The organism is Epilithonimonas pallida (assembly GCF_900182975.1).
GTDB classification, from domain to species: domain Bacteria; phylum Bacteroidota; class Bacteroidia; order Flavobacteriales; family Weeksellaceae; genus Epilithonimonas; species Epilithonimonas pallida.
This window is the reverse complement of the sequence record NZ_FXUO01000001.1, coordinates 576,714-692,056: the sequence shown is the minus strand read 5'-3', so window position 1 is coordinate 692,056 and position 115,343 is coordinate 576,714. Positions and strand designations below refer to the sequence as shown.

Sequence of the window (115,343 nt, the reverse complement as noted above, 5' to 3'; positions counted from 1 at the left end):
GAAGCAGAAAGCGAAGTCAAAAAAGCCAAAGATGCACTGCGCCGTTCCAACGATGTCAGTACGGTTTATAATGTGAAAAAAGGGAATATTTACAGTGTAATTTCACCAATTAACGGTTACATCGTTCACAAAGATATCAACAAGGATATGGAACTTAGAAGTGACCGTAGCGAAAATATTTTTGATGTCGCCAATACCAAAAATGTCTGGGCTATAATGAACGTCAATGAGGCTGATATCGATAAAATCAACCTCGGGATGAAAGCCCAGGTTTCCACATTATCTTATCCTGATAAGGTATTTTATGGACAGATCGATAAAATTTTCAAAATCATAGATCCGGATACTAATGCGATGCAGGCTAGAGTAGTACTGGACAATTCGCAAGGATTGTTGATTCCGGACAGCAAGGCGACCATTCGGGTTTCATCTGCGGAAAATACAACGGCACTCGCCATTCCTTCCAAAGCTGTGATTTTTGACGACAACAGGTATTTCGTGGTAGTATACAGATCACCAACCGACATCAAGGTCAAGGAAATAAAAATCCTGAAGCAGAACTCAGAAACTACCTACGTTTCCCAAGGTGTTGCTGAGGGCGACAGCATCGTTACTAATAATCAACTATTGATTTACCGTTCTTTGAACAACTAAATTTTGGGCGTGTCCCTTTGTCCCGACTATGTCGGACAAGCGGGTCGGTCTACGCACAGTCGCTTTTTTGTTTTGTCATCCCGAAGTTCTCGAAGGATATTTTTACAGAAAAAACAAAAAGAGCTCCGACAATGTGCTCCGCCCTCACGCATTTGCAATTCATTGTTTTAAGTCTTCGCTAAGTGAAATGGCTTTGCGGACTTGAAAAGCATTCAGCTTGTCAAAAAATCTTTGCGGACTTTGCGTTAAAACTAATTGCAATTTCAATCATAAAATAAAAAGTATGAACAAATTCATCAAAAATATCATAGCATTCTCACTCAAGAACAAAGCTTTCACATTCATTTGGGTGGCGATTTTGGCGGTCTCGGGATTCATCAGTTTCAAAAATATGCCGATTGAAGCATTTCCCGATGTTACCAATACCCAAATCGTCATCATCACCCAATGGAACGGTCGAAGTGCAGAGGAAGTAGAACGTTTCGTTACCACACCAATAGAGTTGGCAATGAGTCCGGTTCAGAAAAAGACCAGCGTCCGAAGTACCACAATGTTTGGACTTTCCATTGTCAAAATTTTATTCGAGGACGGTGTGGACGACATCTTTGCCCGGAATATGGTCAACAACCAGTTGCGAACGGTAAGTTTGCCTGAAGGCATCGACCCCGAAGTTCAGCCACCTTACGGACCAACCGGAGAAATTTTTCGTTATACGCTGGAAAGTAAAGACCGGGATTCCAGAGATTTATTGACCTTGCAGACTTGGGTAGTCGATAGAGCGCTACGAAGTGTTCCCGGCGTTGCAGATATCAATGTTTTTGGGGGTCAGGATAAAGTATTTGAGCTGAGCATCGACCCAAGGAAATTAGATAAATACAATCTGACACCTTCGGAAGTCTTGGAAGCTGTCTCCAATAGCAACCTGAATGTCGGTGGCGATGTTATCGAGAAAAGTGGACAAGCCTATGTAGTTCGTGGAATTGGCTTAGTAAAATCGATTTCGGATATAGAAAATATTACCGTTCACAGCGATGGCGGGAATCCGATTTTGGTTAAGAATGTAGCCGATGTTCACGAAGGTTCTTTACCAAGAGTTGGTCAGGCATCATTGGATAATGAAAAAGATACGGTTGAAGGAATCGTTGTAATGCGAAAAGGCGAAAATGCGCAGGAAGTTCTGCTTGCGGTAAAAGCCAAAATAGATGAGCTGAACAACAAGATTCTTCCAAAAGATGTGAAGATGAAAACCTTCTATGACCGCCAAAATCTGATGGATTTCACCACCAAAACGGTAATGCACAACCTTTTGGAAGGAATTATTCTCGTAACGGTTATCGTCCTGATTTTTATGGCAGACTGGCGAACTACCTTGATTGTTTCCATCATCATTCCATTATCGCTGTTATTTGCATTTTTCTGTCTCCGAATGGCGGGAATGAGCGCTAACTTATTGTCACTAGGAGCGGTTGACTTCGGGATAATCATAGACGGCGCCGTCGTAATGGTGGAAGGATTATTTGTAATGCTCGACCACAAAGCCCACAAATATGGAATGGAGCGCTTCAACAAAATGGCGAAAGCAGGTTGGATAAAACAAACCGGAACAGGACTCGGAAAAGCGATTTTCTTCTCAAAATTAATTATCATTACCTCATTATTACCGATATTTTCTTTCCAAAAAGTAGAAGGTAAAATGTTTTCGCCATTGGCATTCACATTGGGGTTTGCATTGTTGGGTGCATTGATTTTTACACTGACTTTGGTTCCGGTAATGTCTCATTTGTTATTAAAGAAAAATGTAAGAGAAAAGAACAATCCATTCGTTAATTTTTGGGACAGAAGTGTAATGAAAGGTTTCAAATTCACTTTTAAAAATAAAAAAATAAGCCTTCTGGTTTCCACAGTTATTTTAGCGATTACTTTGTTCTCAGCCAAATTCCTCGGAACCGAATTTTTACCTCAGTTGAATGAAGGTTCACTTTGGATTACTGCAGAAATGCCTATGAGTTCATCACTCAAAGAGTCTTTGAAAACAGCTGACGTCCTCAAAAAAGATATCATGAGCTTCTCAGAAGTGACAGGCGTACTGGCGCAGACGGGTAGAAGTAATGACGGAACCGACCCGAATGGTTTTGGATTCGTGCAGTTTGCGGTAAGTCTGAAACCAAGAGAAGAATGGAAACGAAAAATCACTTATGATGAACTGGTGGAAGAGATTGATAAAAAGCTGAAGAATTATCAGGGAATTACATTCAATTATTCCCAACCGATTTCAGACAACGTTGCGGAAGCTGTTGCAGGTTTCAAAGCAGAAAACGGAATCAAAATCTATGGTGATAACCTTCATACATTAGACAGGTTGGCGGAAGAAGTTCTGGCTTCTATCAAAGATGTGGATGGCGTGAAAGAACCAGGAATCATCAAAAACATTGGTCAACCCGAAATTAGTGTAGTGCTGGACCGAAACAAAATGGCAGCTTATGGCGTTTTACCAGCGGATGCCCAAGCCGTTCTGGAAATGGCGTTCGGTGGGAAAACAGCGTCTGAAATGTTTGATGGCGAAAGAAAGTTTCCGATAAGATTGCGTTATGCCGAAGATTACAGAAAAAATGAAGAAGACATCGCCTCTCTGATGGTTCCGACGCAGGATGGCGCCAAGATTCCACTCAAGGAAATCAGTACCATCGAAAAAGAAAACGGAGCGGCTTTCATTTACAGAGACGATATCAAACGTTATATCGGGGTTAAATTCTCGATTCGTGACCGGGATTTGGGAGGAACTATTGCAGATGCTCAGAAGAGAGTGGCTAGAATCAAATTGCCGGACGGTTACTCGATTGGGTGGACAGGACAATTTGAAAATCAGCAGCGTGCGACGAAGCGATTGGCCCAGGTAGTTCCCATCAGTATTCTCGGGATCTTTTTCCTGTTGTTCATTCTCTTTGGTAATATGAAAGATTCGCTTCTTGTAATGGCTAATGTTCCTTTTGCGTTGATTGGAGCTATCATCGCGTTGCATCTCACGCACATGAATTTCGGTATCTCTGCCGGAGTCGGGATGATTGCCCTGATTGGGATTTGTATCCAGAATGGCGTGATTCTGATTTCGGAGTTTCATCAGAATGTGAAGAACGGCTTGTCCTTAGATTCATCCATAATGGAAGGTGTGAAAGTAAGAACCAGACCGGTTGTAATGACTGCTTTGATGGCATCGATTGGTTTGCTTCCTGCCGCATTATCTACAGGAATCGGGTCGGAATCTCAGAAACCTTTGGCGATAGTGATCATTGGCGGATTGATTACCGCAACTGTTTTGACGCTTTTGATTTTCCCTATTATCTTCTGGATTTTCAACCGACGTAAAAATGAAGTGATAGATTAAGAGTTAAAAATCTCAATATTAATTTGAGTTATAGTTGTTACATTTTTCTCTTTTTTATTTGCGTTCCTCAAGGATTCTTCCTGAGGAACGTTTTTGTTTACTTTGATTAAATCTCAAAAACGTCTATATGTTTTACTAAAAACATCAAGACCTTTTCACTAAAACATCAAGACCTTTTTATGAAAACATCAAGTTGTTTTTAATGCTTTTTTTAATGCCCTATTCATCGGACTTTGCGAAGGGCATTTTTGAGCTTTAAGATAGCTTTGATTTTGTACTAAACTTCATTCAAAATTCTCAATTTCTAATCGGCAAAGAGCACCCCGAGCTGAGTGGAAATCCTTTTTTGTTGATGTCCAAGCTTTCTGCAAAAAAGATTGGGAGCGGAAGGCGGATAAGGTTCCCAAAATATTTAACTTTGGATAAAAATTAAACGATGCGGAATTTTACTTTTATGCTGATGCTTATCGTAAGCGTTAATGGATTTTCACAGAAATTCACGAAAGAAGAAAAAGCCTTTATTTTGACTGGTAATGCAAAAACCGCTTTGCCAATATATCAGACCAATAATGAACAGCAGCATAAGGTTTTGCTGGCTCAATCACAAGAGATTTCGCCGAAAGATAAAACGCTACCGATTCTTGTGGAACGTATGAGACTGGCTTTGGCAGCGACCGAAGGCGGTGTTGGCATTGCTGCGCCACAGGTTGGCATCAATAGAAGAGTAATACTGGTTCAGCGCTTTGATAAGACGGATTATCCGGTGGAATATTTCATCAATCCGAAAATAGTCTGGCGTTCTGAGCTTCTGAACAAAGGGCCGGAAGGGGACCTTTCTATTGACCAATTCAGAGAGCCTTTTTACAGAAGCTACAGTATCCGTTTGGAGTATTATGACCTGGACAATAAGAAGCACGACGAGATGGTAGAAGGCTTCACTGCCGTGATTTTCCAGCACGAGATAGATCATCTTTCCGGGATTTTGATTTCTGATAAATTCAGGAATGAAAAAGGATTGCAATACAAAGAGGTGAAAGTTTACCAGAAACCGAAAAATTAGGTCTGGTTTTTGAATAGAAAAATACCAATCAATAAAACCTTAAAACTATGAATTTTATTATCCGTTTGCTGATTACTGCGATTTCAGCATTTTTGCTAAGCAAAATCCTTACAGGTGTACATTTTGACACCTTTGGTTCTACTATTATTTTCGCTATTGTTTTGGGAATCCTGAATGTATTCGTCAAACCGATTTTATCGATTCTGTCATTGCCTATTACGATTATAACATTAGGGTTGTTTTCCTTTGTTATCAATGCATTGATGATACTTTTAACCGATTATTTTATGGATAGTATGCAGGTGGATGGTTTCCTTTGGGCGCTACTCTTCAGTATTCTGCTGTCATTGGTAACTTCAGCTTTCTCAACAATTTTCGAAAGCAACGATTAAAATAAAAAAAGAGTTTCAGGTTTTGAAACTCTTTTTTGTTGGTTTTTTATCTCTCGCAGATTTAACTAATTAAGCAGATGATAGAATTTGCTCAAATAGTCAGATCTGTGATAATTTTTTATGTGTATCTTTAATATTACAAAACAGTTTTTAAAATATTCCTTCGGACACGAGACAAAGTTTCTCTGGAAAGTCCCAGATAAGAAGCCACCATATGCAAAGGAACTCTATTGAAAATATCAGGATATGTATTGATAAAGTCCAGGTATTTTTCTTCCGGACTGCTGCTGATATTCATCAAAAGCCGTTTATGGATTTCCATTGATTTTCTTGTCAGGATGTTCTCTACAAAAATATTAAGTTCAGGAATTTGTTCTCTTAGTTCCGCAAAATCTTCCAGACTGAAAGCGAAGATTTCCGAAGCTTCCATTGCTTCAATCGTCAGTTTTGAAGGCGAATTGTTATAAAAGCTTTCCGGGTCTGTCGTCCAGGACATTTCGTTCACGAACTGGAGAATATGTTCATTGCCATCTTCGGAGACAGAATAATTACGCAAAAGCCCTTTGGCAACAAAGATTTTCAGATTACAGACTTCGCCTTGTTTGCACACAGTTTCTTTACGCTGGAGCTTTATCAATTGACTTTTATATAAGATGAAATTGAACTTTTCTTCTGTGAAATCGGAAAGAACTCTCTGAAAGTAATTTTTAAGAATCTCTTACATTTTCTAAACTGAAATTATATTTAAAATTAATTCTTTTTATTGGATTAATATAAAAATTGTGTCAAATGACCTCGTTTTTGAGATGCTTTCACAACTAAATTTGTATTAGAAATTTTAACAAAAACAAAATTTAAAAATATGAAAGTATTTGTAACAGGAGCTTCCGGATTTGTAGGCTCAGAAGTTGTAAAAGAATTATTAGTAAATGGCCATCAGGTAGTTGGATTGGCGCGTTCGGAAGAATCTGTAAAATCTATCAAAGAAGCAGGAGCAGAAGTTTTAATGGGAGATTTAGATAATCTTGATATTCTGCAGAAAGGTGCAAGAGAGGCGGATGGCGTTATTCATACAGCTTTTATCCACGATTTTTCTGATTACCAGACTAATGCGCTCAAAGACCAGAAAGCCATTGAAGCAATGGGCGAAGTATTGAAAGGAACCGATAAATCCATTGTGGTGACAGGTGGAACTTTAGGACTTCCACTTATCGACGGGAAAATCACAGAGGACAGTAAGGCACCGGCAGAATCAATCAGATTCTCTGAAAAAGCTTTTGTTAATTTATCAGAATCAGGTGTTAAAGCATCTATTGTGCGTCTTTCTCCCAGCGTTTATGGTAATTCTAAGCTTGGGTTTAAAGGTGGTTTTGGATTAATGCTTGCTGAATTGGCAAAGGCTAAAGGATCAGCAGCTTATATTGGTGAGGGCAATAATGTCTGGCCAGCGGTTCATCGTGCAGATGCTGCAAAATTATTTCGTTTGGCACTTGAAAAAGGAGAAACTGGAGCGAGATATAATGCCGTTAGTAATGATGAACCATTATCAATGAAAGAATTTGCAGAACTGATAGGTGAAAAACTAAATATTCCTGTAAAATCTTTGTCTATAGAAGAAGCACCGGAATATTTTACCTGGATGACGTACTTTGTGCAGGAAAATTGTCCGGCAACAAATTTACAGACTCGGGAAAAATTAGGATGGAATCCTTCTGAAAAAAGTTTTGTTGAAGAACTGAATCAATATTTCTTCTAAAAATAAAAAGCAGTCTTATTTCTTAGTAAGACTGCTTTTTTATTAATTCTTTACACTTTGGATAAAGCTTTCTGCTTTAGATTCCCAATCTTGATTTTCCAATAGAATTTTCACAAAAGCTGTTCCGATAATTCCGCCTTGTGCTTTTTCTGTTACATTCTCAAAATCAGATTTATTTTTGATTCCAAAACCGATGAAAACTGGATTGGTCAAGTTTAATGAAGCCAGTCTGTCAAGGTAATTTTCGTTCTTGAGAACAGCATTGTCGTTTCCGGTTGTCGATGAGCTGGAAACAGCATATAGGAATCCGGAACTCAAAGAATCCAGATATTTGATGCGTTTTTCCGAAGTTTCGGGCGTTACCAGGAAAGTGAAATTCAAATTGTGTTTTTTGAGGATTTTGCCATATTTATTTTCAAATTCAATGGGTGGCAAATCCGGGATGATTAATCCTGAAACACCAACTTCTGCACATTTCTGACAAAAGTTGTCAAACCCAAACTGAAGAACCGGATTAAGATAACCCATTAATATCTTTGAAATCGTCACAGATTCTTTAATTTCTGCCAGTTGTTCGAATAGTTTTTTGATAGACATTCCGTTTTTCAAAGCCAGAGAATGCGCCTCCTGAATCACAGGTCCATCCGCAACAGGATCAGAATAAGGAATCCCGATTTCCATCATATCTGCTCCCGATTTCTGAATCAGTTTAGCGATTTTTCCGGTGTCTTCCAACTTTGGAACGCCTGCTGTAAAGTATATGTTTAGTTTTTTCATTTTGATTAATGTATTAAAGTATTCACGTAAAATGTATTAACGATTGAGACTCATAAATACATTAATACGTTTTACATTTTACAGATTTAAAGATGTTTCAAATACGTTTCCATATCCTTATCGCCACGCCCACTCAAACAAATCACGACCACATCTTCTTTTTCAAATTTCTTTTTGTCCAAAACAGCCAAAGCGTGCGCACTCTCCAAAGCGGGAATAATACCTTCGATTTTTGTCAGTTCAAAAGCAGATTTCAAAGCTTCATCATCATTAATGCTGAAAAATTCTGCTCTTTTTTGATTAAAAAGGTTAGCGTGCATCGGCCCAATTCCCGGATAATCCAAACCTGCAGAAATCGAGTGTGGTTCAATAACCTGTCCGTCCTCAGTCTGCATCACAAGGCTTTGACTTCCGTGCAAAATTCCTAATGTTCCAAGAAAAGTAGTCGCAGCTGATTTCCCTGAATCAACGCCTAAACCACCAGCTTCCGCTGCAATGATTTTCACATTTTCCTCGTTCACGAAATGATAGAAAGTTCCTGCTGCATTACTCCCGCCTCCAACGCAGGCAATCACATAATCCGGATTTTCTCTACCGATTTTTTCATTCAGTTGCTCTTTGATTTCTTTTGAAATGATACTTTGAAATCTCGCTACCAAATCAGGAAACGGATGTGGTCCAACCACACTTCCAATAATATAATGTGTAGTGGAAGGATTATTAATCCAATCTCTCAAAGCTTCATTTACGGCATCTTTCAAGGTTTTGGAACCAGATGTTGCAGGGACTACAGTTGCGCCAAGCATTTTCATTCGGGCAACGTTCGGTGCTTGTCTTTGGATATCGACTTCGCCCATATAAACAATACATTCCAAACCGAGTAAAGCACAAGCTGTAGCGGTTGCAACACCGTGTTGTCCGGCTCCGGTTTCTGCGATAATCCTGTGTTTTCCTAATTTTTTAGCGAGTAAAGCTTGCCCCAACGCGTTGTTGATTTTGTGCGCTCCTGTGTGATTCAGATCTTCTCTTTTTAGATAGATTTGAGTCTGGTGTTTTTCGCTCAGATTTTTTGCGAAATAGAGTGGAGTAGCGCGGCCAACATAGTTCTTCAGCAAATCCTGAAATTCATCTTGGAACTCTTCCAATTCGATGATTTGGATATATTTTTCCTGTAATTCGGCAACGTTTGGGTAAAGCATTTCGGGGATGAAAGCTCCGCCGAAATCGCCGTAGTAACCGTTTTTATCTGGGTTTTGAAAGTTCATTTATTTTTAAATTTTCTAAGTCGTTATACTAAAATTGCTTTATTCTGTTCATTCAGACTTTGCAATATATTGATGTTCTCTTCGGAAGTATTGATGATTAAAATATCATCGTCATCGGAATCTATCCATTTATTATTATCAAATTCTGTTATGAAAATTCCCTTTCCATAAAGGATTTGGATGTCATTCCTTTCATAAATTGGTCTTAATTCCAATTTACAAAATCCTATGGTATCAATTTCTCTCTCTTTTAAATTGGTCACCATTTTATTAAGCAAAAAACTGCCGTATCCTTTTGTTTTTTCTACAGAAACCAATCCGACAAGTTCAGCAAAACTGTGTAAATTCTCTTGTATTTCTAGTTTAAAATCAAAATTGATTCTTGCCAGCGAAACAATTCTGTCATCTTTTTTTAAAAAATGAAATTCAGAATTTTCAAATTTCATTTTGAAACTCGAAGAATCTAAATCAAGCCAATCTTCTATTTCCCAGGATTTTAAAATTAGCTCGATGTCGTTATTTGATAAGTCTTTTGAGCATTTAATAGAATATTGCATTTCTCAATTTATTTTGTTGTTATCTCTGGTTGATGCTTCACTTCAAAGTTCAAAGAATTGGCAATGAAACAATATTCATTCGCCTTCTGATGAAGTTCAACCGCTTTTTCAACCATTTCTTTTTCAGCAACAACAATCCTTGGTTTCAAAATAATTTCACTGAATTTTCCACTTCCGTTTTCATTTTCCATCATTGTTCCTTCTGCAAAATCTTCATATTCCAAAACCAGAATTTTGTTCACAGAACAAAGATGAAGATACCATAAGAGATGACACGAAGAAACCGAAGCTAACAGCAAATCTTCAGGATTATGAAGTTCTGGATTTCCTAAAAATGTTGGGTCAGATGAGCCTAAAATGTCAGCTTTTCCATCGACAGAAATTGTATAATTCCTTTGATAAGAACGATAGTTTTTCGTGGATTCGCCGGTGTTTCCTGTCCAGACGATTTTGTTTTTATATTGATGATGCTTCATTTTTCTATTAATGATATAAATTCTTTTACTTTTTCTAAATCTTTATTTCCAGCTTCGATTTCAAATTTTGAATTGATATCGAGAGCAATTGGTTGATGGTTGATAGTTGTCAGTTGATTGAAGTTTTCTAATGAGATTCCGCCACTTAAAAAATAAGGAATTGGAATTTCGATATCATTTAAAACATTCCAATCAAAAGCGTTTCCTGTTCCACCAAATGCCTTAGAATCTGTGTCAAACAGAAGATAATTGATTGTTGTCGGTTGTTGATTGATGGTTTTTTGTAATTCATCAGAAGTTTGATTTCCAATTCTGATAACTTTTATAATTTTAATTTCTCTGTTTAATCTTTGTCTTAATTCTGAAATGAAATCTTCCGTTTCATCGCCGTGAAGCTGGATGAAATTCAGTTTTGCTTTTCCTGAAATTTCAACGATTTTTTCTAAATCTTCATTGACGAAAACGCCAACCTTTCCTGGATGATTGGTTTCTGAGATTTGCTCCAAACTTAAATGATTCAAAACATATCTTGGCGATTTTTCATAAAAAATAAATCCCAAAAAGTCAATTTTCAAATCCACTAATTCTTGAATCTGATTGAGTTTTGTTAATCCACAGACTTTTATTGTTGGTTTAATCATAATATCAATTTCCAAGTTGTCATTCTGAGGAACGAGGAATCTCAGAGATTGGCTTCGCCTAACCACTTCGTTAGGTTTCTTCACTTCGTTTCTCTGCGTTCAGAATGACACAGTTGTTATTTTAAATTATTACATTAGAAACAAATTCTTCGAATTTCTCTCCCGGATTTTTATTCTTCATAAAATACTCGCCCATCAAAAACCCGTCGAAACCTTTTTCTTTAAGGAATCTGAAATCTTCTTCGTTGTAAATTCCGCTTTCTGCGACTGACAAAATATCGTTTGGAAGCTTATTTTTCAAATCTACGGAATGTTGCAAATCGACTTTGAAATCTTTCAAATTTCTGTTATTGATGCCAACGAAATCAACATTTTTGTTGATATGTTTTAGTTCTTCTTCGGAATGGATTTCCAACAAAACTTCGAGATTTAAAGAATGCGCCAATTCTGTAAATTCGGAAACCTGAGTTGGCGAAAGACAAGCTGCAATCAACAAAATAATGTCGGCTCCAATTGATTTTGCTTCGTAAAACTGATATTCATCAATCATAAAATCTTTCCTTAGAATCGGAATATTGATTTGATTTCGCACACTCAAAATATCGTCAAAATTTCCTCCAAAAAAATCTTTGTCCGTCAAAATAGAAATTGCACTTGCTCCGAATTTTTCATATTTTGAAACAACTTCCAAAGGTGAAACTTTATCATTGATTATACCTTTGCTTGGCGATTGTCTTTTGAATTCCGAGATGATTCCGGATTTTGTTTTGATGGTTTCTTTTAACGAAAAAGTTGGCTTTCCAAAAAATTCCGAATCTTTCAGCTGTTCAACGCCGATTTTGGATTTTGCTTCTGCAACTTCCTGTTTTTTTCGTTCGATGATTTTATCTAGGATGCTCATATTTATTTTTTAACCACAAAAGTCACAAAAGATTTTCCTTTTTTAGAAAATTCAAAAGTTTAAAAAGTTTATTTAAGTTTTGTTCACTTTTGAATTCTTATTTTCAATCGCTTCTTTTGTGGCTTTTGTGGTTTTTCTAATTTTATTTAATAATACTTTTCAAACTTTGTAACGCTTTTCCGCTTTCCAAACTATCTTTTGCTAATGCCAGACAATCATCATAGTTACCATATTTTCCTGTGTTTTGCAGAGCTATTGAAGCATTGGCAAGAACAACCGAGTTTTGTTCTTCGGTTCCATTTCCTTCGAGAATTTGGAGGAAAATTTGGGAAGCTTCTTCTTTTGTATTACCTCCGAAAATACTTTCTGGAGCGATATTTTTGAATTTCAAATCTTCAGCAGAATAGATTTTTTCTCCGTTTTTGTTGAATATTTTTGTATCGCCAGTTAAAGAAATTTCGTCATAGCCATCCAAAGCGTGAACGAGCATAAACTCGCTCTTTTGTTTTTGTAAAACGTATTGATAAACTCTAGCAATTTCGAGATTTGCCACGCCAATCATGGTGAAATACGGACGAACAGGATTAACTAAAGGCCCGAGCAAATTAAAAAAAGTTTTCAACCCGAGTTGTTTCCTAAGCGGTGCAACTGACTTCAAAGCGGGATGAAACAGCGGTGCGTGCAGAAAACAGATGTTTCCTTTTTCCAAATCGGCTTTCAGATCTTCGGAATTGTCCTTGAATTTGTAACCTAATTCTTCCAAAACATTAGACGAGCCGGAAATAGAAGATGCACCGTAATTACCTTGTTTAGCCACTTTTTGTCCTGTCCCTGCAACAATAAAACTCGCTAAAGTCGAAATATTGAAGGTGTTTTTTCCGTCTCCACCGGTTCCAACGATGTCAACCAAGTCTTTGGTTCCCAAATCGACAGGTTTTGCCAATTGCAACAACGCTTCACGAAAACCTTCGAGTTCTTCCAAAGTAATCGTTCGCATCAGAAAAACGGTGATGAACGAAATGACTTCGCTTTCGTTAAATTTATTTTGTGAAATTTCAATCAAAATAGCTTTAGCTTCGGCTTTCGTCAAAGTCTGGTGATTAAAAAGATATTGTAGGATTTGTTTCATTTGTGTTTAATTATTGAGAAAGTTTTCTAAAATCTGTTTTCCATCTGGTGTCAGAATGCTTTCTGGGTGGTATTGTACAGCGTGAACATCGTAAGTTTTATGTTTCAGGCTCATAATCATTCCGTTTTTGTCGATGCTTGTGATTTCTAATTCTTCGGGGAAATCATCAGGATTTACAGCCCAGGAATGGTAACGCCCAATCTCCAAAGTTTTAGGTAAATTATTGAAAATATGATGTTCACTGGTTTGAGTGGCTTCGGTTGCAACACCGTGATAGATTTCTGAAAGATTAATCAAACTTCCTCCAAAAGCTTCGGCAATCGCTTGCTGACCAAGACAGACCCCGAAAATCGATTTTGTCCGCGCATATTTTTTAATCACTTCTAACAGTATTCCAGCTTCTTCTGGAATTCCTGGACCGGGCGAAAGAATAATTTTGTCGTATTTTTCAATTTCTTTCAACTGAATTTGGTCATTTCTGTAAACATCTACTTTTTCGTCAACAATCTGTTCGATGATCTGAACCAAATTATATGTGAAACTGTCGTAATTATCGAAGACTAAAATTTTCATAATTTCTCTGCTTTTAAAATGGCTTTTTTCAAAGCGCCTAATTTGTTATTGACCTCCTGAAGTTCGCTTTCTGCAACTGATTTTGCTGTAATTCCAGCGCCAGCTTGGTAAAACAATGTGTTGTTTTTACTCAGGAAAGTTCGAATCATAATCGCCTGATTACAACTGCCGTCGAAGCCGACAAAGCCGATACAACCTGCATAATAACTCCTGGAAGTTTTCTCGTGTTCGTCGATTAACTGCATCGCACGGTATTTTGGAGCGCCACTCAAAGTGCCTTGTGGAAATGTGGTGGCAATCATTTCGTACGGATTCTGGTCTTCTTTAACATCGGTTACAACTTCGGAAACCATATGAATTACGTGAGAGAAAAAATGAATTTCCTTAAGTTTGGAAACCGTTGTATTTTTTCCGTGAATACTCAAATCGTTTCTTGCCAAATCTACCAACATTGTGTGTTCCGCATTTTCTTTTGCGTCTTTTTTTAGTTCTTCTGCAGATTCCAAATCTCTTTCGATGTTTCCGGTTCGTTTGAAAGTGCCTGCAATTGGATGAATTATAGCTTTTCTATTTTTGATAATCAACTGACTTTCCGGACTAGAGCCCATTAATTTATAATCGCCATAATCGAAGAAAAATAAATAAGGAGACGGATTGATATTTCGCAAAGCACGATAAACATTGAACTCATCGCCTTGAAATTTCTGCTCAAATCTTCTGCTTAAAACTAACTGAAAAACATCACCACGGAAACAATGTTTTTTGGCAAATTCAACTGATTCCAAAAATTCTTCATCTTTCAAATTCGAAGTTTCTTCTGAAGTAATTTCGAAAGGGAAGACTGGTGCGTTTTTTTGATTGATGATGTTTTCCAATGTTGAAAGTTCTGATTTCAATCCATTGATTTTATTTTCAATCAGGAACATTTCGTCATTATGATGATTGATTGCAATCACATATTGATAAAGTCGATAACGCATCAAAGGGATTTTATTTTCCTCCGATTGTTCCTTGAACTTGATATTCTCAAAAAACGGAATCGCATCATAACTTGTATATCCGAAAAATCCCTGTGCTTGTTTTCCAATCTCGTGATTTGGTTTTTCACATTGGAAACAGTTGGAAAATTCCTGCATCAAGTCAGACAATTTTTCATTTTTCAGATTGATTTTTGTAGGATTTTCCAGAGGAAATTTCAATTCAGCTTCGTTATAATTTCTGATTTCAATTCCGGCAATGGCGTTGACACAGATAAAAGAAAACGAATTTTCAGAATTCTGATTTCCGGCACTTTCCAAAAGAATCGTATCCCGAAACTGGTCGCGAAGACGAAGGTAAATCCCAATTGGCGTATAAAGGTCTGCTAAACGGGATTTAACAGAGGTTTTTATATTGATTATGTTATTTAATTTCATACGATTTAATTTTTTCTAAAATCCTTCGACTCCGCTCAGGATGACAATTGTTAAAACTAAACTCTGTCAGGCTGAGGCTCTTGAAGCCCTAAAATAAAAAAGACTTCAACAAAATTTGTCAAAGTCTTATTATGATTGAGTTATAGTTAGTTCACAATTTAGAACACCGATAATCCTTTCAGACCCGACAAAGAGTTTGAAAGCCACCACCAGTTATTGTTGTTCATAAGTTTCATTGGGACAAATTTAGAAATGATTTTTAATTCTGCAACTATTTTTTTGAAAAATCTTAAAATTATAAACTAACAATTCTGAAATTATTTTATAACCTTCTGACTTACAATTGATTTATTGGTTTCAATTTTTATTAAGTAAGAACCTTTTTGATAATTTCTGAAATCGACTTTACTATTATTTCCTTCGATCTTTTTGATTAATTTCCCGTCGATTGCGTAGATTTCTACAGATTTAATAATATCATCAGTTTTGATATTCAAGAAATCTATAACTGGATTTGGATAAGTTTTAATGTTGGTTTTATTGATATCAATTACAGCCAAATTATTTTTTGTAAAACTAATATTATCCAATCTCAAAGCTGTTGTTGTCGTAACTTTAGGCGTCGTATTCCCGAATCCAATATAATAAACCTGGTCAGCTGTCGCAGTGTAACTAACTGTATGCTCTGTATAAGTTTGTTGAGAAACAGTTTGAGTGCTTAGATTTACACTGATATTACTTTTGTCCGGTGCACTTGCTACAGCAACTTTCAAAGTAGCAGGTTCTGCTTCTTCACTTCCTATCGCTGTGTGATATTTTACTGTAACCGTTTCGCCGTTTTTAAGATAGATCGGATAGGAGAATAACCAGTCATTTTTCCCGGCAGCAGAAGTACTTGTATTGTTATAGGCGTAACCGCTTCCGTTTTGAGCAACAGACTGATTTTCTCCCATCAACCAAGTCGTAGACGCCCAACCGTCTGAATCATATTCGCCATAATTCTCAACTGTTTTTTCGAAATCATAGGAATAGGGAAGCTCTGTCGGCGTCCAAACGGATTTTGGTCCGGCCCAACCAGAACCGCAATCCGCATTTTTCAAAAAGAACTGATATCTTTTTCCGGCTTGCAAATTATCAAAACTCTTCGTTGTTGTAGAAGTGATTCCTTTGGAAGAAACAGAAGTGTCAAAAGTTGTCAATCCTGTATCATAATTAGTAATTCCGCTAGTTGCTGACCAGTTGATTGTTACTGAATTTGGTTTAAGATTCGAAACTGAAAACCCGTCTAATGAAGGCATCACACAATCTGCAGATTGGCTGATATACAAGTCATCAAGAGCCAGATAAGTTCCATTGTTTGTGTTATTTACGAAAGCTAAATAAATGGTTTTTCCTTTATAATCGGATAAGTCTAAAGTATGCGATGCGTAGTCAAACGGTTGCTCGGCATCAATCTGAGTCAATGTTGTGAAAGATTCCGGGCTGTCATTGGTCACAGAAACTTTTACAGCGTAGGAGTCTGTATATTCAAAGTCGTAAGATTTTCCTTTCCAGTAAACTGTTGGCGTTCCGGTGCTTGGAATTGTAATTGCTGGTGTAATTAACCAATCATTCGCCTGACCTTCTGGGGCGTAGTATGACGTACTGAAAGCAATTTTGTTATCGTAACCATCGTAAAACTGAATCCAAGCTTTTTCATTAAAATCCTGAACCTGTCCCCATTCCGGAACTGTTAATCCATCTGCATTGATTGTTTTGAATTGGGATATTGGCGTTCCATTATTATTTTCGAAACCTGCACTGAAGATTTGTGCATTAAGGTTCAGGACTATTGCCAAACCTAAAACTGTGTAAATTTTCTTTTTCACTTTTATTCTTTATGCGTTATTACAAAAGTGCGAATTTCCGAATCTTTTTTACAAAATCGTTACCGATAATGCTTTATTTATCCACAGTAATGAAAACTTTTTTAGAGGAAAGGCTTCATCTCATCTTCGATATTTTTCCTGAGGTCTTTCAGTTTGATGGCGTATTGTTCCATTTGGATTTCTTTTTCTGTGAGCGGATTCCATTTTGGCACTTCGATAGATTTTCCGTTTTCGTCAACAGCCACAAAGACAATGATGCAATGCGTTCGTTTCTCAAACTTTTTCTCTTTGACATTCCTCGAAAAAACATCGATTGAAATATGCATACTGGAATTTCCCGTGAAAATTACCTTAGATTCCAGCTTCACGATTTCCCCAATTTTAATGGGTTTATAAAAACGGATTCCACCAACATAAACCGTAACGCAATAACTTCCCGACCAATTACTGGCACAGGCATAACCAACCTGGTCTATCCATTTCATCACGCTTCCGCCGTGAACATTGCCTCCAAAATTAACGTCTGTCGGTTCAGAAATAAACTGAAACGTCACCGGTTTGTTTTCCATTTTATTCTTATTTGTATCAAAAATAGGGAAGAAATTTTAGATTACAACTTCAATATTTATGTTTTATTCCTTTGACATTTGCATTAAATTTGTAATTCTCAAATTCTATTTTAAATCTCTTGACTTTAATAAAAAATGAAAAAAGTATTCTATCTCAAAACCTGCGGAACCAACAAGAAAATAATGACACCTCTTGACCTTTCCGACTGGGAACTGAGAGAAATAAAATCCCAACCTGTAACCGAAGCCGAACTGGAAGAAATGTATGACAAAACAAAATCTTATGAAGCACTTTTTAGTAAAAAATCAACGCAAATCAAGGAAAGAGGCATTGATGTGAATTCTTTAAAAGAAAAAGATTTTAAGAAATTGATTCTGGACCATTACAGTTTTTTGAAACGCCCGGTTTTTGTGACAGATAAAGAGGTTTTTGCAGGAAGTGATAAAAAAAATCTTGAAAACCTGAATGCATTTTTTGAGAAATAGTTTTAACCACAAAAGTCACAAAAGATTTGGATGCTTTTCTAATATCGAAAAGAACAAATAAGTTGACAATATTGACTTTTGTAATATTAAAAAGTAAATTCCATATCGTTCTTTTGTGACTTTTGTTGTTTAAAAAATAAAAAATGAAACGTTCCGGAACTGCAGATTTGCCATTGCATTACGGTCAGGTTCCGCCTTGGCTGTATGAACGTATGTCCAAGCTTGGACTGGCAATTGTGGAAGTGATTCTTGCAGATTACGGAAAAGATGAAGTCTTACGACGGTTGGCTGACCCATTTTGGTTTCAGAGTTTTGGAGCAGTGATGGGAATGGATTGGCATTCTTCAGGAATCACGACGTCTGTAATGGGTGCTTTGAAACGAGCCATTAATCCGAATTCAAAATCTCTCGGAATTTACATTGCCGGCGGAAAAGGAAAATTCTCCAAAGATGCACCGAATGAACTTTTGAAAATTGCAGATTCAACCGGGTTGAACGGCGATGAATTGGTACGCTGCAGCAAACTCTCTGCTAAGGTTGATAACACGGCGATTCAGGATGGTTATCAACTTTATCTGCATAATTTTATTTTGTCTGACCAGGGGAATTGGGCGGTTGTTCAGCAAGGGATGCACGATTCTGACGGCACGGCGAGACGCTACCATTGGCTGTCGGAAAATGTAACTTCTTTTGTGAATGAGCCTCACACGGGAATCTCCGGTGTCAATCGTGGGAATATTCTCAACCTCACATCTTCCGAAGCGGAACAAAACAGGAACGGCATTGTTGATATTACCAAAACCGATTCCGAGAAATGGATGCAGGATTTCCAGCGTTTGATTTTGCCGGCTCATCACGAGGTTTTGGCGAATGATGTTGATATGAAAAAGCTCGGCAATATTCTTTGGCTGGCGAGAGAAAATGAACCTGAGAATTTTGAAGATTTGCTGATGCTGAAAGGTGTTGGTCCGCGAACGATGCAGTCTCTAGCTTTGGTGAGTGAAGTGATTCACGGGGCGCCATCCAGATTTACAGACCCGGCTCGTTTTTCTTTTGCGCACGGGGGAAAAGACGGTCATCCGTTTCCTGTTCCTACCAAAACTTATGACGAAACGATTTCTATTCTAAGAACCGGAATTGAGAAATCGAAGTTGGGGAACACAGATAAGAACCAAGCTATTAAAAAACTACACGAGATTGCTTTGAGAACTGAAGAGCAATTCACGCCAGATTTTAGTCTTGAAAAAGTGATAGAAGAGGAGCGACAAAACTCCTGGCGATTTGGTGGAAAAACTGTTTTTGGTGATGCGAAACCGCTGAAAGGGAATGATGGGATACAGTTGAGTTTGTTTTGATATTTTTAATATTAAAAATTGATTTTTGGTGTATTTTAAAAATTATTTCCTAAATTTTCATCAAATAAAAACACAAAACCCAAATGAAAACTGATTCTAATTTTTTCCTGACTGCCAAAAAGTTTTGGAAAACAGTCGTCAATAAGGAAACTGTTGCAGACAAGCAAAAACTGCAGAATCAAATTGAATTTTATAAACGATTACTCAATATTTTTCACGCAGGAGATTTTTATTATTATGTCTTCAGTATGTACACTTCTGAACTCGACTTGGTGGGGGAAAATGTAAAACAAGTGTTGGGATATGAGCCGGATGAATTCAAGCTCGATTTACTAATGAACATTATTCACCCTGAAGACAAACCTTATTTTTTAAATTTCGAATATAAGATTGTTGAGTTCTTCAAATCCCTTCCTTTCGAAAAAGTTCCACTTTATAAAGTGCAATACGATTTTCGGTTAAGAAAAAAAGACAGAAGCTATGTCCGTATTTTGCATCAGGCTGTACAGGTAGATTATGATGAACAAAATTATTACAGAACTCTTTCTTTAGATACAGACATAACCCATATAAAACAGGAAGGATTACCTTGCTTTTCTCTTATTGGTCTTGATGGCGAACCTTCTTATTACAATATTCAGGATAAAGTATTTACTAAGTCATTCGATTTGTTTACTAAAAGAGAGCGTGAAATTCTGAAAGGTATAGTTGAAGGTAAAACCAGTCAGCAAATTGCAGAACAATTGTTTATAAGCTCTTATACCGTTAATGCCCATCGAAGAAATATTATGGAAAAAGCTAAGGTGAAAACGCCAATAGAATTGGTTCAGAAATGTTTGAGAGAAGGGTGGATATGAAAGTTGATCATTTATAAAGAAACACAAAAAACTATAATGATGGAAGATTCTGACAAACTTTTAATTGCTGCCAAAAAACTTTGGGATAAGAATATTCAAAACAAATCGGTAATTACAAATGAGAGATTGTGGATTGAACAAATTGAACGTTACAAAAAAATGTTCAATATTTTTCAGGCAGGAGAATATTATTATATGATGTTTGACCTTTTAATTGGGGATGTTGCAAGTGTGAGTAACGAAGTAACAAATGTATTAGGTTATGAACCGAAAGAGTTCAATTCTCAATTACTTTTTGATATCATACATCCCGATGACAGAGTTTACCTAATTAATTTTGAAAAAATCACAACCCAATTTATAAATCCACTTCCCGTGGAAGAATACCCATATTACAAATATCAGTATGATTTAAGGTTTAGGACAAAGAAAAACATTTATAAACGTATTCTTGTACAATACCAGGTGGTAGACTATGATAGTAGTAATGTTTTGCAAAGTTTTCATATTCATACGGACATATCTCATATTAAACCAGAAGGTGAACCTTGTGTTTCTATTGTAGGAATAGAAGGAAGGCCCTCTTATTACAATATTAAAAACTTTACCCTAACCAAATCTTTCGACTTGTTTACCAAAAGAGAACGTGAAATTCTGAAAAGCATCGTAGAAGGCAAAACCAGCCAACAAATTGCTGACGAATTTTTTATAAGCCTCTATACGGTAAATGCACACCGAAGAAATATTATGGAAAAAGCTGGCGTAAAGACACCTATAGAGTTGGTCAAAAAGTGTTTGAATGGAGGTTGGATTTAAAAATAGTTAGTTCTATCTATTTTTTTGAGTTTTGAGGGTTGGTAGCTTTGCGTTTATAAAATACATTGCTATGAAGAAAACAGCCAACCCAAAAGCAATAATCTTTTTCTTATTTATTATTATCGGACTATTTCATAATTCCTGCAAAACAGAGGACGATCCGGAAAATACCCAAAATACAGACACCGTAAAGGTACAAAACTTTCAGTTGGTTTCACTTGAAATAGACTCTTCGCAGTTCTCAGAACAAGAATATACTTCGGAATTAGGGGGAAAAAAAATCCACATAGCGAAAGGATTAGATGATAAACTTCATTTTATGATTCCGGGGGATTTAGAACCAGGCATTTATGATTTCCAACTAAATTCAATAAAAATAAAATATGACGTGAGCAAACCTGTCCTGAATGATTCTGCCGGAAACACAATACAATCATTTAAAAATCAAATAAATACAATTTTATTAGGATTGGATAATTCTGATGAGTCAACTCTTTTAAAGAATAACTTAAATGCATTTAACAATGCATTTAATGGTTTGACTGATGAACAAAAAACTAATGCCGAATTATTTTATATAGTTAATAAAAGTTGGTTTGATTATTTATTAAATGATAATTACAGCCAACAATACAACGGAAGATTATTAGAAATAATTAAAAAGGAATTAATTAAATCTAAATTTGGAACTGCCGCTTTTGTAATTGGAGTTATAGGTGTCTATTATGGGAGTGCTGAAATAAAATTATTATCAATTATACCTTTATCTTATGGTTTATATAGTATTACAAAGTCTATAAAAAAAATTCACGATGAGGCATTTGTAACACAAAATTTACAGATAGACGGAGAATACAGTGAGGTAGATAAAGGCATCTTAAACACAATTTCATTTCAAAATGAAGTTGAAAAAGCATTAGATTTTAAAACCATTGACCGGAAAATAATTACTTCCGATGTGTCTAATGCAAAAAACAATTTACTTGAATTTTTTAATATTTATAACACGTTCAATTATTGGATAGACAAGGCAAATACGATAATTGAATCTGTCAATACTCTCCCTTTTGTCAATTTTTCGCTATTCACAAAATACCTGCTGCCAACATCGAGCCCAATAATGAATAATCCAATGATTCAGGAAATCTTTAGCGGAATTAATTTCAGTATTACCAATCCTGATTTAACACTAAAATCAGCAAACTTTTCAACCAACCAACTGAAGATTAAAATAAAAAATAATAGTAATAATTCTGTATCAGATTACCTAAAATATTCGTATAGTGATGGATTTTCTACATTTTCAGGAAAATTCCCTATTACTGTTTCATCTTCCAATCCATTGAAAGGTATTTGGACGATGGATTTCAATCTTGCTCCACCGGGAAATAATTGCGATGAAATAGATTTGGAAGATGAGGCAGGAATTCCGCCTACTTTTCATTTTGGAGATAACGGTAAAATTATTTTCGACTCAATGTCCGATCCGGATTGGTTTCCTGCGCTTAATAATCCCGCAGAATACAACAATACCTATACAATGGAGGAAAATGTTTTGAAAATACAAACCCATTATTTTCAAAACCAATACGGAGAGTCATTCACAAATAATATGACGCTTACTTATAATTCTACAGCCAATAATTTTTCTGGAAAGTATGTCTATCAGTATTTTTTAAATGGTGTTTTGCAATATATGTGCAGTAATACAGTTAAAATTTACAAATGAAATATCGGTGTGTTTTTTATAACTTGTAGAACAGTCATAAATAAACTAAATACTTCAAATAACTCCTCGCTCAGAAATTTCTGAGATGTATTTGATTATAATTAAATTGATTTTTTAATAAGAAGGATATAAGTCAATAAAAATAATGGAACGACACACTCACCCGAGTGTGCCTGTCACATACGCCCGAAGTTGACACCCACACTCGGGCGAGTGTGACAACCTATATCGCTCGAAGGTGACGGTCACATAAATAAACCCGCCTCAGATTCTGAGGCGGGTTTGGTTATAATTAAATTGATTACTTAATAAGAACCTTTCTCAATAAAATGTGCGGCAATTTTTTCTGTCAATGCAATTGGATTTGGCGTGTTCACATATTTTGTAAAACGTCTTAATCCGGCTAACATCATTCTTTGCTCGTCACCTTCGGAGAAAGAAACGATACCTTCTTTGGCGTTGGTGGTGATAATTTCAACCGCTTTGTAAAGGTTCAGCCTTGCCATAGCTGCTTCCACAGAATCGGTTGAGAAATGTTTCTCAGCTCTCAGGATGGCGGATTCTGCCATATAGATTTGGTTCAGGATTTCCGAAGCGTTCAGTAGCAAATGCTGTTGCTTCTCGATGTCCATCATATATTTTTGAAGCGCAGAACCGGAAACCATTAAGAATACTTTCTTCAAATTCTTAATCACTTCTTTTTCCTCAGTCATATATTCCGAATAATCAGGAATATCAAAAGACGGAATGCTCATCAATTCTTTAGCGACATTTTTCGCTGGTGTTAACAAATCGATTTTGCCTTGCATCGCCCGTTTGATTAACATCCCAACTGCCAAAAGTCTGTTGATTTCATTGGTTCCTTCGTAGATTCTGGAAATCCTGGAATCTCTCCAGGCTGCTTCCATTGGTGTATCTTCGGAGAATCCCATTCCGCCAAAGATTTGGATGCCTTCATCCGCTGTATGTTGCGCCAAATCTGATACAAAAACTTTCAGGATAGAACATTCAACCGCGAATTCTTCCACACCTTTCAGTTCTGCCTGCTCGTGGTTCATTCCACCGGCAACCAATTCTTCGATTTTGTCTTCTACATTTTTCGCTGCTCTGTAAGAACCGGCTTCGCTCACGAAAGCGCCTGTTGCCATTTCTGCCAATTTCTTACGAATGGCTCCAAATGTATTGATAGAAACACCGAATTGCTTTCTCTCGGATGAATAATTTAAAGAGTAATTCAGGATTCTTCTTTGGGCATCCAGACAGGCTGCAGCTAATTTGATACGACCAACATTAAGTGCATTAAGAGCGATTTTGAAACCGTTATTTCTTTCGCCTAAAAGATTCTCAACAGGGATTTTCATATCATTGAAGAAAACCTGACGCGTAGAAGACGCACGGATTCCCAATTTGTGTTCCTCTTCTCCGAAAGTCAGACTTTCCGGATTTTCTAATTCTGAACGGTTGATAACGAATCCCGTAATATTTTTGTCATCATCAATCTTAGCAAACAAAGTAAATGTATCTGCAAATCCTGCATTGGAAATCCACATTTTTTGTCCATTAATAATATAATGTTTTCCGTCCTCGGAAAGTTTAGCTCTTGTTTTTCCGCTATTGGCGTCCGAACCTGCATCAGGCTCAGTTAAGCAATACGCTCCGAATTTAGTTCCGGCAGCCAAATCAGGAAGATATTTCTGCTTTTGAGCTTCGGTTCCGTAAAGCAGGATGGGAAGCGTTCCTATTCCGGTATGCGCACCATAAGCCGTTGCCAATGAACCTGTAGAACCGGAAAGGTAATCGCAAGCCAGCATTGTGGTTACGAATCCCATTCCCAAACCGCCGTAAGCTTCCGGAACAGCAATTCCCAGGAATCCCATTTCCCCGATTTTACGCATCACTTCTTCCGTGTAAGCGTAATCTTTTTTCTCGAATCTTTCCTTATTCGGAACGACTTCTTTATCGATGAATTCCTTAGCGGAATCACGAAGCATCTTTTGTTCTTCGGACAATTCCTCGATGCTGAAAATTTCCTGAGCAGTAATATCCCTTACAAGGAATTCGCCACCGTCTAATGTTTTTGTATCTGTTGACATAATATTTTTGTGATTTTAAATTTTTTAATTTGAGATGATAGATAATAGATGGATAGATGATAGACTTTGATTGAAATATTTTTAAGCATTTTTTCGTCTATTTTCTATCCGTCTATCATCTTCTAATCTTTTAAAGTATTTTGAAATACCATTGTTGCTCTTTGAAATTCTTCAATTTTAATTTCGAAGATTTCACTTTGTTCGTCGGATAAATATTTTCGATGATTTGCTAATAAAATTTGTGTCTGCAATTCAAATGAAGAACCTAAAGAAACATCTAAAAAATGACTGAAAGATTTGTTTGTTCTGCTTGAACCTTCTGCAATGTTTGATGGAATTGAGATTGAACATCTGTCCATTTGACTTTTCAACCCATATTTTTCATAAATGGGAAAAGTATCAGTTAGGTCTAATGTCAATTTTGATAATTCCATAGCCATTTGCCAAATCTTAAGCTTTTTAAAATTGTGTCTTTTGAATTCATTCATTTGTTGTGTTTTTATTTTTAATTAGTCTATCATCTATCCGTCTATTATCTATTCGTCTTAAAGCAACTCGAATACACTCGCCGCACCTTGACCAGTTCCCACACACATTGTCACTACACCATATTTGCTTTGTCTGCGTTTCATTTCATCAAGGAGTTGAACAGTCAATTTAGTTCCTGTACAACCAAGTGGATGACCAAGTGCGATTGCGCCACCATTTACATTTACGATTTCTGGATTGATGTTCAATTCTCTTAAAATGGCAACGGATTGAGAAGCAAAAGCTTCATTTAATTCAAATAAATCGATATCCGATTGTTTAAGACCAGCTTGTTCCAACGCTTTTGGAATGGCGTACATTGGACCAATTCCCATAATTCTTGGCGGAACACCAACTGTAGAATAGGAGAGAAGTCTTGCAACTGGCGTCAGATTTAATTCTTTTACCATTCTTTCGGACATTACCATTGTGAAAGCAGCGCCGTCAGAAGTCTGAGAAGAGTTACCTGCTGTTACAGAACCATTGGCAGCAAAAACAGGACGAAGTTTCGCCAAGGCCTCGATTGAAGTATCAGCTCTCGGACCCTCATCTTGTTTGAATGCATATTCTTTGGTCTGGATTTTTTCCTTTTCATCAAGGAAATTATATTTCACATCAATCGGAACAATCTGATTAGCGAATTTTCCTTCCTGTATCGCCTTAATCGCTTTTTGGTGCGAGTTGTAGGCAAATTGGTCTTGTTCCTCACGACTCACTTTGAATTCGTTGGCAACCGCTTCAGCCGTTAATCCCATTCCCCAATAATAATCGGGATTTGATTTGGCTAAATCCGTGTCTGGAATTGGTTTATAACCGCCCATTGGGATATAAGACATACTTTCTGCACCGCCGGCGATGATACATTCCGCCATTCCGGCTTTGATTTTTGCCGCTGCAATCGCTATCGATTCTGAGCCCGATGCGCAATATCTGTTCACTGTCACACCCGGGACTTTGTCCGTATCCAATCCCATTAGTGAAATCAGTCTTGCGACATTCAGTCCTTGTTCTGCTTCCGGCATTGCACAACCGACAATCAAATCGTCGATGCGAGCCGGGTCAAGATTGGGAACATCTTTCATCAGACGTTCTATCACAGTTGCCGCCATATCATCCGGACGTGTAAAACGCAAAGAACCTTTCGGCGCTTTACCAACTGCTGTTCTGTATCCTGTTACTATATATGCTTCCATATTTGTTTAATTTTAATAATGACAGATTAGTTTCTCACCGGTTTTCCTGTTTTCAACATTCCACCTATTCTCTCAAGCGTTTTTCTCTCTCCACAAAGTGAAAGGAATGCTTCTCTTTCCAAATCCAAAAGGTATTGTTCAGAAACTTCTGTCTGTTCAGAAAGATTACCGCCGGTCATTACATAGCCGATTTTGTTAGCTATTTTTCTGTCGTGTTCTGATGCGTAACCACCTGCAACCATTTGGTCAGTTCCAACGTAGAACATTCCCATTGCTTCGTTTCCTAGAACTTTAACTTTCTCAGGAACTGGCGGTGTGTAGCCTAATTCATCCAAAAAAATCGCCTGACGTTTGGCTTCTGCAATTTGTCTGTCTTTGTTGACAACAATAATATCTTTATCAGTCAAAATTCCCATTTGCTTAGCTTCCCATGCAGAAGTCGCTACTTTTGCCGTTGCGATATTCATAAAATAATTTCGAAGATGATTGGTCTTAACATCGTCTGGAAGTGTTCCTTTCAATGCTCTCAATGCAAATTCTTTTGTTCCGCCACCTCCAGGAATCAAACCAACACCAACTTCAACCAAGCCGATGTAAGTTTCCGCTGCAGCAACAATTTTGTCCGCGTGCATAGAGAATTCACATCCACCGCCAAGCGTCATTCCGAAAGGTACAGCGATAACAGGAATTGATGAATATCTTAGCTTCATAGAAGTCTGTTGGAACATTGCGATGGCCATATTCAGTTCGTACCAATCCTGTTCAACAGCCATCATCATTACCATTGCGAGATTAGCACCGACTGAGAAATTGTCAGCCTGATTTCCAACAACCAAACCTCTGTAATCTTTCTCGGCAATGTCGATAGATTTATTAAGACCTTCCAAAACGCCACCTCCAAGAGAGTTCATTTTTGAACGGAACTCGAAGTTCAAAATACCGTCACCAAGGTCAATTAATGCAGATTCGGAATTGGACCAAACTGTTTTTTCTTTTCTAATATTATTAAGTATAATGAAAGCATCCTGACCAGGAATTGGTTCGTACGATTTTGTATTCTGATTATAGAATAGCTGTTTTCCGTTTTCCAGCTTGTAAAAAGATTCGTTTCCGGAAGCCAGCATTTCTTTTACCCAATCAGCGACTTTATAGCCTTCACTTTCTACCAAATCAATTCCTTTCTGAACACCAACAAAATCCCAGTTTTCGAACGGTCCGTATTTCCAGGCATAACCGGTTTTCATCGCATCATCGATAGAGTAGAACACATCCGTAATTTCCGGAACTCTTTGAGAAACGTAAGCGAACAATGAGGCGAAATGTTTTCTAATCAATTCTCCGGCTTTGGATTGGTCTTTCAACAAAATCGGTAAACGGTTTTTTAAACTTCCGGCTTCTTTCGCTGTTGTAACGATAGGAAGTTTAGGCTGTTTTGTCGGTTCGTAGCCCAACGTTTCATAATTAAGAACAAAACGATTCACATTGCCGCCGGCATCTTTTTCTTTATAATAAAATCCTTTTTTAGCTTTATCACCTAAGAATTTATTTTCAATCAGGAAATTCAGAGTTTTAGAATCTTTCAAAGCCTGAACCATTTCATCATCTTTAAGATTCGCCTGAAGTCCTTTGGTTACGTTGAAAGCCGTGTCTAATCCAACCAAATCGCCGAGTTTGAAAGTTCCGGTTTTCGGACGATTTAGCAAATCTCCGGTCAGTGAATCTGCTTCTTCAATCGTTAAACCGATTTCTTCCGTCAATTCCATAATTTTCGCCATCGAGTAGACACCAACTCTGTTGCCGATAAATCCTGGTGTATCTTTACAAAGAACCGTGGTTTTGCCAAGGAATTTCTCACCGTAAGACATAAAGAAATCAACCACAGATTTATCGGTTTTCGGACCAGGAATTACTTCAAATAATTTCAGATATCTTGGTGGGTTGAAGAAGTGCGTTCCACAGAAATGTCTCTGGAAATCTTCTGACCTTCCTTCTGACATCAAATGAATCGGGATTCCTGATGTGTTAGAAGTTACCAAAGTTCCTTCTTTACGAAGTTTGTCCACTTTTTCAAACATCGATTGTTTGATGTCCAATCTTTCGACAATCACTTCAATGACCCAATCCGAATTTTTGATTTTTTCCAAATCATCTTCGAAGTTTCCAACCGTAATTCTGGAAGCGAAAGATTTGTCATAGATGGGCGATGGATTACTTTTCAGAGCGCTGTCCAGATGTCCTTGTGCCACGCTGTTCCTCGTTTTTTTGTCGGCATTTTCCGAATCTTTCGGAGGCATATCCAACATCAAAACCTGAATGCCGTTACCTGCCAGATGACAGGCGATGCCGGAACCCATAACACCGGAACCAAGCACCGTAACGTGTTTTATTTTTCTGTTCATTATCAGATAATATTTTATGATTTATATTTTTTTAAATTATAAGCTGTAGATTTCTCTCGCAGATTTCAATGATTTTGCAGATTAATCTGCTTGATTTACTTTAATCAGCGAGAATTTATCTTTTTTATAATTATTTCTTATGATTTAGTTCGTTTGCGATTTTCAGGATGTCTGTCATTACTTCCTTGAAAACTTCAAATTTCTCGGGTGCGATTCTTTCCAGAACTTTTTTATTAAAGTTAAGAACAACTTCTTTGGATAAATTTCTTGAATTAAGACCTTTATCAGTTAGTTTTATAATCACTTCTCTTTTATCAGTTGTGGTTTTCTCTTTATAGATATAACCATTGTCTTCAAGGAGCTTGATGATTCTTGTCAGAGAAGTAGGTTCTATTGCCATTTTAGGACCAAGATTCGTACTTCTCGTACCTTCTTTCGGGTCAATTTTCAGTAATGTAAGAGCTTGTACAGCGGTAGAATTGTATAAAGAAGCCTGATCCGAATACATTTTCGAAACAGCCAGCCAAGCCGATTTTAACATCAAGTCTACACTTTCAACTTTTTCAGTGCTTTTCTTTTCCATAATTTGAATCTTAAAGCGTTCTTTACAAATATAAAAAAAATACTATGCATGCATAGTATTTTTGTGTTAAGTTAATTAATTGATTGATTTGCAATGGTTTAATTATTATGCAAATCTTATTAATTAAAATTGTGAAAAATCTATTTAGTTAGGAATACCTTTTTTGATCAAGGTTTGCAGAGATTGTTTAATTTCCTGGAAATTATGACAATTGTCATAAAAATCATCCGAATTCAGTTCCCAAAAATCATTTTTAAACGTCAATTTAAATTTTCTTAAATCCTGAGAGAAGTTTTTTTGGAGATAAGAAAACATCATTTCTTTTTCCAATTTTGGCGCATCAATATCCGGCGAATGAAATGCCTGATTGAATTTTAAAATTTTTGGTGTTATCAATTCAGGATTGCTAAGAATGACTTCTTCGGAGATTCCGCTAATGAGTTTTTTATCTTTGATCCACCAGATTTTGTCAGAAAATTCTTTTGCCAATCGCCAATCGTGAGAAGAGAAAAGAATCAGTTTGTTTTCTGATTTAGCAAGATTTCTGAGAAGTGAAAGGATTGTTAATTTATTTTCTTCGTCTAAATGCGTGGTTGGTTCATCCAGAATAATGAAAGGTGAATTTTGGGCCAAAGCTCTTCCAATGAAGGCTTTTTGAAGATTACCGTCTGATAATTCAGTTAGTTTTTTGTTTTGATATTCTGATAAATTGAGTTTGTTTATGATTTCAGTAATTTCCAGTTTATCAGTTTCATTTAATTTAAAGTAGAATGAATAATGAATATATTTTCCGAGAGAAATCAAATCCGTAACCGTATAATTATCAGGGATTTCGGATTTTGAAAAAACAATGGCAACTTGAGAAGCTATTTCGTTTGAGTCTAATCTCTGAATTGATTTCCCATTCATGAAAATTTCGCCTTTTAAAAGCTTGTTTTGCCCAAGAATAGATTTGATTAAAGTGGTTTTTCCGATGCCGTTATTTCCCATCAACAAGCAAACTTCTCCTAATTCCAAAGATGAATTAATCTCCGAAACCAAAGGGTTTGAATGGCCGATTGTTGTATTTTTTAATTCTAGGAAATTGCTCATCGCATTAATTCTCTTTTTTGTCATTCCGAAGGAATCTCAATATCGTTTAGATTCCTTCGGAATGACAAATATTGTGTTTTAATTTTATATTATACTTTCTTTATCAACATCAACAATATCACAGGAATTCCAAAGAAGGTTGTAATAATATTAATCGGAAACTGACTTAGTTCCGAAATAATCGAAAAAACCTGCATTATAAAAATACCTAAAATAATATTCAGAATCCATTGATGCCAGAGTTGTGCAGGATTCCAGATCATTCTGCAAAAATGAGGAACGACAACGCCAATAAACAAAATAGGTCCTAAAAATGCCGTAACTGAAGCAGAAAGTAGTGAAGAAGCAACAATAATGCTGATTTTTAGTTTGGATTGACTGATGCCGAAACTTTGGGCATAAGCACTTCCGAGAGCATTTCCGATCAATGGTTTTATAGATCTGAAAGTGAAAATCAGTCCGATTAAAATTAAAACCGTAAGAATCGAAATTTGAACTAAACTCGCTTGGTTATTCGCTCCAAAAGTCCAAAGCATATAATTTTTCAGACTTTGACTTTCCACATAAAACTGGAGAAACGAAACAACAGCGCCAGCCAAAGCCGAAATCAAAAATCCAAAAATAATAATGAAGCTTTTATCCCGAAATCGATTCGAAAATAAGAGTAAAATCATCATCAGAACAATACTTCCAACAATGGATGACAAACTGATAAAACTGTTCTGTAAAAAATCCGGAATGACAATATTCTGTGAAAAAAAAATATAAAACGCAACAAATAGACTGGAAACTGAAGTGATTCCCAAAACATCAGGACCTGCCAAAGGATTCTTGAAATATTCCTGTAAAAGAAATCCGCTGGTCGGAATCGCTATTCCTGTCAAAAGCATTGCCAAAGCACGATTAATTCTAAATCCGGCAATTTGAAAATTCTCAGATTCTGAATTGATAAAATCAGAAAAATTCAATTTTGCAAAACCAACATTGAGATTGATGAAAAACGCAATAATCGCCGATACGATTATCAATGTTACCAGAATAGGAAAACGTTTCATCAAGAATAAATTGTTATTTCAAAGATTTTTTCGGGCCAGAAATTCCTGCTTTTTCTTTATTCTCAACAACTTTTGCAGTAGAATTTTGAGCTAATAGTTTTTGGATCTTCTGATTTAGCATTTCTTCGCTCATAGAACCAACTGTTTCATCAGATTTATCACCTTTTCTAATCAAGGTAAAAGGAATCGCTTCACCATTCCAAGACTGGAAATTTTGCTTGAAAAACTCCTGATTCAAAAGTGTTCCGTCCAAAAGAACAACATTTTTTCTAATGTCGTATTCATCCGCAAAATCGCTGACATCTGTTGTCCAATCTGTTTTATTGTCAAGACTTACGAATGTAAATTTCACAGGCTGATTGGTCAATTCTTCCATTTTTTTCTTGAAAAACGGAATCTCGTGCATGCATGGTCCACACCAGGTTGCAAAGAAATTGGTCACATAAAGAGTATCAGAATGATTTGATTTCAAAAAAGTTGAAATTTTTTCCGGAGAATATTCTTTCAGCTGTGCAACATCAGCTTCACTTTTAGTCGGTTCGACTTTTATAGAGTCTTCTTTTGCTTCTTTTTCAGCAACTTTTTCATCGTTCTTTTTACAAGCTAAAAAGCTGAGTGATATGACTGAATATATAACTAATTTTTTCATAATTTTATTTTCTTTAAAACTGAAAAATCTCCCTTGCTATTTATGTTTTTTCTTTTGTCAATTTTCATTAAATTTGATTCTTGACAATGGAGAATCAATTAACAATCGCGAATCAACCTCAGTTTCACAGGCTAAAAATAGCTAAAAAACGACAATTGACCAAAAATGCATTTGAGCTGGAATTGGCAATTCCTGAGGAACTGAAACAGCACTATCAATATCAGGCCGGGCAATATGTGACGCTGAAATATCATTTCAATGAAAAAGAAATTCAGAATGATTATTCTTTCACATCGGCACCTTTTGAAAACAAAATTGATCTGGCGATAAAAATCAATGGCGACGAAAGCTCAACCGATTTCCTGTTCAGGAATTATCATATCGGTGACGAAATCTCTGTAAGTGAACCTTTGGGCAGATTTTTTCTTCCTTCAAGACCCAATGAAAAACGGACCATTCTTGCCTTTGCTTCCGGAATAGGAATTACACCAATTATAAGTCACATTAAGAATATTTTTCACAATGAACAGTTTGCCCGGATCTTTCTTTTCTATGGCAACAAAAGTTATGAGGATATTGTTCTGAAACAGGAGCTGGAAGATCTGCAGAAACAAAATGTCGGGAGATTCCAGGTTTATTATTTCCTGTCGCAAGAACTTGTTAAGGATAAGCTTTTCCAGGGACGATTGGATGAGAGAAAAATTTCTTTGATCATCAATCAGATTCTTCATTTGGATGAAGAGGATGAAGAATCGACAATTTGGGACAGTACAGACAAAGTTTTGATTTGCGGACCTGGTGCAATGATCAAATCCGTAGCAAATGCCTGCTATAACCACGGCATTCCGAAAAAGAATATTCATTTCGAATTATTCGAAGCTTTCAACGAAGACATCTATCCAACGGAAAAAGAGTTTCCTTTGATTGAGAATGTGAATGTTAAAATAAAATTCAATCATATTGAAAAAGATGGGATTATTCTAAAAAATAACGAACGCAAAATCCTTCAGCAATTATTGGATTTGGGTTATAAACTGCCTTATTCCTGCAAATCCGGAATCTGTGGAAGCTGTCTCTGCTATTTGAAAAACGGGGAAGTGGATATGACAGAAGATGAATATCTGACGGAAAATGAAAAACGCCAGGGAAAAATTCTACCTTGTGTTTCCATAGCAATGAGCAAAGATGTATATTTAGATTTTGATTTATATAACTAATGTTTAAGAAGGTTGCTGATTTTCTGAAGATTATTTTAAGGCTTGCAGAGCTGGGAATTTTGCTATTGATTTTAGCGAATTTCTGGGTCGTGGCCTTAACCAGCGGAAGAACTTATACGAAAATCAGCAAAGTTCCACCAAGAGATTGCGCTCTGGTTTTAGGAACTTCTCCCAAAATGCGTTCCGGAGTTGCCAATCCTTATTTCACAGCAAGAATGGATGCCGTCGGAACATTATATCATCACGGGAAAATCAAAAAAATCATTGTCAGCGGTGAGAAAAGTGAAAACTATGACGAACCTGCCGCCATGAAACGTTTTCTTGTTTACACAGAAGGCGTTCCCGAAAATATCATTATTGAAGATCCGAAAGGCTTCAATACGCATAAAAGTATTCTTCGTTGCAAAAATGTTTACGGTCAAAAAAATGTAATTATCGTTTCACAGGGCTTTCATAACCTCAGAGCATTATTTTTTGCCAGAAATAATGGAATGAATGCACTTGGTTATGATGCTCAAGATGTTAGCAGAAACGAAAGCTTCTACAGAAATCACACCCGGGAATTTTTTGCCAGAGTTTTGGCTGTTTTCTATTATGTTTTGGGAATTTCTCCTGAAGAATAATACTCAATTTTGTTATAATTATCAGATAGGTGTTTTTTGATTTCTATCTTGGCAGATTCTTTGTAATTTATCTGTTATACTGAAAATGTATAACTTATAAAATCGAAGAAAATGAAAAATTCAATCAAAATGATATTAGCTGCTTTTGCAATGAGTTTAATTTCTTGTGTAGCGGCACCGGATTCATACAGTTACAATGACCCATATTCTCAAGGATATTCGGACGGTTATATTGATGGCTATTACAGGTCTCCTGACGGTTATTGGTATGCCCCAAATGTTATTTATCTGGATAATAATAACAATTATTACAGAAACGGAGCGATATATAATTCCAATAGCAGAGTGAGAAATAATATTGTTATCTCGCCTAGACGAAACTCGATGCATAATGAGAATATCAGAATTCAACCTGCAAGAAGCCAGAGAAATACTGGAATGATTAATCAAAATAATGTGAGATCTCAACCTGCCACCGGAAACCGAAATAATACTCGTGTTGAACCAACAAGAAGGAATCAGAATAATATAAGAACATCTCCACAAAAACAGGTCCAACCTCAAATTGAAAATCGTTCCACCGAAAATAGCGGAAGACGAAAATAGAAAGAGCTGCAGATTGCAGCTTTTTTTGTGCAATTAATTCGGATTTATTTTTATTCTGAAAAAAAAAATTATAGTATTTTTGTAAAAAATGTAGAGATGCTCGTGATTGGTATAGCCGGAGGAACAGGCTCCGGGAAGACAACAGTTGTTAATAAGATTCTTCAACAGCTTAATTTAGAAGGTGTTAATGTGCTTTCTCAAGATAATTATTACCACGATAATCCTAATTTGACCTTATCAGAAAGAGAAGTTCTCAATTATGACCACCCAAAATCAATTGATTTTGAACTCTTGCTGGAACATGTCAAGGCACTTAAAAATCATCAGAACATAGAACAGCCGATTTATTCTTTCGTAACACACTCCAGAACCGGCGACTACGTTACAGTAGAGCCAAGAAGTGTTTTGATAGTGGAGGGAATTTTGGTTTTAACCAACAAAGAATTGTTGAAAGAGTTTGACCTGAAAGTATTTGTTCATGCAGATTCTGACGAGAGATTAATCAGGAGAATCCGCAGAGATACGCAGGAAAGGGGAAGAGATCTGCAAGAAGTTCTTCACCGTTACCAGACGACATTGAAACCGATGCATCAGGAATTTATTGAGCCTTCCAAAAACGAAGCCGATTTGATTGTTCCGAATATGAAACAGAATTCCGTAGCCATTGATTTCTTAACAACAGTGATAAACAATTCTCTAAAAAAAGTTCATTAATAAAATATTTATTATGAAAGAATTAATCAAAGATATCAAGAAAAAATCGCCGACACTTAAGTTTTTCCAGACTTATGTGTTCAACAAGTATGTGTTGACATTGGTTGGATTTTTGGTTTGGATGATATTTTTTGACAGTACTTCTTTTCTGGTTATCAATGAACTGAATGGTGAAATCAGCCGTTACGAAAACCAACGCGAATTCTACAAAACAGAATATGAAAAGAATGACAAATTCTACCGTAAGCTGATGAACAACAAGCAGGAAAAGGAAAAATACGCCCGTGAAAATTATTTTATGAAAAAGCCGAATGAGGAGATTTTCATATTAGTAGTAGATAGTTCTAAAATTGCAAAAAAATAATATAAAAATGAGTTTCATAGAAAGTACATTGGAAGATTGGGAAAAGCTTGTAAAGAAGCAACTCAAGACAGAAAATATTTATGAAATTCTTTCTAAAGATAATCTGGAAAATATTGAGGTAAAACCTTATTATCAAAACAATTCCGAAACCAAAATTCTTCCAAAAGTAGAAGAAAGTACACATCTTGTGGCAGAATATCAAGATGGTTTGGAACAACAGGCTTTCGCTTTTCTATTGAATGAAAATAATGAAGGTTTGCAGGAAAAGACAATTTTCATCAACAATCCGGATTTGGCAGAACATATTTTGACCGAAGAAACCAATCGTTATTTTTCTTTAGTTGATGTTTTTTCTGATGATAAAAATGCAGAAATCAATGAACACATGGCAGGCGAATTATTATCGAAAGCCTTTGAAAGACAAATTGGAATTGACATAAGTCTGCATCAAAATGCCGGTGCATCCATTATTCAGCAATTGGCTTTTGCTTTGGCGAAATCTAAAGAATTAGTAGAAAAATTCGGTACGGAGATTCTTGAAAAGCTCGTTTTCCGATTGGCTATTGGTTCCAATTATTTTTTCGAAATGGCGAAAATCCGGGCTTTTAAATACCTGTTTAATCAGCTTTCCAAAGAATTTGATAAAGATTTGATTCCTTACATTTTTGCGGAAACGTCGTTCAGAAATAAAGCTAAAAACGATGAAGAAAATAATCTGATTCGGTCCACTTTGGAATTGGCTTCAGCGATGATTGGCGGTGCGGATGCGGTTTTTTCCAATGATTATAAAATCGAGAATCAAACAGAACTTTCCAAAGAAATATCTTTTAAACAACAGATAGTTTTAGCTTATGAAAGTATCATTAACGTTTTCGAAGACGCGTCTTCCGGAAGTTATTTCGTAGAAAATATCACTCAGCAATTCGCTGAAAAGTCCTGGAGATTATTCCTTGAAATTGAAGAAAAAGGCGGTTATCTGGCATTGTTGAAATCCGGGGAGATCCAGAAAATGATTTTTGAGCAAGCAACAAAAGAACAAAGCTGGGTTGAAGAAGGCAAAATCAAATTGATTGGTGTCAACCTTTACCCCAAATTAGAAGTTAAGAAAACAGTTGATGAACTTTATAATGCTGATGAAATTAAGAAAGTTCGTTTGGCAGAAATGTTTGAGTAATGAAAGAACATTTCCAAGATCTTTTAGAATATAACCTGCATTTTAATCAATTACTGATTCAGGATTTTTTGGAGAATAATTCTGTGTGGCCGGAAAAAGGCAAAAATCTCCTCAATCATATTCTGAATGCGCATCAGATTTGGAATGCAAGAATCCTTAATCAAATTACATTCGGAGTTTGGCAGATTAATGCTGATAATTTATTATTGAATATTAATTCAGATAATTACAATCATAGCTGTAAAATTCTTAATGAACGAAACCTTGATGAAATCATTACTTATAAAACATCTAAGGGACAGGAATTCAGCAATTCGATTCAGGGGATTTTATTTCATTTTATCAATCATTCTACTTATCATCGTGGTCAGATTGCAATGCTAATGAACGAAGCAGGTTTGGAACCTATTGCTACTGATTATATATTTTTTAAAAGAAAAAATTAAGATTACATTATTTTCAATTTTCGTTAAAATCAATCCATAATTCGGAATTCATATGTAGATATTTATTGTTTTTTATTTCTCATATGTAATCACTATATCTTCATTGACGTTTGCATTTCCAAATAATGGCGATTTCTTAACTAATTCACTATCTTTGCAAAAATTTTAGAAAATGAGCGGAGACGGAAATCAATCAGGTAGAAACAGAAAACCAAGACCATCTGGAGGCAGCAGACCTTCCGGAAACTCCCGTAGCTCCAGTGATAGCAGAGGAAATTCTGGAAGTGGAAAATCTTTCGGAAATTCAAAAGGTCCAAAAACTACAAGAGGTGGAAACCGTTTTGACAGCCGAGACAAATATGAAAACGGCGATAGAAAATTTGGTCCGAAAAAACCTTTTAGTAGAACTGAAAAAGACGAAGATAAAACGAAATCTTTTATCCAGAAAAGAAGATTCGATAAAATAAGCAAATCGGTTCCGAAAGAATCCATAAGGCTTAATAAATATATTGCCAATTCCGGGATTTGCAGCAGGAGAGAAGCGGACGAACTGATTACACAAGGTCTTGTGGAAGTGAACGGGAAAGTGGTGACCGAAATGGGTTACCAGGTTCAGAAAACAGACAGAGTAGTTTTCGATGGACAAAATATCACGCCGGAAAAACCGGTTTATGTTCTATTGAACAAACCAAAAGGTTATATCTCGACCACCAAAGACGAGAAAGCGAGAAAAACGGTAATGGATCTGACGGCGAATGCGTCGCCATACAGAATTTTCCCTGTAGGAAGACTCGACAGACAGACGACTGGTGTTATTCTTTTGACGAACGACGGACATATGACGAAAAAGCTGACGCATCCATCTTTCAATATGAGAAAGATCTACCACGTGACACTGGATAGAAAATTATCCATTGAAGATTTGAAATCAATTGCAGAAGGCATCCGTTTGGAAGAAGGTGTTGCAGAAGTGGACAGCATCTCCTACATCGAAGGAAAACCAAAGAATGAGGTTGGCATCGAAATCCACATCGGATGGAACAGAGTCATCAGAAGAATTTTCCAAAAGCTCGGATACGAAGTGGAAGCGCTCGACAGAGTGATGTTTGCCGGCCTGACAAAGAAAAACATCAAGCGTGGGCACTGGAGAATCCTTACGGAACAAGAAGTTAACAACTTGAAAATGTTATAAATTAAAAGACTGAAATTTTTCAGTCTTTTTTTATATTTAGGTATGAGTAAAATTTATGTTTTCAGTGGTTTAGGTGTTGATAAAAGAGTTTTTGACAATATTAACTTCGAAACTTTGGATGTCGAATTTATAGATTGGATTGAACATTTGGAAAATGAAAGTCTGGAAAATTATGCTCTTAGAATTTCGAAGAAAATTAATTATGTAAATCCAATTTTGATAGGGTTATCTTTTGGTGGAATATTAGCTGTTGAAATTTCCAAAATCATTAAAGTCGAAAAATTGATTCTGATTGCTTCTGCAAAAAATAAGTTTGAACTTCCATTGATCTATCGAATATTTGGAAAATTGAATCTCATCAAATTAATTCCAAAAAAGATTTTTAAACAACAAAACTCAATAACCAATTGGATTTTTGGAATCGAATCTGATTCTGAAAAACAACTTTTGAAAGAAATTTTACAAGATACAGACCTTGACTTTTTCTCCTGGGCAATCAATGAAATCACAAATTGGAAAAATGAAACTTATCCTGAAAACTGTTTTCATATTCACGGAAATAAGGATAAGATTATTCCAATTAAAAATATAAAAGCTGATGTTGTGATTGAGAACGGCGGACATTTTATGACTGTGAATAAAGCGAAAGAGATTGAAATTATTATAAAAAAAGCTTCTCAGATTTGAGAAGCTTTTGGCTTTATTTTATTTCATCATAATAGAGAAGTCTATCATCCTTATCAAAACTAATGATTGTAATTTCACGATTTTTAGCTTCATCGTTATTGAAAAATATTGCTCTTGCAGGAAGTCCGGATTCTGGAGCTAGATTAGGATTCCAATAGAGAAGTTCACGTGTGTCTTTTACGACTTTTTTATAAGCATCACTGGTAATATCGGGTTGTTCGAAATCAACCGCTTTATCATAACCTCTCAAAATTGTTTTGTTGTTCAGTTCTTTTTTGTCATTTTCGGCAGCTAACATATTGCCTCGTTTTGTATAGATTGCAACAGCATTGCCAACCAGTCCGTCATTTTTCAAAATCTTCACCATTGCAATATTGCTGACAGGGAGAGAATTGATCATACTTGCATCAACAGGCATCTCATCTAAATATAATTTAGCTTGCGAGCCACGGATACTTGGAATATAATTACCGGAACTATCCATTGTGAAGGTCAATCCTGCAGCCCTGCCTTGCAACCATTGCATAATATTGAGAGAAGTTTGCGCATCCTGATTTTCATTAACCAAATCAAAAATAGTCGCGTTCATTCCACTGAATCTTCCGCTTGATAATTCTTTATCCAATTTTTCTTTCAAATCAACTTTCTTTGCGGTAACCTGGACTTCTTCAATCTGAGTTTCTTCGTTAGCAGCTTTTAATATCTGTTGATTTTTTTTGTTTTGAAGTGCTTTGGCAACATCGGAACTCATTTGAGCATTCTGTGAAGATTCTGCCAAACGATAATTGGTTGCCGGTAAATTACCTTTGTAGATAATATTGTTTGTCAACGGTTGAAAATAAATATTGACATTGTCAGATTCGGAAGCTTTACTTTTATCCTGATTCAAGTAATAAGAAATAGTCAAAGGTTCATCAAAATAAATATTGTTGAGATAGATAAAACCATTGTCATCCGTTACAGCCTGAGAAATTCCTTTATCTGTTCCTCCTGCATTAAATAATAGATTGACACTTTTATTTGGAATGATGCGACCATTATTAGTGACTTTTCCTTTGAACGATAAATTGGATTCGGGTTTATATTTGATTTCAGGCGTTTTTCCGGTTAAAAGAGAATCCCAATCAAATCTTTTCCAACTTTCTGAAATTAATAAAGCATCTAACGCATCTGCATTGGCATTCTTGGAAAAATACTGAGCCGGTGAAAAAATAGGAGATGAGATATCACCTGTCAGCCAAAGCGCACTTAGGATATTATTATCATTTGTACTTTCAGTTTTGGTGTTTTCTTTTACTAAAACTGTATAACTTGGATAATCTGTATCAGGTTCTAATTCAAAGCTGTTGAAGGCACGAGGCTCATTATTAAGAGATGTTGATGCAAAAGTAGGCTGCTCAATCATCAGATTTTTTGGTTTAACAAAACACAATCTTTTAGCAACAACTTCCTCTTTGTCATTGAATATCACCAATTGTAAAACCGCATTTTTATCATCGCTGATTTTTGTAGGTATTTTGCTGGAAATTTCTGCTGAAGCATTTTTGATGTTAGCTCTGTAAACCATTTGATTATTAATGATTCCAACAATACTGTGACCTTTTAAACCTTCCGGAAGATTGCTGCTCTTTAATGTATATTTGATTCCGTCGTTACCGCTTGATATCTGCAGATTAATCCCAGAATTAGCCACAGCTGGCAAAGCAACGGTTTGCTTAATTCCTTTGTTGTCTTCAACAATGACCTTATAATTTCTTCCGGCTTTTGGCGTTAGACTGAAAGAACTTACATTCTGGTCAAATCCTTTAAAGCTGACTAATTTTTCAGCCGGTTTTTCAGCGTCGATGACATAGCCGCTCCAACTTGCTGGAGGAATACCTTGAGAGAATAATCTTACAGCAATTTTCGTATTAATATCCTCAATAAAAGTTCCACTTTCCGGAAAAGCATTAGCTGTCCATTTGGTGTTTTTATCAAGAATTAATCTTTGTTCGGATTTAGGATTGTAAATCGGAACCTGTTTCATAAAATTAAATTCCTCTGGAAAATTAGCCATCCAAGCTGTATAAGCTCTAAAGAAATATATGTCTTCTTTTAAAGCTTCTGTTAGAACAAACGAGCCGTCGCCTTCGCCGTTTTTAAGCGCAATAGTTCTTTTATCAACTAGATTTTTGTTGTGGTCGTATAACTCGACAAACAAAGTATTGGAAATGGTTGAGCGTCTGTAGCCATCGAAAACAAAAGATTTAAAATAGATATTATCGCCGACAACATAATTGTCTTTGTCCAATAGAACATAGACTTTCTCCTGCGAATAATTTTGTTCCAGATTCTGAATAGCTTTATCTATTCTTCCCTGAGCTTTAAACTGCAAAATCCCAACAACATAGATAAAAAAAATAAAGATTTTTTTCATATCAAAAAGCGTCATAAATATTAATTTTAATTTCTTTCTGCAAATTAATTAAACAAAAGAAAACCCTCAACATTTGTTAAGGGTTTTATATTAATTTTAACAGGAATAAGATTAGATTCCGTTTACAATTTCATTAAGTGTTGCAGACGGTCTCATTGCAGAATCAGTTTTGTCAAAATCCGGTCTGTAATAGCCGTCAATTTCCTGAGGCTTACCTTGAGCACCAATCAATTCTTCATTGATCTTACTTTCGTTTTCTGTCAATGCTTTTGCAACTGGAGCAAATTTCGCAGCAATATCAGCATCTTTGCTCTGGTTTGCCAAAGCTTCTGCCCAATAAGTTGCCAGATAGAAATGTGAACCTCTATTATCAATTGTTCCTAATTTTCTTCCCGGAGATTTGTCTTCTGCTAAGAATTTAGCATTTGCTTCATCCAAAGCATCTGCTAAAATCTGTGCTTTCGGATTGTTCTGAGTCTGAGCCAAATGTTCCAAAGAAGCCTGCAATGCTAAGAATTCACCCAAAGAATCCCAACGCAAATAACCTTCCTCGATAAACTGCTCGATGTGTTTAGGTGCAGAACCACCGGCTCCGGTTTCGAACAAACCACCGCCATTCATCAATGGAACAATAGATAACATTTTTGCAGAAGTCCCCAATTCCAAAATAGGAAATAGGTCGGTCAAATAATCTCTCAAAACGTTTCCGGAAACCGAAATCGTGTCTTTGCCTTCTCTTGCTCTTTTAAGCGTTTCTGTCATTGCGTCTTTCACATCAAGGATTCTGATGTCAAGCCCGGTTGTGTCGTAATCTTTAAGATATTTCTCAACTTTTTTAATGATTTCTCTATCGTGCGCTCTTGCCTTATCTAACCAAAAAATAGCAGGTGTGTCCGATAATCTCGCTCTGTTGACAGCTAATTTCACCCAATCCTGGATTGGAGCATCTTTGGTCTGACACATTCTGAAAATATCAGATTTCTCAACTTTTTGCTCCAAAAGAACGTTTCCGTTTTCGTCAAGAACTTTTACAGTTCCGTCAGCTTCAGCCTGGAAAGTTTTATCGTGCGAACCATATTCTTCCGCTTTTTGAGCCATCAAACCAACATTAGGAACAGAACCCATTGTTGTTGGGTCCAGTTTTCCGTTAGCCTTCATATCATCAATGGCAGCCTGATAGAATCCTGCGTAAGAACGGTCCGGGATAATAGCAACCGTGTCATCTTCTGCACCAGCTTTGTCCCACATTTTTCCGCCATTTCTGATCAATGCCGCCATAGAAGCATCAACGATGATATCGGAAGGAACGTGGAAATTAGTGATGCCTTTGTCCGAGTTGACCATCGCTACTTTTGGTCCTTCAGCTAACGCTTTATCAATGTCCGCTTTGATTTCCGCTTCCTGAGGAATTCCGGCAATTTTATCGTAAAGATTTTGTAACCCGTTGTTTGGATTGATATCCAGAGATTTGAAAGTCTCAGCATATTTAGAGAAAACATCTTTGAAGAACGTCTCAACAATAGCTCCGAAGATAATCGGGTCAGAGATTTTCATCATTGTTGCTTTCAAGTGAGCAGAAAGGATTACACCTCTTTGTTTTGCTTCATCAATGGCAGTTTGTACAAAAGCTTTCAATGAGTTAAGGTTCATTACAGAAGAATCGATTACTTCACCAGCTTTAAGGTTTGCAAAATCTTTCAGAACTTTTTCAGAACCGTCATTTCCGAAGAATACAATTCTGTATTTAGAATCCTTTTCAACCGTAGTAGAAGTTTCTGTTCCGTAGAAATCGCCCCTGGTCATATGCGCCACATCTGTTTTGCTGTCAGCACTCCAGTCACCCATTTTGTGCGGGTTTGCTTTTGCATAGTTTTTAACTGCTTTAGGCGCACGTCTGTCTGAGTTTCCTTCTCTTAGAACAGGGTTTACGGCAGAACCTAGGACTTTAGCATATTTAGCTTTGATTACTTTTTCTTCGTCATTTTTTGGTTCAGCAGGATAATTTGGAACTGCGAAACCCTTTGATTGCAATTCTGCAATAGCCTCATCTAATTGAGGAACAGAAGCAGAAATATTTGGTAATTTAATAATGTTCGCTTCTGGAGTTGTTGCCAATTCACCCAATTCCGACAAAGCATCTCCGATTTTTTGGTCATCAGTCAAGAATTCTGGAAAATTAGCCAGGATTCTCCCTGAAAGTGAAATGTCTTTTGGAACGATGTTAACGTCTGCAACCGAAGTAAAAGCCTTAACGATAGGCAAAAAAGAATGTGTTGCAAGCATTGGCGCTTCATCCGTAAGCGTGTAGATAATTTTTGATTTTTCTGACATTATAGTAGTTGATTTTATTTACTGTTTTTTCAAAACAGACAAATTTAGTGTTTTTATAATAATTTTCTAACATCAGAAATATGATTTTTGAGTGTTTTTCAACTGATTAGAATAAAAAAAGACTGTCTTTTAAGACAGCCTCGTGTATAATTATTGTTTTTGAACTATATAACTTGATGTATTGAAATCTAATTTTACAGAATAATTGCCAGGTTCTGGAATACTAATAAAACCTTGACTAGCAAGTGTTAGTATATTATTTTCTCCTCCATATTGAATTGTTCCATTTCCAGTATATGAATCTGTAAAATATATCACCGCAGGATTAGTAGTGGTGAAATATCCTGTAAATATATTCGAAGATGAAGACATAGTTATTGATTGATTTCCTACTGTTCCATCAGTGTAGTAAACTTTTGTATAAAGAGTTGCAGGAGGTGTGAAGGTCTTAACAGTCTGATAAGTTCCGGAGCCATTAAAATTAATTTTTGTTTTCAAAACATTACTTGTCGGAGTATATATATCTGATCCATTATAATCTAAACTTCCATCATTCAAATTGTCTCCAAAAGTATATGTTCCTAATTTTATAGAATTGTTGATGGTCGCAGTGGAAGTATTTCTATAATTAAAATTAGTGGAAGTATAATTGGTATAATCATAATTCATAGTTACACCACCATATGTAATATTTGTAGATGTAATCTGATAATAGTTATTTTGATCTAAGGTAATTCTATAATATCCATTTGAAGGAATAGTTATAGCACTGCCATTTTGAGTCAATTTTCCTGATAATCCATCATTACTGCCTAAAATAACATTTCCAGTTTTATCTGCTAAAAATTTAATTTGGTCACCTGACTTTAAATAAATAAATCCATTAAAACCAGAACCAAAAGGCTGAATATTTTTCCCAAATTCAATTGAAGATGTTGTCGACCAATTATTGAAAGAACCATAAAGATATAAATTAGAGGGAGTTGTGCTTGATGAATTAGATGTTGGTAAAGATAATTGTCCGCTATCATTGACATTAAGTTCATAAGAAGTTCCATTAGGAGAAACCAAAGTAATTCCTTGTCCTGCACCAGTCACAACGGTTTTACTAACTTGAGCATAAGGTACACTCATCAACTGGTTCACACCAACATTGGTATAATTACTTCCGCCAGCTGGATCCATTTCTACTTTTACAAATTTCGGATTTGTTCCCCAATTGATTCCGCCGAAGTTTCCTGTAGTTGCAGTTCCTTGTCCGATATTAAGGTTAACCAAACCTTTGGAATTGGTTGTTTTAGTATGAGTTTCAGTATATAAAACATTTCCTGTTGCAGAATTGTCCAGGATGCTGATTCTTAAATTAACGTTCCCATTAGCAATTGGAGCACCTGCAGCATTGAAAGCAATGGTCTGATAACTGAAAGCCTGAGGAACCTGAGAATAAGCAAAAGATGCTAAAAATAAACTGAAAGCGATGTAGAGTTTTTTCATCTGGTTTTTATTTTTTTATAATTTTTATAGGTTTAATGTCTGTATTTGTGAAATAAAGCAGATAAATTCCTGTATTTAGGGAACGTAAATCTATCTTATCCGATTTTATTTTTGTTTTAAAAACCATTCTGCCGGAATTATCGTAGATAACCGCTTCATCTATCTTATTTTTCGAACTCAATTTCAGATTGATAAAATCTGCTGTTGGATTCGGATAGATTTTGACATCGTCTTTTAAAATTTCATTGATTCCCAAAACCTTTAAAGTGGTTTGGTACAAGATTCCCAGTGTTCCGGAACTGGCATCGTCCGGATTAGACGCTATTACATAGATTTCTCCAACAGAATGGTTAAAGGAATTCTCAGAAACTGCACCGGAATTGATATTACCAATGACCGACTGAGCGCTTGCCAACAAGGGAAAAACCAGTAATACACTAAGATTGATTTTTTTCATCGTGTATATATTTTTGGCTGCGAAAATATGAAATTTATTAATGTTATTTAAATTAAAAATATCTAATTTTGAATCTTAGTAAAAATAGAACAATGTCACAAATTACATTCAAAGGAAATCCTATTCATACTGTAGGCAGTTTGCCGGAAGTTGGAACTGTTGCTCAGGAATTCACATTAGTTGGAGCAGATCTGTCGGAAAAGCATCTGGCGGATTATACAGGAAAAAAAGTGTTGCTGAATATCTTCCCAAGCATTGATACTGGCGTTTGCGCCGCTTCTGCAAGACAATTCAACAAGGAAGCGAGTTCTTTGGAAAATACCGTTGTTATAAACGTTTCCAGAGATTTACCTTTTGCTCTTAACAGATTTTGTGCTGCTGAAGGCCTTGATAATGTAGAAGTGTTGTCAGATTTCAGAGGTAATTTCGGAGAAGATTATGGTGTGACTTTGGATGATTCTCCTTTGAGAGGATTATTGAGCAGAGCTGTGGTTGCTTTGGATGAAAAAGGAACTGTAATTTACACGGAGCAAGTTCCGGAAATAGGTCAGGAACCAAATTACGAAGCGGCTGTAAATGCCTTGAAATAAAATTTCGAATAAAATTATTCTTTATAACGGGAAATCTACTATTTTAGATTTTCCGTTTTTTCATTTATGGACATATTAAAAAGTATCTATCAGCATCCTGCATTTTCCGAAGGAGATCTTAATCTTATCTTCAGCAAACATCAAAAAATCAATTATAAAAAAGGTGATTTTTTCTTAAAGGAAAATGACATCCTCAATTCATATTTTGTTTTAGAAAGCGGTGTTGTGCGATCTTTCGTTTATGATATTGATTCTAACGATATCACCATTAATTTCTTTACAGAATCTGATATTGTGATAGAAGCATCATCATTATTTCAAAGGATCCCTTCGATAGAAAATATTCAGGCAGAGACGGATTGCTCGGTTTGGAAAATCAGCTATGATGATTTCCAGGAACTGTTTCATAGTATTCCGGCGTTGACAGAATGGGGCAGAGCGTGGATGTCTTATCAGTTATTTTACCTCAAAAACCGTTCTGTGGAGATGATTACAAAATCTGCAACAGAACGTTATTTAGACTTAATTCAAGAAAAACCTGACGTTCTGAAATTTGCGCCACTTAAAAATGTAGCGTCCTATCTGGGGATCACGGATACATCACTCAGCAGAATCAGAAAGGAAATCGTGAAGGGTTAATTTATCTTTAATAAAAAAATCAGCAATTAATATTGCTGATTTAGTTTTTAATTAAATTTCTTTTTTGAGTTCCCGCTTCTGGATTTTCTTATAAACAATATTCGACATCAGTATACTGAATTCATAAAGAATTACCAAAGGCAATGCTGCTGCCATCATACTCAGGACATCTGCCGGTGTGATAATCGCTGCAACAACCATTATTAAAACAATGGCATGCCTTCTGTAAGTTTTCAGGAATTTTGGAGTCAGAATTCCAATTGATGTTAAAATGTAAACTGCAATTGGAAAAAGAAAAACCACACCCATCCCCATTGTGACCTGTAAAAATAGAGTTGTGTAATCTGACAAGTCAAACAGCTGGACGATATTATCCGAAACTTTGAACAACAATCCGAAGTTAATTGCAAAAGGCAAAATCAAAAAATAACCTGTTAAGACTCCAGCCATAAAAAGCATCCAGATCGAATTGATATAGAAGATCGAATTTTTTTTCTCATTGGGCATCAAAGCCGGGCTGATAAATTTCCACAGTTCCCAAATGATATAAGGAAAAGCCAGAACAAGACCCGAGAAAATTGAAACCGCCATCATCACATTGAATTGCTGGAACAACTGCTTCTGTTGAACACTGAAGTGAGCCGGTAAAATAAAACTATCATTGCCGGTCAATTCTCTGGAAAAATGATTCACAATTCGGAAAGTTAAAAAGTCATTTCTTGTAGGACCAAAAAAGATATGATCCATTACCCAGTTGATGTTAAAACCAACTACAATTGCTAAAATAACAATTGCTAAAATAGATCTCACAAGATGTGACCTCAACTCTCCAATATGTCCAAGGAAGGACATTTCCTTTTCTTCGCTCATTATTCTATATTAATGATATATTGATAATTGATTCAAAAATTTACACTTAATTAATACCTTCGTCCAATAAAGTATGGATATCGATAATCCCGTAATATTTGCCTTGATCTGTCACTACAAGCTGACCGATATTGAATTCTTTCAAAATTTGCATTGCTTCTTTTGCCAGATTATTTTTATCAATCGTTTTTGGATTTTTACTCGTGATGTCAGACGCTTTAACCTTGGAAATATCGTCTTGATTCAGTAACATTCTTCGGATATCTCCATCTGTAATTACGCCAACAATTTTCTCGTTTTCTATTACGACAGTAATACCGTGTTTTGAACCACTGACAGAAATAATCACATCTCTGATCCCTGACTCCGGAGAAACTTGCGGCTTATTTTGAGAAACAAATTGTTCAACTTTTGCAGTCAGATTTTTACCAAGACTTCCACCGGGATGAAATTTAGCAAAATCGATATCTTTAAAACCTTTCAGCTCCATTAAGCAAACGGCTAAAGCATCACCCAAAGCCATCTGAACAGTGGTTGAACTTGTCGGAGCTAATTTATTAGGACATGCTTCTTTGTCAACGTGTGTATTGAGAACAATATCTGCAGCTTTTCCTAATTTACTTTCAGGATTTCCTGTCATCCCGATTAAAGCGGATGAGTAATCTTTCAGAAATGGAAGAAGATTGACAATCTCCGGAGAATTTCCGGAATAAGAGATACACAATATTACGTCTTGTTTCTGGATCACACCAAGATCGCCGTGGATCGCTTCTGCAGCATGTAAAAATTGAGACGGCGTTCCGGTGGAATTAAGCGTTGCAACAATTTTATTGGCAACGTGAGCCGATTTTCCAATCCCCACAATAATTAATTTCCCTTTCGATTCATTGATGGTTAAAACACTTTTTATGAAGCTGTCATTCAATCGGTTTCTGAGATTGGTCAACTCGTTTATTTCTATATCCAGCGCTTGGTGGGCGTTTGCGATTATTCCTTTTGGATCCAAAATTTTAAATTTTTAATTATTTTTTTTAATAATATTTATTTTGTATCTTCACGCTAATAATTTAACAGAGCAAAATGAAGTTTTTTAGCTTCATTTTTTTATCCCTAAAATTCAGGATTTACCATTAATGTATAACCTTTCAATAAAATGCAAATTTAGCAAACTATATTAAAGGATGAGCACAAAAGACATCAACTTATCTGCGGAACTCAAAAAATATTTCGGATTTTCAAAGTTCAAAGGACAACAGGAGCAGATTATTCAGGAACTTCTAGGTGGAAAAGATGTGTTTGTTTTAATGCCGACTGGTGGTGGAAAATCACTTTGTTACCAGTTACCGGCATTGATTTCTGAAGGAACAGCCATCGTTGTTTCTCCATTAATTGCATTGATGAAAAATCAGGTAGATGCTGTAAACGGTTTATCTTCGGATGAAGGTGTGGCTCACGTTCTCAATTCTTCTCTTAACAAATCCCAGACAAAACATGTGATGGATGATATTACGGCTGGCAAAACAAAGCTGTTGTATGTTGCTCCAGAATCCTTAATCAAAGAAGAATATCTCGAATTTTTGAGAGATGTAAAAATATCTTTTGTTGCCATTGACGAAGCCCACTGTATCTCGGAATGGGGACATGATTTTCGTCCGGAATACAGAAACCTGAAAGGCATTATTGATAAGATCGCGGATGTTCCCGTGATTGCTTTAACGGCTACTGCAACGCCAAAGGTTCAGGATGATATTCAGAAAACTTTGGGAATGAACAATGCTCTGGTTTTCAAAGAAAGTTTCAACAGAGCTAATTTATATTACGAGATTCGTCCAAAAGTGAATGTTGATAAAGAGATTGTTAAATTCATCAATCAGCATAAAGGAAAATCCGGAATTGTCTATTGCCTCAGCAGAAGAAAGGTGGAGGAATTTGCTCAGCTTTTACAGGTTAATGGGATCAATGCGTTACCTTATCATGCCGGGTTGGATCAAAAAACAAGAGTTGCTAATCAGGACAAATTCCTGATGGAGGAAGTGGATGTGATTGTTGCAACTATTGCATTCGGAATGGGAATTGACAAGCCTGATGTTCGTTTTGTAATTCATTATGATATTCCAAAATCTTTGGAAAGCTATTATCAGGAAACCGGACGTGCCGGAAGAGACGGAGGAGAAGGTTATTGCCTGGCATTCTATGATCCGAAAGATATTGAAAAATTAGAAAAATTCCTGGCTCAAAAACCTGTTTCCGAAAGAGAAATCGGACTACAGCTTCTGAATGAAGTGGTTGGTTATGCAGAAACATCCATGAGTAGAAGACAATATCTGCTGTATTATTTTGGAGAAAAATTCGATCCGGTGAAAGGCGAAGGTGCAATGATGTGCGATAATTCCCAGAATCCGCCCAAGTTAAAGGATGCAGCTAGGGATTTGAAAAAAGTGTTGGAAATGATCAAATCTTTGGGAGAAAAATTCCGTACAAAAGACCTGATCACAATCATTGCCGGTAAAGAAACTGCTGTTACCAAATCTTATAAACTGGAACAAACAGAATTCTTTGGATTCGGAAAGGAAGAAACGGACAACTATTGGAAATCGATTATCAGGCAAGCGACTGTTCAGGATTTTCTTAGAAAGGATATCGAAACTTATGGTGTTCTGAAAATTTCTGAAAAAGGAAATGATGTGATCTCAGGAAAATATAAAGAACCGTTTTTGATTGCTGAAGACAGAGAATATGATCTGACTCAGATCAAGCAAAAATCTGACAGTGAGCAAGTTCAGGTTCAGGCTGGTGGCGGACTGGATCAGTTGTTATTCGGACAGTTAAAGGATCTTAGAAAAACTGTGGCTAAAAAACACGGCATTCCGCCTTATACGGTTTTTATGGATCCAAGCCTGGAAGATATGACAGTACAATATCCTATAACAGTGGAGGAAGTTGCGAAAATCTACGGTGTAGGTGAAGGTAAAGCCAGAAAATACGGAAAAGAATTCGCTGATTTTATAAAGAAATATGTTGAGGATAATGGTATAGAAAGAACTCAGGATCTTGTAATGAAACAGGTGGCCAATAAATCCAGCCACAAGGTTTTTATTATTCAAAATACTGATAAAAAGATAGATCTGGAGGATATCGCAAAAGCAAAGCATCTATCAATGAGCGATCTTCTTTCTGAAATGGAGAGTATTGTTTATCAGGGAACCAAACTGAATATCGATTATTACATTGAAGAAAATTTTGACGAAGATGTTGTAGATGATTTTATGGATTTTATGAAAAACTCAGAGAGCGACAGTATGAAAACATTATTGGCTGAATATGGCGATGATCTCACAGATGATGAAGTGAGAGTTCTCCGAATCAAATTTATCAGTGATGTTGCTAACTAAATATAATAATTGTCGGAAAACTTTCCGGCATTTTTATTTATAGGAATTCCCATTTTGGTTTTGTAATTTTGATTGATGAAATCGCTAAATAAATAGTGATTTAGATCAACATTGAAAAAAATGAACATCCACGTATGAAAAAGTCAATCATTTTCATATTACCCGATTTGGAAACTGGAGGAGCGGAAAGAATTGTGACAACAATTGCCAATCATCTTCCCAGGGACAGGTTTTCTCCTTCTATTCTTTTGTTGAGAAAAGAAGGCGCTTATCTTGATTTTCTGAAACCCGATGTTGAAATTATCGATATCCAGACTCCGAGAATCAGACATTCTCTCAAACCGATTCTGTTAGAAATAAAAAGAAGAAAACCGCATATTGTCTTTTCGGGTTTTGGAGAAATAAATGCATATTTGTCTTTGTTTACAAAATTATTTCCGAATACAAGATTCATTGCCCGGGAGACTAATGTTGTCTCGCAACACGTGACGAGGAAAGAGATCAGATTTTTTTATAAATTCTATAATAGTTATGATAAAATCATTGCTCAAAGTAATGATATGCAAAATGATCTGATCAAAAATTTCGGCATCAAAAAAAAGAAATTGGTTAAGATCAATAATCCTGTGGATGTTAATTTTATTGAAGAAAAACTTAATGAATCTGAACGTCCGGCAGAATTTTCTCATCAGCACAAAAATGTGGTTGCCATTGGAAATCTATCAGCAAGAAAAGGTTTTGATAATCTTCTGAAAGTTTTTTCAAGACTTAAAAATCAGAATATTTTGCTTCATATTCTGGGAGATGGACGTGACAAGGAAATGTTGATTCAGATGAAAGAGATGCTCGGTTTGGATCATGTTATTTTTCATGGTAAAAAAAGTAATCCTTATCAATATCTCAAGTTTGCGGATCTTTTCATTTTGTCATCACGTTACGAGGGTTTTCCTAATGTCCTTTTAGAAGCAGGAGTTTGTGGAATTTATTCCTTAACCAATAATTGTCCCGGCGGGATTGACGAAATTATTATTGATCAAATCAACGGCGAAATAGCTGATATCGAGGATTATGATAACTTTGCAGATAGAATAAAACACGCTGTTTATAAAAATAATAACAGAGAAAATATTAAAGAATCTATTAAATCCAGATTTTCCAAAGAGATTATCCTGAAAAAATACGAAGATCTTCTTGGGAATTTATAAGAACTAATTAAACATGTTAGACGAAATATTCAGTGAAAATGGTCAGGGGATTATTTATATGTGGTCTATCCCAATCCATGCTATTGTCATTTTAGGCGAGATGATCTACAGTCATTTCAACCGGGAAAAATTATACGAGACCAAAGATGTTTTATCCAATGTTTATCTGGCTATTCTCAATTATGGATTAGATCTTCTGATGAAAGGAGTATCTATGGCTGTGATGTTTTTCTTTTATCATCACCGTTTATTCACTTGGGAATTTAATGTTTGGTATTTTGTCGCAGTTTTTGTTTTACAGGATTTTGCTTATTATGTTTTGCATTATGTAGATCATCATTCCAGAGCGTTTTGGGCGGTTCATATCACGCATCATAGTTCGGATCATTTCAATATCACAACTGGCTTTAGAAGTCCCGTTTTACAACCATTATACAGGTATTTATACTTTTCGCCATTGGCATTTTTAGGATTCAATCCTTGGCATATTATGGTTGCCTATTCGGTTTTACAGGTTTATGGGACTTGGGTGCATACGCAGACTGTTAAGAATCTTGGTTTCCTGGAATGGTTTATGGTAACGCCTTCACATCATAGAGTTCATCACGCTTGCAACATTCGTTATCTGGACAGGAATATGGGAATGGCGCTGATTATCTGGGACAGAATTTTCGGAACATTTGAAAAAGAAGTTCCCGAAGTTCCGATCAAATACGGAATCTATCCCAAAATGGAGGACAAAGGTCCTGTGAATTTAGTTTTCTACGAATGGAAAAAAATTGCAAAAGACCTGAAACAGCCTGACTTAAAATTTACAGATAAACTAAAATATCTTTTCTACTCTCCAGGTTGGCGACACGACGGAACTGGTAAAACCGTTAGAGACTATCAGCGTGAAGAATTAGAAAGAAGAATGAAAAAACAAGCGTCATGATTATAAAAAAATTGATCCTATTCATTGGAGTATTATTGATTTTAATTAATTGCAATTCATCAGTTAAATCAGGAGACTCAACTCTTAATGAAGAAATCCCTTACAGAGAAGCGAAAAATTATTTCGTTAAAAATAACATTGATGCAGCGATTGACAATCCGAAATTTGAAACGCAGGGAGAATTCGACCAGGTTTTTGGAATGGCAACAACAATGGGAGAGAACGGAAAACCAACGCCAGTTGATTTTTCTAAAGAATTTGTCATCGCACAAATCGAAGATCCTTCAAACCAAAGTGTAGAACTAAAGCCGGTTTCAATCCGAAAGAACGCAAATATTCTTGAGGTTAAATACAGAAAATTGGTTGGAGAAAATCAATCTTACACAACTCAAACTGCAATGATTTTGATTATTGATAAAAAATACGAAGGCGATGTTAATTTCGTTGAAGTAAAATAATTATAAAGAAATTAAATAAAAAATTCCTGAATTTTAATTCAGGAATTTTTGTTTTGCTATGTCGAAAACGCGTTTATCAATTGGTAATGGAAAAGGATTTTCACCTTCTAACGGAATCCATTCTGTCTTTTCTATGCAAGGATCTAAGATTAGTAAATCTTCTTCATTTAAAATTTCAGCCAAGTAATAAATTGTAATCAATTGCTCATTATCCCGGAATCTGGAAACCAGAAAATCGTCTTGTGTATAAAAGTGGTCTTTAATTTCAATCTCAAGATTCAGTTCTTCCTGGAACTCTCTCTTCAGGCATTCTAAAGTGCTTTCTCCATATTCCAATCCGCCGCCGGGCAATTTAAGAAGATGATCTCCGGCATATTCCTCGTGAAGTGCAAGAACTTTGTTGTCTTTTACACAAAGTGCATACACCCGAATGTTGATTTTGTCTATCATATATTGTGATTTGCAGTGCCTAATTTAGGGAAATTATTTTTTCCAGGCGTTGATCATTTCTCTTTTTCCGGGAGGACCTTGTTTTTTTTCTACTTCAAATCCTAATTCCTGCAAGGCTCGTCTCACACTTCCTTTGGAAGAATAAGTTGTCAGCAAACTTCCTGTTTTCATTTTGGAAGCAACAATCTCAAATAATTCTTTCTCCCAAAGATCAGGCTGTACTCTGGCTCCGAAACAGTCAAAATAAACCAGATCAACAGGAGGTAAGTCCATGTTTTTTATATTAAAGAAGTCGTCTTTTATTTTTTTAAGATAAAAATTAACATCTAGTTCAACTAATTTTTCCCATTCTGTTTCATGAATTTTAAGAGACATATTTTGAACAATTGGGTTCGGAAATAATTCAGAATAAGACAATTCGGTCGCTTCTTGCAAAAAAATCGGATATTTTTCCACACCAAAATAATTGATTACATGATTTTTGTCATTTCTCAAATATTCATCAAATGTTACCAAAACGTTAAGACCTGTTCCAAAACCCAACTCTAAAATATTAATTTCATAACTATTTGTCAAATTAAGTCCATTTTTGATAAATACGTGATTGGCTTCCTGAAGTGCACCGTGTTTAGAATGGTATGTTTCTTTTAATTCACTGATTAATAAAGTTTTACTGCCGTCGCTAGTGCTGATTAATTCTCTTTTCAAAGTATTTTTTTACAAAATTAAACTAAATTTTGATTATTAAAAAATTATTATATATTTGTAATACCTCAACAAAAAATTAAAAAATGATAATTCAAAAAACTTCAAATCCAAGAATTTCATCATTTGATCCTAATAATTTTTCTTTTGGAAACACTTTTATAGATCATATGATTATTTGTGAATACGAAAATGGGAAATGGGGGGATCTTCAATTGGTTCCTTATGGTCCTATCGGTTTTACCCCTGCTATGATGGGGGTCAATTACGGACAGGCTTGTTTTGAAGGAATGAAGGCTTATAAGGATAAAGATGGTCAGGTATTTCTTTTTCGTCCGGAAAAGAACTTTGAGCGTATTAACAAATCCGCAAAAAGATTAGCAATTCCTGAGATTTCCGAAGAAATGTTTATGGACGGATTAAAAGCTCTTGTGGATATTGACAGAGACTGGATTCCTCACGGAGAAGGAATGTCTTTATATCTAAGACCTTTGTTGTTTGCAACAGAAGAAGCCCTGAAAGCGAGAATCTCCGAGAAGTATATGTTTGCCATTGTGGCAACACCAGCAAAAAATTATTATACCGCTCCGGTTTCTGTTAAGATTGCCGATCACTACTCAAGAGCAGCAAGTGGAGGTGTAGGTGCTGCAAAAGCGGCAGGAAATTATGCTGCTTCTTTCTATCCAACCCAGTTGGCGATAGAAGAAGGATATGAGCAGATCATCTGGACAGACGATTGTTCACACGAATATTTTGAGGAAAGTGGAACAATGAACGTTTTTGTAAGAATCAACGATACGATTTATACACCTAAAACTTCAGATAAAATCCTGGATGGCGTTACAAGAGACAGCTTTATCCAGCTTGCAAAAAATAGAGGAATTGAAGTTGTTATCGGTAATGTAAAAGTTTCCGATGTCATAGAAGCTCAGAAAAATGGAACTTTGAAAGAAGTCTGGGGAGTAGGGACTGCAGTGGTTACAAGTGTTTTTCAGGCCTTGGGATATCAAGGCGAGCATTTGGTTTTACCACAGCTTTCTGAAGAAGAAAGTTATGCTTCATTACTTAAAAATGATCTTGTTAATATCCAGACTAATAAAGCCGAAGATCCTTTTGGATGGAGAGTTTTGGTAGAAGAACATGTTTACAGTCTTTAGAATTAAATAATTAAAGATAAATTGAAAGAATGAAAACCGGAAAATTGCTTCCGGTTTTTGTTTTTTGATAACAATTAAGTCTGGCAAAATCCTTATTTTCGCAAAAGATTTTCGAGCATTTTAGAAATATCATTACAGAATGAACAAATTATTTTACATATCGATTTTAATTCTTATCGCTTCTTGTGCCAAGCAAACACCTGCGCAGCATCCTGAAGAACAGTTTATGTCAGAAAGCGAACTGGAAGTTTCTAAAAACCGTACAAAAGAACTCAATACTCTTGAAAGAAATCAAATCGAGGATTGGATAAAATCTCAGAATGTAAAATATTATCCTATGGGGATGAACTATTGGGTGAATATAGAAAATCTAGAGAAAAACTACCGTAAGAATAATGGTGAAAAAGTCTCTTATCAATATTATATTTACGATTTTGACAGGGTAAAACTATACGACACACCAGTAGAAAACATCAATGTGAAATTTGGTCATTTTAAAGAAATGGATGCGGTAGAAGATGTAATAAGATATCTGAAAAAAGGAGAGGAGGCAGAATTACTGGTACCTTCGGTTTTGGCTTACGGAACTTATGGTGATAATAAAAAAGTTCCGAATGATATGCCATTAATCATCAAAGTAAAAGTATTATAAAAATTAACGCATAAATAAAATGAAGAAATTTATAGCATTATCTATAACATTATTAACATTATTAAACTGTAAAACATTGGAAATAGACAAAGAAACTTACAAGAGTCTGCCAGACGGACTTTATGGAAATCTGACAACAAGTAAAGGTGACATTTTGGTCAAATTCGAAGATGAAAAATCTCCGGTTACTGTTGCTAATTTTGTTGGTCTTGCTGAAGGTAAAATCGAAAATAAATCTAAGAAAAAAGGCCAGCCATTCTATGACGGGACTATTTTTCACAGAGTAATCAAAGATTTTATGATCCAGGGTGGAGATCCGCAAGGAACCGGAATGGGTGATCCGGGCTACAAATTCGATGATGAGAAAAATGACCTTCAACATACAGGGAAAGGAATCCTATCAATGGCTAATTCCGGCCCTAATACCAATGGTTCCCAGTTTTTCATCACAGAAGTTGCAACACCTTGGCTAGACGGAAGGCATACAATTTTTGGTAAGGTTGTAAAAGGTGAAGCTGTGATCGATTCTATTGCAAATGTAGAAAAAGGGGCTCAGGACAAACCAAAAACAGACGTAGTGCTTAACAAAGTTGCCATCTTCAGCAAAGGTGACAAATACAAACATTACGATGCTGAAAAAATCTTCAATGAAGGAAAGGCAAAAATCCAGGAAAACAACAAAGCTTATTTAGCAAAAGCTGAGGCTGATAAGAAGAAAAAAGAAGAAGAATTCAAAGCCAATCAACAAAAGCTGGTTGATGGTCTTAAGGCAGGAATGCAATCTACGCCTTCCGGTCTTTATTACAAAATTACTAAAACTTCAACCGGAGCTAATCCAACGCCAGGACAAACGGTTGCTGTTCATTATGCAGGAAAATTGGTTAATGGGGAAGAGTTTGACAACTCTTTTAAAAGAGGACAGCCAATTGATATTCCGATCGGAGTTGGGCAGGTAATCAAAGGTTGGGACGAAGGAATTCTTTTGTTAAAAGAAGGTGAAACCGCAACGTTGCTGATTCCGCCAGCTTTAGGTTACGGCGAAAGAGGAGCAGGAGGTGTTATTCCGCCAAATGCATGGTTGGTTTTTGACGTTGAACTGGTAAAGATTGAAAAGTAATCTGAACTTATATAAAAAACGGAGCGACATTATTCGCTCCGTTTTTTTATGATAATAATTGATAAGCTTTTTTAGCGCCTTTCACACAATCCTGATATTGTTCTTCTGATATCTTCTCATCGATTATTGATTTGAATTCCTGCCAATAAGATCCTGTGTTTTCTCCATAAACTCCAAAATAGTTGAAATCTACATTCTCAAATTCCGGATTTTTTTTAAGCTGTTTTGCAATGACATTCCCACCAAGAGTAGAACCTTCCATAACATATAAAGCTCCGAATGCTTCGGCTTCGTTTTCCAGATTATGAGCCGGAGTTTCTGATTCGGTCAGGATATTAAGTTTGTTTAAGTCAGTTTTAAGAGCATCAATTTTGGACCTTAATCCCAGCTTAAGTTCCGGGTAATTTTTTAATTTTTCATGGATTTGCGGTTCGTATCTGCTGATCAGTTTATAATTATGGATCAAGAGATTTTTGTAATCATCAAGTGTGTAAGATTTATCGAATATTTTTTGTGATTGTAAGTTGGCCTCTGTTTCGTCGTGTTGCTGTTTTGTTTGTTCTTTAAGAAATACTGAAATCATAATTTGGTTTTTGAAATTTTAATGTAAAGGTTGTTCCTTTTCCGCTTTCACTTTCATAGCTGATTTTTCCACCCATTTTCTCCATCAGATGATGGACGATACTCAAACCAACGCCATTTCCGTGAAATTCTTTCGCATTATTCATCCTGCTGAAAATCTTGAACATTTTGTTCGATTCTTTTTTATCAATCCCAATTCCGTTATCGGTAATGGTATAGGTTACAGCATCATCATACACAGCACCTTCGATTTTTACCATTGGCTTGCTGGATTTTGACGAATACTTGACGGCATTGCCGATAACATTCACAAAAACCTGATATACCATTGTTTTGTCGCCTAAAACTTCTGGTGTATTTTCGATAACAATCTCGGTATGCGGCGAATTAAAACTGATTTTTGAATCTTCTGCGAGTTTACTAATTAGCGAGTCCACTTCAACTCTCTTTAGCTCTATTTCTGATTTTTTAATTTTACTTAATTCTAAAACATTTCGGATCATTTCGCTCATTGTATCCACCTGAGTAATAATATTACTCAATGTTTTTTGAACATTTTCCGGATCAGGGATTTTTTGCGCCAGTTGTGCATTTAGTTTTATAACAGTCAGTGGCGTATTAAGATCGTGAGAAATAGTGTGCGAGAATGAGTCCAGTTCCTGATTCAGTTCCTTTAATTGATTATTAAGATCAACAATCTGGGAAGATTTGGTATGAGAAGCTTTCAGGATAACAGATGTGATCCATCTTGCGGATTCAATTTCCTTGATTTTCCAGGGCAGAGAAGTGCCTTTGACATATTCTTTCCAGACTTCGAAAGATTTTCTGGGAGAAAATTTGATGATTTCTACACCGTCTTTTATTTCAGAAATGATACCTTTTTCAGGCTTTCCGGCCCATTTTATTTTTTGTCCCTGTTCTTTTCTCAACCATATCAGCATATCTGATGTATTATTTCCCAGAACGCTGATGATAATGCCACAGCTTTTTTCCGGATTGTCCAATTCTACATTAATATCTTGACAAAGCGTATTGGAGATATAAATATTCTCTTCAAAGTTCAGGTTATTCTCTTTGCTCCAATTGATGATTTTCTCAATATCAAGGTGATTGGGAACACTCCCCGCAGTTAAGATTTCATTATTAATTTTAATAATCATCCCATCCGCGGCACAGCTACCCATAATATCCCTGATATTAGTTTCCAAAGCTTTTCCAAAATCTTCTTCACTCAAAAGATTTTGACGAAGGGAGATGTTACTTAGATTTATTCTCTGGTATTCTTCCAAAGTCTGCAAAGATCTGTAAGAAGCAAATGCATTTGCAGAAGTTCTTGTCAATGTCTCTGCCAATAATCTAGATTGGAGATCAAGATGTTTGGGTTCAGCATTCTGGCAGGCAACCATTCCCCATAATTCTCCATTGACAATAATGGACGTGCTGAAGCTGGATTCTACCTTGGCATTCTTCAGATATTCTCTGTGAACAGGTGAGGATGCTCTCGTAATACTATAAGTTAAATCGATTTCTTCCTTAGGAACTAAGCCAACAATAGGGTAAGTCTGCCCGGAAACGTGTGAAGTGATTCTAACGGGATTTTTGAGATAAAGTGCTCTTGCTTGTGCAGGAATATCAGATTCAGGATAATGAAGGTCGAGATAGCTTTCTAGGTTAGGTTTAACCAATTCTTCTATGACCTGACCGCTGCCATCATATAAAAACTGATAGATCATTGCTCTGTCATAATCAATAACATCTTGGATCTCTTTTAACAAGACTTTCCAAATATTTTCATCATTAGAATTTCTAAGAATATGCTGTATTGCCGCATATTCTTTATTGATCTTATGATTAGGGATTACCTTTTCCATTTCAAAAAAGGTGAACCCACCGTTGGTGTGAATACTTAAAGTATATTCTATATTTCTAAAATTAATGTGCTGTATTGCAAGATCTTCTGTGTTGGAATAGTTCTCCCAATTGACATCAATTCCAATATTATTAAATAATACCTGAATATCTTTTCCCAAAATGGAAGGATCAAGAGAAAATAAATCTAAAATATTTTCACTGTAAAAAATAACTCTGGAGTTTTGCGTCCCAAGCAAAAAACCATAGCTCTGAACTTCTCCACAAATATGAATTGGTTCTTGGTCACAATTGATATATTCTTTCGGATACATATTTGATGATTAAATTGATATACCCTTTGTGTTTTGCTGAGTAAAGATAAACATTAAAATTAACTAATGTTAATTTTATTTGATTATTGCTGTTTTCATTAATATTTTATTGTTTAAATTATTGAAATTCAATATAAAAAGTTAAAATGTTCATGTATGGGTAATAAAAAAGGAACAATTTTTTGTTCCTTTTTGTCATTTATCTATTTCATATCGTACATTATCAAAGCTGTAATTAGTTTAGGTTCAATTAAGGTACATTTTGGGGGCATTTTGATTTCTTTATCAGAAATTTTCAACAGATCCGAAAAGCTGATAGGGTAGATACCAAACCCGACTTTATATTCTCCGCTATCCACTTTTTCTTTTAATTCAGAAATACCATTGATATCGGAAGTTCCTTTCTGATAAGTGATCTTATCGGTATGTTTTGCATTTTCGATTCCTAAGATATTCTCAAAAATGTACTTATCCACCAAATGATGATCCAGATCGTTACCATTTTTATGCTCTTCACGAATACTATGTTTTACGTGTAAACTGTAAAATTTACCGCCAAGATACATACTGATGTGAAATTTTTGAGAAGGGAAATAGGGTGCTTCCCCTTTTTCGTGGATTTGAAAATCTTCTTTTAGTTTTTCTAAGAAGTCTTCATCAGACAGCCCGTTAAGATCTTTGAGAAGACGATTGTAATCGTTGATCTTGATGGATTGGTTGGAAACAATGAAGCTGTAAACAAAATTATAATGTTCCGTACCGTGAGATCTTTTGTATTTATCTCTTTGCTTTTTAGCATATTCTGCAACAGAACCAATTCTGTGGTGTCCGTCAGCGATATAAAAAGAATCAATTGGATCAAGAACCTCTTTGAATTGCTGAAGTTTCAGGCGGTTGTCGATTCTCCAGATCTTGTGTCTTACTTTTTTATCATCGGTATAATTGATGATAGGAACGTTCTTCTGCTCGTGTGTCATCAGAAGTTCCACTTTGGAATTAGAATGATACGTCAAAAGAACTGGCTCAGCCTGCACACCTACTTTTTCAAGATAATGTGCCATTTTCATTCTTCTTTCAGTGATGGTGGATTCGTGTTTTTTGATTTTTCCTTCCCAGAAGTCATCAACACTTACAAGGCCCATTAACCCTCTGAAGCTTGTTTTGTCAGGAAGCGTCTGTTCATATAGATAGTAAGCGGAATCGTCTTGAGTTAACTTTTTCTCGTCCAATAATTCTTCGAAATTAGACCTTATTTTTCTCAGATTCCTGTCAACATCTTTTGATTTACTTACAACCGCAGGCTTTATCATCTGGATATAAGAATCATCAACCTGAGCTTTTTTATTGATTTCTTCCTGCGTAAAATTATCCAAAGAATAAGTAGGGAAAACTTCAATAAAATCAGGATTTGGTCTGATTCCTCTAAATGGTTTAAATACTGGCATATATATTATAGTTGAGCTTTTATTTTTATAATTTGTTGTGCTAATTCTTCTCCTATTCTGTTTTGGGCGTCCATTGTATTGCCACCAACATGTGGAGAAAGCGAAAGAGCGGGATTCATTAGAATCAGAACTTCCGGCGTTGGTTCTTTTTCAAAAACGTCTAAGGCAGCACCGTAAACCTTTCCGCTTTCTATGGCATCCAAAAGAGCAACTTCGTTGATAACGCCGCCTCTTGCAGTGTTCGCTATGAAAACACCTTCCTTCATTAATTTTAGTTCTTTGGAGTCGATAAGATATTCATCTGTTTTACTTGTATTAAGGCTGATGAAATCTGAGTTTTTTAAAACTTCATCTAAATTTACTGATTTAATTTCAAAATCCAAAGATTGACCATCGAAAAAGCTAAGCTGAATGTTCTCAGTTTTCGGTGTTCTGTTGTAAGCTAAGATTTTCATTCCGAGAGAAATTCCCATCTTAATCACTTCAATGCCGATATTTCCCATTCCGATAACGCCTAAGGTTTTTCCGGAAAGTTCAATCGCATTATTGAATGATTTTTTCAGTGCATTGAAATTAGTTTCGCCTTCCAAAGACATCAGTCTATTACTCTCGTGAAGGAATCTTGCTAATGAAAAGAAATGTGCGAAAACCAACTCTGCAACTGATTTGCAGGAAGCTTTTGGTGTATTGATGATATAAATGCCTTTGTCAATAGCATATTCCACATCAATATTGTCCATCCCGATACCGCCACGGCCGATAATCTTAAGATTGGGACATTCGTCAATCAGGTCTTTTCTAACCTGAGTAGCACTTCTCACCAAAAGAACATCAACATTATTGTCATTGATGAATTTGCTCAGGTGTTCAGGAGATACTCTGGCTTCCAAAACCGTAATATCTGCCTCTTTCAAAAGCTGAACCCCTTTTTCGGAGATTCCATCATTGGCTAATACAATCATTGTTTAATTCAAAAATCCTTTAGTTACTGAGTTTCCTTGAAATGTTTGAGTTAAAAATCAAGGTGGGCTAAGATACGACTTTTTCTTCTGATTAACATTATTTTAACAAAAAAACGTCCTCAATTAGCTGAAGACGTTTAATAATTTATAATGAGAAAAGTACTTAGATACTTTTCATCACATCTACTAAAACTTGTACGCTTTCTATCGGCATTGCATTATAAATACTTGCTCTGTAACCGCCAACACTTCTGTGTCCGTTCAGTCCGCTGATTCCTGCTGCTTTCCAGGCTGCGTCAAAAGCTTCTTGCTTAGACTCATCTGTCAAAGTAAAAGTCACATTCATAAAGGAACGGTCTTCTACAGCTGCTACACCCTGGAAGTTTGGATTGCTGTCGATCTCGTCATAAAGCAATTTAGCTTTTGCATTATTTTTGGCTTCGGCGGCTGCAATTCCTCCGTTTTCCTCAAGATGTTTCAATGTCAGATAAGACGCATAAACAGCAAAAACCGGAGGTGTATTAGACATCGATTCTTTATCGATATGAACAGCATAATCCAAATAAGTTGGAATCTGTCTTCCTGTTTTTCCAAGAATCGATTTTTTAACCACAACCAAAGTTGCTCCAGCCGGACCCATATTTTTCTGAGCACCTGCATAAATTAAATCAAACTGAGAAAAATCCAATTCTCTGCTGAAAATATCAGAAGACATATCACAAACCAAAAGCGTATCTACTTTCGGGAAAGATTTCATTTGCGTCCCAAAAATCGTATTGTTGGAAGTACAATGGAAATAATCGTATTCCGAACCTACTGTAAAATCTTTCGGAATATAATTATAATTCGATTCTTTTGAAGATGCCACAACATCTACATTACCAACCATTTTAGCTTCCTTGATAGCACCTGATGCCCAAGTTCCGGTATTCGTGTAAGCTGCTTTTCCATTTACGGATAAAAGGTTATAAGGTACCATCAAAAACTGAAGACTTGCGCCACCTTGCAGATACAATACTTCGTAATCATCTCCAAGATTCATCAGTCTTTTTACAATAGCACGGGCTTCATCCATTACAGCAACAAATTCCTTACTCCTGTGAGAGATCTCCAAAAGAGATAATCCCATACCGTTAAAATCCAGAACGGCATCTGCTGCTTTTTGAAAAACCTCCTCAGGAAGAATGCTGGGACCTGCGCTAAAATTATGTTTTTTCATTTAGTTATAAGTAATTAGGTATTAGGCTTATTAATTCTAAAGCCAAGAGCATGAAGCTGTTGGCTGATTGTTATTCGTTATGAAGGAATGCTTTTTTTGCTAAAAGTTGTTCTTCGGTTTCTACGTGATCCTCATCCGGAACACAGCAGTCAACAGGGCAAACGGCAGCACACTGCGGCTCTTCGTGGAATCCTTTGCACTCCGTACATTTGTCTGTTACAATGAAATAATAATCGTCCGCAACAGGTTCCTGAGCGGCATCAGCATTTACAGAAAGTCCTGACGACAAAACCACCATTCCCTTCAGTGAGGTTCCTTCTGATGCTTTCCAGTCTACAGCTCCTTCATAGATGGCAGTGTTCGGACATTCCGGCTCACAAGCGCCACAATTTATACATTCGTCTGTTATCTTGATAGCCATTGCTATATTTATTTATATTTTTGTGCAAAATTACAAAAAAAAAGCCAGCTATGCTGAACGAAAACAAAATTTTGGGGCTCGAAAAATTAGGAATTTTCATTAATGATTTCATTCAAAAAAATGATGAGGATTATAATGAACAGGAAGAACGCTTAGCTTATCTGATGACACGTTCTGAAATCGAAAATCCATGGTTCACCCAAGAAAATCAACGTTATAACCTGCAACAATGGGCGAGTCTTTTTACCAGACAGGCTATAGAAGAATGGCTTTCCAAATATCAGTTGTCCGGTACACCAAAAAGAGTAGGACTGATATTGGCGGGTAATATCCCCTTAGTTGGTTTCCACGATGTGATCTCGGTGGTTTTGAGCAATCATATTCCTGTTATTAAATTATCTTCAAAAGATCGTCTGGTTTTACCTTTTCTGTTGCAGCTCTGGAACGGGTTCTCCAATAATGAAATTGAATATCATATTGTTGAAAAATTAGAAAACTTCGATGCTGTGATTGCAACAGGTAGTAATAACACAGCAAGATATCTGGAATATTATTTCAAAGACAGCCTTAGCATCATCAGGAAAAACAGAACGTCTGTCGCAGTCTTGAAAGGCGATGAAACTAATGAAGAATTACAATTGTTAGCTGATGATATTTTCCGTTATTTCGGATTGGGCTGCAGAAATGTAACCCGGATCATGATTCCAGGTGATATGAAATTGGACAGATTGTTTGAGAATTTCATCCATTATAAAGATGTTATCAATCATAACAAATATGCGAATAATTATGATTACAACAGAGCCATTTATCTCTTGAACCAAGACCAGTTCTGGGATAATAATTTTGTGATGCTGAAGGAAGATGAGAAACTCTTCAGTCCGTTATCTGTGATTAATTTTTCCCGTTATAAAAGTCCGGAAGAAGTGAAAGTATTTTTAGAAAACCACAAAGAAGAGATACAGACCATTGTTGCAAAACCGGAGCTGGGATTAGAATCAATCGGTTTTGGAGAAACGCAAAATCCTTCACTGGATACTTATGCCGATAATGTGGATACGATGGCTTTTTTGAGTGTGGTATAATTATTACCTAAAGTGTTATATAAAAAACGGAGTCGCAAGACTCCGTTTTTTATATTTTGTGATTAAGAATTTCTGCTTCAATTTCTCATCAATTAGTTTAAGTTCTTTTTTTTGGACATTTTGAAATAAAATTTTCCAGAATATAATTGCTATTTCCTGTTTGTAAAGAATTAAAATACCTTAAACAGGGTATTTCAGGTCTGAATTAACTGCCCTAATTTTAAATCTGAATTAAAAAGTAAAATTATGCGGACAAAATTTTATTTCATCTTATTAATTTTAACCTGTTGTATGCTCAATGCACAAACGTTGCAAACAGGCAATTATACATCAAGCGATGGAAACTATACTGTAAGTATTGAACAAAATGGGGATGAGATTAGTCTCACAGAACCTAACAAATCGAATATTTATAAGAAAACAACCTCAGGTTACTATTACCATACAGAGCCAAAGTATAATACATACTATATAAGACTTGTTGGGAACAACAAATTCTATTCTGGCAAAAATGATGGTAATGAGTTTCTGTTTATTCTTTCCAGTATCAATCCTAGTGAAGCTATAGAATCTGTGGATAACTGCCCTCTGTATGATAAATATTTGAAATTGAGCCAGGAAGATCCGGCTGAAGTTCAAGCGTGGACCTTTTGCGGCGCTGCTGCAATTGCTAAGTGCACATACAATACTGAGGCAAGTCAGGCATATAATAAAACCATTATTGCAGGACTAAAAGCTATTTTGGAGGATCAAAACAGATGCCCTTGTGAAGATGTGATTTCAAAGTCTGAGTGGGATGCGGTTCCTAATTATTAAACAAGAAATTATGAGAACAAAAATTACTTTTCTTTGGTTTTTCTGCAACCTCATATTCTTCAATGCGCAACAAAATAGCAATTTTGAAAAACTGGTTAACGAAGAGTTCGGGACATTATTGGAGAGTTTGCTTGTTGATGGAAAACTGGATAATGATAACGCCAAAGCATATTTGGCAACCGTTTATGGATACAATACAGATGTCAATGATTATCTTCAGAATGCCGATTTTTCTACAAATCTAAATTCCATAAATTCTACAAATCTAAATACATTACAATATGTTGAACTTGTCAATTCTTCTTTGCTGAATGCAATCCCCAATCAAAAATTCCAGCAAATATCTCAAAATATTAGTGATGGATTGATGTTTTATAATGGGATCTACGACGTCACACAAGGTAATATTACCAGTAATGCCATTGGAATGGGTATTAAAATTTTCGATTTTTTTACGATGTTGCACGAAGGCAATAAGCAATGGAAACTAATTAATCAAAAGATTAAAAATATTACACCCACACTCACAAAACTAAATGCTTCTACTTTACCTTACACAAAGCTTAAAATTATTGATGATTTTTCATCCGGTAGAAATTGGGCAATAACTACAAACCCTCCTCTTAGTAATTATTCTACATATATTATTACAACCAATCTTACAGAAATCAAAGACAATTATCTTACTATCAGTACCAAAAATTATAATTCCGGAGATTGGTTTAATCTAGGTATTAGCAAGGAAGTAATCTATAAGAAAGCGAGATTTTATAAAAACTTGGAAAAGTTTGATTTCTCAAAAGACTTTAAAATGACATTAGATGTCAAACTGAATATAAATGTTCTGAAAAATGACCGATTTTTGATCCATATAGGAAAGGGAGTTCAGTTTGAGATTTGGAAACATCCGAGTAACACTATTACTTTTGTAACACCAATAGGATATGATATCACAAACGAGTTTGGAGTTTTAAGCACTACTGCAGAAGGTACAACATTAGAAAAGAAAGATAAGATATGGGACAAGAATAAAGGAATTTATCTGTTGTCCAGAAGTTATGGCGAGCAGTTATCTTTTGATGCAAGGAAATATTTGGATAAAAATTTCAATGAAGTTGTACAAATCCAAATAGAGAAAAAAGGAAATATCTTTACTTGTAGATTAAATGATAAAGATTTCTCAGAATATTTCGTGACGGCAAGAAATGTAAATTATTTTCCGGACAAATATTATTTAGGGTTTGAAATCTTAGCAACCAACCAAAAGGCATCTGTTGAAATCCATCGTCTAGAATTAGAACACTTATAACAGAAACAAAAAGCACTGATTATATATCAGTGCTTTTTATATAATTATCCAAATATTTTGGATCAAGCACTACTGTATCAGTATTTTAAATATATTTGTCTTACACACAAATGATATTAAAAATGATTACAAAATCCCCGCTTTGCCAGGCTTTACTTTTGGCAACACCTGCAACAGCAGAACAATCCAACCTCAACATTACATCTCAGACAGTCTTTGGAGTATTTCCGGAGATTAATGACGTAATTGATTTCCCAATCACACTTTAGATAATTGATATACCGGCAAGCAATGCCACTTGCTGTATATTCTTTATAATTCACTTTAATATTAATTTTTAAAAACAAAAAGACAAATGGCACTAGAAAATTTAATCAGTGTAGAGTTCACGAATGCAGAACTTACAAAACTAGATGACGCAATTAGCATGATCGAATCTGTATTGCTAGGCAAAACCATCAACCTGACGCCCGAACAACGCCAGCAGTACGGCAGTATCGCCGAGCAGAACAAACTCTTTGTGAACAAAGCCAAAGGCTATATGGAGCAGTATCCGCAATATGTTCCACCGTTCTTGGACAAAGCAGAGTATGACAAAGATTACGAGGCAAGGCAACAGATGGAAAGCCGTATGCAAAGACTGAACTCGCTGACGGAGCAGTTCTCTGATACCAAAATTCTGCTGGATTTTGACAACTACCATAACTCGCTCACGTTTTACCGAAATGTGAAATATCTGTCCAGCGAAAACGTTCCGGGCACCAATGTGATCTATGACGATATGAAGCAGTTTTTTATTGCGCCAACGTCCACCATTCCTGGAGAATCTGAAAAACAAGATTAGTCCGGAGGGGGTGGTTCGGGAGGGGGGGGTACCCCCGGTTCTCAACCACCCTTTACCCGGTTCGGAAATGGTTGCAACTGGTCTCGAAGTACCTGCGACCGGTTGTATAAGTGGTCATACCCACTTACCTAACCACCTTTGGGTGGTCTATAACCGCCCCAGACCACTTAGGTAACCGCCCGCAACCGGTTCTGAACCCGTTTCAACCACTTGACCAACCACCTTTAGCCACTTGTGAAGTGGGTGGAGGTGGTTTTTTGTTGTGGATTTATTTACTAAATCAAATCAATGACTTGAAATTTTTAAGAGATATTGTCATCAAACAAAAGTATTTGTAGATTTGAAATATTAAACAATAACCAATATGGCAATTCCAAGAGTATTTATAAGTTCGACATGCTATGATTTAAAGTATATTCGAGAGAATTTAAAATTTTTCATTAGAAATTTAGGATATGAACCTATTTTAAGTGAAGATGGAGACGTCTTTTATAATCCAAAGTTACATACACATGATTCTTGTATAACAGAAATAGAAACCTGTCAATTATTTGTACTAATAATTGGTGGTAGATATGGAGGTAGTTTTAAAGAAAGTGAAAAATCTATTACAAATCAAGAATATGTAAATGCTGTTAAAAATAACATTCCAATTTTTGCATTAGTAGAACAAGGTGTATATTCGGATCATTTTGTTTACACTAAGAATAAGGAAAATGAGACTATCAACTATCCAGCTGTTGATAATAAAAAAATATTTGAATTTATAGATGAAGTAAGAAAAAACATTGTTAATAATGCTATAGTACCTTTTCGAGATTTTAATGATATGGAAACATATTTAAAAAAACAATGGGCAGGAATGATGCATTTTTATTTAACAAATGAATCTGAAACAAAAAAAGTTAGTGATTTATTAAATGAAATTTCAAATGCAACACAAAAAATAGAATTTATAACAAAAGAAATTGCAACGTCAACTATTGATAAGAGTCAACTACTAGATTTGGAATTGTATGAAAAGATTGTTGGAGAAGATGTTATTACCTTACTGAAAAGTTGGAAAGTTGATGTTTCGCCTAAAAATATTTTAAAACATAGTTCTTTTGATGAAATTGTGGAAGGTGATATAGAAATTACTAAAGATGAAGGTCATGTAACTACTAGTGGTTTTCCGCGAATGTCAAAATTTGCTAATACTACTATGGCCGGTAAATATATAAGCGTTAGAAATTCTCTTAAGGAAATCTTGAAAAAATATAATTTAACAATAAAAGATTATATTGGAAATGTAAGTTAATGTTACAGCATATATTTTATTTAATAGCAAAATGAGAGAGATTTATATTAATAAAAGCAAAGATGGCGGTCTGTGCTTTTTTGATTTAAAACTCAAAACAATCCCTATATTTGGGTACCAGCCTAAAACAAAGCTAATGAGTTTGGAACTAAGGAAACATTTTGAGGAATTGATACAATTATCAGACGAGGAGTTTGCAAGGTTATTGTCATTGCGAACAAAGTGAAGCAATCTCAAAAAAGATTCATCTAAACGTATTTTAAGTTGAGATAAAAAGTACCATTCAAAATAGTAGAAATTATTCGTAATTCTATTGATAGAGATTGCTTCACTATCGCTCGCAATGACAGTTGCATCAAAAATATCTTTGATATCATCATACAAATCTTTCCAATCAGGATTAGTTGATTGAATCAAATCTATTTTCTGTTTATCAGATGAAGAGCTTGCAAGTCTATTGTCATTGCGAACAAAGTGAAGCAATCTCAAAAAGCATTTATCTAAACGTATAAACGTATCCTAAGTTGAGATAAAAAGTACCATTCAAAATAGTAGAGGTTATTCGTAATTATATTTATAGAGATTGCTTCGCTATCGCTCGCAATGACAGTCGCATCTAATAAAATGGATCAAAAATATCTTTGATATCATCATACAAATCTTTCCAATCAGGATTAGTTGACTGAATCAAATCTATTTTCTTTCGCCTGGAACTTGCTTTGATTTGTTTTTCTCTGGCAATAGCATCTCCAATCTCCTGAAAAGATTCCCAATAAACCAATTTGTACAAATTATATCTGCTGGTAAAGCTGTTTTGATATTTGTTCTGTCTGTGTTCTATGACTCTTTCCGGCAAATTGGATGTAACACCAACGTATAATGTAGTGTTGTTTTTATTGGTCATTATATAAATAAAGCCGGGTTTCATATCATAAAATTAATAAAAGATCGGTTTAATTCGTTGGCAATGACAAAATCAAATATTATTTTTCAAAAGACTATTCTTTGTTTTTTATCTAAGTAACAATCCCCAACAATTGGTGACTAATAAAATGTTGCGTAAATTACGCTCCGAAAAAATAAAAGTATTACTATGAAAAAACTATTTATTTCGATTTCACTATTATTTATGATGAATGCAATGGCACAGAAATTTGAAGCACAAACCAATACAGATAAACAGGGTTATACCTACGAGACGGTAAAAAACGACCAGTCAGGCGTTAGGGTTTACACCTTAAAAAACGGACTGAAAGTCTATCTTGCTAAAAATGATGATGCACCAAGAATCCAGACTTATATCCCTGTAAGAACTGGTTCCAACAATGACCCAAGCGATAATACAGGATTAGCACATTACCTGGAACATATGGTTTTCAAGGGAACTTCTAAATTGGGAACCAGCGATTGGGCAAAGGAAAAAGCTTTGCTAGCGCAGATTTCTGATTTGTATGAGCAGCACAAAGCAGAAAAAGACCCTGCAAAGAAAAAAGCATTATACAAGAAAATAGACGAAGTATCTCAGGAAGCGTCAAAATATGCTATTGCTAACGAATATGATAAAGCGATCTCTTCTCTTGGAGCAACCGGAACCAATGCGCACACTTGGTTAGACGAAACGGTTTACAAAAACAACATCCCGTCCAACGAACTGGAAAAATGGCTGAAAGTGGAGCATGAGCGTTTCTCGGAATTGGTTTTGAGATTATTCCATACAGAATTGGAAGCGGTTTATGAAGAGTACAACCGTGCGCAGGATAACGACGGAAGATTGGTCAACTACGCAATGATGGAAGCATTGTTTCCTAAACATCCAAACGGTCAGCAAACAACCATTGGAACTTCGGAACACTTGAAAAGCCCTTCTATGGTAGCGATTCACAAATATTTCGATACTTACTATGTGCCTAATAATATGGCAGTCGTTTTAGTTGGTGATTTGGATTTTGATAAAACCATTAAACTGGTGGATCAGTATTTTGGAACATTCAAATACAAAGAATTACCAATGAAGAAAATGGTGTCTGAGGAGCCAATGACCAGCATTATTTCCAGAACGGTAAAAAGTCCTTCTGCACCAAGAATGGCCATGGCCTGGAGAACAGATTCTAACGGAACACAGGAAGCAAGATTAGCTGATGTTGTTGCCGAAATATTGAGTAACAGTGGAGACGCTGGTTTGATTGATCTTAACATCAATCAGAAACAAAAAACTCTTGGTGCCGGTGCTTATGAATCACCTTTCAAAACTTATGGTGCATTCGTATTAAGTGTTGTTCCGAAAGATGGGCAGAGCTTTGATGAGGCTAAGAAATTATTATTAGAGCAAATCGATCTGGTTAAAAAAGGACAATTCCCGGACTGGATGCTGAATGCTATCGTGAATGACCTGAAAGTTCAGAGAATGAAACGTTGGGAAACTGCTGACGGATTAGCTACAACATTATATTCTACTTATATCGGCAACAGAACCTGGGAGCAGGAACTGGATGAGATCAACCAATATGAAGCCATTACAAAAGCGGATGTTGTGAAATTTGCTAATGATTTTTTCAAGGATAATTATGTAGTCGTTTACAAAGAAAAAGGTGTTAATGACAAATTAGTTCGTGTAGAAAACCCGGGCATCACACCAATCAAATTAAACAGAGAAGCGCAATCGCCTTTCCTGAAAGATATCATTAATACAAAATCTTCTGATATAAAGCCTCAGTTCATTGATTTCAAAACAGCAATTGCTACTTCTACAATCAAAGACAAGAAAATCAGCTTCGTTAAAAATAAATATAACGAAGTGGCTCAGGTTAATTATATTTTCCCTTTCGGAACAGATAATGACAAGGAACTGGCTCTTGGTGTAACTGTGTTGCAGTATCTTGGAACTGATAAATATACGCCGGAACAATTGAAAGAAGAATTTTACAAACTGGGAATTTCTAATACTTTCAGAACAGCGAACGATCAGATGATTATTACCCTGAGTGGGCTGGAAAGCAATATGCCAAAAGGAGTAGAATTGATGAATCATTGGATCAATAACGTAAAAGCCGATAAAGGCATCTATGACCAGACAGTGAAAACAATTCTGGAATCCAGAGAAGTGGCTAAAAAAGATAAGAATAAAATCATGGCAGCTTTAGCAAACTATGCTAAGTTTGGAAAAGACTCCAGAATGACAGATGTAATTTCCAAAGAACGTCTGCAAAGTATTGATGTGAACGAGTTGATGTCAAAAATCAAAACCCTGAATCAATATCCTTATGAAGTTTTCCTTTACGGAGAGAATCAAAAAGGACTTGAAAAAGCCGTAAAACCTTTTATTATTAATACAAAACTGCAGCCTTCAAAAGCTAAGGAATATGCAGAACCTTCAACAGAAGGCAAGGTATATTTCACGAACTATGATATGGTACAGATGGAAATGTCTAAGGTAGCAAAAGCTGGAAATGTAGATATTGCTAATTTTGGAAAAGCCAATGTGTTTAATGAATATTTTGGACGTGGATTATCATCTATCGTTTTCCAGGAGATCCGCGAAAGTAAGTCTTTGGCCTATTCTGCTTATGTTTCCTATGCTAATGCCACGGAAAAAAATCATCCTAATTATGTCACCAATTATATCGGAACACAAGCCAACAAATTACCTTTAGCTGTAGCTGCAATGAGTGACCTGATGGCAGATTTTCCTCAGATTCCGGCTCAGTTCGAGAATGCAAAAGGCTCTGCTTTGAAGCAAATTGCATCCAACAGAATCAACAGGACTAATATCTTCTATAACCAATTGGCGTTACAAAAATTAGGGCTGGATTATGATGTCAGAAAGGATGTTTATGCTGAGATACAATCTTTGACACTGCCTCAACTGACATCTTTTTATAATTCCGAAATCAAACCATTGAAATACAATACCGCAATCATCGGAAAAAAAGAAAACCTGAATATGGATTCTATCAACAAAATGGGAGAGTTCAAAGAGGTAAGTCTTGAAGAGATCTTTGGATATTAATCAAATTGATCCGCATAATAATAAGAAGTGAAACCATGTGTTTCACTTTTTTATTTCATGCAAGATGTTTATAATAAGCCGGTTAGATTAATTATATCAATTTAAAATCATTCTTAACAGAACTTTTGTTAATTTTGATCAGTGAAAAAACTGATTGCAATATTGTTATTGTCGTTATACTTGGTTTCTACAACCGAGCTGTATCAGTTTTTGAAAATGCCGGTGTTGATAGAACATTATTTAGAGCATAAAGGAGAAAACCCAAAAATCACCTTGGTTTCTTTTATTAAAATGCATTATGACAATCCGGTGAAAGATGCGGATTATAAGACCGATCAGCAACTACCTTTTATCTCACATGGATGTCATCTTGTTGTAGTTTTTACCTTAGCATCACCATTTACGCTTCACTTTCCTAAAAATATTCTGCAGGTAATACCGTCCAAAAAATCTTTTTATAAAAGTAATTTTTATAATCTGGAAATCCTGAATTCTATCTGGCAGCCGCCAAAGTTTTGTTAATTTTTTTGATTTTCTTCTTCCTCATTCAAAATGACGGAAGTTATTCCGATAAGTAATATGTCTGTTTACAGATGATGCTTCGATCGGGACATAATATATTCATCAAGATTAATAAATTTTTATGCTTACAAAAATCATTGAGTTTTCTGTAAAGAATAAACTCATTATTGCACTGTTGGTTTTGGGACTGATAGGCGTAGGATCTTATCAGGTAACCAAGCTGCCGATAGATGCAGTACCCGACATTACCAACAATCAGGTACAGGTTATTACCATTGCGCCCTCTTTTGGGGCTACAGATATAGAGCGGCTCGTAACTTTCCCGATAGAGCAGGCTAATAATAATATTTCGGGATTAAAGGAAATCCGGAGCTTTTCCAGGTTCGGTCTGTCGTTGGTAACGATAGTTTTCGAGGATAATGTAGATGTGTACTGGGCGAGGCAACAGGTTGCGGAAAGGCTTCAGCAGGTTCAATCCGTCATTCCTCAAGGTATAGGAACGCCACAGTTAGGACCCATTTCTACAGGACTGGGCGAGATCTATCAATATGTGGTAAGACCCGAAAAAGGTTACGAAAAACAATACAATACTACAGAGCTGAGAACCATACAGGATTGGATTGTGAGAAGGCAGCTACTGGGTGTAAAAGGTGTTGCGGAAGTCAGCAGTTTTGGTGGAAAGCTGAAACAATATGAGATTGCCGTGAATCCCGATAGACTGAACGCTTACGGGATTACCATCAACGATGTGTTTGATGCCCTGAATACCAATAACCAAAATACTGGCGGTGCCTATATCGAAAAAGGACCAACGGTTCTTTACATCAGAAGCGAAGGTTTAATAGGTAATATTGAAGATATTCAAAATATTGCCATTGCAACCAAAAAGAATGATATTCCGTTGTTTATTCGGGATGTTGCGAAGGTTAAAACAGGTTTTGCTACCCGTTACGGAGCAATGACCTATAACGATCAGGGTGAAGTTTCGGGAGCTGTGGTGATGATGCTGAAAGGCGAAAACAGCAATCAGGTCATTAAAAATGTTAAAGAAAAAATAGCTCAAATACAGAAAACACTTCCAAAAGGAGTAGTGATAGAACCTTTCCTTGATCGCACAAAAATGGTAAACAATGCCATAGGAACAGTAGAAAAAAACCTGACGGAAGGTGCTTTAATCGTAGTTTTTGTATTGGTTCTTTTCCTCGGGAATTTTCGGGCAGGATTGCTTGTGGCATCAGTAATCCCTTTGGCCATGCTATTTGCGATATGTATGATGAATCTTTTCGGGGTTAGCGGTAACCTGATGAGTCTCGGTGCACTGGATTTTGGTTTGATTATAGACGGCGCAGTGATTATTGTAGAATCGGTACTACATCAGTTCAGTCATAATTCAAAGTTTAAAAAAATATTTTCAGTCGGAAAACAGGAAATGGATAGCATCGTTATAGACTCAGCTGGGAAAATGATGAATAGTGCTGTTTTCGGACAGATAATTATCCTCATTGTTTATCTCCCGATTCTTACTTTGCAGGGCATCGAAGGAAAAATGTTCAAACCTATGGCGGAAACTGTAGCCTTTGCATTGCTAGGAGCTTTCTTACTTTCATTAACATATATTCCGATGATGAGTGCTTTATTACTAAGGAAAAAAAGCAGCAAGCCCGGATTTTCTGATAGAATGATGAAGAATGTGGAACAGATTTATCTTAAAGCCCTTCTGAAAGTCCTTAGAATTCCGAAATTAATTTTTTCCGCAGTTGTAATATTATTTTTATTGGCAGTCATTATCCTGAGCAGGCTGGGAGGCGAATTCATCCCTTCTCTGGAAGAAGGTGATTTTGCAGTAGATACCAGAGTATTACCGGGTAGCAATCTTACGACAACCATAGAAAGTACCCAAAAAGCTGCTCATATCCTGAAATCCAGATTTCCGGAGGTAGAAAAAGTGGTTACAAAAATAGGAAGTGGTGAGGTCCCTACTGACCCAATGCCGATGGATGCGTCGGATATGATGGTCATTCTTAAGGATAAAAAAGAATGGACTTCAGCCACTACTTTTCCGGAACTAGCAAATAAAATGAGCAAAGAATTGCAAGATGTCCCGGGAGTTACGGCGAGTTTTCAATTTCCGGTTCAGATGCGTTTTAATGAGTTGATGACAGGTGCAAGGCAAGATGTAGTTGTGAAAATTTTTGGTGACGATCTGGATGTTCTTTCTCAGAACGCACAGAAACTTGGCAAAATAATAGAAACGGTAGAAGGAACCCAGAATCTGTACATAGAGCCAATCTCTGGAATGCCACAGGTAATTATAGAATACAACCGTCCTTTGATAGCACAGTATCACCTGTCAATTTCGGATATTAACAGGATTGTGAATGCTGCTTTTGCAGGACAGAGCACAGGTTTGATTTTTGAAGGAGAGAAACGTTTTGATATGGTTGTCCGTCTTGATTCTAACGATCGTAAAAACGTGAATGATATTAAAAATCTTCTTGTTCCAACTCCTTTTGGAAATCAGATTCCTCTTTCGCAACTGGCAAAAGTAGAAGTAAAAAATGGTCCGAACCAAATCCAAAGAGAAAATGCACAAAGAAGAATTGTCGTAGGATTTAATATTAAAGGACGAGATGTACAGAGCATCGTAGAAGAACTCCAAGGTAAGGTGGACAAAGAGATGAAACTCCCTACCGGTTATTATATGACATACGGAGGCTCCTTTGAAAACCTGAATAATGCCAAACAACGCCTTATGGTAGCCGTTCCCATTGCGTTGGCTCTTATTTTTGTAATGTTGTTTTTTGCATTCAAATCTATTAAAGAAAGTTTACTAATTTACACGGCAATCCCACTTTCCATTATTGGAGGCGTATTTCTTTTGGCTCTTCGGGGGATGCCTTTTAGTATCAGCGCAGGAGTCGGTTTTATTGCACTTTTTGGTGTAGCCGTACTGAATGGTATTGTTTTGATTTCAGAATTTAACCGACTTTACAAAAGCGGTATCCGAAATATTGTAAGAATTGTTATTGATGGCGGTGAGTCCCGACTGCGCCCTGTGCTGATGACGGCTTTCGTGGCATCGTTAGGCTTTATCCCGATGGCAGTAAGCAACGGTGCAGGAGCAGAAGTGCAACGTCCACTGGCAACGGTTGTTATCGGAGGATTGATGGTGGCAACATTCCTTACCTTATTTGTTTTGCCCCTGCTATACGTAACTATTGAAAAAGGATTTAAAATGAAAAAAAGAAATAATAAAAATATCGTAACATTAGTAATTTTGGTTTGTAGCTTATTAGGATTCCAAGCCAAATCCCAAACTCCGATCAGTTTGCAGAACGCAATTAATCAAGCATTGGAAAACAACAGAAATCTAAAGAACGAGAAACTAAAGGCAGAATATTCCAAAGTATTGCTAAAATCCGCTTCGGATATTCCGCAGACAGCCGTTACTATGGATTACGGACAGATTAACAGTGCGTATAATGATATGAAGTTCGGGGTTGCCCAAAGCATAGCTTTTCCAACGGTGTATAAAAAACAAAAAAATGTGTATACCGAAGAATGGAAAAAATCTCTGCTTAATGTTTCTTTAAAAGAATTTGAACTCAAAAAAGCGGTTAGTTATACCTTCTATGATATTTTATATTGGAAAGAAAAAGAAAAGCTGCTGAACGAAACTTTGAAGCTCTATTCCGATTTTTTTGATAAGGCGAGCCTGCGTCTGAAGGCCGGAGAAAGTAACATTCTGGAAAAAACTACCGCTTCTAATCAGAAATCTGCCATTGAAATACAGCTAATACAGGTGCAGCAGGAATTAGCCGTATTGCATCACCAGTTTCGTTGGCTTTTGAACAACGAAGGAGATTTTGTGCCGAACGACTCAAAATATTTTGCAGCCAGTTTAAAAAATGATCTGAACGAACATCCTTTGCTCAAAATTTTACAACAACAGAAAAATGTATCTGCCGAACAAATTTCACTGGAAAAAGCAAAAATGTTACCCGGCCTGCAATTGGCGTATAACCTGAACAGTTTTAAAGGTATGGGAGCAGATGACAAAGTGTACAACGCTACACCACAGTTTCATTCGGTGCAGGTGGGTGTTGCTATTCCTGTTTTTTTCGGTGGACAAAAAGCCAGAATAGAAGCGGCAAAAGTTGCAGGAACAATTGCTGAAAATGAACTGAAAAATGCTGAATTTAATTTGAATAACCAACTGAAAAAGGCCAACGAAATCTATCAGGCAAGTTTGGACATTGTTTCCCGCTACGAAACTTCGGAACTGAAAAATGCCGATACCATTACCGAAACGGCAAGAAGACAATTTCTGGCAGGAGAAATCAACTATCTGGATTTTGTAATATTGGTCAATCAGGCAGTAGCTCTAAAAAATAATTATGCCGATGCTGTCTGGAAGCTCAACCAAAGTGCTATAGAATTCGAATACCTTAACTTAAATCCTTAACAAATGAAATCAAATTCAATATATATCTTATTAATCAGTTTTTCTCTACTCATTCAATGTAAAAAAGAAGAAGCTCCGAAGCAGGAAAAAAATCTCCCGAAAGACGAAAATATAGTCAATTTAACCGATGCCCAGATGAGAAATGCACCGATAGAAACAACAACACTTTCGTTAAAAAATATCGCTTCTACCCTGAAATTAAATGGAATGATCGATGTTCCGCCGCAAAATCTGGTTTCTGTAAGTATTCCTCTTGGAGGCTATCTGAAATCCAGCAATCTGCTTCCGGGAATGCCGGTATCTAAAGGTCAGGTGATTGCCGTGATAGAAAATCCACAGTTTATCCAGCTTCAACAGGATTACCTCATGGCAAAATCCAAAGCACGTTTTGCAGAATTGGATTACACCCGTCAAAAAACCCTGAATCAAAGTCAGGCAAGCAGCGATAAAGCCATGCAACTTGCCCAATCTGAAATGAACAGTCAAAGAATTTTAATGAATTCATTGTCGCAACAGTTAAGACTCATCAATATCAATCCTGAATCTTTAAAATCGGGAAGCATTACGAAAAGTGTACCTGTTTATAGCTCGATTAATGGTTTTGTGAGCAAAGTGAATGTTAATATCGGGAAATATGTAAATCCTTCGGATGTGCTATTTGAACTTATAAATCCGGATGACATTCATCTAAACCTCAAAGTTTATGAAAAAGATCTTCAGAGTCTTAAAAAGGGACAACGTTTTGTGGCTTATACCAATGCAGATCCGTCCAAAAAATATTATGGTGAAGTATTTTTAATTAGTAAAGATATTAATTCCGGAGGTTTGGTAGATGTGCATTGCCATTTTGATAAGTATGATCACAATCTGGTTCCGGGTATGTATATGAATGCAGAGATAGAAACCAGCACTTCTTTTTCCAATGCCATTTCCGAAGACAGTGTGGTAAATTTTGAAGGGAAGGACTTTGTTTTTGTGGAAGAAAAAAAGCAAACTTATAAGCTTACTCCTGTAACACTAGGAGATACTGAAAACGGTTTTGTTCAGATTCTCAATTTTATGGATCTCAATAATAAAAAGATAGTAATCAAAAATGCCTACACTCTTTTAATGAAACTGAAAAATACAGAAGAAGAGGAATAATATTTATGTAAACTATATCAATGAATTTTAATAAGACTTTTGCTTTCATTTAAAGATTGTTAGGTCAGCGTAGTGGTATTGGTTAATAGTAAAGATTATATTTAAAATATTTTATCTAGAATAAATCTTCAATTAAATCATAAACTGAAGCTGAACAATTTATTAAACATTTTAGCGTTATAATCCAGATTAATTTAAAATCGTTCTAAGAAAAACATTTCCTAACTTTGGTTTAGTGAAAAAGTTGATTTCCATATTGTTGTTATCATTATATTTGGTTTCTACAACCGAATTGTATCAGCTTTTGAAAATCCCGGAATTGGTCGAGCATTACATCGAGCACAAAGAATTGAATCCGGATATGACACTTACTGCATTTCTGAGAACACATTATGATCATCCTGTGAAAGATGGTGATTACGGAAAAGATCAGAGACTCCCATTTATCATACATTCTGCGCCTTTGTCCTTGGTTTTTACAATTAATCAGGGATTCAGTTTTGAAACTGCAACATATCATTTCAATCCTTTACAAATGCATAAAATTCCTTCAAAAGATGAAGATCTTTGCTATAAAGGTTTCCTGAATTCCGTATGGGAACCGCCAAGACCTTCTTTTTTGTAATTCAGTCTCAGTTTGGTTTGTATTCACAAATCAACATCATCAATTATTTTATATCATTAATTTCAGAATAATGAAAACAATATTTTCAGCCATATTAATGGTTGTATTCGCTGTTGGCATTCACGCACAAAGCCGTTTGGAAAATGCCAAAAAACAAGCTTCAGAAAAGAACGAGCTTATATTATTAAATTTCTCTGGTTCAGACTGGTGTATTCCATGCATCAAACTTCATAAAAATATTATTGAAAGCGATGAATTTAAAAAGCTTGAAACGGAAAGTGTTGTCGTTTTCATCAATGCAGATTTTCCGAGAAACAAAAAGAATCAGCTTTCCCCTGAACTGAAAAAAGAAAATGCTACACTTGCGGATCAGTATAATCAAAAAGGATTATTTCCTTATACAGTATTGCTGAATTCAGAAGGTAAAATCCTGAAAAGCTGGGAAGGTCTTCCTTCGGAAAACGCTTTGGCTTTCAGTAAAGAGATTAGAGATATCAAAGAAAATCAAAAATAAAATATGTTAAGAGAATTCAAAAGACCTCAGAAATTAATGGGGAACGCTTTTGAAATTACCGTTGTAAGCGATGATGAAAATTCTGCAAATCAGCATATTGATGCAGCGATTAACGAAATCAGAAGAATTGAAAAGCTTCTGACGACATTTAGTGAGGAAAGCCAGACTAATCTCATCAACAGAAATGCAGGAATCGAGTCTGTAAAAGTAGATTGGGAGATTTTTGATTTGATTGAAAGAAGCCTTAGAATCAGTAGAATAACAGACGGATATTTTGACATTTCCTACGGCGGAATCGATAAAAGTTTCTGGAATTTCGACCGTGAAATGAAAAAACTTCCCAATCCTGAACTGATTAAAGAGCATTTGAAACTCGTTAATTATAAGAATATTATTCTTGACCGCGAAAATCAAACCGTTTTCCTCAAAGAAAAAGGAATGCGGATCGGTTTCGGAGGAATCGGGAAGGGTTACGCTGCAGAAATGGCAAAACAGATGCTTCAGAACAGAGGCGTGACTTCCGGAATTGTGAATGCTTCAGGCGATCTAACAACGTGGGGAAATCAGGCCAACGGAAAACCCTGGACTGTCGGAATTGCTGATCCCGACAATGCAAAACAACCGTTTTCGTATATGAATATCACCAATATGGCGGTTGCAACTTCCGGAAATTATGAAAAATTCGTTATGATCAACGGTAAAAAATATTCTCATACCATTAATCCCAAAACAGGAATGCCTGTTTCGGGCGTGAAAAGTGTTACGATCTTTTGTCCCAACGCAGAAATTGCCGATGCAATGGCAACTCCCGTAAGCATTATGGGAATCGATGCGGCGCTCAATATGATCAACCAGATCAATCATCTGGAATGCATCATTATTGATGATCAGGACAAAATTTATTCATCTCAAAACATTAATTTAAAATGAAAAACCTTATAAAAAACAGTCAAAAGCTTGTCGAATATTTGTTTGGGCAGCTTTATCCGTCTTCCACTCCCGCTTTTTTGTTCGTTCCTCACAAAAAGAGCTCCGTTCAAGCCGGGCTGCGAAGATTCAACACTTTAAATTACAGAACAATTGCTGTTCTTTCGATATTGACAATTCCGTTTTTGAACTCGTGTACAACTGTAAAAGAGTACGAAAAAAATAAATTAAACGATGCCGAAATGGTTCTGGGAAACAGAACGATTGAAAAAACCGAACTGAGCTTTCAGTCCTACAGAGAAGGATCTTCGGGCGCAAATGCCGGAAAAGTTGGCGGTGGTTGCGGATGTAACTAAAAAGAGTAATCGTAAAATTTAATTGTGATTCAAAAATGAAAAAATTGATCGTAAGTGTTATTGCTCTTTTCGGAATTTTCAACGCAAAAGCACAGGAAAACACAAACAATGAACAGCCTAAAAAACTGACTTTTGATGAAGCTAATTTAGTTTCAAGCTATTATAAACAAAACGGAAACAATTCCGCAGTGACGGGAGGAATCGGGACGGAAAAACTGACCGATATTTCCAATACCATCGATGTAACTATGGTAAAATACGACAAGAAAGACAGGAAAAATAAATTCGATCTCAGTGTCGGGATCGATCATTATACTTCCGCTTCGTCGGATATGATCGATCTGAAAGCCAATTCATCAGCTTCCCACGCAGACAACAGAATTTATCCTGCATTAAGCTGGAGCCGTGAGAATACTGAAAAAGGAACGACTTTAATGGCGGGTGTTTCTACCTCTTTTGAATTTGATTATGCATCTTACGGTGCAAACATCGGGTTTTCCCAAAAAACCAAGAACAGAATGGGAGAGTTTACGGCGAAATTCCAGGCTTATCTGGATCAGGTAAAGCTGATTGCTCCGATTGAACTCAGAACAAACGGAAGCACCGGAGGAGAACACGAAAACTACGGAACCAGCGGAAGAAATACTTTTGCGCTGTCACTTTCTTATTCGCAGATCATTAATCAGAATTTTCAGGTTGAATTTTTGGCGGATGGTGTTCAGCAGACGGGATATTTAAGTTTGCCTTTCCACAGGGTTTATTTCAATGATAATTCAGTTCATCAGGAAGCTTTGCCCGATAAAAGGTTTAAAATTCCTTTGGGAGTAAGAGCGAATTATTTCCTCGGGGACAAAGTGATTCTGAGAGCGTATTATCGTTATTATACCGACGATTGGGGCTTGAAATCCAATACTTTCAGCCTGGAAACACCTGTGAAAATTTCGCCTTTTATTTCGGTAAGCCCGTTTTACAGGTATTATTCTCAGACTGCGGCTAAATATTTTGCGCCTTATCAACAACACACGGCTTTTGATGACTTTTATACGAGTAATTATGACCTTTCAAAATTCGACAGTCATTTTTACGGAGCAGGAATCAGAATCAGTCCGAAGAACGGTTTGTTTGGCGTTGAAAGGCTGAATATGCTGGAAATCAGATACGGACACTACACGAAATCTGTGGGAATGAAGTCTGATATTATTTCCCTGAATTTGAGATTTAAATAAAATCATTTTAAATTTGACTTGCTAAAGATGTTTGGCAAGTCATTTTTTAATAAAAAAATAAAGCTTATGCATCATCAATTGGAAAAACATTATGTGAATAGGGTCGGTTGGCTTCGTGCTGCGGTTTTAGGTGCAAATGACGGATTATTGTCTACCACAAGCATCGTCATTGGTGTTGCTGCAGCCAATCCCGACAGAAATACCATTATTCTTGCCGCTTTAGCAGGAATGATCGCCGGAGCGATGTCTATGGCAGCAGGGGAATATGTGTCGGTAAGTTCACAGGAAGACACCGAAAAAGCTGATCTTTTAAGAGAAAAACGCGAGCTTGAAGAAATGCCGGAAGTGGAGTTGAGAGAATTGGCAAAGATCTACGAGAGACGCGGTGTAAGTAAAGAAACCGCTTTGAAAGTAGCTACCGAACTTACGGAGCACGATGCTTTGGCAGCGCACGCTCATGATGAGTTGGGAATCAATGAAATAACACAGGCAAAACCTTTGCAGGCTGCATTTGCATCATTCGGTTCGTTTGCTTTGGGCGCATTGCTGCCTTTTGCGGTTTCACTTTTAGCTCCGATTAAACAAATGGTTTACTTTCAGTATGGATTTTCTATCATTTTCTTAATGATTTTAGGAGCCATTTCAGCAAAAACAGGCGGTTCAAAAATCGGAATTGCCGTTCTGAGAATCTGTTTCTGGGGAACGGTTGCCATGGGAATTACTGCTTTGATAGGGCATCTTTTCGGGGTGACGGTTTCGTGAAATTTTGTATATTTTAAATGACTGATGAAAATAAAATTTTAATTCAAAAACTAATATTGATTATTATTTTTATTTCAAACAATATTTTAGCAATAAATTAGTTAATTATTTATTTAGCTGTAAATGTTGAGACAATATTGTTTTTGGTTACTAATTTTCTGTACTATTACGGCTCAAAATAATTTTACATTCATCAATGATAATTATAGCGGAATCAATTCTGCAATATTATCACCAACGCAACCTTATCTTAATCCTAATCCATGGGACTCTAATTTGATCTCAACTGATGTTTTTTTTCAGAATAATTATGCTTATATCTCTCAGCAAAGTATTTTGGGTTTGTTAAATACGTCAATAAAAACAGCTAGTCCAAAGCGAGGCATAAGCGGCGAAAATCAGCCTAATGTTCTTGATTTTTACAATAAGGATAACGCCAATTTTCTTTTTAATTCTGATATACTTGGCCCATCTTTTTCGCTGTCTGCAAACATCAATGATAAAAAGTATGTATTTGGATTATTCAGCCGTTTGAGAACTCAGGCTTCGGTTTTGGATTTTGATAATTATTTACGATTTAGTAACAAAATGATTTCCCAGCCTCTTTTGTATGAGGTGCATCCGTTTGCAACACAGGTTATGAACTGGAACGAAATTGGCCTTAACGCCGCCACCAGAATTTTTTCCTATTCCGATAAACAATGGATTCTTGGTGTGAACTTAAAATATGAAATAGGTTTGGATGCGGCTAATATCATCAATCATCAGAATATAAAACTAACCACAACAGAGCCTGCTGCAGGAGAAGATCCTGAGAAAAAAAACATATATGCATCGGATTATGATATCACGGCAAGTTATGTCACTAATTATAATTTTAAAACCAATCGTTACGAATATAAACAAAACGGAACAGGTTTAGGTCTGGATCTCGGAATAACTGTTATAGACAAGGGCTTGCGGGAAGACGAATATAATTATAAACTTTCATTTGATATTGTTGATCTTGGTTATGTTAATTTTAAGCAGGGAATTAACCATGCTTTTGTCAATGGTAATACGGTCTGGCTACAAAACAACCCCAATCTTGAAAACCAAGTATTTGAAAATCCTGAAGAATATCTGAAATTACTGAGTCGGGAAGCGTACGGCGATGAGAACAAATCCTTTGCAGGCTACGGTTTTAGAATCGGGTTGCCAACTAGCATTAACTTCAATTACAGTCAAAGAATTAAGGAAAATCATTTTATCAACTTCAATTGGATCCAAAGAGTTCCGGTTTTTGAAAATTCGGTAAAGCGAAATAATGTTTTCAATGCTAATTATTCCGTTCAAAAAGCATTTTTAGGCTACGGAATTTCTACAACTTTGTCCGAATATAAAAATCTTCAGTTTGGTGGCTATTTCAGAATCGGTCCATTGATTCTCGGAAGCGAAAATGTGTTTCCATTATTGTTCAAACAAAAACAGCTTCACAACGCTGATTTTTATATGGCAATCAAGCTCTATCCGTTTTGGGATAATGATCTGAAACGGCACAGAAGACAAAAATGTGATTGCGAAAAGTGAAAATATTGTATCTTTAGTACATAAAAATTGTTTTATAAATAAAATCAAAGGCTCAGGAATATCCTGAAAAGATTCTTTTCTGTATAAGAATCTAATTCTTTATGTCAAAAATTTATAAAATGAAAAAATGAAAAATCCTAAAATAGCTCTTATCGGAGCAACCGGAAAAGCCGGTAAGTATATTCTTTCAAAACTTCTTGAACGTAATTATCAGGTCAAATTATTACTCAGAAACCCAGAAAATTTTCAAATCCAAAATCCCTTAATAAAAATTATAAAAGGAGACGCAAGAGATTATGATTCAATTGAAAAATTAGTTGAAAATTGTGATTTGGTAATCAGCACTCTTGGACAGCCAAAAGGTGAAAAAACGATTTTTAGCGATGCTACTTCTAATATTATTAAAGCTTTTTGTAATAAAAAGGGACGTTATATATTAATAACAGGATTAAGTGTAAATTCACCTTTTGATAGTAAAAATGAAAGTGTAATTGCAGCTACAAAATGGATGCATGAAAACTACCAGGAAACTACTTCTGATAAACAAAAAGAATATGAGATTTTATCAAAAAGTAATTTGGATTGGACCGTTCTCAGGCTTCCTTTGATTGTACAGACAGATGTAATTTCCAAAATTGGAGCATCGATTGAAGATTGTAAAGGAAGATCTGTGAGTGCCTCCAGTTTAGCTGAGTTTATTTCAAATGAAATTGAAAATGAGGAATATATCAGGAAGTCTCCTTTTGTATTCGATATTTGAATGATCTAAAAAAACGCCAAAGCATCAACTTTGGCGTTTCTTATATTTAATTAAAATGATTATTTAACGATTTTCATTTCGTTGATTAACCATTTTGCATCTGCATATTTATCAATTACGAAAAGAATATATTTTGTATCAACCATGATATTTCTGCATAATCTAGGATCATAATTGATGTCGCTCATTGTTCCTTCCCATTGTCTGTCAAAGTTAAGCCCAATCAGGTTTCCGTTAGCATCCAAAGCGGGACTTCCGGAGTTTCCGCCGGTAGTATGATTGGTAGCTGTGAAATTCACCGGAACATCGCCTGTTTTATCTTTATAGATTCCATAATCTTTGGTATTATAAAGATTGATTAGTTTTTTTGGCAGATCAAATTCATAATCTCCGGGAATATATTTTTCCATTACGCCCGCAAGATGCGTTTGATAACCATAAGTTACGGCATCTCTTGGATTGGAGCCCCTTACCTTGCCATAAGTTACCCGTAAAGTAGAGTTTGCATCCGGAAAAAACTTTCTATCCTTATCTGTTTCCATTTGTTGCGCCATGAATTTCTTCTGCAAAGCATCTATATCAGTCTGCAGCGCAGTAACCTGCTTATCTGTAGTTTCAAGATAAGACGTTTTGAAGGCTCCAAACATTTGAATCAGCGGATCTTTTTTTAGATTTTCAACCAATGTTTTTTGATCAGCAAAAAGCTTATCCATATTTTTGGCGACATTATTATCGTCTTTTGTTCTTCCTGTGATCATCGAGATTTTAGACACATTGTCCATCATTCCGAGATTTCTGGTCTCATTTTTCAATTGGTCGAAATCTTTCGGAAGAAATTTGGCTTCAGTTTTATTTGCGTATAATGCAAGGATCTTGGCAGTAACTTTTGCGTCCAGTTCTGCATCATAGTCTTTGTAAATATCTGCTAGTCTCGCTTTTAGAGCATCAATATTTTTAGCATCCATTTTGCCGGCTTCATAGCTCTGGATATAGTTGTTAAAAAGCCCTGCAAGTGTAAAGGTATCCGAATTTCTTACAATCTCAGAATAATAAGCTCTGTGAAGATTGTAAGGCGCTTGTTCATTATATTTTTGAGTTAGCTGATCAATGGTTGTTTTGATTCCCGGGTTTTTAGAGATCAGCATCTGCTCGTATTGCTTTTTCTTCTCAACAGCATTGGACTTTTTAAGGCCTTCCACTTCTCCGATCCATTTTTTCCAATAGTTGGCTACTCTTGCATATTTTGAAGCATATTTAATTTTTGTTGCAGGATCCACTCTCATTTTTTCATCCAGTGTTTTGAGAGCAATATCACGAACTGCGATCATTGCAGGATCTGTCTCCAGCATTATTTTTTCTACAGCAATAGCAGGAAGATATTCGGTTGTTCTACCCGGAAATCCAAATACGAAAGTGAAATCATCTTCTTTTTTATCTTTGATAGAAATTGGTAAAAAATGTTTCGGCGTGTAAGGAATATTATCTTTGGAATATTCTGCCGGTTTGTTGTTTTTATCGGCGTAGATTCTAAACATCGAGAAATCTCCTGTGTGCCTTGGCCAAACCCAATTGTCCGTGTCAGAACCATATTTTCCGATAGAAGAAGGTGGAGCACCTACCAGACGGATGTCTTTGTACGTTTCTATAACAAAAGCATAATACTTGTTACCATAATACATCGGCCTTACGGAAATCGTCTGATAGGATTCTATTTTCTGCGCTTTTTTGTAAGCATCGATGTTGTCATTGATTTTTTTTGAAAGATCAGCGCCTGAAAGATTGTCTGTCCCGGCAAGTATATCTTTTGTAACTTCCTTGATATCGGTAATGAAATCAACGGTCACACCGGGATTTGGCAATTCTCCATTCATGTCTTTTGCCCAGAAACCATTTGTGAGCAGGTCGTTTTCGACAGTAGAATGAGATTGAATATTATCATAGCCACAGTGGTGATTGGTTAATAACAGTCCTTTTCCCGAAATGATTTCCGCAGTACAACCACCATCGAATTGGACTACAGCATCCTTAATACTTGCTTTGGTCGGATCAAAAATATCTTTGGCAGAAATTTTCATCCCGAGTTCTTTCATTTCTTTTTCATTAACTTCTGTCGGAATCCACATTCCTCCGTATTGCTGAGCGAATGTCATTACTGTTGACAAAGCAAAAGCTGATAAGAGAATTCTTTTCATTTCAAACTTTTAAAATTTCACGAATTTAATTAAAATTTTTGGAAGAGATGATTTGACTCCGTTTAATTTTTGGACAAAAAAAATAGAATCTGTTTTTAGATTCTATTACAATTCCGAGTCAGTATTTTTAACATATAATCTGTCAGCTACATATTCGATTTTTGTTTTACCGTGTGGCTTTGGCAATCCATCTTCGCCAAGCGCTACAAAAACTAATTTGTCAATCGTAATGATTTTTTGATGCGTCATTTTATTTCTTACTTCGCATCTTAGTGTCAAAGAGGTTCTACCAAATTCCACGGCTTCGATCCCAATTTCTATAATATCGCCTTGTTTAGCAGAACTTACAAAATTGATCTCAGAGATATACTTTGTTACAGCCCTTGAATTTTCTAACTGGATAATTGCATAAAGCGCCGCTTCTTCATCAATCCATTGGAGAAGCCTACCTCCGAAAAGCGAATGATTTGGATTAAGGTCTTCCGGTTTTATCCATTTTCTGGTATGATAATTCATCATAATTCTGGTGTATTTTAACTTGGTGCAAAGGTAAAATTTATTAAGGATTTTCATGGTTATAATTCATAGAAAACATTCATGATTAAATTAATTTTTTGAAATATTAATGTAAAAATTTTTGGTTGAATTTTTGATTCCCTAGATTCTTAGTATTTTTGTAAAAATTTTTAGAATGTCAAAAGTGAAAATTGGAACAGTTCAGATGTCTTGTGTTGCCGATAAGCAAACCAATCTGAATAAAGCCATTGAAAAAATAAAAGAAGCGGCTGCTAAAGGTGCTCAGATTGTTTGTTTACAGGAACTTTTCACATCACTGTATTTTTGTGATGTAGAAGATTACGATAATTTCGAGCTGGCAGAACCAATTCCTGGCCCTTCAACAGAGGCATTATCGCCAGTTGCAAAAGAACTGGGTGTTGTGATTATTGCTTCGTTATTCGAAAAAAGAGCACAAGGTCTTTACCATAATACAACGGCCGTTATTGATGCCGACGGTACTTATCTTGGAAAATACCGTAAAATGCATATCCCGGATGACCCGGCTTTTTATGAAAAATTCTATTTCACTCCAGGTGATTTAGGCTACAAAGTTTTTCCTACCAAATTTGGAAAAGTCGGCGTGTTGATTTGCTGGGATCAATGGTATCCGGAAGCGTCGAGAATTACTGCTTTAATGGGTGCTGATATTATGTTCTATCCAACGGCTATAGGCTGGGCAACAGACCAGGATGAAGAAACCAATCAAGACCAATATAATGCTTGGCAGACAATCCAACGTTCTCATGCAGTTGCCAACGGAGTTCCTGTCGTTTCTGTAAATAGAGTAGGCTTTGAGCAAGATGGTGCTATGAAATTCTGGGGTGGAAGCTTTGTAACCAATGCTCAAGGAAAGCTTTTATATCTTGGTTCTCACGATAAGGAAGAAGTGGTTGTCACAGAAGTTGACCTGGCTCAAACCGATTACATGAGAAAGCATTGGCCTTTTCTAAGAGACCGAAGAATTGAAACTTATTCGCCGATTACAAAACGTTTTATTGATGAGGATTAATGGTTATAGATAAAAATTTTAATCCGTTAGAAAATGGATATACTTTCCCAGCAGAATGGGAAGAACACGAAGCAACTTGGCTTTCCTGGCCTCACAAAGAAGAATCCTGGCCGGAAAGAATCGATTTGATTTATCCTGCTTACGCACAATTCATTGCTGAATTGACAAAGGGCGAATTTGTTTGCATCAATGTAAAAGATCAGGAAATGCAGGCTTTCGCAATGGAACATATTTCAAAAGCAGGAGCGGATATTTCCAAAGTCGAATTCTATTTCCACGAAACCAATGATGCATGGTGCAGAGATCACGGACCGGCATTTTTAGTGAATAAAAATGGGGAAGAACCTCAAAAAATTATCGTTGATTGGGGATTCAATGCGTGGGGAGGAAAATATCCGCCATTCGAACTGGATGATGTAATTCCGACCAAAATTGCTGAAGAAAAAGGACTGCCGGTTCTTTACCCAGGAATTATTATGGAAGGCGGTTCGGTCGAGTTTAACGGTGCCGGAACCGTTTTAACTTCAAAGTCCTGTTTGCTCAATAAAAACAGAAATCCACATCTATCGCAGGAACAAGTGGAAGAATTTTTAAAAAAATATTATGGACAAAAACAGGTCCTTTGGGTAGATGACGGAATTGTTGGTGATGATACAGATGGTCACGTGGATGACACAATTCGTTTCGTCAATGAAAATACGGTTCTGACTGTCATTGAAGATAATCCGGAAGATGACAATTATGAGATTCTCCAAACCAATCTTCGTCAGCTTCAGGAAATGACCTTGTTGAATGGCGAAAAGCTGAACATCATCCAATTGCCAATGCCAGACCCGGTTTATTGCGACGGACAACGTTTGCCAGCTTCTTATGCTAATTTTTACATCGCCAATAAGTCGGTAATCGTTCCGACTTATAGATGTGATAAGGACGCAGTAGCTTTGGAAATCATCCAGAAATGTTTTCCTGACAGGAAAGTTGTGGGAATAGATTCAACTGACATTATTTGGGGATTGGGAAGTTTCCATTGTTTGAGCCAGCAAGAGCCTTTGGTATAAATTTAGGTCCGCTAAAAGCGGATTTTTTATTTGAAATTATGAGCGAAATTAATACTACGGATTCAGTCAAAAAGATATTACCATTTATTTTGGCAACTGCTATTTTTATGCAGATGCTGGATTCTACAATTCTTAACACTTCCTTACCTTCGATTGCTCGGGATTTGCAGGAATCTCCGCTCAATATGCAGAATGCGATTGTCAGTTATGTGTTGACTTTGGCTTTGTTTATGCCGGTAAGCGGTTTTTTAGCAGATAAATTTGGAACCAAGAAAATTTTTATTTTATCCTTAGTGCTCTTTTCTCTTGGATCATTATTTTGTTCATTATCTCAGAACCTTACGCAATTAGTTATTTCCAGGGTCATTCAAGGTGTTGGTGGTAGTCTGATGACGCCTGTGGGAAAACTGGCATTGATTAAAACTTTTGATAAAAGCGAATTGCTGAAAGCGATGAATTACGCAATTGTTCCTGCATTGATTGGACCAATTCTCGGACCTGTGATTGGAGGTTACATTGTGGATTATCTTTCCTGGCATTGGATTTTTCTAATCAACATCCCCATCGGCATTTTGGGCATTATTTTGAGCTTCAAATGTATGCCCAATTACAAATCTCCCGTTATCGATTTTGACTTAAAAGGTTTCTTGATATTTGCAGCAGCTTCTCTTTTGCTTTCCATTTCATTAGAATTGCTGGGAAATACTAAAAACATTACTCCTATTTTATTGATTTTGATGTTAGGATTTCTGATGCTGTTTTATTATTACAAACACGCTAAAACTGATAATAATCCTATTTTTCCGCTTAATCTTTTTCAGGTTCGCACATTCAGAGTTGGGATTTTAGGTAACCTGGCGACAAGGTTGGGAATCAGCTCTATTCCGCTTTTGGTTCCGCTAATGATACAGATTTCCTACGGCCAATCGGCACTAACATCGGGTTGGATTGTAGCACCAATGGCTCTCACGGCCATGTTTGGAAAATCTTTTGTCATTGGGATATTAGATAGATTCGGTTATCGTAAAACATTGATGACCAACACGTTTATCATCGGGGTTTTGATTTGTTGTCTGGCGATTCCGGATGTCAATAGTTCGATTTATTGGTTTGTACCTATTCTTTTGATAATGGGATTTTTCAACTCAATTCAGTTTACATCTATGAACACTATTTCCATTGCTGACCTCAGAACCTATCATACCAGTAGCGGAAATTCTTTGGTTTCTGTTAATCAGCAGTTCGCAGTTGGATTTGGAATCTCTTTCGGATTGATTGTCCTGAAGCTTTTCGAGGGTGATACTTCCTTCATCCACAACGAAACACACAATGCATTCCGATACACGTTTCTGATTGTAGGTTTTCTTACCATATTTTCAGGATTTGTTTTCAGAAGATTGCATTCCAAAGATGGAGAAAATATGAAATCAGCTTAATAATATTTAATGAATTTTTCAAAACTAATTAACTCTGACATTCAAAACTATATCAATCAAAATCTCAATTCAGATTTAACTAAATTATTGCTGAAAAAATCGCCGTTTCCAGATATTTCGATACAGCAAATTGTACAACAAATCAAAGGCAGAAAAATAGCAGAAAAGAAATTTCCATTCCTTGCAAAAGAAGGAATCATTTTCCCTCCAAATCTCATTCTTGAGCAAGCTTCATCTCAATCAACCGCAGAATACAAAGCTCAAAATCTTAAAGGAAAATCTTTTCTTGATTTAACTTGCGGATTGGGGATTGATGCTTATTTTTTATCGAAGAATTTTGATGAAGTTACCTTAATAGAGCAAAATCCGGAATTGATTTCCATAGTTGAGCATAACTGGAAAATATTACACAGAAAAGCAAATTTTATCAATGAAAATCTGGAAACATTCTTAGAAAGTCTTCGAGAACCTCAGACTGACAATTTTACTAATTTTGATTTGGTTTATCTCGATCCGGCAAGAAGAGATCAGCAAAACAAAAAGAAATTCCTGCTTGAAGATTTATCCCCGAATCTCTTGAAAATTGAAGAAAAATTAAAATTAATTTCAGATAAAACTATTGTCAAACTATCGCCATTAATTGATATTTCTTATCTCATTTCGGAATTAAAAAATATTACTGAAATTCAAATTATTGCGGTTAAGAATGAAGTGAAAGAACTTTTGTTAATTATTGACAAGCAAGATGCAAGTTGCGAGTTGCAAGATGTTTCAATTCGGTGTGTTAATTTGGAATCTAATGAAGAAGAATTTTGCTTTAATTTCAATGACGAAAGATCAGCAAAGTCAGAATTTTCAGAAAGTCTGAATTTCCTTTATATTCCTAATAATTCAATTCTGAAAGCTGGAGCCTTTAATATGATTTCAGAAAAATTTGGGTTGAAGAAACTGCATCCGAATACGCATTTTTACACTTCAAAACACAAAATCGAAAAATTTCCGGGGCGTATTTTACAAATAGAAAAAATAGATGCTAAAGATTTAAAAAAAGGAGAGAAGTATAATATTGTTTCCAAAAATTATCCTTTGAAACCGGAAGAAATCAAGAAAAAATATAAACTGAATGACGGTGGAAATCACTACCTGATTTTCACACAATCAGTTAAAGGCAAAGAAATTCTGAAGAGCCTTTAAATTAATCTGCTGATTAACAAAGCTTTAATTAGATGTTAATTATTTAGCCTTATTTTTAAAAATAATTGAATCTAAGTTCATCTTCCCATAAAATTTCACTACATTTGCACGCGTAAAAAATGGATATGCAAAACATTAGAAATATAGCGATTATCGCACACGTTGACCACGGAAAGACAACTTTGGTCGACAAGATTATTCACGCAACAAACATCTTCAGAGAGAATCAGGAGAGCGGTGAGTTGATTATGGATAACAATGATCTGGAGAGAGAAAGAGGAATTACGATTCTTTCAAAAAACATCTCTGTTAATTACAAAGACGTTAAAATTAACGTTATCGACACACCTGGTCACGCCGATTTTGGTGGTGAGGTAGAAAGAGTTCTTAAAATGGCTGACGGTGTAATTTTGTTGGTTGATGCGTTCGAAGGACCAATGCCACAAACAAGATTCGTACTTCAAAAAGCTTTGGAACTTGGTTTAAGACCTTTGGTTGTTATCAACAAAGTGGATAAGCCAAACTGTCGTCCGGACGAGGTTCACGATCAGGTTTTTGACTTGTTCTTCAACCTGGATGCAACCGAAGAACAGTTGGATTTCCCAACGTTTTATGGTTCTTCTAAACAAGGTTGGTTCAACACTTCATTAGAGCAAACAGATAATATTTTCCCTTTATTAGACGGGATTTTACAATACGTTCCGGAACCGAAAGTAACTGAAGGAAGTCTTCAGATGCAAATCACATCATTAGATTTTTCTTCTTTCTTGGGGAGAATTGCCATCGGCAAAGTAACAAGAGGCGAAATCAAAGAATCGCAATGGATCGGTTTGGCGCAAGCAGACGGAAAAATTGTGAAAGGAAAAGTAAAAGAACTTTATGTTTTCGAAGGCCTTGGAAAGAAAAAAGTAACCGAAGTTGGTGCAGGCGATATCTGTGCTGTGGTAGGTTTTGACGCATTCCAGATTGGTGATTCTTTTGTTGACCTGGAAAATCCTGAGCCATTGGAAAGAACAGCGATTGATGAGCCGACGTTGAATATGACGTTTTCTATCAACAATTCGCCTTTCTTCGGTAAAGATGGTAAGTATGTAACTTCTAACCACTTAAAAGAAAGATTAACTAAAGAATTAGAGAAAAACTTGGCATTGAGAGTTCAACAAACTGATGATGCTAACACTTTCTTAGTTTTTGGTAGAGGTATTCTTCACTTATCGGTTTTAATTGAAACCATGAGAAGAGAAGGTTATGAGATGACAATTGGTCAGCCTCAGGTTATCTTGAAAGAAGATGAAAATGGTCAGAAATTAGAACCATACGAATCTTTGGTAGTTGACGTTCCGGAAGAATTTGCTTCAAGGGTGATCGATTTGGCAACTCAGAGAAAAGGTGACCTTCACATTATGGAAACTAAAGGTGAAATGCAACATATGGAATTCGAAATTCCTTCCAGAGGTCTAATCGGATTACGTTCTCAAATGTTGACAGCTACTGCCGGTGAAGCGATTATGGCACACCGTTTCACAGAATACAAGCCTTTCAAAGGTGCTATCCCTGGAAGAAATAATGGTGTATTAGTAAGTAAAGGAACTGGTCCGGCTACAGAATATTCTATCAACAAACTACAGGATAGAGGTAAGTTCTTTGTGGATCCGGGTGAAGAGATCTACACAGGTATGATTGTAGGTGAACAAAATAAACCGGGAGATTTGGTTGTAAATATTGTAGAAGCTAAACAGCTGAACAATATGCGTGCAGCCGGAAAAGATAAAGATACTGGTGTTGCACCGAAAATCCTGTTCTCTCTGGAAGAATGTATGGAATATATCCAGGCCGACGAAGCGATTGAAGTTACACCAAACTTCATCAGAATGAGAAAGAAAATCCTTTCTGAAGAAGAAAGAAAAAGATTGGAAAGACAAGCAAAAGCTTAATCTTATAAATTACCAAAGTCCTCAAATAGAGGACTTTTTTTTAGTTTAAATAAAACATTGATGAAACAATTCACCATAAAAATCACCTGTAAAGACGAAAAGGGATTGGTTTACAGAATCTCTGAAATTCTTTTGGAAAACGGACTCAATATTATCAAGAATGACGAATTCGTTGATAATGAAAAGTCCCAATTCTTTATGAGAACTGAAGTTGCCGGAATTGCCGAACCCGAAAAAGTTATTGAACAGCTCAAAAAACAATTAGATGATTGCTCAATCGAATTAAGCCAAAATCAATCTAAAAATGTAGTAGTTTTGGTGACAAAAGAACATCATTGTTTAGGTGACTTATTGATAAGAAATCAATTCAAAGACCTTAATTTCAATATTCTGGCGGTTATTGGAAATTATGAAAACCTGAGAGAATTGACGGAGAAATTCAATATTCCTTTTACTTATATCCCGGCAGAAAATATCACGAGAGAAGAGCACGAAGAAAAAATCAAAACAGTTCTTCAAAATTACAACTACGATTATCTTGTTCTGGCGAAGTTTATGAGAATCCTTTCTCCTGATTTTGTAAAAGATTTTGAAGGAAAAATTATTAATATTCACCATTCGTTTTTACCGGCTTTCATTGGCGCAAACCCTTATAAACAGGCATTTGAAAGAGGCGTTAAAATCATCGGAGCAACAGCACATTTTGTAACGAATGATTTGGATGAAGGTCCTATTATCTATCAGGATATTATCAAAGTCAGTCATTCCAAAACTGCTAAAGATCTGGCTAAAATGGGAAAAGATGTTGAAAGAATTGTTCTGGCAAATGCACTAAAATTGGTTTTCGAGGACAAGGTTTTCATTGACGGTAACAAAACCATTATTTTTGAATAAAAAGTTAACAAATTATAAAAAGCATCCTATTATTCGGATGCTTTTTTGTATTTCTGATATTATCGTTTAGTTTTGCAAACTATGCGTTTTAGATTATCATTTTTCCAAATATTAATATTGGCCGCTTTTGTGGTTTCTTGTGCTACAAAAACTAAAAAAGCGGTCGTTAAAAAACCGGCTGCAAAAACAGAAGTTAAAACTCCTTCACCAAAACCTTTTATTCAGCCTCCAACAATTACTTTACCTGAAATTAAAAGAGAATTCAGAGGTGCGTGGATTGCGTCGGTTGCTAACATCAACTGGCCTTCGAAGAATAATTTGTCTGTTGAACAGCAAAAGCAGGAAGCTATTCAATTACTGAATCTTTTAGCAGATCTTAATTTCAATGCTGTGATATTGCAAATCCGTCCATCGGCAGATGCTTTGTATAAAAGCCCACACGAACCCTGGTCTTATTTTTTGACAGGACAAATTGGTACAGCGCCTTATCCTGAATATGATCCTTTGGAATTTTGGATTGAAGAATCTCACAAACGTGGTCTGGAATTTCATGCCTGGCTCAATCCGTTTCGTGCGCATCATTCAAACGGTGGACAAATCACATCAGAATCCATGGTGAAAAAATCACCGGACAATATCGTTAAGCTGAAAAACGGAATGTATTGGTTTGATCCTGCTGATGACAGAACACAGGAACAAGCGTCAAAAGTGGTCAAAGATATCGTTTCAAGATATGATGTGGACGGAATTCATTTTGATGATTATTTTTATCCTTATGCCGAATATAACGGTGGAAAAGATTTTCCGGATTACAAATCCTGGTCGGTTTACCAGCAATCTGGCGGAACATTGTCCAGAGCGGATTGGAGACGAGCAAATGTGAACAAATTTGTGAAGCGGATCTATGACGAAATCAAAGCTCAGAAAAATGATGTTAAATTCGGAATCAGCCCTTTTGGGATTTGGAAGCCCGGTTTTCCTGCAGGTATCAAAGGATCTTCTCAATATGATGAATTATATGCTGATGCAAAACTTTGGCTTAATCAGGGTTGGATTGACTATTTCACGCCTCAATTATATTGGCCGATTGAATCTTCAGGACAGAGTTTTCCACTTCTTTTGCAATGGTGGAGTGAAGAGAATATAAAAGGTCGTCATCTTTGGCCTGGTCTTAATACTGTTGCTATAAAATCACCAAATCCCGTTGCTGAAATTGCCGGACAAATAGATGTATCCCGTCAAATTCTGAAGAAAGATGCAGGAGCAGTACATTGGAGTATTGCCGGAATCAGTAAAAATTATTCTATGCAGCAAGAGTTGAAAGCCAATTCTTATAAAGAAAAAGCTTTGTTTCCTGAAACAGCCTGGCTTACTTCTAAAGAACTACCGGAATTAGATGTAACCTGGAAAAAACAGTCCAATAATATCACAGTGACCTGGAACAAAGAATCTGAAGCATTGTCTTATGTTATTTATCAAAAATACGGTAATAATTGGCAAACGGAAATTCTCTCACCGGAAATCATCAGTAAAAATATAGCCTCAGAATCTAACGGAAAGAAACTGTCAACAATTGTTGTAAGGTCTGTGAATAAGCTTGGGAAGTTGAGTAATTATAAAGTTGTTTTGATTAATTAGGAATTAATAACTATTTAAAGTCATATTTGGTTAACGATAAAATGGTTAAATTCGGGGAAATAATTTCCGATATGACAACCAATAGAAGAGACTGGCTGAAAACTGCAATTCTTGGCGGAACAGCTTTGGTATTTTCACCTTTAGAAATTCTGGCTAAAGAAATTCCTAATTATAAAGAAATCATCCAAAATGCTGATGTCATAAGGCTTTGCTTTAATGAAAATCCATTCGGAACTTCGCCAAAAGCTTTGGAAGCGATGCAGAAAAGCCTTGGTTTTTCGTCGATGTATGATTTCCGTTTTGCAGATATTTTATGTGAAAAATTAGCGGAGAAAAATGGCCTTAAGAAAGAGAATATCCTGGTTTCGGCAGGATCGTCTTTTCTGTTGGAATTAATTACAAAATATGTTTCCTTAGACAAAGGCCATTTCATTATTCCCAATCCTTCGTTTACGATTTTTGAACCGATTGCCGGGTTTTTGGGAATGTCAAAATCTGTTATTCCGTTGACCGGGCAAAAGAAAATCGATTTGGAAGCAATGAGAAAATCGATCCGGAAAGATACGAAGCTCATCTATATCTGCAATCCGAATAATCCAACGGGAGATTTACTTTCAAGACAGGAAATTGAAAGTTTCATCCAATCAATTCCTGATAGCATTACGATTTTAATAGATGAAGCTTACATCGAATTTACGAATCAAAAATCCTTGGGCGATCTGGTGAATCAATATAATAATCTGGTTGTGACGAGAACATTTTCCAAACTTTATGGTTTTGCCGGTGCAAGGTTAGGTTATGCAATTGGTCATACAAAAATGATTGAAAACCTGAAAAAACTACAAAGCTGGAGTGGCGCAGAAATCAGTGTTGTAACAATGGCAGGCGCAATTGCAGCAATGGAGGACGAGATCTTTATTTCCAAAGTTTTGGATAACAATGAGAAATCTAAAGATTTTACAATTTCAGAATTTAGAAAAAGGGGAATTAAAACCATTCCGTCTTCTGCTAATTTTGTTTATTTTTCGTTGGATAATTACAAAGGTGATTATTTCAAAAAACTGAAAGATGCAAAGATCCTTGGCGGCAAAACTTATGAAGAAAAAGGGAAGTGGACAAGGATTAGTTTGGGAACAATGGAGGAGATGAGAAACTATTTTGAGGTAATTTCTTAATCCTAAGCCAAAATATTACTAAACTCTTTCCGATACTGTGACGGGCTTTTCTGTGTATGCTCTTTAAAAGTTTTATTAAAGTAACTGAAATTATTAAATCCACTATCAAAACAAACTTCTGTGATACTCATCGGTTGTTCTGCCAAGAGTTTCAGAGAATGTGTGATTCTGTATTCATTCACAAACTGAGTGAAGGTTTTGTTCGTTATTTTTTTGAAATAGCGGCAAAAAGAAGGCACCGTCATGTTGGATAATTCAGCGACAGTTTCCAGCGGAATCTGTTCCTTAAAATGATCTTTCACATAATTGAAAATCACACTGATCCGGTCATTATCTTCTTTCTGAGTCTGGAGGTAATATTTGGATGCATTCAGGATTTTATAATCCTGGGTTTGGGATAATTCGTCAAGAATCTCAATCAAAAAAAGAAGTTTGGTCAGAGAGTGTGATTCAGTAAGAGCATCAATTTTGGACTTAAGAGCTTTTTTCGTTTTTTCGCCAAAAACAATTCCGCTTTTTGCTTTTTCCAATAAAGAAAGAATTCTGCTCATTTCCGTTGCTTTCCAAAATTCTACACCCAGAAAATCCTTAGAAAACTGTATCACCACTTCATACTCATTCTTGGTGTTTTCATTCGTCATTCCACAATGCGGAAGATTGCTGCCAATTAGAATCAAATCACCATCTGTGAAGTACGAAATGTTACTTCCAATCTGTCTTTTACCCGAACCTTTGTACACATAGATCAGCTCAATCTCCGGATGAAAATGCCAGAAATTGGTCTTGATATTTTCATTTCTCAAATATCTGAGACAAGTAAAACTACTGCCTACATCAGGACTTACGGATTCTAAAACCGGATTATAATGTTTCATGCAACAAAGTTAGGGAATTAATATTACATGTTTTAAATTGTCATAATTTTATTGTTAATATTAATTTAATGTTAATATAGCACATATTTTTGAAAATTGAATTGTATCAGGTGAGATTTAACCATTATACATTTGTATTGTAAAACGATTAAAGAATATTATTATGAAAAGTCTATTAAAAATAAGTTTGATTGTTAGCGCAATGCTAATTTCAATGAGTGTTTCGGCAAAAGATAAATTCTTTTCAATTTCATTAACAGAAGCTAATTCTAAAACACTCCGTTTTGAGATCTTCAATGCTGAGAATGTTTCACTTTATTTCTATAATGACAGAAAAGATGAAATCTATTCGGAAAATATCGGGAACAAAGAGAATGTTGAAAAAACTTATGACCTTTCAACACTTTCTGAGGGTGATTATTTTTTGGTAGCTGAATCGGATTTTAAAATTGAAAAATATAAAGTGACAATTGATAAAAACGGAAATGTTTCTGCCGCAAAAACACCTGTTCTCGCATTTAACAAGCCAGAATATACTGTTGAAAACAATATCGTGAAACTGCATATGAACAGTATTGAGAATGCTATCAATGTGACTGTCTCAGACCTTGCAAATAATGAGTATTACAATCAATCTGTTAAAGCTAACAATGGTGAGATCAATCTTAAATTCGATTTGAACGCTAATAACTCGCCTGCTTACATCATCAGCGTAGAAAAGAACGGTGATGTTTTTAACAGACTTATTACTTTGAAATAGTTTCTCTAAACTAAGGTTATATATATTATTTTCTTAAGCTTCATAAATTATTTATGAAGCTTTTTATTTTACTCCAAATTAATGAAAATGTTTAGGAAAAGCTTCTCTTGGTGATTGTTTCAAAATATTGAGGAGAAACCATGATTTTAAAAAACCATAACCGTAAGAAAACATTTGGATATAGGTAGAGATAATTGCCATTGATGCAATGCTGATATTCCTGGTCACAAACAAAGCATGGAAAAACACCAGAAAAGTATAAAGTCCGTATAAAGCGAGAATCAGCCCATTTCCCCAAACAAAATAATGAATGGCTCCAACCAAGTATCCCAATAGAAAAATAGTTGGAAACCAGAATGTCGGCTTTACATATTTTGGATGTCTTTGGTTGAGAATTGGTCTTGCACAACCGAATTGGTAAACCTGTTTGGAGAATTTCCCAAAATCTGTTCTGCGTTTGTGATAAACCCCAATATCATCATAAAATCTGGTTGTGTAACCATTTTCCCAAAGTGTCATAGACAGATCCGGGTCTTCACCGATCCGCATTTCTGAGAAACCGCCGACTTTCAAAAAAGCCTCTTTGTTAACACCCATATTGAAACTTCTGGGCTGGAATTTAGTCACTGCATTTTTATTTCCCCGGATTCCGCCTGTTGTAAAAACAGAAGTCATAGAGTAGGAGATTGCTTTTTGCATCAGGTTAAAACCTTTGTGCGCTTTGTCCGCACCGCCAAAAGCATCGCATGGATTTTTAATCAGATTTTTCTTGATGTTTTCAATATAATCCGTTTCTACAATCACATCAGAATCTACAAAAACCAGCCAATCATTCTTCGCTCGTTTTGCACCGTAATTCCGGCTCAATCCAGGACCTGAATTATCCTTTCGGAAAAACTGAATATCCAGCTGCTCTTCGAATAATTCCACAGTCGGGAGAAGCTTGATGATAGAACCATCATCCACAACAATGACTTCAAAATCTTTATCGGTCTGACGTGATAAAGAATTCAGAAGTTCGAATAATTCGTCTTTTCTGTTGAAGATGGCAATGATGATTGAGATTGTTGTCAAAGTAGTATTAATTTTCTAGTTTATGCACTTTCTTCGTTCCATCATACATCTCATACTGCAAAAATCTCGTCTCCAGTTTTCCATTGAAAAGCTTGATTTTTCTTGAAGGTCTGAGTCCGATTTTTTTCGGTGCATCAAGGTCGGCAGAAATCAGCCAGGCCAATGTGTTTGGGTAGTGCTGTTTGAAAGTATCACCAATTTTTTTATAGAAATTATCATCATTAATACTAATTCTCTCGTCATAAGGCGGATTGAAAACTATCAATAATGGGAACATATCTTTCTCAGATTCGAAGAAATTTTGTTTTCTCACTTCAATAACATCTTCCATTTCTGCAGCCTCAATATTGGTTCTTGCTGCGTTCAAAGCCCTGGCGTCCATATCATAACCCACAATTTTCCCAGTGAATTCTTTCACCCTGTTGATCCGGAATTCTTTGATCTTTTGGAACAAATCTTCGTCATAATTTTTCCAGTTTTGAAAAGCAAACTCTTTTCTGAAAATCTGTGCCGGCAGATCCAGAGCAATCATTGCTGCCTCTATTAATAATGTTCCGGAACCGCACATCGGATCCAGAAAATTACCTTTTCCGTCCCAGCCTGCCAATTGTAACATTCCACTGGCCAAAACTTCATTGATCGGCGCAACGGTCTGCTCTTTTCTGTAACCGCGCTTGAAAAGGGGATCGCCTGAACTATCCAAGGAAATCGTTACCAATTCTCTATCGATATGAAGATGAAATTTGATATCAGGATTGTCTTTGTTAACGTTCGGTCTGATGTTATGTTTTTCCTGAAAATAATCGACAATTGCATCTTTCATTTTCAAAGTCATAAACTGAGAATGGCTGAATCTCTCCGAGTTTACAGTAGCATCAATAGCAAATGACTGGTGTTTCTCCAGAAACTGATCCCATTCAAACTTGAATAATTTATCGTAATATTTAGATTCATTAAAAGCTTTGAATTCTAAAATCGGAATAATAATTTTAAGCGCAGTTCTGCAAGAATAATTGAGTTTGTAAAGAAAACCCAGGTCACCTTCGCAAGTTACCGCACGGTTTCTGGCTTCTACTTTTTTACCGCCTAGTTTTTTAACTTCTTCGGCCAAAACCTGTTCCAACCCGAAAAAAGTTTTGATCTGTATCTGCAGATTGTTTGTATCCATTCCGCAAAGATAATAGATATTTACATGATAGATAATAGACTTTTGAACTTATAGAAAATCTCTTCCTTAATCTGCCGGTCTCACATCTATTTTCCTTATTTTTGCAAGATGCAATGGTTCGAAGAATGGTTTGATACACCATATTATCATATTTTATACAGCAACCGAGATTATCAGGAAGCCGAAAATTTTCTGAATCTGTTGACTGATTTTCTAAAACTCGAGAAAAATTCAAAAATTATTGATCTAGCTTGCGGAAAAGGCAGACATTCGGTGTATCTGAACAAGTTAGGTTACAATGTTCTGGGGCTGGATTTGTCTGAACAAAGTATCAGTTATGATAAGCAATTCGAAAATGACTCTTTGAAATTTCGGGTTCACGATATGAGAAATAGGATTGAGACCGAGCCTGTTGATGCGGTTTTTAACTTGTTCACAAGCTTTGGATATTTCGAAACGGAAGAAGAGGACAAAAGTGTTTTCCGTTCTGTTTCCGATGCTTTGAAGAATGAAGGTTATTTCGTTTTAGATTTTCTGAATTCTGATTATGTGAAAAATGTCATCGTTCCGAAAAGTTCTATCGAAAGAGAAAATATTACCTTTAATATTCAAAAACATATTGAGAATGATTTTATCATTAAAGAAATTAATTTTGAAGACCAAGGCAAAAAGTTTCATTTTTTCGAACGTGTCAAACTGACTTCTCCTGAAAAAATCCTGAAATTTGCTGATGAATTTGGTTTTGAATTAATCCAACGTTGGGGCGATTATCAGCTTAATGATTTTGAGGAAAAAAGTTCCCAAAGATGTATTAATTTGTTTAGAAAGATTAAATAGATTTAAGTTTTAAGATGATTATACTTCTATTGATATTAAGTGTTCTGATTGGAGTTTTTCTTGGAAAATATTTCGGAAGTAAGCAGCAATTTGCTAAAAATCTCTTAATTCTGAGTGCAGGTTTTCTGATAACGATCTGTCTGAATGAGGTTTTTCCGGAAGTTTATCATTCTGAAGACCATAATATCGGGATTTTTGTGATTCTTGGGGTTTTGATTCAGATGTTGCTTGAAAGTTTGACCAAAGGTTTTGAACACGGGCATCTTCATCATCATTCGGATGAACATTCGATTATTCCTGTTGCGTTGATCATCGGACTGTTTGTTCATGCTTTTATAGAAGGAATCCCTTTATCACACGAGAAAGAAACGTTGTCTCCTTATTTGCTAGGAATTCTGTTTCATAACATTCCAATCTCCTTTGTCTTGGGAAGTTTCCTGGCTCATAGTAAAAATTTCTCTACTAAATTCTGGCTGATTGTTCTCGTTTTTGCTTTAGCTTCACCTTTGGGAATGCTTTTGGGTCAATATTTTGATGAAAATCTGAAAGTGTATTTCTTAGCTGTAGTTGGCGGAATTTTCCTTCATATTTCGTCAGTTATAATTTTCGAAAGTAATAAGAATCACAAGATGGACTGGACAAAAATTATCCTCGTGATTTGCGGCATTGGACTGGCACTTGGAGGACATTTGTTCCATCATCATTAATTAAAAAATATTTTCTATTTCGACAGGAAAATCTTAATTTTACTCAAATCGATTTTATGGGATTTTTAGATCAAATATTTGGTAAAAAAGAGGAGCAGGATCAAAAAAAAAGCCTTTGGAAAAAACTGGAATCCGAAAAGGATTTAGATTCAGCAGTTGAGAGATCCAATCAGCAAAAAGTCTTGATTTTCAAACATTCTACACGTTGTTTTATCAGCAAAACAATGCTGAAATCTTTTGAAAGACAAATGGAAAATTCTGATAAAGATTATGTCTATTATTTCCTCGATTTGTTGGCTCATAGAAATATATCCAACGAGATTGAATCCCGTTTTGACGTTGTACATCAGAGTCCGCAGCTAATCGTTCTGGAAAATGGAAAAGCAACGTACAACAGCTCTCATCAGAATATCAGTCTTGATAAAATTTAATCAAATTAAAACACAGTAACAAATGGAATATCAGAACTTCCGCAATCATCTCTCAAAAATATTAGGCGTTCCCATTGAAAGCTTAGAATTTTGCTCATCATATTATGAAATAAAACAAGCAAAGAAGAATGAAATCATTTTGCGGGAAGGAGAGATTTCTGATTGTACCTTTTTTGTAGAAAAAGGCTTGTTGAGAATGTATTCTATTGACAAAGCGGGAAAAGAACACGTGATACAGTTTGCACCGGAAAACTGGATCATATCTGATACAACCAGTCAGCTCTTGAATGAGAAATCCAGATTTTACATCGAAGCAATCGAAGACAGTATATTAGTTGTGACAAGAGAAGGCTTCTTTGAAAACCTTTCAAAAGTTTATCCCGATGTTGCAGAAAAGAATCAAAGATTGATGTTCAATCATATTAAGAATTTGCAAAATCGCGTCAATGCATTAATCAGCACAACTGCTGAAGAACGTTATCTTGAGTTTCTGAAAAAATATCCTAATCTGATGCTGAGAGTTCCGCAGTGGATGGTCGCTTCTTATCTTGGAATTACGCCGGAAAGTTTGAGCCGTGTAAGAAAAGAATTGGCAAAGAAAAAATTTGAGATTTGATTTGAATCGGTTTTTAGTATTAATTCTTTTGTCTGTTTTCAGTCTCGGACAAAATCAGTTAAAGGAAAATCTCAGCCATAAAACATTTTCTGCAAAAGTTATCGGCATCTCCGACGGTGATACGATGGAAGTTCTTTACAAGAAAACTCCAATCAAAATCCGGCTTGCTCACATCGATTCTCCTGAAAAAAGAGGAACTCAGCCTTTCGGAAATAATGCCAAACAAGCTTTGTCTCATCTTTGTTTCGGAAAAACAGTCATGATAGAATCTGAAAAATACGACCGTTACAAAAGATTGATTGCAGTTGTTATCAATGATAGAAAACAAATCGTTAATCAGGAAATGATAAAACAAGGAATGGCCTGGCATTATAAAAAATATTCCAGCGATCCTGTTTATGCAAAATTGGAATCCGAAGCGCGAAACAATAGAGTAGGACTATGGCAAGATAAAAATCCAATTGCGCCCTGGCTGTGGAGAGAAAATAAAAAGAAAAAATGAATCACGAAATTTTAAAAGCAAATATCTCCGATATTCCTGATCTGTGTCAAATGATGAAGGATTTCTATGCCATTGATCTTTATCCGTTTGATGAAAAAACCACTACCGATAATTTTGTAAGATTCATCAATAATCATCATTATGGCGAATGCTTTAAAATTGTTTTTGAACAACAGATCGCAGGTTATATTATTCTGGCAAAATATTTCAGTTTCGAATTTGGTGGAGAGATCTTATTTTTAGACGAATTGTTTGTTAAACCAGAATTTCAAGGGAAATCTCTGGGCAAAAAAGCGTTGGAGTTTGTTAAGAATTATTCCATTGAAAACAGCTTCAAAATTGTTCTTCTGGAAATTGAAAACCATAATGAAAAAGCGAAAAAACTTTATGAACATTATGGCTTCCAGAATCATAAAAGGAGTTTGATGATTCTTAAGAATTAATTTTAAATTAAAACTATAAGTTTGTCATTCCGTAGGAATCTGAAAATCGATGTCTAGATTCCTACGGAATGACAAATACTATGTTTGATTCTTTATCTTGAAATATTATTTAAAATTATTTACTACTTCATCCACTTTTTCAAGATAAGATTTCTTTTGATCATCAGTTGCAAAAGAGTAGTTAAAAGAGTTTTTCACTAATGTAATGATGTCTTCTTTTGATAAATCCAAAGCTTCCTGGACCGCTTCAAAATTAGCATTCATATAGCCACCGAAATAAGCGGGATCATCAGAATTGACAGTTGCTTTGATGCCTTTTTCCAAAAGCTTTTTTAGTGGATGATTGGTCATCACATCGGTATTTCTCAATTCAAGATTGGAAAGTGGACAAACGGTCAAAGCTAAATCTCTTTTTACGATTTCCTGAACCAATTTTTCGTCTTCCAAGCATCTATTTCCGTGATCGATTCTTGCAACTTTGAGAATATCAATAGCTTCCCAAATATACTCAGCCGGACCTTCCTCACCAGCGTGTGCAACCGGAATGTAGCCTTCTTTCACAGATGCTTCGAATACGTTTTTGAATTTGGTTGGCGGATTTCCCATTTCGGAAGAATCCAGACCAATAGAAGTAATTAAGTCTTTGTAAGGCAATGATTGCTTTAATGTTTCAAAAGCGGATTCTTCGGAAAGATGCCGCAAATAGCTCATGATGAACAGAGAATTGATTCCCCATTTTTCCTTTGCATCCAATCTAGCCTTTTGCAATCCATTGATAACCGTTTCAAAAGCAATTCCTCTGTCCGTATGTGTTTGCGGATCAAACATTATTTCGGTATGAATGACATTATTCTCATAACATTTCTGATAATAAGCCATTGCCAGATCGTAGAAATCTTTCTCGTGAATCAGAACGCCGGCACCGGCATAATAAATATCCAAAAAGTCCTGTAGACAGGAGAACCGATAAGCTTTTTTAACTTCATCGATTGTTTTATAAGGAATCTCAATTTGGTTTCTTTGGGCAATTTCGAACATCAGTTCCGGTTCAAAACTTCCTTCGATATGTAAATGTAATTCTGCTTTTGGAAGTGCAGCGATAAAATCTTTCATAGTTTTTTGATTTTATCCAAAAATAACGAAAAAAAGGCTTTAGAAATCTCTTTCCAAAGCCTTTTTGTAAAAAATAAACTATTTATTTATCTATTGAACCCATCACTTTTTGAGCAAAGGAATTCAAAGCATCTTTCTCACTCATTCCGTTTTGAACGCTGGCATGAACTTCCAAAGCTCCACAAATATTAGTTATCAGTTCTCCGGTGACGTTAAGGTCTTCTTCAGAGACATTTCGGAATTCTGAAAAACTTTCCAGAACTTCTAAAGTTGTTTCCAGATTTTCCGGTGTTTGGTTTTGATAAAACTGTCTTATGATTGGTAATTTCATTTTTAATAGATTTAGAAATTATAAGATTTAGAGATCGAGAATATCTCAGTTTTAACCTTTTAATTCACTGAAAAGATGGTTAAGACTTTCAGCCTGATTGGTTTGAACCTGGTTTTTTAGAACACCGCCTTCAAATGCTGCGAAGGTCGGCAAATTATCAACCGTTGCCAGTTTTCTACTTTCCGGCAATTTTTCCGCATCTACATAATAGAAAGGGATATCCTCATTCTCTGCAGCTAATTTTTTGAATTTTGGCTTCATAATCCTGCAGTTCCCACACCAAGTTGCACCATACTGAACCATTACTTTATCATTCTCCTGAATGATCTGTTGTAATGTGTCTCCTGTAAGTTCTATGTACATTCTACAATTATTAATGATTGATTATAAATGATAATTGATTGAGAAAATCAATTAGTTTTTGCTGAAGTATTCTGCAACACCGGTTCTGTTAGCGTTCATTGCATCTTTTCCTTCTTCCCAGTTTGCAGGACAAACTTCTCCGTGTTTCTGAACGTGTGCATAGGCATCGATCAATCTAAGATATTCTTTAACGTTTCTACCAAGAGGCATATCGTTTACAGACTCGTGGAAGATTTTTCCAGTCTCATCGATCAGATAAGTTGCTCTGTAAGTTACGTTAGAACCTGTGAACACTTCGTTTCCTTCTTCATCATATTCCAAGTCCTGATCTACAATTCCAAGGATATTTGCCAATTGTCTGTGCGTGTCAGCAAGGATTGGATAAGTTACACCTTCGATTCCTCCATTATCTTTTGGAGTGTTCAACCAAGCAAAATGAACTTCGTTGGTATCGCAAGAAGCACCAATAACCATAGTGTTTCTCTTTTGGAATTCTGGTAAAGCCTCCTGAAAAGCGTGTAATTCTGTCGGGCAAACAAAAGTAAAATCTTTTGGATACCAAAACAAAATCACTTTTTGCTGATTATTAACCGCTTCTTCAAATACATTGATCTTAAGATCATCACCCATTTCACTCATTGCATCGATCGCAACATTCGGGAATAATTTACCTACTAATGACATAATATTTAAGTTTAAATTGTTGTTTAAATTTGATAGTGCAAAATTACAAAGATTTTGTGAATTAAAAATCAATTTGCTATTTATAAAATCTATCAATGTGAAAGACTGAAAACTAACAGTGTTATGTGGCTAATACGGTAAAGTCAGGGTTTTTTATTATATCAATTAATATATAAAATATTAAACAATTAATTCACAAAATTGAATATGCAAAGACAAGAATTATAAATTGATAAAGGTAACTACATACCATTTTACACTAAGCAGGTTTACTTCTTAAAAACCTGCTTCATCATTTTATCAAATTCAGTTGTAAGATGAACATAATCTGCTACTATCAAAGCAACATCATTAATACGAACAATCTTATCAACCTCTATTTTTAATTCAGGATGATTATCTTTTATATCCTGAACATCAAAATACTCTATGTTATTTATCTTAACGTATTTCACACGTTTTGTTTTTAATCTTGTATTTAACATAATTCTCTGTATTTAGTTCGGACATTTGAATTTGATAACAAATATCTGAATTTTTCTTGGTCTGTGACCTTTCTCAAGTTAAATCTATAAACAAACTCATCAACATATTTTTGAAGATGTTTTTTAGAAACATAATTGTACATTCCATTGACTGAATTTTTTAGGATTCGCCAACTTCCTTCTATATTGTTTGTGTGCACGGATTTATCTTGCAAACTTACATACTCTTTCTTTGAATGATCTATAATTCTATGGTCATAATATTTTGATAGACCATTGTAACCTAACCATTCATCAGAAATTAAAACCGTTGTTTCAGGATTAACATATTTATAGATCAAAGGTTGAATACTATTTCTCTTAGTATCTGTTACAACAAAGGCATTCATCTTACCATCTCTTTGCAACATTCCCATTACAGGAACTTTATCTTTATATGAACGTCCTTGAGAGAATGGAACTTTTTTATCCTTGTGTCGATTCTTGTTCTTTCCACCGATAAATGTTTCGTCACATTCAACAACACCTTCAAGTTCATTATTATTCTCAATTCCAAAACAGGATCTAATTCTCTGTAACATAAACCAAGCTGTTTTCTGAGTCACATCAATATCTTTAGCTAATTGTAACGAACTAATTCCTTTCTTATGAGAAGTAACTAACCAAATAGCTAAAAACCACTTTCTAAGGCTGATTTTAGAGTTCTCAAACATTGTCCCTGTCTTAACATTAAAATATTTCCCTGTGGTTTTACAACGATACTGATTATTCTTACATTTATAAACCTTTGAGTCACTATCATAAGGACTTTCAATAATTCCTCCCCATCTCTGTTCCTCTAAATAATCAATACATATTTGTTCAGTTGAAAATGTTTGCACCAACTGGTAAACCGATTTAATATTTGTATCTAACATTTTGATTTTATTAAAGTTACATTAATTTACGAATTATTTTGATATGTTTATTTTGTCTATTATCTTTGAGTTATGAAAGAAGAACTCAATTACAGAACTGCTATATTTTCTTGTATTACAGAAAAATTAGCATTAATAAAAGAAAAATACTCTGCGTTGTTAGAAGACTGTGAAGTAGACTTTGAAAAGGCTACTAATCCAGCATATAAGCTTCCTAATTATTGGGGGTTTATTCCTGATCCTGATAATCCATTTGAGGGCTTACCAACTATTGTACAGTCAGAAGTGACTGTTGCATTAAGAGATTGTGTAGATAGCCATTCTCGAAGGATTTGAGTAAATTTTTCAACTCCTATACTAAAACCAAACTCTTCACTAATTACAATAACTTTCTCTTCTTTGTTTAGAAGTATAATTTCTTTCCTGCTATTCAATATTTGAATAGTTCCTTTCTTATTTTCCATTTTTATTTTCTAATTTTGTTAAACATTAACGATTAAAAAGAAGCGTTAGCTTTTATTCTGTCAATAGGAATCTGGTACATTCATTGAAACACAGAATAAATAAGAACTAACCGCATCCATATGGGTGTGGGTTATGTCTTGTTTGTGTTTCAAGGTTTACCAGAACCTCTATTGGCAAATGAGAGTTATAAACCCACACTTTCTTTATTTTTATACATTTCACTTTTGGGTTTAGAGTGACTAAAAAATTACTCTTATGAAACAATATGATGAAACAGAATATGTTTTAATGACACATTCCAACAAAAAAGAATTTGATAGATTAGTAAGAAAAGAAATAAAACGTAATAGAGTTAACGGTATAATTGCTCATATTATAATCTATACAGTTGTTGCTTCTCTTGTTATTACCTTTATCGTTTTCTTAATAAATCAAATATTCTTTTAAACAACTTAAATTTAACATAATGAAAAACCCACAAATTATTGAAGGGCAACTTCAAGACATTAATCAACAACTAATTTTAATTCAAGAATTATATCAAAAAATCAAATCTAATATTGATAATCCTGATGAAGACATTCAATCTATCTTAGATAATATTTCAAATCAAAATGATGAAATTTTAGAAGTTTTAAAAGATATTGAATCTAAACTTTAATGGTTTTTGATATGTCTAAATGAACCCTAACTCCAATTGTAGTATCACCTGAAAAATCTTTATCTCTATAAAACGGAGATACTACTACTTTATATCCTTGTTGTTCTATAGCAAGGATATTTTCTTTTGTTTCTTTTAAAGATGATTTTAATTTTTCTACGAGAACATCAAACTCTTTATTTTCTATTTGTAAATCTTCCATGACTTTTTTAGTGGTGTCTTTTTTATTTTCTTTTTTCATTTTAATTCTATTTATTAATTTTACAAAATGGTAGTCCCCCTGTTGTGGATGAACAGAAACCCTTCGAGGAACTTCTGTTCGATTGTTGAGGTCACACCCAATAGTCCTTGATGAAGCAACAGAGTTGACTACCTGTTTTTATTTGTGTAAAGTTGTATGTAGTTGCCTTGATAAAATATTATTTAGCAATTAAAAGTGAAAAGATAGATTTTTTATAATTTAGTCGGGAATAAAACTAAATGCTATTTAACTCAATTAATTTTGCAATATTTCTTCCAATTGTATTTATATTATATTGGTATTTTGCAAAAAGTCTTAAAATCCAGAATGCCTTATTACTGATCTCAAGCTATTTTTTCTATGCTTGTTGGGATTGGCGATTCATGTTTTTATTATTATTTTCAACTTTTCTAGATTATTTTACTGGATTAAAAATGCAAAATTCCCAAAATCAAAAAGAAAAAAGAAATTGGTTCTGGCTGAGTATTGTTGTAAATCTGGGTTTTCTAGGCTTTTTTAAATATTATAATTTCTTTGCAGAATCATTTGCAGAATCAGTATCTTATTTTGGCTGGAAAATAAGCCCTGTTTTATTAAAAGTTATTTTACCGGTTGGTATCTCGTTTTATACTTTTCATGGGCTTTCTTATGTAATTGATATTTATAAGAATAAAATAAAAGCAGAAAGTAATTTTGTCGATTATGCTGTCTTTGTCAGTTTCTTTCCGCTTTTGGTTGCCGGTCCCATTGAACGTGCCACACATCTTCTACCTCAGATAAAAAAAAGAAGGAATTTTGATTATGCACAAGCAGCAGATGGTCTGCGACAAATACTTTGGGGATTATTAAAGAAAATTGTCATTGCAGATAATTGTGCCGAGATAGCCAATCAGATATTTGGTAATTCTTCAGATATGAATGGTAGCTCCTTATTTCTGGGTGCCATCTTTTTCACTTTCCAGATCTATGGTGATTTTTCAGGCTATTCTGATATTGCTTTGGGTACAGCTCGTTTATTCGGAATAGAACTGTTACGCAATTTTGCATTCCCGTATTTTTCAAGAGATATTGCCGAATTCTGGCGCCGTTGGCATATATCGTTATCATCGTGGTTCAAAGACTATCTGTATATTCCTCTTGGTGGGAGCAAAGGAGGGAATTGGATGCGTATTCGCAACGTGTTTATTATTTTCATCGTAAGCGGATTCTGGCATGGCGCTAATTGGACCTTTATAGTTTGGGGAATTTTGAATGCATTATTTATACTGCCTTCTGTTGTAATGAAAACCAACAGAAATAATTTGGAAATCGTTGCAAAAGACCGGATTTTACCAACATTTAAAGAATTGATGCAAATGATGATAACATTTATATTGATCGTATTTGCATGGATATTTTTCAGAGCGGAAAACATTGGTCATGCTATAAGTTATATAAAAGGAATTTTTTCACCTTCACTCATTACATATCCGAATTTTGATAAAATTGATGATATGTTAACGGCAATTATACTTATTGTTGTTTTTTTATTAGTAGAATGGCTTGGAAGAGAAAATCAATATGCAATAGAAGGTATTAAGAATTTCAATTCAAAATCTATAAGATGGCTTTGTTATATTATGATTCTATTTGTCATTTATTTTTACGGTAATTTTGGTGAAAGTATAGAGTTTATCTATTTTCAATTTTAATAACTAAGACTTGAAAAGATTTATTTTTAACATATTTATTCTCTTCATAATAATATTTGTATTTAATATTATTGTCTTTGTTTTTGCAAATGACAATTATTATAAAGGTTATAACGATTTTCCTGACAAACGGTTTAGATCATTTATAATGGCCGATTCACATGGAATGTCAATAGAAAAAATGCCTGAAAAATTTGGCGTTTATAATTTTTCTGATAACAGTGATTCTTATTATGATATGAAAAGGAAGTTAATCTATCTAATAGAAAATCATTACAAAATCGATAAAATATATATTAGTGTCGATAATTATACATTGAGCCCTTACAGAGATAAGAATAACAACCTGGATAAAAGTATAAAATATACATCCAAGATTGATTATAATTACATCAATGAAAAATATATAAAGTATTATTTCCCAATTTTCCAACCAAAAATTAATTCTCTTTTCAGGATATACTTACAGGACAAGGTAAAGCTGATTTTTCAACAAAGAAATAATACAGTCAATATTATTTGGAACAAATTATCCGAAGAAGAAAAAATCGTCAGAGCTAAAGATAGAGTGAACAGCCAGTTTCCGTCGCATAATAAAAGTAAAGCTCTGGAACAGGAACTAATCAAAATCATTGATATCTGTCAAAGCAACAATATCAAACTTATTGGTGTTAAGTTTCCTGTTTCTGGTTATTATCTGAAAATGTTAG

The 115,343-nt window shown here is 35.6% G+C and carries 113 protein-coding genes (2 of these 113 cut by a window edge); 66 read left to right on the top strand and 47 right to left on the bottom strand.

Going from position 1 to position 115,343, the window contains the following annotated elements:
- From QOL71_RS03055 to QOL71_RS03040, 4 genes are all read left to right on the top strand, one after another.
- Positions 1-654 carry the 3' portion of an efflux RND transporter periplasmic adaptor subunit gene (locus QOL71_RS03055; RefSeq protein ID WP_283415498.1) on the top strand. 429 nt of this gene lie to the left of the window's left edge, so the window shows 654 of its 1,083 coding nt (coding positions 430-1,083); its start codon lies off the left edge, out of view; its stop codon occupies positions 652-654.
- 283 nt (positions 655-937) lie between these two features.
- Positions 938-4,036 (top strand): efflux RND transporter permease subunit, encoded by a 3,099-nt coding sequence (locus QOL71_RS03050; RefSeq protein ID WP_283415497.1) that lies wholly within the window; start codon positions 938-940, stop codon positions 4,034-4,036.
- 436 nt (positions 4,037-4,472) lie between these two features.
- Positions 4,473-5,096 (top strand): peptide deformylase, encoded by a 624-nt coding sequence (locus QOL71_RS03045; protein ID WP_283415496.1) that lies wholly within the window; start codon positions 4,473-4,475, stop codon positions 5,094-5,096.
- 47 nt (positions 5,097-5,143) lie between these two features.
- Positions 5,144-5,488, top strand: coding sequence for a phage holin family protein (locus QOL71_RS03040; protein WP_120214327.1), 345 nt, complete (start codon positions 5,144-5,146; stop codon positions 5,486-5,488).
- 136 nt (positions 5,489-5,624) lie between these two features.
- On the opposite strand, the gene QOL71_RS03035 is transcribed toward QOL71_RS03040, so the two are convergent.
- Positions 5,625-6,125, bottom strand: coding sequence for a Crp/Fnr family transcriptional regulator (locus tag QOL71_RS03035; protein ID WP_283415495.1), 501 nt, complete (start codon positions 6,123-6,125; stop codon positions 5,625-5,627).
- Between the two features lie 225 nt (positions 6,126-6,350).
- On the opposite strand from QOL71_RS03035, the gene QOL71_RS03030 reads away from it, so the two are divergent.
- On the top strand, positions 6,351-7,244 hold the full coding sequence (locus QOL71_RS03030; protein WP_283415494.1) for an SDR family oxidoreductase: 894 nt from the start codon (positions 6,351-6,353) through the stop codon (positions 7,242-7,244).
- 42 nt (positions 7,245-7,286) lie between these two features.
- On the opposite strand, the gene trpA is transcribed toward QOL71_RS03030, so the two are convergent.
- The 11 genes from trpA to QOL71_RS02975 form a co-directional block, all read right to left on the bottom strand.
- Positions 7,287-8,021, bottom strand: a complete 735-nt coding sequence (trpA, locus tag QOL71_RS03025) for a tryptophan synthase subunit alpha (RefSeq protein ID WP_283415493.1) — start codon at positions 8,019-8,021, stop codon at positions 7,287-7,289.
- An 86-nt stretch (positions 8,022-8,107) separates the two neighbouring features.
- On the bottom strand, positions 8,108-9,286 hold the full coding sequence (trpB, locus tag QOL71_RS03020) for a tryptophan synthase subunit beta (protein ID WP_283415492.1): 1,179 nt from the start codon (positions 9,284-9,286) through the stop codon (positions 8,108-8,110).
- 23 nt (positions 9,287-9,309) lie between these two features.
- Positions 9,310-9,732 carry a hypothetical protein gene (locus tag QOL71_RS03015; protein WP_283415491.1) on the bottom strand — a complete coding sequence of 141 codons (423 nt, stop codon included), beginning with the start codon at positions 9,730-9,732 and terminating at the stop codon, positions 9,310-9,312.
- 119 nt (positions 9,733-9,851) lie between these two features.
- The gene (locus QOL71_RS03010; protein WP_283415490.1) at positions 9,852-10,319 is read right to left on the bottom strand and encodes an OsmC family protein; all 468 of its coding nucleotides are present in this window, start codon (positions 10,317-10,319) and stop codon (positions 9,852-9,854) included.
- Positions 10,316-10,960, bottom strand: coding sequence for a phosphoribosylanthranilate isomerase (locus tag QOL71_RS03005; RefSeq protein WP_283415531.1), 645 nt, complete (start codon positions 10,958-10,960; stop codon positions 10,316-10,318). The genes QOL71_RS03010 and QOL71_RS03005 overlap by 4 nt, the downstream gene beginning before the upstream one ends.
- Positions 10,961-11,081: 121 nt before the next feature.
- Positions 11,082-11,861, bottom strand: coding sequence for an indole-3-glycerol phosphate synthase TrpC (gene trpC, locus QOL71_RS03000; RefSeq protein WP_283415489.1), 780 nt, complete (start codon positions 11,859-11,861; stop codon positions 11,082-11,084).
- Between the two features lie 142 nt (positions 11,862-12,003).
- Positions 12,004-12,990 carry an anthranilate phosphoribosyltransferase gene (gene trpD / locus QOL71_RS02995; protein WP_283415488.1) on the bottom strand — a complete coding sequence of 329 codons (987 nt, stop codon included), beginning with the start codon at positions 12,988-12,990 and terminating at the stop codon, positions 12,004-12,006.
- Between the two features lie 6 nt (positions 12,991-12,996).
- Positions 12,997-13,563, bottom strand: coding sequence for an anthranilate synthase component II (locus QOL71_RS02990; protein WP_283415487.1), 567 nt, complete (start codon positions 13,561-13,563; stop codon positions 12,997-12,999).
- A complete protein-coding gene (locus tag QOL71_RS02985) occupies positions 13,560-14,978 on the bottom strand; it encodes an anthranilate synthase component I family protein (protein ID WP_283415486.1) in 1,419 nt (472 codons plus the stop codon). Before QOL71_RS02985 ends, QOL71_RS02990 begins: the two co-directional genes overlap by 4 nt.
- Before the next feature lie 317 nt (positions 14,979-15,295).
- The gene (locus QOL71_RS02980) at positions 15,296-16,846 is read right to left on the bottom strand and encodes a T9SS-dependent choice-of-anchor J family protein (RefSeq protein ID WP_283415485.1); all 1,551 of its coding nucleotides are present in this window, start codon (positions 16,844-16,846) and stop codon (positions 15,296-15,298) included.
- A 101-nt stretch (positions 16,847-16,947) separates the two neighbouring features.
- Positions 16,948-17,415, bottom strand: a complete 468-nt coding sequence (locus tag QOL71_RS02975) for an acyl-CoA thioesterase (protein WP_283415484.1) — start codon at positions 17,413-17,415, stop codon at positions 16,948-16,950.
- A 135-nt stretch (positions 17,416-17,550) separates the two neighbouring features.
- On the opposite strand from QOL71_RS02975, the gene QOL71_RS02970 reads away from it, so the two are divergent.
- The 5 genes from QOL71_RS02970 (at position 17,551) to QOL71_RS02950 (ending at position 22,658) form a co-directional block, all read left to right on the top strand.
- Positions 17,551-17,901, top strand: coding sequence for an arsenate reductase family protein (locus tag QOL71_RS02970; RefSeq protein ID WP_283415483.1), 351 nt, complete (start codon positions 17,551-17,553; stop codon positions 17,899-17,901).
- A 143-nt stretch (positions 17,902-18,044) separates the two neighbouring features.
- Complete coding sequence (locus QOL71_RS02965; protein ID WP_283415482.1) at positions 18,045-19,256, top strand: DUF763 domain-containing protein; 1,212 nt, start codon at positions 18,045-18,047, stop codon at positions 19,254-19,256.
- An 83-nt stretch (positions 19,257-19,339) separates the two neighbouring features.
- Positions 19,340-20,113 (top strand): LuxR C-terminal-related transcriptional regulator, encoded by a 774-nt coding sequence (locus tag QOL71_RS02960; protein ID WP_283415481.1) that lies wholly within the window; start codon positions 19,340-19,342, stop codon positions 20,111-20,113.
- Between the two features lie 36 nt (positions 20,114-20,149).
- A complete protein-coding gene (locus tag QOL71_RS02955) occupies positions 20,150-20,929 on the top strand; it encodes a LuxR family transcriptional regulator (RefSeq protein WP_283415480.1) in 780 nt (259 codons plus the stop codon).
- Between the two features lie 70 nt (positions 20,930-20,999).
- The gene (locus QOL71_RS02950; protein WP_283415479.1) at positions 21,000-22,658 is read left to right on the top strand and encodes a hypothetical protein; all 1,659 of its coding nucleotides are present in this window, start codon (positions 21,000-21,002) and stop codon (positions 22,656-22,658) included.
- Between the two features lie 305 nt (positions 22,659-22,963).
- Here QOL71_RS02950 and QOL71_RS02945 read toward each other — a convergent pair whose 3' ends face one another.
- The 8 genes from QOL71_RS02945 to QOL71_RS02910 form a co-directional block, all read right to left on the bottom strand.
- Positions 22,964-24,751: an acyl-CoA dehydrogenase family protein gene (locus tag QOL71_RS02945; protein ID WP_283415478.1), complete on the bottom strand. Its 1,788-nt coding sequence runs from the start codon at positions 24,749-24,751 to the stop codon at positions 22,964-22,966.
- A 122-nt stretch (positions 24,752-24,873) separates the two neighbouring features.
- On the bottom strand, positions 24,874-25,239 hold the full coding sequence (locus QOL71_RS02940; RefSeq protein WP_283415477.1) for a four helix bundle protein: 366 nt from the start codon (positions 25,237-25,239) through the stop codon (positions 24,874-24,876).
- 57 nt (positions 25,240-25,296) lie between these two features.
- Positions 25,297-26,472: an acetyl-CoA C-acyltransferase gene (locus tag QOL71_RS02935; protein WP_283415476.1), complete on the bottom strand. Its 1,176-nt coding sequence runs from the start codon at positions 26,470-26,472 to the stop codon at positions 25,297-25,299.
- 26 nt (positions 26,473-26,498) lie between these two features.
- Positions 26,499-28,871 carry a 3-hydroxyacyl-CoA dehydrogenase/enoyl-CoA hydratase family protein gene (locus tag QOL71_RS02930; protein ID WP_283415475.1) on the bottom strand — a complete coding sequence of 791 codons (2,373 nt, stop codon included), beginning with the start codon at positions 28,869-28,871 and terminating at the stop codon, positions 26,499-26,501.
- Positions 28,872-29,001: 130 nt separating this feature from the next.
- Positions 29,002-29,454: a MarR family winged helix-turn-helix transcriptional regulator gene (locus QOL71_RS02925; protein WP_283415474.1), complete on the bottom strand. Its 453-nt coding sequence runs from the start codon at positions 29,452-29,454 to the stop codon at positions 29,002-29,004.
- A gap of 144 nt (positions 29,455-29,598) precedes the next feature.
- Positions 29,599-30,546, bottom strand: coding sequence for an ABC transporter ATP-binding protein (locus QOL71_RS02920; RefSeq protein WP_283415473.1), 948 nt, complete (start codon positions 30,544-30,546; stop codon positions 29,599-29,601).
- 89 nt (positions 30,547-30,635) lie between these two features.
- Entirely contained in the window at positions 30,636-31,601 is a 966-nt protein-coding gene (locus tag QOL71_RS02915; RefSeq protein ID WP_283415472.1) for an iron ABC transporter permease, read from the bottom strand.
- 13 nt (positions 31,602-31,614) lie between these two features.
- Positions 31,615-32,250, bottom strand: coding sequence for a TlpA family protein disulfide reductase (locus tag QOL71_RS02910; protein ID WP_283415471.1), 636 nt, complete (start codon positions 32,248-32,250; stop codon positions 31,615-31,617).
- An 86-nt stretch (positions 32,251-32,336) separates the two neighbouring features.
- Here QOL71_RS02910 and QOL71_RS02905 point away from each other — a divergent pair, with 86 nt between their 5' ends.
- The 9 genes from QOL71_RS02905 to QOL71_RS02865 all read left to right on the top strand — a co-directional run bounded on the left by QOL71_RS02905 (position 32,337) and on the right by QOL71_RS02865 (position 39,273).
- On the top strand, positions 32,337-33,467 hold the full coding sequence (locus QOL71_RS02905) for a 2Fe-2S iron-sulfur cluster-binding protein (RefSeq protein WP_283415470.1): 1,131 nt from the start codon (positions 32,337-32,339) through the stop codon (positions 33,465-33,467).
- Complete coding sequence (locus QOL71_RS02900) at positions 33,467-34,090, top strand: SanA/YdcF family protein (protein WP_283415469.1); 624 nt, start codon at positions 33,467-33,469, stop codon at positions 34,088-34,090. The genes QOL71_RS02905 and QOL71_RS02900 overlap by 1 nt, the downstream gene beginning before the upstream one ends.
- Before the next feature lie 111 nt (positions 34,091-34,201).
- Complete coding sequence (locus tag QOL71_RS02895) at positions 34,202-34,696, top strand: hypothetical protein (protein WP_283415468.1); 495 nt, start codon at positions 34,202-34,204, stop codon at positions 34,694-34,696.
- 96 nt (positions 34,697-34,792) lie between these two features.
- Positions 34,793-35,410 (top strand): uridine kinase, encoded by a 618-nt coding sequence (udk, locus tag QOL71_RS02890; protein WP_283415467.1) that lies wholly within the window; start codon positions 34,793-34,795, stop codon positions 35,408-35,410.
- 13 nt (positions 35,411-35,423) lie between these two features.
- A complete protein-coding gene (locus tag QOL71_RS02885; protein ID WP_283415466.1) occupies positions 35,424-35,774 on the top strand; it encodes an FtsB family cell division protein in 351 nt (116 codons plus the stop codon).
- Positions 35,775-35,781: 7 nt separating this feature from the next.
- A complete protein-coding gene (locus QOL71_RS02880; RefSeq protein WP_283415465.1) occupies positions 35,782-36,948 on the top strand; it encodes a methylmalonyl-CoA mutase family protein in 1,167 nt (388 codons plus the stop codon).
- Positions 36,948-37,394, top strand: a complete 447-nt coding sequence (locus QOL71_RS02875) for a DinB family protein (protein WP_283415464.1) — start codon at positions 36,948-36,950, stop codon at positions 37,392-37,394. Before QOL71_RS02880 ends, QOL71_RS02875 begins: the two co-directional genes overlap by 1 nt.
- A 172-nt stretch (positions 37,395-37,566) precedes the next feature.
- Positions 37,567-38,586, top strand: coding sequence for a pseudouridine synthase (locus QOL71_RS02870; RefSeq protein ID WP_283415463.1), 1,020 nt, complete (start codon positions 37,567-37,569; stop codon positions 38,584-38,586).
- 42 nt (positions 38,587-38,628) lie between these two features.
- Entirely contained in the window at positions 38,629-39,273 is a 645-nt protein-coding gene (locus QOL71_RS02865; protein WP_283415462.1) for an alpha/beta fold hydrolase, read from the top strand.
- 13 nt (positions 39,274-39,286) lie between these two features.
- Here QOL71_RS02865 and QOL71_RS02860 read toward each other — a convergent pair whose 3' ends face one another.
- The 4 genes from QOL71_RS02860 to QOL71_RS02845 form a co-directional block, all read right to left on the bottom strand.
- On the bottom strand, positions 39,287-41,689 hold the full coding sequence (locus QOL71_RS02860; RefSeq protein WP_283415461.1) for a hypothetical protein: 2,403 nt from the start codon (positions 41,687-41,689) through the stop codon (positions 39,287-39,289).
- A 111-nt stretch (positions 41,690-41,800) separates the two neighbouring features.
- Positions 41,801-44,020 (bottom strand): NADP-dependent isocitrate dehydrogenase, encoded by a 2,220-nt coding sequence (locus QOL71_RS02855; protein WP_283415460.1) that lies wholly within the window; start codon positions 44,018-44,020, stop codon positions 41,801-41,803.
- A 150-nt stretch (positions 44,021-44,170) separates the two neighbouring features.
- Positions 44,171-45,514 (bottom strand): hypothetical protein, encoded by a 1,344-nt coding sequence (locus QOL71_RS02850; protein WP_283415459.1) that lies wholly within the window; start codon positions 45,512-45,514, stop codon positions 44,171-44,173.
- Between the two features lie 7 nt (positions 45,515-45,521).
- Positions 45,522-45,971 carry a T9SS type A sorting domain-containing protein gene (locus tag QOL71_RS02845; RefSeq protein WP_283415458.1) on the bottom strand — a complete coding sequence of 150 codons (450 nt, stop codon included), beginning with the start codon at positions 45,969-45,971 and terminating at the stop codon, positions 45,522-45,524.
- Positions 45,972-46,063: 92 nt separating this feature from the next.
- Here QOL71_RS02845 and tpx point away from each other — a divergent pair, with 92 nt between their 5' ends.
- A complete protein-coding gene (tpx, locus tag QOL71_RS02840; protein WP_283415457.1) occupies positions 46,064-46,561 on the top strand; it encodes a thiol peroxidase in 498 nt (165 codons plus the stop codon).
- A gap of 66 nt (positions 46,562-46,627) precedes the next feature.
- Complete coding sequence (locus QOL71_RS02835; RefSeq protein ID WP_283415456.1) at positions 46,628-47,200, top strand: Crp/Fnr family transcriptional regulator; 573 nt, start codon at positions 46,628-46,630, stop codon at positions 47,198-47,200.
- 51 nt (positions 47,201-47,251) lie between these two features.
- Here the strand turns inward: QOL71_RS02835 and tatC are convergent, their stop codons facing one another.
- Together tatC and QOL71_RS02825 are read right to left on the bottom strand one after the other, a co-directional pair.
- Complete coding sequence (gene tatC / locus QOL71_RS02830; protein ID WP_283415455.1) at positions 47,252-48,070, bottom strand: twin-arginine translocase subunit TatC; 819 nt, start codon at positions 48,068-48,070, stop codon at positions 47,252-47,254.
- A 46-nt stretch (positions 48,071-48,116) separates the two neighbouring features.
- Entirely contained in the window at positions 48,117-49,076 is a 960-nt protein-coding gene (locus QOL71_RS02825) for a KpsF/GutQ family sugar-phosphate isomerase (RefSeq protein ID WP_283415454.1), read from the bottom strand.
- 175 nt (positions 49,077-49,251) lie between these two features.
- On the opposite strand from QOL71_RS02825, the gene recQ reads away from it, so the two are divergent.
- From recQ to QOL71_RS02805, 4 genes are all read left to right on the top strand, one after another.
- Complete coding sequence (recQ, locus tag QOL71_RS02820; protein ID WP_283415453.1) at positions 49,252-51,462, top strand: DNA helicase RecQ; 2,211 nt, start codon at positions 49,252-49,254, stop codon at positions 51,460-51,462.
- A 134-nt stretch (positions 51,463-51,596) separates the two neighbouring features.
- Entirely contained in the window at positions 51,597-52,667 is a 1,071-nt protein-coding gene (locus tag QOL71_RS02815; protein WP_283415452.1) for a glycosyltransferase, read from the top strand.
- Positions 52,668-52,680: 13 nt separating this feature from the next.
- The gene (locus QOL71_RS02810; protein WP_283415451.1) at positions 52,681-53,601 is read left to right on the top strand and encodes a sterol desaturase family protein; all 921 of its coding nucleotides are present in this window, start codon (positions 52,681-52,683) and stop codon (positions 53,599-53,601) included.
- Complete coding sequence (locus QOL71_RS02805; protein WP_283415450.1) at positions 53,598-54,059, top strand: hypothetical protein; 462 nt, start codon at positions 53,598-53,600, stop codon at positions 54,057-54,059. The genes QOL71_RS02810 and QOL71_RS02805 overlap by 4 nt, the downstream gene beginning before the upstream one ends.
- 33 nt (positions 54,060-54,092) lie before the next feature.
- Here QOL71_RS02805 and QOL71_RS02800 read toward each other — a convergent pair whose 3' ends face one another.
- Positions 54,093-54,509: an NUDIX domain-containing protein gene (locus QOL71_RS02800; RefSeq protein WP_283415449.1), complete on the bottom strand. Its 417-nt coding sequence runs from the start codon at positions 54,507-54,509 to the stop codon at positions 54,093-54,095.
- Between the two features lie 33 nt (positions 54,510-54,542).
- Positions 54,543-55,217, bottom strand: coding sequence for a tRNA (5-methylaminomethyl-2-thiouridine)(34)-methyltransferase MnmC2 (gene mnmC2, locus QOL71_RS02795; protein WP_283415448.1), 675 nt, complete (start codon positions 55,215-55,217; stop codon positions 54,543-54,545).
- Positions 55,218-55,300: 83 nt separating this feature from the next.
- Here mnmC2 and QOL71_RS02790 point away from each other — a divergent pair, with 83 nt between their 5' ends.
- From QOL71_RS02790 to QOL71_RS02780, 3 genes are all read left to right on the top strand, one after another.
- Entirely contained in the window at positions 55,301-56,371 is a 1,071-nt protein-coding gene (locus tag QOL71_RS02790; protein ID WP_283415447.1) for a branched-chain amino acid aminotransferase, read from the top strand.
- A 139-nt stretch (positions 56,372-56,510) separates the two neighbouring features.
- Positions 56,511-57,023: an FKBP-type peptidyl-prolyl cis-trans isomerase gene (locus tag QOL71_RS02785; RefSeq protein ID WP_283415446.1), complete on the top strand. Its 513-nt coding sequence runs from the start codon at positions 56,511-56,513 to the stop codon at positions 57,021-57,023.
- Between the two features lie 19 nt (positions 57,024-57,042).
- Entirely contained in the window at positions 57,043-58,140 is a 1,098-nt protein-coding gene (locus QOL71_RS02780) for a peptidylprolyl isomerase (protein ID WP_283415445.1), read from the top strand.
- Between the two features lie 46 nt (positions 58,141-58,186).
- Here the strand turns inward: QOL71_RS02780 and QOL71_RS02775 are convergent, their stop codons facing one another.
- The 6 genes from QOL71_RS02775 to QOL71_RS02750 all read right to left on the bottom strand — a co-directional run bounded on the left by QOL71_RS02775 (position 58,187) and on the right by QOL71_RS02750 (position 64,952).
- Entirely contained in the window at positions 58,187-58,723 is a 537-nt protein-coding gene (locus QOL71_RS02775; RefSeq protein ID WP_283415444.1) for a biliverdin-producing heme oxygenase, read from the bottom strand.
- Positions 58,704-60,905 carry an ATP-binding protein gene (locus QOL71_RS02770; protein WP_283415443.1) on the bottom strand — a complete coding sequence of 734 codons (2,202 nt, stop codon included), beginning with the start codon at positions 60,903-60,905 and terminating at the stop codon, positions 58,704-58,706. The genes QOL71_RS02775 and QOL71_RS02770 overlap by 20 nt, the downstream gene beginning before the upstream one ends.
- 203 nt (positions 60,906-61,108) lie before the next feature.
- On the bottom strand, positions 61,109-62,350 hold the full coding sequence (locus QOL71_RS02765) for a DUF1015 domain-containing protein (protein ID WP_283415442.1): 1,242 nt from the start codon (positions 62,348-62,350) through the stop codon (positions 61,109-61,111).
- A 5-nt stretch (positions 62,351-62,355) separates the two neighbouring features.
- Positions 62,356-63,312, bottom strand: coding sequence for a D-2-hydroxyacid dehydrogenase (locus QOL71_RS02760; protein ID WP_283415441.1), 957 nt, complete (start codon positions 63,310-63,312; stop codon positions 62,356-62,358).
- A 163-nt stretch (positions 63,313-63,475) separates the two neighbouring features.
- Complete coding sequence (gene serC / locus QOL71_RS02755) at positions 63,476-64,531, bottom strand: 3-phosphoserine/phosphohydroxythreonine transaminase (RefSeq protein WP_283415440.1); 1,056 nt, start codon at positions 64,529-64,531, stop codon at positions 63,476-63,478.
- Between the two features lie 70 nt (positions 64,532-64,601).
- Entirely contained in the window at positions 64,602-64,952 is a 351-nt protein-coding gene (locus tag QOL71_RS02750) for a 4Fe-4S dicluster domain-containing protein (protein WP_283415439.1), read from the bottom strand.
- 50 nt (positions 64,953-65,002) lie between these two features.
- Between QOL71_RS02750 and QOL71_RS02745 the strand changes: the two genes are divergently transcribed.
- The 6 genes from QOL71_RS02745 to QOL71_RS02720 all read left to right on the top strand — a co-directional run bounded on the left by QOL71_RS02745 (position 65,003) and on the right by QOL71_RS02720 (position 70,306).
- A complete protein-coding gene (locus tag QOL71_RS02745) occupies positions 65,003-66,037 on the top strand; it encodes an acyl-CoA reductase (RefSeq protein ID WP_283415438.1) in 1,035 nt (344 codons plus the stop codon).
- A 291-nt stretch (positions 66,038-66,328) separates the two neighbouring features.
- Positions 66,329-66,853, top strand: coding sequence for a hypothetical protein (locus QOL71_RS02740; protein WP_283415437.1), 525 nt, complete (start codon positions 66,329-66,331; stop codon positions 66,851-66,853).
- Between the two features lie 10 nt (positions 66,854-66,863).
- Positions 66,864-68,162 (top strand): hypothetical protein, encoded by a 1,299-nt coding sequence (locus QOL71_RS02735; protein WP_283415436.1) that lies wholly within the window; start codon positions 66,864-66,866, stop codon positions 68,160-68,162.
- Between the two features lie 122 nt (positions 68,163-68,284).
- Positions 68,285-68,431 carry a hypothetical protein gene (locus QOL71_RS02730; RefSeq protein ID WP_283415435.1) on the top strand — a complete coding sequence of 49 codons (147 nt, stop codon included), beginning with the start codon at positions 68,285-68,287 and terminating at the stop codon, positions 68,429-68,431.
- Between the two features lie 86 nt (positions 68,432-68,517).
- Positions 68,518-69,006 (top strand): hypothetical protein, encoded by a 489-nt coding sequence (locus tag QOL71_RS02725; RefSeq protein ID WP_283415434.1) that lies wholly within the window; start codon positions 68,518-68,520, stop codon positions 69,004-69,006.
- 364 nt (positions 69,007-69,370) lie between these two features.
- A complete protein-coding gene (locus tag QOL71_RS02720) occupies positions 69,371-70,306 on the top strand; it encodes a DUF4062 domain-containing protein (protein WP_283415433.1) in 936 nt (311 codons plus the stop codon).
- Positions 70,307-70,922: 616 nt separating this feature from the next.
- On the opposite strand, the gene QOL71_RS02715 is transcribed toward QOL71_RS02720, so the two are convergent.
- Positions 70,923-71,234 carry a GIY-YIG nuclease family protein gene (locus QOL71_RS02715; protein WP_283415432.1) on the bottom strand — a complete coding sequence of 104 codons (312 nt, stop codon included), beginning with the start codon at positions 71,232-71,234 and terminating at the stop codon, positions 70,923-70,925.
- Between the two features lie 165 nt (positions 71,235-71,399).
- Here QOL71_RS02715 and QOL71_RS02710 point away from each other — a divergent pair, with 165 nt between their 5' ends.
- The 12 genes from QOL71_RS02710 to QOL71_RS02655 all read left to right on the top strand — a co-directional run bounded on the left by QOL71_RS02710 (position 71,400) and on the right by QOL71_RS02655 (position 87,181).
- Entirely contained in the window at positions 71,400-74,312 is a 2,913-nt protein-coding gene (locus QOL71_RS02710) for a M16 family metallopeptidase (protein ID WP_283415431.1), read from the top strand.
- A gap of 141 nt (positions 74,313-74,453) precedes the next feature.
- Positions 74,454-74,834 carry a hypothetical protein gene (locus QOL71_RS02705; RefSeq protein ID WP_283415430.1) on the top strand — a complete coding sequence of 127 codons (381 nt, stop codon included), beginning with the start codon at positions 74,454-74,456 and terminating at the stop codon, positions 74,832-74,834.
- A 121-nt stretch (positions 74,835-74,955) separates the two neighbouring features.
- Complete coding sequence (locus QOL71_RS02700; protein WP_283415429.1) at positions 74,956-79,299, top strand: CusA/CzcA family heavy metal efflux RND transporter; 4,344 nt, start codon at positions 74,956-74,958, stop codon at positions 79,297-79,299.
- Positions 79,300-79,302: 3 nt separating this feature from the next.
- Positions 79,303-80,442 carry an efflux RND transporter periplasmic adaptor subunit gene (locus QOL71_RS02695; RefSeq protein WP_283415428.1) on the top strand — a complete coding sequence of 380 codons (1,140 nt, stop codon included), beginning with the start codon at positions 79,303-79,305 and terminating at the stop codon, positions 80,440-80,442.
- A gap of 235 nt (positions 80,443-80,677) precedes the next feature.
- Complete coding sequence (locus tag QOL71_RS02690) at positions 80,678-81,067, top strand: hypothetical protein (protein ID WP_283415427.1); 390 nt, start codon at positions 80,678-80,680, stop codon at positions 81,065-81,067.
- A gap of 70 nt (positions 81,068-81,137) precedes the next feature.
- Entirely contained in the window at positions 81,138-81,581 is a 444-nt protein-coding gene (locus QOL71_RS02685) for a thioredoxin family protein (protein WP_283415426.1), read from the top strand.
- A gap of 3 nt (positions 81,582-81,584) precedes the next feature.
- Positions 81,585-82,511 (top strand): FAD:protein FMN transferase, encoded by a 927-nt coding sequence (locus QOL71_RS02680; RefSeq protein ID WP_283415425.1) that lies wholly within the window; start codon positions 81,585-81,587, stop codon positions 82,509-82,511.
- Positions 82,508-82,864: a DUF4266 domain-containing protein gene (locus QOL71_RS17700; RefSeq protein WP_430395123.1), complete on the top strand. Its 357-nt coding sequence runs from the start codon at positions 82,508-82,510 to the stop codon at positions 82,862-82,864. The genes QOL71_RS02680 and QOL71_RS17700 overlap by 4 nt, the downstream gene beginning before the upstream one ends.
- Positions 82,865-82,899: 35 nt before the next feature.
- On the top strand, positions 82,900-84,090 hold the full coding sequence (locus tag QOL71_RS02670) for a DUF3570 domain-containing protein (protein WP_283415424.1): 1,191 nt from the start codon (positions 82,900-82,902) through the stop codon (positions 84,088-84,090).
- Between the two features lie 66 nt (positions 84,091-84,156).
- The gene (locus tag QOL71_RS02665) at positions 84,157-84,852 is read left to right on the top strand and encodes a VIT1/CCC1 transporter family protein (protein ID WP_002978596.1); all 696 of its coding nucleotides are present in this window, start codon (positions 84,157-84,159) and stop codon (positions 84,850-84,852) included.
- 123 nt (positions 84,853-84,975) lie between these two features.
- Positions 84,976-86,421: a hypothetical protein gene (locus QOL71_RS02660; RefSeq protein WP_283415423.1), complete on the top strand. Its 1,446-nt coding sequence runs from the start codon at positions 84,976-84,978 to the stop codon at positions 86,419-86,421.
- A gap of 127 nt (positions 86,422-86,548) precedes the next feature.
- The gene (locus QOL71_RS02655; protein ID WP_283415422.1) at positions 86,549-87,181 is read left to right on the top strand and encodes an NAD(P)-dependent oxidoreductase; all 633 of its coding nucleotides are present in this window, start codon (positions 86,549-86,551) and stop codon (positions 87,179-87,181) included.
- A 59-nt stretch (positions 87,182-87,240) separates the two neighbouring features.
- Here QOL71_RS02655 and QOL71_RS02650 read toward each other — a convergent pair whose 3' ends face one another.
- Both QOL71_RS02650 and QOL71_RS02645 read right to left on the bottom strand, forming a co-directional pair.
- A complete protein-coding gene (locus tag QOL71_RS02650; RefSeq protein ID WP_283415421.1) occupies positions 87,241-89,373 on the bottom strand; it encodes a S46 family peptidase in 2,133 nt (710 codons plus the stop codon).
- Between the two features lie 105 nt (positions 89,374-89,478).
- On the bottom strand, positions 89,479-89,889 hold the full coding sequence (locus QOL71_RS02645) for an acyl-CoA thioesterase (protein WP_283415530.1): 411 nt from the start codon (positions 89,887-89,889) through the stop codon (positions 89,479-89,481).
- A 175-nt stretch (positions 89,890-90,064) separates the two neighbouring features.
- Between QOL71_RS02645 and QOL71_RS02640 the strand changes: the two genes are divergently transcribed.
- The 8 genes from QOL71_RS02640 (at position 90,065) to QOL71_RS02605 (ending at position 100,269) form a co-directional block, all read left to right on the top strand.
- The gene (locus QOL71_RS02640) at positions 90,065-90,940 is read left to right on the top strand and encodes a carbon-nitrogen hydrolase (protein WP_283415420.1); all 876 of its coding nucleotides are present in this window, start codon (positions 90,065-90,067) and stop codon (positions 90,938-90,940) included.
- Positions 90,940-91,998, top strand: coding sequence for an agmatine deiminase family protein (locus QOL71_RS02635; RefSeq protein WP_283415419.1), 1,059 nt, complete (start codon positions 90,940-90,942; stop codon positions 91,996-91,998). Before QOL71_RS02640 ends, QOL71_RS02635 begins: the two co-directional genes overlap by 1 nt.
- Positions 91,999-92,036: 38 nt before the next feature.
- Entirely contained in the window at positions 92,037-93,434 is a 1,398-nt protein-coding gene (locus QOL71_RS02630) for an MFS transporter (protein WP_283415418.1), read from the top strand.
- A gap of 9 nt (positions 93,435-93,443) precedes the next feature.
- On the top strand, positions 93,444-94,628 hold the full coding sequence (locus QOL71_RS02625) for a class I SAM-dependent methyltransferase (protein WP_283415417.1): 1,185 nt from the start codon (positions 93,444-93,446) through the stop codon (positions 94,626-94,628).
- A gap of 125 nt (positions 94,629-94,753) precedes the next feature.
- Positions 94,754-96,562: a translational GTPase TypA gene (typA, locus tag QOL71_RS02620; protein ID WP_283415416.1), complete on the top strand. Its 1,809-nt coding sequence runs from the start codon at positions 94,754-94,756 to the stop codon at positions 96,560-96,562.
- Positions 96,563-96,622: 60 nt separating this feature from the next.
- Positions 96,623-97,456, top strand: coding sequence for a formyltetrahydrofolate deformylase (gene purU / locus QOL71_RS02615; RefSeq protein ID WP_283415415.1), 834 nt, complete (start codon positions 96,623-96,625; stop codon positions 97,454-97,456).
- A gap of 81 nt (positions 97,457-97,537) precedes the next feature.
- A complete protein-coding gene (locus QOL71_RS02610; RefSeq protein ID WP_283415414.1) occupies positions 97,538-99,094 on the top strand; it encodes a glycoside hydrolase family 10-like protein in 1,557 nt (518 codons plus the stop codon).
- A gap of 41 nt (positions 99,095-99,135) precedes the next feature.
- Positions 99,136-100,269 carry a pyridoxal phosphate-dependent aminotransferase gene (locus QOL71_RS02605; protein WP_283415413.1) on the top strand — a complete coding sequence of 378 codons (1,134 nt, stop codon included), beginning with the start codon at positions 99,136-99,138 and terminating at the stop codon, positions 100,267-100,269.
- A 2-nt stretch (positions 100,270-100,271) separates the two neighbouring features.
- Here QOL71_RS02605 and QOL71_RS02600 read toward each other — a convergent pair whose 3' ends face one another.
- Positions 100,272-101,144: an AraC family transcriptional regulator gene (locus QOL71_RS02600; RefSeq protein WP_283415412.1), complete on the bottom strand. Its 873-nt coding sequence runs from the start codon at positions 101,142-101,144 to the stop codon at positions 100,272-100,274.
- Positions 101,145-101,307: 163 nt separating this feature from the next.
- Between QOL71_RS02600 and QOL71_RS02595 the strand changes: the two genes are divergently transcribed.
- Complete coding sequence (locus tag QOL71_RS02595) at positions 101,308-101,904, top strand: hypothetical protein (RefSeq protein WP_283415411.1); 597 nt, start codon at positions 101,308-101,310, stop codon at positions 101,902-101,904.
- 78 nt (positions 101,905-101,982) lie between these two features.
- Here QOL71_RS02595 and QOL71_RS02590 read toward each other — a convergent pair whose 3' ends face one another.
- The gene (locus tag QOL71_RS02590; RefSeq protein ID WP_283415410.1) at positions 101,983-102,978 is read right to left on the bottom strand and encodes a glycosyltransferase family 2 protein; all 996 of its coding nucleotides are present in this window, start codon (positions 102,976-102,978) and stop codon (positions 101,983-101,985) included.
- Positions 102,979-102,985: 7 nt separating this feature from the next.
- Complete coding sequence (locus tag QOL71_RS02585) at positions 102,986-104,146, bottom strand: THUMP domain-containing class I SAM-dependent RNA methyltransferase (protein WP_283415409.1); 1,161 nt, start codon at positions 104,144-104,146, stop codon at positions 102,986-102,988.
- A gap of 108 nt (positions 104,147-104,254) precedes the next feature.
- Here QOL71_RS02585 and QOL71_RS02580 point away from each other — a divergent pair, with 108 nt between their 5' ends.
- Genes QOL71_RS02580 through QOL71_RS02555 form a run of 6 tightly spaced genes read left to right on the top strand, consistent with a single transcriptional unit; the run spans position 104,255 to position 107,682 of the window.
- Positions 104,255-104,983 carry an SAM-dependent methyltransferase gene (locus QOL71_RS02580; protein WP_283415408.1) on the top strand — a complete coding sequence of 243 codons (729 nt, stop codon included), beginning with the start codon at positions 104,255-104,257 and terminating at the stop codon, positions 104,981-104,983.
- A gap of 14 nt (positions 104,984-104,997) precedes the next feature.
- Positions 104,998-105,690 (top strand): ZIP family metal transporter, encoded by a 693-nt coding sequence (locus tag QOL71_RS02575; protein ID WP_283415407.1) that lies wholly within the window; start codon positions 104,998-105,000, stop codon positions 105,688-105,690.
- A gap of 56 nt (positions 105,691-105,746) precedes the next feature.
- Entirely contained in the window at positions 105,747-106,121 is a 375-nt protein-coding gene (gene ytxJ, locus QOL71_RS02570) for a bacillithiol system redox-active protein YtxJ (RefSeq protein ID WP_283415406.1), read from the top strand.
- Positions 106,122-106,143: 22 nt separating this feature from the next.
- Positions 106,144-106,737, top strand: coding sequence for a Crp/Fnr family transcriptional regulator (locus tag QOL71_RS02565; protein WP_283415405.1), 594 nt, complete (start codon positions 106,144-106,146; stop codon positions 106,735-106,737).
- A 1-nt stretch (position 106,738) separates the two neighbouring features.
- Complete coding sequence (locus QOL71_RS02560; protein WP_283415404.1) at positions 106,739-107,239, top strand: thermonuclease family protein; 501 nt, start codon at positions 106,739-106,741, stop codon at positions 107,237-107,239.
- A complete protein-coding gene (locus QOL71_RS02555) occupies positions 107,236-107,682 on the top strand; it encodes a GNAT family N-acetyltransferase (protein WP_283415403.1) in 447 nt (148 codons plus the stop codon). The genes QOL71_RS02560 and QOL71_RS02555 overlap by 4 nt, the downstream gene beginning before the upstream one ends.
- A gap of 105 nt (positions 107,683-107,787) precedes the next feature.
- On the opposite strand, the gene QOL71_RS02550 is transcribed toward QOL71_RS02555, so the two are convergent.
- The 6 genes from QOL71_RS02550 to QOL71_RS02525 all read right to left on the bottom strand — a co-directional run bounded on the left by QOL71_RS02550 (position 107,788) and on the right by QOL71_RS02525 (position 111,575).
- On the bottom strand, positions 107,788-108,795 hold the full coding sequence (locus QOL71_RS02550; RefSeq protein ID WP_283415402.1) for an adenosine deaminase: 1,008 nt from the start codon (positions 108,793-108,795) through the stop codon (positions 107,788-107,790).
- Between the two features lie 82 nt (positions 108,796-108,877).
- Positions 108,878-109,126 (bottom strand): DUF6952 family protein, encoded by a 249-nt coding sequence (locus QOL71_RS02545; protein WP_283415401.1) that lies wholly within the window; start codon positions 109,124-109,126, stop codon positions 108,878-108,880.
- A 51-nt stretch (positions 109,127-109,177) separates the two neighbouring features.
- Positions 109,178-109,489, bottom strand: coding sequence for a thioredoxin family protein (locus QOL71_RS02540; RefSeq protein ID WP_283415400.1), 312 nt, complete (start codon positions 109,487-109,489; stop codon positions 109,178-109,180).
- 51 nt (positions 109,490-109,540) lie between these two features.
- The gene (locus QOL71_RS02535; protein ID WP_283415399.1) at positions 109,541-110,173 is read right to left on the bottom strand and encodes a peroxiredoxin; all 633 of its coding nucleotides are present in this window, start codon (positions 110,171-110,173) and stop codon (positions 109,541-109,543) included.
- Between the two features lie 269 nt (positions 110,174-110,442).
- On the bottom strand, positions 110,443-110,658 hold the full coding sequence (locus QOL71_RS02530; RefSeq protein WP_283415398.1) for a hypothetical protein: 216 nt from the start codon (positions 110,656-110,658) through the stop codon (positions 110,443-110,445).
- Positions 110,652-111,575, bottom strand: a complete 924-nt coding sequence (locus QOL71_RS02525) for an IS1595 family transposase (protein WP_283415397.1) — start codon at positions 111,573-111,575, stop codon at positions 110,652-110,654. The genes QOL71_RS02530 and QOL71_RS02525 overlap by 7 nt, the downstream gene beginning before the upstream one ends.
- A 72-nt stretch (positions 111,576-111,647) precedes the next feature.
- On the opposite strand from QOL71_RS02525, the gene QOL71_RS02520 reads away from it, so the two are divergent.
- The 3 genes from QOL71_RS02520 (at position 111,648) to QOL71_RS02510 (ending at position 112,701) form a co-directional block, all read left to right on the top strand.
- Positions 111,648-111,911, top strand: coding sequence for a hypothetical protein (locus QOL71_RS02520; RefSeq protein ID WP_283415396.1), 264 nt, complete (start codon positions 111,648-111,650; stop codon positions 111,909-111,911).
- A gap of 384 nt (positions 111,912-112,295) precedes the next feature.
- Positions 112,296-112,487 carry a hypothetical protein gene (locus QOL71_RS02515; RefSeq protein ID WP_283415395.1) on the top strand — a complete coding sequence of 64 codons (192 nt, stop codon included), beginning with the start codon at positions 112,296-112,298 and terminating at the stop codon, positions 112,485-112,487.
- 19 nt (positions 112,488-112,506) lie between these two features.
- A complete protein-coding gene (locus QOL71_RS02510) occupies positions 112,507-112,701 on the top strand; it encodes a hypothetical protein (protein WP_283415394.1) in 195 nt (64 codons plus the stop codon).
- Here QOL71_RS02510 and QOL71_RS02505 read toward each other — a convergent pair.
- Positions 112,691-112,942 carry a hypothetical protein gene (locus QOL71_RS02505; protein WP_283415393.1) on the bottom strand — a complete coding sequence of 84 codons (252 nt, stop codon included), beginning with the start codon at positions 112,940-112,942 and terminating at the stop codon, positions 112,691-112,693. The genes QOL71_RS02510 and QOL71_RS02505 overlap by 11 nt on opposite strands.
- A gap of 239 nt (positions 112,943-113,181) precedes the next feature.
- On the opposite strand from QOL71_RS02505, the gene QOL71_RS02500 reads away from it, so the two are divergent.
- Together QOL71_RS02500 and QOL71_RS02495 are read left to right on the top strand one after the other, a co-directional pair.
- Positions 113,182-114,633 (top strand): MBOAT family O-acyltransferase, encoded by a 1,452-nt coding sequence (locus tag QOL71_RS02500; protein WP_283415392.1) that lies wholly within the window; start codon positions 113,182-113,184, stop codon positions 114,631-114,633.
- Positions 114,634-114,781: 148 nt separating this feature from the next.
- A protein-coding gene (locus tag QOL71_RS02495) for a hypothetical protein (protein WP_283415391.1) crosses the window boundary here: on the top strand, positions 114,782-115,343 show its 5' portion. 161 nt of this gene lie beyond the right edge of the window; 562 of the gene's 723 nt are visible here — the first part of the coding sequence; its start codon is at positions 114,782-114,784; the stop codon falls past the right edge of the window.

What these genes read in the sequence shown, in the direction of transcription:
- QOL71_RS02780 (WP_283415445.1), top strand. Translation starts at nt 57,043, where the DNA reads ATGAAGAAATTTATAGCATTATCTATAACATTATTAACATTATTAAAC.
- QOL71_RS02650 (WP_283415421.1), bottom strand. Translation starts at nt 89,373, where the DNA reads ATGAAAAGAATTCTCTTATCAGCTTTTGCTTTGTCAACAGTAATGACA.
- QOL71_RS02855 (WP_283415460.1), bottom strand. Translation starts at nt 44,020, where the DNA reads ATGTCAGAAAAATCAAAAATTATCTACACGCTTACGGATGAAGCGCCA.
- QOL71_RS02760 (WP_283415441.1), bottom strand. Translation starts at nt 63,312, where the DNA reads ATGATTGTATTAGCCAATGATGGAATCTCCGAAAAAGGGGTTCAGCTT.
- trpC (WP_283415489.1), bottom strand. Translation starts at nt 11,861, where the DNA reads ATGAGCATCCTAGATAAAATCATCGAACGAAAAAAACAGGAAGTTGCA.
- QOL71_RS02745 (WP_283415438.1), top strand. Translation starts at nt 65,003, where the DNA reads ATGCTGAACGAAAACAAAATTTTGGGGCTCGAAAAATTAGGAATTTTC.
- QOL71_RS02965 (WP_283415482.1), top strand. Translation starts at nt 18,045, where the DNA reads ATGAAACGTTCCGGAACTGCAGATTTGCCATTGCATTACGGTCAGGTT.
- udk (WP_283415467.1), top strand. Translation starts at nt 34,793, where the DNA reads ATGCTCGTGATTGGTATAGCCGGAGGAACAGGCTCCGGGAAGACAACA.
- QOL71_RS02510 (WP_283415394.1), top strand. Translation starts at nt 112,507, where the DNA reads ATGAAAAACCCACAAATTATTGAAGGGCAACTTCAAGACATTAATCAA.
- QOL71_RS02810 (WP_283415451.1), top strand. Translation starts at nt 52,681, where the DNA reads ATGTTAGACGAAATATTCAGTGAAAATGGTCAGGGGATTATTTATATG.
- ytxJ (WP_283415406.1), top strand. Translation starts at nt 105,747, where the DNA reads ATGGGATTTTTAGATCAAATATTTGGTAAAAAAGAGGAGCAGGATCAA.
- QOL71_RS02515 (WP_283415395.1), top strand. Translation starts at nt 112,296, where the DNA reads ATGAAACAATATGATGAAACAGAATATGTTTTAATGACACATTCCAAC.
- QOL71_RS02645 (WP_283415530.1), bottom strand. Translation starts at nt 89,889, where the DNA reads ATGAATTATCATACCAGAAAATGGATAAAACCGGAAGACCTTAATCCA.
- QOL71_RS03030 (WP_283415494.1), top strand. Translation starts at nt 6,351, where the DNA reads ATGAAAGTATTTGTAACAGGAGCTTCCGGATTTGTAGGCTCAGAAGTT.
- QOL71_RS02625 (WP_283415417.1), top strand. Translation starts at nt 93,444, where the DNA reads ATGAATTTTTCAAAACTAATTAACTCTGACATTCAAAACTATATCAAT.
- QOL71_RS02940 (WP_283415477.1), bottom strand. Translation starts at nt 25,239, where the DNA reads ATGAATGAATTCAAAAGACACAATTTTAAAAAGCTTAAGATTTGGCAA.
- QOL71_RS02525 (WP_283415397.1), bottom strand. Translation starts at nt 111,575, where the DNA reads ATGTTAGATACAAATATTAAATCGGTTTACCAGTTGGTGCAAACATTT.
- typA (WP_283415416.1), top strand. Translation starts at nt 94,754, where the DNA reads ATGCAAAACATTAGAAATATAGCGATTATCGCACACGTTGACCACGGA.
- QOL71_RS02680 (WP_283415425.1), top strand. Translation starts at nt 81,585, where the DNA reads ATGTTAAGAGAATTCAAAAGACCTCAGAAATTAATGGGGAACGCTTTT.
- QOL71_RS02695 (WP_283415428.1), top strand. Translation starts at nt 79,303, where the DNA reads ATGAAATCAAATTCAATATATATCTTATTAATCAGTTTTTCTCTACTC.
- QOL71_RS02700 (WP_283415429.1), top strand. Translation starts at nt 74,956, where the DNA reads ATGCTTACAAAAATCATTGAGTTTTCTGTAAAGAATAAACTCATTATT.
- QOL71_RS02575 (WP_283415407.1), top strand. Translation starts at nt 104,998, where the DNA reads ATGATTATACTTCTATTGATATTAAGTGTTCTGATTGGAGTTTTTCTT.
- QOL71_RS02775 (WP_283415444.1), bottom strand. Translation starts at nt 58,723, where the DNA reads ATGATTTCAGTATTTCTTAAAGAACAAACAAAACAGCAACACGACGAA.
- serC (WP_283415440.1), bottom strand. Translation starts at nt 64,531, where the DNA reads ATGAAAAAACATAATTTTAGCGCAGGTCCCAGCATTCTTCCTGAGGAG.
- QOL71_RS02915 (WP_283415472.1), bottom strand. Translation starts at nt 31,601, where the DNA reads ATGAAACGTTTTCCTATTCTGGTAACATTGATAATCGTATCGGCGATT.
- tpx (WP_283415457.1), top strand. Translation starts at nt 46,064, where the DNA reads ATGTCACAAATTACATTCAAAGGAAATCCTATTCATACTGTAGGCAGT.
- QOL71_RS02875 (WP_283415464.1), top strand. Translation starts at nt 36,948, where the DNA reads ATGAAAGAACATTTCCAAGATCTTTTAGAATATAACCTGCATTTTAAT.
- QOL71_RS02935 (WP_283415476.1), bottom strand. Translation starts at nt 26,472, where the DNA reads ATGGAAGCATATATAGTAACAGGATACAGAACAGCAGTTGGTAAAGCG.
- QOL71_RS02710 (WP_283415431.1), top strand. Translation starts at nt 71,400, where the DNA reads ATGAAAAAACTATTTATTTCGATTTCACTATTATTTATGATGAATGCA.
- trpB (WP_283415492.1), bottom strand. Translation starts at nt 9,286, where the DNA reads ATGAACTTTCAAAACCCAGATAAAAACGGTTACTACGGCGATTTCGGC.
- QOL71_RS02920 (WP_283415473.1), bottom strand. Translation starts at nt 30,546, where the DNA reads ATGAGCAATTTCCTAGAATTAAAAAATACAACAATCGGCCATTCAAAC.
- trpA (WP_283415493.1), bottom strand. Translation starts at nt 8,021, where the DNA reads ATGAAAAAACTAAACATATACTTTACAGCAGGCGTTCCAAAGTTGGAA.
- QOL71_RS02865 (WP_283415462.1), top strand. Translation starts at nt 38,629, where the DNA reads ATGAGTAAAATTTATGTTTTCAGTGGTTTAGGTGTTGATAAAAGAGTT.
- QOL71_RS02530 (WP_283415398.1), bottom strand. Translation starts at nt 110,658, where the DNA reads ATGTTAAATACAAGATTAAAAACAAAACGTGTGAAATACGTTAAGATA.
- purU (WP_283415415.1), top strand. Translation starts at nt 96,623, where the DNA reads ATGAAACAATTCACCATAAAAATCACCTGTAAAGACGAAAAGGGATTG.
- QOL71_RS02835 (WP_283415456.1), top strand. Translation starts at nt 46,628, where the DNA reads ATGGACATATTAAAAAGTATCTATCAGCATCCTGCATTTTCCGAAGGA.
- QOL71_RS02800 (WP_283415449.1), bottom strand. Translation starts at nt 54,509, where the DNA reads ATGATAGACAAAATCAACATTCGGGTGTATGCACTTTGTGTAAAAGAC.
- QOL71_RS02910 (WP_283415471.1), bottom strand. Translation starts at nt 32,250, where the DNA reads ATGAAAAAATTAGTTATATATTCAGTCATATCACTCAGCTTTTTAGCT.
- recQ (WP_283415453.1), top strand. Translation starts at nt 49,252, where the DNA reads ATGAGCACAAAAGACATCAACTTATCTGCGGAACTCAAAAAATATTTC.
- QOL71_RS02665 (WP_002978596.1), top strand. Translation starts at nt 84,157, where the DNA reads ATGCATCATCAATTGGAAAAACATTATGTGAATAGGGTCGGTTGGCTT.
- QOL71_RS02990 (WP_283415487.1), bottom strand. Translation starts at nt 13,563, where the DNA reads ATGAAAATTTTAGTCTTCGATAATTACGACAGTTTCACATATAATTTG.
- QOL71_RS02505 (WP_283415393.1), bottom strand. Translation starts at nt 112,942, where the DNA reads ATGAAAAAAGAAAATAAAAAAGACACCACTAAAAAAGTCATGGAAGAT.
- QOL71_RS02730 (WP_283415435.1), top strand. Translation starts at nt 68,285, where the DNA reads ATGATTACAAAATCCCCGCTTTGCCAGGCTTTACTTTTGGCAACACCT.
- QOL71_RS02555 (WP_283415403.1), top strand. Translation starts at nt 107,236, where the DNA reads ATGAATCACGAAATTTTAAAAGCAAATATCTCCGATATTCCTGATCTG.
- QOL71_RS02535 (WP_283415399.1), bottom strand. Translation starts at nt 110,173, where the DNA reads ATGTCATTAGTAGGTAAATTATTCCCGAATGTTGCGATCGATGCAATG.
- QOL71_RS02660 (WP_283415423.1), top strand. Translation starts at nt 84,976, where the DNA reads ATGTTGAGACAATATTGTTTTTGGTTACTAATTTTCTGTACTATTACG.
- QOL71_RS02735 (WP_283415436.1), top strand. Translation starts at nt 66,864, where the DNA reads ATGAGAACAAAAATTACTTTTCTTTGGTTTTTCTGCAACCTCATATTC.
- QOL71_RS02955 (WP_283415480.1), top strand. Translation starts at nt 20,150, where the DNA reads ATGATGGAAGATTCTGACAAACTTTTAATTGCTGCCAAAAAACTTTGG.
- QOL71_RS02740 (WP_283415437.1), top strand. Translation starts at nt 66,329, where the DNA reads ATGCTCAATGCACAAACGTTGCAAACAGGCAATTATACATCAAGCGAT.
- QOL71_RS02785 (WP_283415446.1), top strand. Translation starts at nt 56,511, where the DNA reads ATGAACAAATTATTTTACATATCGATTTTAATTCTTATCGCTTCTTGT.
- QOL71_RS02845 (WP_283415458.1), bottom strand. Translation starts at nt 45,971, where the DNA reads ATGAAAAAAATCAATCTTAGTGTATTACTGGTTTTTCCCTTGTTGGCA.
- QOL71_RS02750 (WP_283415439.1), bottom strand. Translation starts at nt 64,952, where the DNA reads ATGGCTATCAAGATAACAGACGAATGTATAAATTGTGGCGCTTGTGAG.
- QOL71_RS17700 (WP_430395123.1), top strand. Translation starts at nt 82,508, where the DNA reads ATGAAAAACCTTATAAAAAACAGTCAAAAGCTTGTCGAATATTTGTTT.
- QOL71_RS02540 (WP_283415400.1), bottom strand. Translation starts at nt 109,489, where the DNA reads ATGTACATAGAACTTACAGGAGACACATTACAACAGATCATTCAGGAG.
- QOL71_RS02715 (WP_283415432.1), bottom strand. Translation starts at nt 71,234, where the DNA reads ATGAAACCCGGCTTTATTTATATAATGACCAATAAAAACAACACTACA.
- QOL71_RS02635 (WP_283415419.1), top strand. Translation starts at nt 90,940, where the DNA reads ATGGTTATAGATAAAAATTTTAATCCGTTAGAAAATGGATATACTTTC.
- QOL71_RS02985 (WP_283415486.1), bottom strand. Translation starts at nt 14,978, where the DNA reads ATGAAATTAAATAACATAATCAATATAAAAACCTCTGTTAAATCCCGT.
- QOL71_RS02725 (WP_283415434.1), top strand. Translation starts at nt 68,518, where the DNA reads ATGGCACTAGAAAATTTAATCAGTGTAGAGTTCACGAATGCAGAACTT.
- QOL71_RS02670 (WP_283415424.1), top strand. Translation starts at nt 82,900, where the DNA reads ATGAAAAAATTGATCGTAAGTGTTATTGCTCTTTTCGGAATTTTCAAC.
- QOL71_RS02945 (WP_283415478.1), bottom strand. Translation starts at nt 24,751, where the DNA reads ATGTCAACAGATACAAAAACATTAGACGGTGGCGAATTCCTTGTAAGG.
- QOL71_RS03045 (WP_283415496.1), top strand. Translation starts at nt 4,473, where the DNA reads ATGCGGAATTTTACTTTTATGCTGATGCTTATCGTAAGCGTTAATGGA.
- QOL71_RS02500 (WP_283415392.1), top strand. Translation starts at nt 113,182, where the DNA reads ATGCTATTTAACTCAATTAATTTTGCAATATTTCTTCCAATTGTATTT.
- QOL71_RS03040 (WP_120214327.1), top strand. Translation starts at nt 5,144, where the DNA reads ATGAATTTTATTATCCGTTTGCTGATTACTGCGATTTCAGCATTTTTG.
- QOL71_RS02610 (WP_283415414.1), top strand. Translation starts at nt 97,538, where the DNA reads ATGCGTTTTAGATTATCATTTTTCCAAATATTAATATTGGCCGCTTTT.
- QOL71_RS02815 (WP_283415452.1), top strand. Translation starts at nt 51,597, where the DNA reads ATGAAAAAGTCAATCATTTTCATATTACCCGATTTGGAAACTGGAGGA.
- QOL71_RS03050 (WP_283415497.1), top strand. Translation starts at nt 938, where the DNA reads ATGAACAAATTCATCAAAAATATCATAGCATTCTCACTCAAGAACAAA.
- tatC (WP_283415455.1), bottom strand. Translation starts at nt 48,070, where the DNA reads ATGAGCGAAGAAAAGGAAATGTCCTTCCTTGGACATATTGGAGAGTTG.
- QOL71_RS02975 (WP_283415484.1), bottom strand. Translation starts at nt 17,415, where the DNA reads ATGGAAAACAAACCGGTGACGTTTCAGTTTATTTCTGAACCGACAGAC.
- QOL71_RS02925 (WP_283415474.1), bottom strand. Translation starts at nt 29,454, where the DNA reads ATGGAAAAGAAAAGCACTGAAAAAGTTGAAAGTGTAGACTTGATGTTA.
- QOL71_RS02860 (WP_283415461.1), bottom strand. Translation starts at nt 41,689, where the DNA reads ATGAAAAAAATCTTTATTTTTTTTATCTATGTTGTTGGGATTTTGCAG.
- QOL71_RS02930 (WP_283415475.1), bottom strand. Translation starts at nt 28,871, where the DNA reads ATGAACAGAAAAATAAAACACGTTACGGTGCTTGGTTCCGGTGTTATG.
- QOL71_RS02960 (WP_283415481.1), top strand. Translation starts at nt 19,340, where the DNA reads ATGAAAACTGATTCTAATTTTTTCCTGACTGCCAAAAAGTTTTGGAAA.
- QOL71_RS02565 (WP_283415405.1), top strand. Translation starts at nt 106,144, where the DNA reads ATGGAATATCAGAACTTCCGCAATCATCTCTCAAAAATATTAGGCGTT.
- QOL71_RS02520 (WP_283415396.1), top strand. Translation starts at nt 111,648, where the DNA reads ATGAAAGAAGAACTCAATTACAGAACTGCTATATTTTCTTGTATTACA.
- QOL71_RS02905 (WP_283415470.1), top strand. Translation starts at nt 32,337, where the DNA reads ATGGAGAATCAATTAACAATCGCGAATCAACCTCAGTTTCACAGGCTA.
- QOL71_RS02655 (WP_283415422.1), top strand. Translation starts at nt 86,549, where the DNA reads ATGAAAAATCCTAAAATAGCTCTTATCGGAGCAACCGGAAAAGCCGGT.
- QOL71_RS02605 (WP_283415413.1), top strand. Translation starts at nt 99,136, where the DNA reads ATGGTTAAATTCGGGGAAATAATTTCCGATATGACAACCAATAGAAGA.
- QOL71_RS02895 (WP_283415468.1), top strand. Translation starts at nt 34,202, where the DNA reads ATGAAAAATTCAATCAAAATGATATTAGCTGCTTTTGCAATGAGTTTA.
- QOL71_RS02805 (WP_283415450.1), top strand. Translation starts at nt 53,598, where the DNA reads ATGATTATAAAAAAATTGATCCTATTCATTGGAGTATTATTGATTTTA.
- QOL71_RS02600 (WP_283415412.1), bottom strand. Translation starts at nt 101,144, where the DNA reads ATGAAACATTATAATCCGGTTTTAGAATCCGTAAGTCCTGATGTAGGC.
- QOL71_RS02685 (WP_283415426.1), top strand. Translation starts at nt 81,138, where the DNA reads ATGAAAACAATATTTTCAGCCATATTAATGGTTGTATTCGCTGTTGGC.
- QOL71_RS02850 (WP_283415459.1), bottom strand. Translation starts at nt 45,514, where the DNA reads ATGAAAAAACTCTACATCGCTTTCAGTTTATTTTTAGCATCTTTTGCT.
- QOL71_RS03015 (WP_283415491.1), bottom strand. Translation starts at nt 9,732, where the DNA reads ATGAAATTTGAAAATTCTGAATTTCATTTTTTAAAAAAAGATGACAGA.
- QOL71_RS02880 (WP_283415465.1), top strand. Translation starts at nt 35,782, where the DNA reads ATGAGTTTCATAGAAAGTACATTGGAAGATTGGGAAAAGCTTGTAAAG.
- QOL71_RS02550 (WP_283415402.1), bottom strand. Translation starts at nt 108,795, where the DNA reads ATGAAAGATTTTATCGCTGCACTTCCAAAAGCAGAATTACATTTACAT.
- QOL71_RS02580 (WP_283415408.1), top strand. Translation starts at nt 104,255, where the DNA reads ATGCAATGGTTCGAAGAATGGTTTGATACACCATATTATCATATTTTA.
- trpD (WP_283415488.1), bottom strand. Translation starts at nt 12,990, where the DNA reads ATGAAACAAATCCTACAATATCTTTTTAATCACCAGACTTTGACGAAA.
- QOL71_RS02770 (WP_283415443.1), bottom strand. Translation starts at nt 60,905, where the DNA reads ATGTATCCGAAAGAATATATCAATTGTGACCAAGAACCAATTCATATT.
- QOL71_RS02870 (WP_283415463.1), top strand. Translation starts at nt 37,567, where the DNA reads ATGAGCGGAGACGGAAATCAATCAGGTAGAAACAGAAAACCAAGACCA.
- QOL71_RS02790 (WP_283415447.1), top strand. Translation starts at nt 55,301, where the DNA reads ATGATAATTCAAAAAACTTCAAATCCAAGAATTTCATCATTTGATCCT.
- QOL71_RS02595 (WP_283415411.1), top strand. Translation starts at nt 101,308, where the DNA reads ATGAAAAGTCTATTAAAAATAAGTTTGATTGTTAGCGCAATGCTAATT.
- QOL71_RS02545 (WP_283415401.1), bottom strand. Translation starts at nt 109,126, where the DNA reads ATGAAATTACCAATCATAAGACAGTTTTATCAAAACCAAACACCGGAA.
- QOL71_RS02885 (WP_283415466.1), top strand. Translation starts at nt 35,424, where the DNA reads ATGAAAGAATTAATCAAAGATATCAAGAAAAAATCGCCGACACTTAAG.
- QOL71_RS02720 (WP_283415433.1), top strand. Translation starts at nt 69,371, where the DNA reads ATGGCAATTCCAAGAGTATTTATAAGTTCGACATGCTATGATTTAAAG.
- QOL71_RS03005 (WP_283415531.1), bottom strand. Translation starts at nt 10,960, where the DNA reads ATGATTAAACCAACAATAAAAGTCTGTGGATTAACAAAACTCAATCAG.
- QOL71_RS02950 (WP_283415479.1), top strand. Translation starts at nt 21,000, where the DNA reads ATGAAGAAAACAGCCAACCCAAAAGCAATAATCTTTTTCTTATTTATT.
- QOL71_RS03010 (WP_283415490.1), bottom strand. Translation starts at nt 10,319, where the DNA reads ATGAAGCATCATCAATATAAAAACAAAATCGTCTGGACAGGAAACACC.
- QOL71_RS02900 (WP_283415469.1), top strand. Translation starts at nt 33,467, where the DNA reads ATGTTTAAGAAGGTTGCTGATTTTCTGAAGATTATTTTAAGGCTTGCA.
- QOL71_RS02765 (WP_283415442.1), bottom strand. Translation starts at nt 62,350, where the DNA reads ATGCCAGTATTTAAACCATTTAGAGGAATCAGACCAAATCCTGATTTT.
- QOL71_RS02630 (WP_283415418.1), top strand. Translation starts at nt 92,037, where the DNA reads ATGAGCGAAATTAATACTACGGATTCAGTCAAAAAGATATTACCATTT.
- QOL71_RS02640 (WP_283415420.1), top strand. Translation starts at nt 90,065, where the DNA reads ATGTCAAAAGTGAAAATTGGAACAGTTCAGATGTCTTGTGTTGCCGAT.
- QOL71_RS02970 (WP_283415483.1), top strand. Translation starts at nt 17,551, where the DNA reads ATGAAAAAAGTATTCTATCTCAAAACCTGCGGAACCAACAAGAAAATA.
- QOL71_RS02585 (WP_283415409.1), bottom strand. Translation starts at nt 104,146, where the DNA reads ATGGATACAAACAATCTGCAGATACAGATCAAAACTTTTTTCGGGTTG.